This window comes from Planotetraspora kaengkrachanensis, assembly GCF_016862895.1.
GTDB classification, from domain to species: Bacteria; Actinomycetota; Actinomycetes; order Streptosporangiales; family Streptosporangiaceae; genus Planotetraspora; species Planotetraspora kaengkrachanensis.
The window spans coordinates 1-115,343 of the sequence record NZ_BONV01000040.1 but is presented as its reverse complement, the minus strand read 5'-3'; the positions used below and the strand labels follow the sequence as shown (position 1 = coordinate 115,343).

At 67.2% G+C, this 115,343-nt stretch carries 97 protein-coding genes, 2 pseudogenes and 1 riboswitch (1 of these 100 running past the window's edge); of the genes and pseudogenes, 38 read left to right on the top strand and 61 right to left on the bottom strand.

Annotated elements, in window-relative coordinates:
• Positions 1 to 47 carry the 3' portion of a helix-turn-helix transcriptional regulator gene (locus tag Pka01_RS32445; protein WP_203886769.1) on the top strand. It extends 274 nt beyond the left edge of the window, so only the last 47 of its 321 coding nucleotides appear in the window; the start codon falls outside the window, past its left edge; the stop codon is at positions 45 to 47.
• 199 nt (positions 48 to 246) lie between these two features.
• Here the strand turns inward: Pka01_RS32445 and Pka01_RS32440 are convergent, their stop codons facing one another.
• Positions 247 to 690: a hypothetical protein gene (locus Pka01_RS32440; RefSeq protein ID WP_203886768.1), complete on the bottom strand. Its 444-nt coding sequence runs from the start codon at positions 688 to 690 to the stop codon at positions 247 to 249.
• A 285-nt stretch (positions 691 to 975) separates the two neighbouring features.
• On the opposite strand from Pka01_RS32440, the pseudogene Pka01_RS32435 reads away from it, so the two are divergent.
• The 4 genes and pseudogenes from Pka01_RS32435 to Pka01_RS32420 all read left to right on the top strand — a co-directional run.
• Positions 976 to 1,419 (top strand): annotated as a pseudogene (locus Pka01_RS32435) (GNAT family N-acetyltransferase); the annotation flags it as partial.
• A 791-nt stretch (positions 1,420 to 2,210) separates the two neighbouring features.
• On the top strand, positions 2,211 to 3,869 hold the full coding sequence (locus Pka01_RS32430; protein WP_203886766.1) for a glycoside hydrolase family 18 protein: 1,659 nt from the start codon (positions 2,211 to 2,213) through the stop codon (positions 3,867 to 3,869).
• 624 nt (positions 3,870 to 4,493) lie between these two features.
• A complete protein-coding gene (locus Pka01_RS32425; protein ID WP_203886765.1) occupies positions 4,494 to 5,888 on the top strand; it encodes a M14 family zinc carboxypeptidase in 1,395 nt (464 codons plus the stop codon).
• Positions 5,889 to 6,059: 171 nt separating this feature from the next.
• A complete protein-coding gene (locus Pka01_RS32420) occupies positions 6,060 to 6,950 on the top strand; it encodes a MurR/RpiR family transcriptional regulator (RefSeq protein ID WP_203886764.1) in 891 nt (296 codons plus the stop codon).
• A gap of 134 nt (positions 6,951 to 7,084) precedes the next feature.
• On the opposite strand, the gene Pka01_RS32415 is transcribed toward Pka01_RS32420, so the two are convergent.
• Positions 7,085 to 7,972 (bottom strand): oxidoreductase, encoded by an 888-nt coding sequence (locus Pka01_RS32415; protein ID WP_203886763.1) that lies wholly within the window; start codon positions 7,970 to 7,972, stop codon positions 7,085 to 7,087.
• Positions 7,973 to 8,121: 149 nt separating this feature from the next.
• Here Pka01_RS32415 and Pka01_RS32410 point away from each other — a divergent pair, with 149 nt between their 5' ends.
• Entirely contained in the window at positions 8,122 to 8,727 is a 606-nt protein-coding gene (locus tag Pka01_RS32410; protein WP_203886762.1) for a TetR/AcrR family transcriptional regulator, read from the top strand.
• Positions 8,728 to 8,845: 118 nt separating this feature from the next.
• Here Pka01_RS32410 and Pka01_RS32405 read toward each other — a convergent pair whose 3' ends face one another.
• From Pka01_RS32405 to Pka01_RS32390, 4 genes are all read right to left on the bottom strand, one after another.
• A complete protein-coding gene (locus tag Pka01_RS32405) occupies positions 8,846 to 9,277 on the bottom strand; it encodes an RBBP9/YdeN family alpha/beta hydrolase (RefSeq protein WP_203886761.1) in 432 nt (143 codons plus the stop codon).
• Positions 9,278 to 9,356: 79 nt separating this feature from the next.
• Entirely contained in the window at positions 9,357 to 10,373 is a 1,017-nt protein-coding gene (locus tag Pka01_RS32400) for a sensor histidine kinase (RefSeq protein WP_203886760.1), read from the bottom strand.
• Between the two features lie 41 nt (positions 10,374 to 10,414).
• Positions 10,415 to 10,693: a hypothetical protein gene (locus Pka01_RS32395; RefSeq protein WP_203886759.1), complete on the bottom strand. Its 279-nt coding sequence runs from the start codon at positions 10,691 to 10,693 to the stop codon at positions 10,415 to 10,417.
• Between the two features lie 449 nt (positions 10,694 to 11,142).
• The gene (locus Pka01_RS32390) at positions 11,143 to 11,868 is read right to left on the bottom strand and encodes an SDR family oxidoreductase (protein ID WP_203886758.1); all 726 of its coding nucleotides are present in this window, start codon (positions 11,866 to 11,868) and stop codon (positions 11,143 to 11,145) included.
• A 134-nt stretch (positions 11,869 to 12,002) separates the two neighbouring features.
• Between Pka01_RS32390 and Pka01_RS32385 the strand changes: the two genes are divergently transcribed.
• Positions 12,003 to 12,467 (top strand): MerR family transcriptional regulator, encoded by a 465-nt coding sequence (locus tag Pka01_RS32385; protein WP_203886757.1) that lies wholly within the window; start codon positions 12,003 to 12,005, stop codon positions 12,465 to 12,467.
• A gap of 190 nt (positions 12,468 to 12,657) precedes the next feature.
• On the opposite strand, the gene Pka01_RS32380 is transcribed toward Pka01_RS32385, so the two are convergent.
• On the bottom strand, positions 12,658 to 13,122 hold the full coding sequence (locus Pka01_RS32380; RefSeq protein ID WP_203886756.1) for a hypothetical protein: 465 nt from the start codon (positions 13,120 to 13,122) through the stop codon (positions 12,658 to 12,660).
• 270 nt (positions 13,123 to 13,392) lie between these two features.
• Here Pka01_RS32380 and Pka01_RS32375 point away from each other — a divergent pair, with 270 nt between their 5' ends.
• The 3 genes from Pka01_RS32375 to Pka01_RS32365 all read left to right on the top strand — a co-directional run bounded on the left by Pka01_RS32375 (position 13,393) and on the right by Pka01_RS32365 (position 15,320).
• Entirely contained in the window at positions 13,393 to 14,010 is a 618-nt protein-coding gene (locus Pka01_RS32375) for a DUF6461 domain-containing protein (protein WP_239115678.1), read from the top strand.
• 391 nt (positions 14,011 to 14,401) lie between these two features.
• Positions 14,402 to 15,073 carry a sigma-70 family RNA polymerase sigma factor gene (locus tag Pka01_RS32370; RefSeq protein ID WP_203886755.1) on the top strand — a complete coding sequence of 224 codons (672 nt, stop codon included), beginning with the start codon at positions 14,402 to 14,404 and terminating at the stop codon, positions 15,071 to 15,073.
• Positions 15,074 to 15,164: 91 nt separating this feature from the next.
• Positions 15,165 to 15,320 carry a hypothetical protein gene (locus tag Pka01_RS32365; protein WP_203886754.1) on the top strand — a complete coding sequence of 52 codons (156 nt, stop codon included), beginning with the start codon at positions 15,165 to 15,167 and terminating at the stop codon, positions 15,318 to 15,320.
• A gap of 151 nt (positions 15,321 to 15,471) precedes the next feature.
• Here Pka01_RS32365 and Pka01_RS32360 read toward each other — a convergent pair whose 3' ends face one another.
• The 4 genes from Pka01_RS32360 to Pka01_RS32345 all read right to left on the bottom strand — a co-directional run bounded on the left by Pka01_RS32360 (position 15,472) and on the right by Pka01_RS32345 (position 19,072).
• The gene (locus Pka01_RS32360) at positions 15,472 to 16,668 is read right to left on the bottom strand and encodes an MFS transporter (RefSeq protein ID WP_203886753.1); all 1,197 of its coding nucleotides are present in this window, start codon (positions 16,666 to 16,668) and stop codon (positions 15,472 to 15,474) included.
• 212 nt (positions 16,669 to 16,880) lie between these two features.
• Positions 16,881 to 17,261 (bottom strand): nuclear transport factor 2 family protein, encoded by a 381-nt coding sequence (locus Pka01_RS32355; protein ID WP_203886752.1) that lies wholly within the window; start codon positions 17,259 to 17,261, stop codon positions 16,881 to 16,883.
• A gap of 354 nt (positions 17,262 to 17,615) precedes the next feature.
• The gene (locus Pka01_RS32350) at positions 17,616 to 18,089 is read right to left on the bottom strand and encodes a GNAT family N-acetyltransferase (protein WP_203886751.1); all 474 of its coding nucleotides are present in this window, start codon (positions 18,087 to 18,089) and stop codon (positions 17,616 to 17,618) included.
• Between the two features lie 65 nt (positions 18,090 to 18,154).
• Positions 18,155 to 19,072: an NADP-dependent oxidoreductase gene (locus tag Pka01_RS32345; protein ID WP_203886750.1), complete on the bottom strand. Its 918-nt coding sequence runs from the start codon at positions 19,070 to 19,072 to the stop codon at positions 18,155 to 18,157.
• Positions 19,073 to 19,434: 362 nt separating this feature from the next.
• Here Pka01_RS32345 and Pka01_RS32340 point away from each other — a divergent pair, with 362 nt between their 5' ends.
• The gene (locus tag Pka01_RS32340; protein ID WP_239115676.1) at positions 19,435 to 20,013 is read left to right on the top strand and encodes a GNAT family N-acetyltransferase; all 579 of its coding nucleotides are present in this window, start codon (positions 19,435 to 19,437) and stop codon (positions 20,011 to 20,013) included.
• Here Pka01_RS32340 and Pka01_RS41665 read toward each other — a convergent pair.
• Positions 19,957 to 20,256, bottom strand: coding sequence for a hypothetical protein (locus tag Pka01_RS41665; RefSeq protein WP_373318204.1), 300 nt, complete (start codon positions 20,254 to 20,256; stop codon positions 19,957 to 19,959). The genes Pka01_RS32340 and Pka01_RS41665 overlap by 57 nt on opposite strands.
• Before the next feature lie 203 nt (positions 20,257 to 20,459).
• On the opposite strand from Pka01_RS41665, the gene Pka01_RS32330 reads away from it, so the two are divergent.
• Positions 20,460 to 20,933 carry a hypothetical protein gene (locus Pka01_RS32330; protein WP_203886748.1) on the top strand — a complete coding sequence of 158 codons (474 nt, stop codon included), beginning with the start codon at positions 20,460 to 20,462 and terminating at the stop codon, positions 20,931 to 20,933.
• Positions 20,933 to 21,559, top strand: a complete 627-nt coding sequence (locus tag Pka01_RS32325; RefSeq protein ID WP_239115695.1) for a TetR/AcrR family transcriptional regulator — start codon at positions 20,933 to 20,935, stop codon at positions 21,557 to 21,559. Before Pka01_RS32330 ends, Pka01_RS32325 begins: the two co-directional genes overlap by 1 nt.
• Before the next feature lie 337 nt (positions 21,560 to 21,896).
• Here the strand turns inward: Pka01_RS32325 and Pka01_RS32320 are convergent, their stop codons facing one another.
• Entirely contained in the window at positions 21,897 to 22,040 is a 144-nt protein-coding gene (locus Pka01_RS32320; protein ID WP_203886746.1) for a hypothetical protein, read from the bottom strand.
• Between the two features lie 140 nt (positions 22,041 to 22,180).
• A complete protein-coding gene (locus tag Pka01_RS32315; RefSeq protein ID WP_203886745.1) occupies positions 22,181 to 22,531 on the bottom strand; it encodes a GNAT family N-acetyltransferase in 351 nt (116 codons plus the stop codon).
• 196 nt (positions 22,532 to 22,727) lie between these two features.
• Between Pka01_RS32315 and Pka01_RS32310 the strand changes: the two genes are divergently transcribed.
• Entirely contained in the window at positions 22,728 to 23,096 is a 369-nt protein-coding gene (locus tag Pka01_RS32310) for a GNAT family N-acetyltransferase (protein ID WP_203886744.1), read from the top strand.
• 110 nt (positions 23,097 to 23,206) lie between these two features.
• Here Pka01_RS32310 and Pka01_RS32305 read toward each other — a convergent pair whose 3' ends face one another.
• The 13 genes from Pka01_RS32305 to Pka01_RS32250 form a co-directional block, all read right to left on the bottom strand.
• Complete coding sequence (locus tag Pka01_RS32305; RefSeq protein WP_203886743.1) at positions 23,207 to 23,485, bottom strand: hypothetical protein; 279 nt, start codon at positions 23,483 to 23,485, stop codon at positions 23,207 to 23,209.
• Between the two features lie 259 nt (positions 23,486 to 23,744).
• Positions 23,745 to 24,053 (bottom strand): peptide-methionine (R)-S-oxide reductase, encoded by a 309-nt coding sequence (locus Pka01_RS41660; protein WP_373318200.1) that lies wholly within the window; start codon positions 24,051 to 24,053, stop codon positions 23,745 to 23,747.
• Positions 24,050 to 24,772, bottom strand: coding sequence for a RibD family protein (locus Pka01_RS32300; RefSeq protein ID WP_203886742.1), 723 nt, complete (start codon positions 24,770 to 24,772; stop codon positions 24,050 to 24,052). Before Pka01_RS32300 ends, Pka01_RS41660 begins: the two co-directional genes overlap by 4 nt.
• 13 nt (positions 24,773 to 24,785) lie before the next feature.
• Positions 24,786 to 25,583 carry a GTP cyclohydrolase II RibA gene (gene ribA / locus Pka01_RS32295; protein WP_239115674.1) on the bottom strand — a complete coding sequence of 266 codons (798 nt, stop codon included), beginning with the start codon at positions 25,581 to 25,583 and terminating at the stop codon, positions 24,786 to 24,788.
• A gap of 102 nt (positions 25,584 to 25,685) precedes the next feature.
• Positions 25,686 to 26,453 (bottom strand): SDR family NAD(P)-dependent oxidoreductase, encoded by a 768-nt coding sequence (locus tag Pka01_RS32290; protein WP_203886741.1) that lies wholly within the window; start codon positions 26,451 to 26,453, stop codon positions 25,686 to 25,688.
• Positions 26,454 to 27,030: 577 nt separating this feature from the next.
• Positions 27,031 to 27,414, bottom strand: a complete 384-nt coding sequence (locus Pka01_RS32285; protein ID WP_239115672.1) for a hypothetical protein — start codon at positions 27,412 to 27,414, stop codon at positions 27,031 to 27,033.
• Positions 27,391 to 27,475: riboswitch (ZMP/ZTP riboswitch) on the bottom strand. (Overlaps the previous gene by 24 nt.)
• Positions 27,476 to 27,790: 315 nt before the next feature.
• Positions 27,791 to 29,209, bottom strand: coding sequence for a hypothetical protein (locus Pka01_RS32280; RefSeq protein ID WP_203886739.1), 1,419 nt, complete (start codon positions 29,207 to 29,209; stop codon positions 27,791 to 27,793).
• A 338-nt stretch (positions 29,210 to 29,547) separates the two neighbouring features.
• Positions 29,548 to 32,217, bottom strand: a complete 2,670-nt coding sequence (locus tag Pka01_RS32275; RefSeq protein WP_203886738.1) for a DUF5107 domain-containing protein — start codon at positions 32,215 to 32,217, stop codon at positions 29,548 to 29,550.
• A 200-nt stretch (positions 32,218 to 32,417) separates the two neighbouring features.
• Positions 32,418 to 33,407, bottom strand: coding sequence for a sugar kinase (locus tag Pka01_RS32270; RefSeq protein ID WP_203886737.1), 990 nt, complete (start codon positions 33,405 to 33,407; stop codon positions 32,418 to 32,420).
• Between the two features lie 47 nt (positions 33,408 to 33,454).
• Positions 33,455 to 34,435 carry a substrate-binding domain-containing protein gene (locus tag Pka01_RS32265; RefSeq protein WP_203886736.1) on the bottom strand — a complete coding sequence of 327 codons (981 nt, stop codon included), beginning with the start codon at positions 34,433 to 34,435 and terminating at the stop codon, positions 33,455 to 33,457.
• A 92-nt stretch (positions 34,436 to 34,527) separates the two neighbouring features.
• Entirely contained in the window at positions 34,528 to 35,538 is a 1,011-nt protein-coding gene (locus tag Pka01_RS32260) for an ABC transporter permease (protein ID WP_203886735.1), read from the bottom strand.
• The gene (locus Pka01_RS32255; RefSeq protein ID WP_203886734.1) at positions 35,535 to 37,019 is read right to left on the bottom strand and encodes a sugar ABC transporter ATP-binding protein; all 1,485 of its coding nucleotides are present in this window, start codon (positions 37,017 to 37,019) and stop codon (positions 35,535 to 35,537) included. The genes Pka01_RS32260 and Pka01_RS32255 overlap by 4 nt, the downstream gene beginning before the upstream one ends.
• Positions 37,016 to 38,416 (bottom strand): aldehyde dehydrogenase family protein, encoded by a 1,401-nt coding sequence (locus Pka01_RS32250; RefSeq protein WP_203886733.1) that lies wholly within the window; start codon positions 38,414 to 38,416, stop codon positions 37,016 to 37,018. Before Pka01_RS32250 ends, Pka01_RS32255 begins: the two co-directional genes overlap by 4 nt.
• Positions 38,417 to 38,476: 60 nt before the next feature.
• Here Pka01_RS32250 and Pka01_RS32245 point away from each other — a divergent pair, with 60 nt between their 5' ends.
• A complete protein-coding gene (locus tag Pka01_RS32245) occupies positions 38,477 to 39,304 on the top strand; it encodes an IclR family transcriptional regulator (protein WP_203886732.1) in 828 nt (275 codons plus the stop codon).
• A gap of 640 nt (positions 39,305 to 39,944) precedes the next feature.
• Here the strand turns inward: Pka01_RS32245 and Pka01_RS32240 are convergent.
• The 3 genes from Pka01_RS32240 to Pka01_RS32230 form a co-directional block, all read right to left on the bottom strand.
• On the bottom strand, positions 39,945 to 40,826 hold the full coding sequence (locus tag Pka01_RS32240; RefSeq protein ID WP_203886731.1) for a haloalkane dehalogenase: 882 nt from the start codon (positions 40,824 to 40,826) through the stop codon (positions 39,945 to 39,947).
• Positions 40,827 to 40,924: 98 nt separating this feature from the next.
• Positions 40,925 to 42,013, bottom strand: coding sequence for a quinone oxidoreductase family protein (locus Pka01_RS32235; RefSeq protein ID WP_203886730.1), 1,089 nt, complete (start codon positions 42,011 to 42,013; stop codon positions 40,925 to 40,927).
• 15 nt (positions 42,014 to 42,028) lie between these two features.
• Entirely contained in the window at positions 42,029 to 42,580 is a 552-nt protein-coding gene (locus Pka01_RS32230) for a DUF302 domain-containing protein (RefSeq protein ID WP_203886729.1), read from the bottom strand.
• Between the two features lie 253 nt (positions 42,581 to 42,833).
• Between Pka01_RS32230 and Pka01_RS32225 the strand changes: the two genes are divergently transcribed.
• Positions 42,834 to 43,331, top strand: a complete 498-nt coding sequence (locus Pka01_RS32225; RefSeq protein ID WP_203886728.1) for a winged helix-turn-helix transcriptional regulator — start codon at positions 42,834 to 42,836, stop codon at positions 43,329 to 43,331.
• A gap of 1,164 nt (positions 43,332 to 44,495) precedes the next feature.
• A complete protein-coding gene (locus Pka01_RS32220; RefSeq protein ID WP_239115670.1) occupies positions 44,496 to 44,870 on the top strand; it encodes a nuclear transport factor 2 family protein in 375 nt (124 codons plus the stop codon).
• Between the two features lie 228 nt (positions 44,871 to 45,098).
• Here the strand turns inward: Pka01_RS32220 and Pka01_RS32215 are convergent, their stop codons facing one another.
• The 6 genes from Pka01_RS32215 to Pka01_RS32190 form a co-directional block, all read right to left on the bottom strand.
• Entirely contained in the window at positions 45,099 to 45,923 is an 825-nt protein-coding gene (locus Pka01_RS32215; RefSeq protein WP_203886727.1) for a helix-turn-helix domain-containing protein, read from the bottom strand.
• 164 nt (positions 45,924 to 46,087) lie between these two features.
• A complete protein-coding gene (locus Pka01_RS32210; protein ID WP_203886726.1) occupies positions 46,088 to 49,057 on the bottom strand; it encodes a LamG-like jellyroll fold domain-containing protein in 2,970 nt (989 codons plus the stop codon).
• A 322-nt stretch (positions 49,058 to 49,379) separates the two neighbouring features.
• Entirely contained in the window at positions 49,380 to 51,287 is a 1,908-nt protein-coding gene (locus tag Pka01_RS32205; protein ID WP_203886725.1) for a glycoside hydrolase family 127 protein, read from the bottom strand.
• A gap of 41 nt (positions 51,288 to 51,328) precedes the next feature.
• Complete coding sequence (locus Pka01_RS32200; RefSeq protein WP_203886724.1) at positions 51,329 to 52,138, bottom strand: carbohydrate ABC transporter permease; 810 nt, start codon at positions 52,136 to 52,138, stop codon at positions 51,329 to 51,331.
• Positions 52,135 to 53,055 carry a carbohydrate ABC transporter permease gene (locus Pka01_RS32195; RefSeq protein ID WP_203886723.1) on the bottom strand — a complete coding sequence of 307 codons (921 nt, stop codon included), beginning with the start codon at positions 53,053 to 53,055 and terminating at the stop codon, positions 52,135 to 52,137. Before Pka01_RS32195 ends, Pka01_RS32200 begins: the two co-directional genes overlap by 4 nt.
• Before the next feature lie 41 nt (positions 53,056 to 53,096).
• Complete coding sequence (locus Pka01_RS32190; RefSeq protein ID WP_203886722.1) at positions 53,097 to 54,368, bottom strand: sugar ABC transporter substrate-binding protein; 1,272 nt, start codon at positions 54,366 to 54,368, stop codon at positions 53,097 to 53,099.
• 172 nt (positions 54,369 to 54,540) lie between these two features.
• Here Pka01_RS32190 and Pka01_RS32185 point away from each other — a divergent pair, with 172 nt between their 5' ends.
• Positions 54,541 to 55,641: a LacI family DNA-binding transcriptional regulator gene (locus Pka01_RS32185; RefSeq protein WP_239115668.1), complete on the top strand. Its 1,101-nt coding sequence runs from the start codon at positions 54,541 to 54,543 to the stop codon at positions 55,639 to 55,641.
• A gap of 106 nt (positions 55,642 to 55,747) precedes the next feature.
• A complete protein-coding gene (locus Pka01_RS32180; RefSeq protein ID WP_203886721.1) occupies positions 55,748 to 56,782 on the top strand; it encodes a LacI family DNA-binding transcriptional regulator in 1,035 nt (344 codons plus the stop codon).
• A 65-nt stretch (positions 56,783 to 56,847) separates the two neighbouring features.
• Here Pka01_RS32180 and Pka01_RS32175 read toward each other — a convergent pair whose 3' ends face one another.
• The 5 genes from Pka01_RS32175 to Pka01_RS32155 form a co-directional block, all read right to left on the bottom strand.
• Positions 56,848 to 57,918, bottom strand: coding sequence for a LacI family DNA-binding transcriptional regulator (locus tag Pka01_RS32175; RefSeq protein WP_203886720.1), 1,071 nt, complete (start codon positions 57,916 to 57,918; stop codon positions 56,848 to 56,850).
• An 83-nt stretch (positions 57,919 to 58,001) separates the two neighbouring features.
• Positions 58,002 to 59,693 (bottom strand): amylo-alpha-1,6-glucosidase, encoded by a 1,692-nt coding sequence (locus Pka01_RS32170; protein WP_203886719.1) that lies wholly within the window; start codon positions 59,691 to 59,693, stop codon positions 58,002 to 58,004.
• Between the two features lie 26 nt (positions 59,694 to 59,719).
• Positions 59,720 to 60,526, bottom strand: coding sequence for a carbohydrate ABC transporter permease (locus tag Pka01_RS32165; protein ID WP_203886718.1), 807 nt, complete (start codon positions 60,524 to 60,526; stop codon positions 59,720 to 59,722).
• Positions 60,523 to 61,488 (bottom strand): carbohydrate ABC transporter permease, encoded by a 966-nt coding sequence (locus Pka01_RS32160; protein ID WP_203886717.1) that lies wholly within the window; start codon positions 61,486 to 61,488, stop codon positions 60,523 to 60,525. Before Pka01_RS32160 ends, Pka01_RS32165 begins: the two co-directional genes overlap by 4 nt.
• A gap of 5 nt (positions 61,489 to 61,493) precedes the next feature.
• Complete coding sequence (locus Pka01_RS32155; protein WP_203886716.1) at positions 61,494 to 62,738, bottom strand: sugar ABC transporter substrate-binding protein; 1,245 nt, start codon at positions 62,736 to 62,738, stop codon at positions 61,494 to 61,496.
• Positions 62,739 to 63,020: 282 nt separating this feature from the next.
• Between Pka01_RS32155 and Pka01_RS32150 the strand changes: the two genes are divergently transcribed.
• On the top strand, positions 63,021 to 64,037 hold the full coding sequence (locus Pka01_RS32150) for a LacI family DNA-binding transcriptional regulator (RefSeq protein ID WP_203886715.1): 1,017 nt from the start codon (positions 63,021 to 63,023) through the stop codon (positions 64,035 to 64,037).
• A 219-nt stretch (positions 64,038 to 64,256) separates the two neighbouring features.
• Positions 64,257 to 66,623: a CBM35 domain-containing protein gene (locus Pka01_RS32145; protein ID WP_203886714.1), complete on the top strand. Its 2,367-nt coding sequence runs from the start codon at positions 64,257 to 64,259 to the stop codon at positions 66,621 to 66,623.
• A gap of 81 nt (positions 66,624 to 66,704) precedes the next feature.
• Here the strand turns inward: Pka01_RS32145 and Pka01_RS32140 are convergent, their stop codons facing one another.
• On the bottom strand, positions 66,705 to 66,926 hold the full coding sequence (locus Pka01_RS32140; protein WP_203886713.1) for a putative antibiotic biosynthesis monooxygenase: 222 nt from the start codon (positions 66,924 to 66,926) through the stop codon (positions 66,705 to 66,707).
• Between the two features lie 105 nt (positions 66,927 to 67,031).
• Between Pka01_RS32140 and Pka01_RS32135 the strand changes: the two genes are divergently transcribed.
• Positions 67,032 to 67,928, top strand: coding sequence for a LysR family transcriptional regulator (locus tag Pka01_RS32135; protein WP_203886712.1), 897 nt, complete (start codon positions 67,032 to 67,034; stop codon positions 67,926 to 67,928).
• A 109-nt stretch (positions 67,929 to 68,037) separates the two neighbouring features.
• Positions 68,038 to 71,202 carry an AfsR/SARP family transcriptional regulator gene (locus Pka01_RS32130; protein ID WP_203886711.1) on the top strand — a complete coding sequence of 1,055 codons (3,165 nt, stop codon included), beginning with the start codon at positions 68,038 to 68,040 and terminating at the stop codon, positions 71,200 to 71,202.
• Here the strand turns inward: Pka01_RS32130 and Pka01_RS32125 are convergent.
• Positions 71,199 to 71,648 carry an SRPBCC family protein gene (locus Pka01_RS32125; protein WP_203886710.1) on the bottom strand — a complete coding sequence of 150 codons (450 nt, stop codon included), beginning with the start codon at positions 71,646 to 71,648 and terminating at the stop codon, positions 71,199 to 71,201. The two genes, Pka01_RS32130 and Pka01_RS32125, sit on opposite strands and share 4 nt — an antisense overlap.
• Before the next feature lie 375 nt (positions 71,649 to 72,023).
• On the opposite strand from Pka01_RS32125, the gene Pka01_RS32120 reads away from it, so the two are divergent.
• The gene (locus tag Pka01_RS32120; RefSeq protein ID WP_203886709.1) at positions 72,024 to 73,553 is read left to right on the top strand and encodes an alpha-N-arabinofuranosidase; all 1,530 of its coding nucleotides are present in this window, start codon (positions 72,024 to 72,026) and stop codon (positions 73,551 to 73,553) included.
• Between the two features lie 21 nt (positions 73,554 to 73,574).
• Positions 73,575 to 74,663, top strand: a complete 1,089-nt coding sequence (locus Pka01_RS32115) for a LacI family DNA-binding transcriptional regulator (RefSeq protein WP_203886708.1) — start codon at positions 73,575 to 73,577, stop codon at positions 74,661 to 74,663.
• 79 nt (positions 74,664 to 74,742) lie between these two features.
• Here the strand turns inward: Pka01_RS32115 and Pka01_RS32110 are convergent, their stop codons facing one another.
• The 7 genes from Pka01_RS32110 to Pka01_RS32080 all read right to left on the bottom strand — a co-directional run bounded on the left by Pka01_RS32110 (position 74,743) and on the right by Pka01_RS32080 (position 85,903).
• The gene (locus Pka01_RS32110) at positions 74,743 to 75,624 is read right to left on the bottom strand and encodes a carbohydrate ABC transporter permease (RefSeq protein ID WP_203886707.1); all 882 of its coding nucleotides are present in this window, start codon (positions 75,622 to 75,624) and stop codon (positions 74,743 to 74,745) included.
• The gene (locus Pka01_RS32105) at positions 75,624 to 76,565 is read right to left on the bottom strand and encodes a carbohydrate ABC transporter permease (protein ID WP_203886706.1); all 942 of its coding nucleotides are present in this window, start codon (positions 76,563 to 76,565) and stop codon (positions 75,624 to 75,626) included. The genes Pka01_RS32110 and Pka01_RS32105 overlap by 1 nt, the downstream gene beginning before the upstream one ends.
• A 78-nt stretch (positions 76,566 to 76,643) precedes the next feature.
• Positions 76,644 to 78,005, bottom strand: coding sequence for an ABC transporter substrate-binding protein (locus Pka01_RS32100; protein WP_203886705.1), 1,362 nt, complete (start codon positions 78,003 to 78,005; stop codon positions 76,644 to 76,646).
• Between the two features lie 199 nt (positions 78,006 to 78,204).
• The gene (locus Pka01_RS32095; RefSeq protein ID WP_203886704.1) at positions 78,205 to 80,385 is read right to left on the bottom strand and encodes an alpha/beta hydrolase; all 2,181 of its coding nucleotides are present in this window, start codon (positions 80,383 to 80,385) and stop codon (positions 78,205 to 78,207) included.
• Positions 80,386 to 80,555: 170 nt separating this feature from the next.
• Positions 80,556 to 81,578, bottom strand: a complete 1,023-nt coding sequence (locus Pka01_RS32090) for a LacI family DNA-binding transcriptional regulator (protein WP_203886703.1) — start codon at positions 81,576 to 81,578, stop codon at positions 80,556 to 80,558.
• Between the two features lie 377 nt (positions 81,579 to 81,955).
• A complete protein-coding gene (locus Pka01_RS40960; protein ID WP_239115693.1) occupies positions 81,956 to 84,148 on the bottom strand; it encodes an RICIN domain-containing protein in 2,193 nt (730 codons plus the stop codon).
• A 717-nt stretch (positions 84,149 to 84,865) separates the two neighbouring features.
• The gene (locus tag Pka01_RS32080) at positions 84,866 to 85,903 is read right to left on the bottom strand and encodes a sugar kinase (protein ID WP_275414518.1); all 1,038 of its coding nucleotides are present in this window, start codon (positions 85,901 to 85,903) and stop codon (positions 84,866 to 84,868) included.
• Between the two features lie 433 nt (positions 85,904 to 86,336).
• On the opposite strand from Pka01_RS32080, the gene Pka01_RS32075 reads away from it, so the two are divergent.
• Positions 86,337 to 87,113, top strand: a complete 777-nt coding sequence (locus Pka01_RS32075) for a FadR/GntR family transcriptional regulator (protein ID WP_203886701.1) — start codon at positions 86,337 to 86,339, stop codon at positions 87,111 to 87,113.
• 211 nt (positions 87,114 to 87,324) lie between these two features.
• Here Pka01_RS32075 and Pka01_RS32070 read toward each other — a convergent pair whose 3' ends face one another.
• Together Pka01_RS32070 and Pka01_RS32065 are read right to left on the bottom strand one after the other, a co-directional pair.
• Positions 87,325 to 88,080, bottom strand: coding sequence for an SDR family oxidoreductase (locus Pka01_RS32070; RefSeq protein WP_203886700.1), 756 nt, complete (start codon positions 88,078 to 88,080; stop codon positions 87,325 to 87,327).
• Positions 88,077 to 89,057: a zinc-dependent alcohol dehydrogenase gene (locus Pka01_RS32065; RefSeq protein ID WP_203886699.1), complete on the bottom strand. Its 981-nt coding sequence runs from the start codon at positions 89,055 to 89,057 to the stop codon at positions 88,077 to 88,079. The genes Pka01_RS32070 and Pka01_RS32065 overlap by 4 nt, the downstream gene beginning before the upstream one ends.
• 168 nt (positions 89,058 to 89,225) lie before the next feature.
• Between Pka01_RS32065 and Pka01_RS32060 the strand changes: the two genes are divergently transcribed.
• From Pka01_RS32060 to Pka01_RS32035, 6 genes are all read left to right on the top strand, one after another.
• Complete coding sequence (locus tag Pka01_RS32060; protein ID WP_203886698.1) at positions 89,226 to 90,593, top strand: ABC transporter substrate-binding protein; 1,368 nt, start codon at positions 89,226 to 89,228, stop codon at positions 90,591 to 90,593.
• A gap of 1 nt (position 90,594) precedes the next feature.
• Positions 90,595 to 91,527 (top strand): carbohydrate ABC transporter permease, encoded by a 933-nt coding sequence (locus tag Pka01_RS32055; protein ID WP_203886697.1) that lies wholly within the window; start codon positions 90,595 to 90,597, stop codon positions 91,525 to 91,527.
• Between the two features lie 4 nt (positions 91,528 to 91,531).
• Positions 91,532 to 92,443, top strand: coding sequence for a carbohydrate ABC transporter permease (locus Pka01_RS32050; protein ID WP_203886696.1), 912 nt, complete (start codon positions 91,532 to 91,534; stop codon positions 92,441 to 92,443).
• A gap of 133 nt (positions 92,444 to 92,576) precedes the next feature.
• The gene (locus tag Pka01_RS32045) at positions 92,577 to 93,662 is read left to right on the top strand and encodes a mandelate racemase/muconate lactonizing enzyme family protein (RefSeq protein ID WP_203886695.1); all 1,086 of its coding nucleotides are present in this window, start codon (positions 92,577 to 92,579) and stop codon (positions 93,660 to 93,662) included.
• A complete protein-coding gene (locus Pka01_RS32040; protein WP_203886694.1) occupies positions 93,659 to 94,003 on the top strand; it encodes an L-rhamnose mutarotase in 345 nt (114 codons plus the stop codon). The genes Pka01_RS32045 and Pka01_RS32040 overlap by 4 nt, the downstream gene beginning before the upstream one ends.
• Entirely contained in the window at positions 94,000 to 94,830 is an 831-nt protein-coding gene (locus tag Pka01_RS32035; protein ID WP_203886693.1) for an amidohydrolase family protein, read from the top strand. Before Pka01_RS32040 ends, Pka01_RS32035 begins: the two co-directional genes overlap by 4 nt.
• Positions 94,831 to 95,179: 349 nt before the next feature.
• Here the strand turns inward: Pka01_RS32035 and Pka01_RS32030 are convergent, their stop codons facing one another.
• Positions 95,180 to 95,863 (bottom strand): FadR/GntR family transcriptional regulator, encoded by a 684-nt coding sequence (locus Pka01_RS32030; protein ID WP_203886692.1) that lies wholly within the window; start codon positions 95,861 to 95,863, stop codon positions 95,180 to 95,182.
• A 917-nt stretch (positions 95,864 to 96,780) separates the two neighbouring features.
• On the opposite strand from Pka01_RS32030, the gene Pka01_RS32025 reads away from it, so the two are divergent.
• Positions 96,781 to 97,464 carry a sensor histidine kinase gene (locus tag Pka01_RS32025; protein ID WP_203886691.1) on the top strand — a complete coding sequence of 228 codons (684 nt, stop codon included), beginning with the start codon at positions 96,781 to 96,783 and terminating at the stop codon, positions 97,462 to 97,464.
• Positions 97,465 to 97,787: 323 nt separating this feature from the next.
• On the opposite strand, the gene Pka01_RS32020 is transcribed toward Pka01_RS32025, so the two are convergent.
• On the bottom strand, positions 97,788 to 99,722 hold the full coding sequence (locus Pka01_RS32020) for a sensor histidine kinase (protein ID WP_203886690.1): 1,935 nt from the start codon (positions 99,720 to 99,722) through the stop codon (positions 97,788 to 97,790).
• A 258-nt stretch (positions 99,723 to 99,980) separates the two neighbouring features.
• On the bottom strand, positions 99,981 to 102,824 hold the full coding sequence (locus Pka01_RS32015; RefSeq protein ID WP_203886689.1) for a helix-turn-helix transcriptional regulator: 2,844 nt from the start codon (positions 102,822 to 102,824) through the stop codon (positions 99,981 to 99,983).
• Between the two features lie 201 nt (positions 102,825 to 103,025).
• Here Pka01_RS32015 and Pka01_RS32010 point away from each other — a divergent pair, with 201 nt between their 5' ends.
• Positions 103,026 to 105,467, top strand: coding sequence for a helix-turn-helix transcriptional regulator (locus tag Pka01_RS32010; protein ID WP_203886688.1), 2,442 nt, complete (start codon positions 103,026 to 103,028; stop codon positions 105,465 to 105,467).
• 38 nt (positions 105,468 to 105,505) lie between these two features.
• Here Pka01_RS32010 and Pka01_RS32005 read toward each other — a convergent pair whose 3' ends face one another.
• Positions 105,506 to 106,387: an alpha/beta fold hydrolase gene (locus tag Pka01_RS32005; RefSeq protein ID WP_203886687.1), complete on the bottom strand. Its 882-nt coding sequence runs from the start codon at positions 106,385 to 106,387 to the stop codon at positions 105,506 to 105,508.
• Positions 106,388 to 106,428: 41 nt separating this feature from the next.
• Positions 106,429 to 107,259: an alpha/beta fold hydrolase gene (locus tag Pka01_RS32000; protein WP_203886686.1), complete on the bottom strand. Its 831-nt coding sequence runs from the start codon at positions 107,257 to 107,259 to the stop codon at positions 106,429 to 106,431.
• Positions 107,260 to 108,095: 836 nt separating this feature from the next.
• Here Pka01_RS32000 and Pka01_RS31995 point away from each other — a divergent pair.
• The 3 genes and pseudogenes from Pka01_RS31995 to Pka01_RS40955 all read left to right on the top strand — a co-directional run.
• Complete coding sequence (locus Pka01_RS31995; RefSeq protein ID WP_203886685.1) at positions 108,096 to 110,459, top strand: tetratricopeptide repeat protein; 2,364 nt, start codon at positions 108,096 to 108,098, stop codon at positions 110,457 to 110,459.
• A gap of 474 nt (positions 110,460 to 110,933) precedes the next feature.
• Positions 110,934 to 111,428, top strand: a complete 495-nt coding sequence (locus Pka01_RS31990) for a nuclear transport factor 2 family protein (RefSeq protein ID WP_203886684.1) — start codon at positions 110,934 to 110,936, stop codon at positions 111,426 to 111,428.
• Positions 111,368 to 111,577, top strand: a pseudogene (locus Pka01_RS40955) (site-specific integrase); the annotation flags it as partial. The gene Pka01_RS31990 and the pseudogene Pka01_RS40955, both read left to right, overlap by 61 nt.
• On the opposite strand, the gene Pka01_RS31985 reads toward Pka01_RS40955, so the two are convergent.
• Positions 111,527 to 112,075 (bottom strand): serine hydrolase domain-containing protein, encoded by a 549-nt coding sequence (locus Pka01_RS31985; protein WP_505877137.1) that lies wholly within the window; start codon positions 112,073 to 112,075, stop codon positions 111,527 to 111,529. The pseudogene Pka01_RS40955 and the gene Pka01_RS31985 overlap by 51 nt on opposite strands.
• A gap of 595 nt (positions 112,076 to 112,670) precedes the next feature.
• Between Pka01_RS31985 and Pka01_RS31980 the strand changes: the two genes are divergently transcribed.
• Positions 112,671 to 113,429 (top strand): group II truncated hemoglobin, encoded by a 759-nt coding sequence (locus Pka01_RS31980; RefSeq protein WP_203886683.1) that lies wholly within the window; start codon positions 112,671 to 112,673, stop codon positions 113,427 to 113,429.
• Here Pka01_RS31980 and Pka01_RS41655 read toward each other — a convergent pair.
• The 3 genes from Pka01_RS41655 to Pka01_RS31965 all read right to left on the bottom strand — a co-directional run.
• On the bottom strand, positions 113,312 to 113,731 hold the full coding sequence (locus tag Pka01_RS41655) for a tetratricopeptide repeat protein (protein ID WP_373318202.1): 420 nt from the start codon (positions 113,729 to 113,731) through the stop codon (positions 113,312 to 113,314). The genes Pka01_RS31980 and Pka01_RS41655 overlap by 118 nt on opposite strands.
• A gap of 165 nt (positions 113,732 to 113,896) precedes the next feature.
• Complete coding sequence (locus Pka01_RS31970; RefSeq protein WP_203886681.1) at positions 113,897 to 114,664, bottom strand: IclR family transcriptional regulator; 768 nt, start codon at positions 114,662 to 114,664, stop codon at positions 113,897 to 113,899.
• Positions 114,665 to 114,741: 77 nt separating this feature from the next.
• On the bottom strand, positions 114,742 to 115,343 hold a 602-nt coding region (locus Pka01_RS31965), incomplete at its 5' end, for a ferredoxin--NADP reductase domain-containing protein (RefSeq protein ID WP_505877102.1).

The window sequence follows — 115,343 nt, the reverse complement described above, 5'->3', positions numbered from 1 at the left end:
TGACCATGTTCACCAAGCACGATCTTTCATCCACGAACACCCCCTGACAGCCGGCGCTCAGCCAGACGCGTCCATGCCGGTGGCGTACCTCTCCAACGGCCCACTCTGCGGCCGGGGTCTCTGCGATGAGACCGGTCACCGGCTGCCGCATGCGGTGGGGCCGGTCGATGCGCGTCGGCGAGCGCGACCGCGGTGTTGATGACGGAGACATGGGTGTATGCCTTCGGAGCCGTTAGCCCTTCTGGCTCAGGAGCCGTCGCCTCCGGCCGCTTGGACGAGATCGTTGCCGCCGACGATGAAGCGCACCTTGACCTCTTTGGAGTGCGTCGTGCCTTCGATCGCGCCGGCGACTCCGCGTACCTCCAGTGGCCCAGTGCCGCCGTTGATGACGATGTCGGCGCCGAACACCTTGATGAAGACGCCTATGTCCTCCGGCACGTCGAGGACCAGGTCGATGCGGCTCTTTTGGAGGAAGTAGCGCAGGGCGGATGACGAGGTGATGTGCAGGATGTCGCCCTGGACGCCGGCCTGGGCGCCCAGCGTTGCGACATCACCGTGTGCCGTGACGGTCACCATGTCGGTATCGAGGGCATTGATTCTGATGTTGCCGCCCACGATGCGGATCTCGACCCGTTTGATCTGGCCGGGCTGGGGTGAGCGGAATACTTCCACCCTGCTGTCGGACGCCACCGTGGTCTCCTCGTGAAGGGATGACGGGGATGCGTGCTCGTGATGGTTCCATGATGATCCACGTAAGCGCATATGTCCTGATCCGAAAGTATCCAGCTCTTACCGTTGCATCCCATAGCCAAGGGAACCGTCCCGTTGGGCATCCGCCGGAGATCACCCCGTAGATACTCCTGATGGCTCCCGGGGTGGCTCCCACAAATGGGCTTGCCTGTGTCGCTTGAGCTCCCCACGCTTCTATGGTGATCCGCCGGGAGGCCACGCCCACGAAACCCAGCGCGGACACGGGAGCAAAGCGATGCCGCGGTGGCACGCATGCAGGCCGTGTTCGATCAGCGAGGTTTTGGATGGTGGGCGCTGGAAGAACGGGAGACCCGCGAGTTCGTCGGACGCGTCGGCTTGGACGAAGTGGGCGAGGACATGCCGTTCGAAGGGGTGGATATCGGTTGGCGATTGGTGCGTTCGGCGTGGGGTCACGGTTACGCCACTGAGGCTGCCCTGGCCTGCTTGGCTTTCGGCTTCGAGGTACTCGGGCTGCCGGCACCGGTTGCCTCGACGACCGTCGACAACCTTCGTTCCCAGGCAGTGATGCGCCGGATCGGTATGACCCGCGACCCCGCCGACGACTTCGAGGATCCGAGCGTGCCCGAAGGGCCGCTTCGCCAGTGTGTGCTGTACCGGACCCTCGCAGAGATCCCCGTGGTCCACACCACGCGGCGGGACACCGCCTGAGATGCTCCAACCTGCGACCATCTGACCCCCACGGCAACCCGCGGCTGCTGCGGCAAGGACTCGACATCGCCGGCTCCGGCGAACGTGCCGGCTTCCAAGGAGTGGCCGCGTCTGATCTCCCGGTCGACGGCCCCGCCCATCGAGTTCCGACTCACTCCCGAGATGCCGTCGACGTCGCCCGCCCCGGTATAGACCGGCTGCGGCGACAGCCGCCGTCGTTGCGAATCCGATACAAGGCGGTATAGACCAAATCTTTAACTTCTGTTTACCCTGACAGCCTGAGATCCCTACATAAGGGATCTATCCACCGCCCATGGCCGCCAACCGGTATAGACCAGCCACCCCCCGAAAGCAAGGCGGTAATCGAGATGAACAAGAAGATCGCCGGGACGGTCGGTCCCCTGGCCGCGTGAACTCCCCCACCACCACATCAGGAAGCTGCACCGACGCTGCAGCGCCCAACGGGTCGCCGGACATGTCCAACTGATGCCCGGACGCGGCCCGTGCTGGAGGTATGCGGTACCCCGATTTGAGGAGTGACGTGAAGATCTCGTTCCTTGCCGCGAGCCGCGACCGAACAGCTGCCGGGCCGTCTGCCGTACCTGCACACCTTGCCGGGGCACGGCGAATTCCTACGTCCGCGACTCCAAATGCGGCATGGTCCACGCTCCATGTCTCGTCAAAGGCTCAGGCAAGTGCCCCACAGTCCCAGCGGCAAGTCGCGCCCGTTCAGTCCCTTGGCCGGGTGACTGCCAGTGGTATCGAATCACTCGATCCCAGAAGGGAACGCTATGAAGGAATCGACTCTCCGAAAACTGAGGATCCCCAGGTTCGCAACGGCCGCACTCGTCGCGATGCTGACCGCTGGCACGGTTTTCGCAGGGGCGCCGTCGGCCCTCGCCACAGATCATGCGAAGGTCGGTGAAACGGTACCGGCACCGTCGAGTCCCATGGTGGGCGGCTACCTATTGCAGGGTACGCCCAACTTCAGCAACATCCAGATGGACCTGGTCACCCATTTCTACTGGGCGTTTTCCACGATCAGCAACGGAAAATGCACCACCGCGAGTCAGGCCGGAATCAACTCCGTCCTTGCGCAGCGCCAGAAAACGCCGAACCTCAAGGTCATCCGCTCCATCGGTGGTTGGGGAGCCGCGGGCTTCTCCGACGCGGCCTCGACCGACGCCAAGCGGAAGGCCTTTGTCGCCTCGTGCATCTCGGCCTTTGTGGACAACGGGGCGGTCGACGGATTCGACATCGACTGGGAGTTCCCGGTCAGTGGGGGCCTGAACTACATCGGCTACAGCCCGGATGACCGCGAGAATGTCAACCTCCTGGTCAACGAGTTCCGCACCCAACTGAACGCCTACGCCGACGCCCACGGCAAGAGCCACCGTGACTTCCTGATCACCGCGGCTCTGCCGGCCGGCCGGTGGCAGGATTCCGGCGACAATGTGCACGGCGCGCCGTACGACGTACTGAAGAGCTTCGACCTGGCGACGCTCGGCCGGACGCTCGACACCATCAACCTGATGACCTACGACATGGGCACGGGGTACTCGCCGATCTCCATGTTCAACCAGCCGCTCTACAACCACCCGCTGGACACCAGCGGCGACCGGTACAACAGCATCGATGCGGCGGTCAACCTCTACAGGTCGCAGGGCGTACCAGCGAACAAAATCACCCTCGGTGCCGAGTTCACCCTGAAGCGCGGGTTCCTGGTAACCGACGGCCAGAACAACGGCCTCTACCGGCCCTGGACGGCGACCGGCTGTGGCCAGTCGACGATGACCAACGCACTCAAGCCGGACTCCACGGTCCTGATCAACTGGGACCCGTACGTCTACTCGCCCTACCTCTGGGACCCCGCCGCATTGCGCCTGTGCAGCTTCGAAGACGCACAGTCGCTCGGCATCCGAGCGAAGTACGCGAAGGACCACCGTCTCAACGGCATGTTCACGTGGGAGCTGACCGGCGACGCGCAGAACAGTCAGCTGCGCGCCATCGCGCTGCCGTTCGAGCCGAAGAAGGTCATCGCGGCACCGGCACCGACCGTGCGGGGCGCCTTGATCAGGCCCGTGAAGGGTACGGCCTTCACCGGCGAGGTCGCGCGTGTGACCAAGAGTTCGGCGGCCTCGTTGACCGCCGAGATCAACTGGGGAGACAACACGCACAGCGCCGCGGTGGTTCGGGCGTTGGGTCACGGGACCTTCTCGATCACCGGTACCCACACCTATGCCGAACCCGGCGACTACACACTGACGGTCGCCACCGTTGACCCCGACCCCATCAACAGCCGGATGGTCAATGCGATCGCCTGCTCCGGTCCAGCAAACCATCACGCCAAAGGCCACCTGCTGCCCGCTCCGAATGAGAAATCCGCGCAATGGGCCGACCGACATCTGCGTTGTGCACCGCAACGGCGGGGACCAGATCGTGACCGGTAACCTGCGCCCCATCACGTCCATACGAACAGCGGTTGGAGCGTGACGGGAAGGTGACAGATTTCCTGGAACGGGAACAGCATCCCGCCCGCCCGCTGTGCTAATCCAATCCAGGGGCCAGTACCGGCAGTTCACCTGTGGTGGCGGACTCTCGCTCAGTGTGCCGTTCGACACCCCGGTCGGAACGGACACCGCGGTACTGTCCCTGACCTGATGGTCTAGGTTCGAGAGCCCCTCCGCCGGGGACGTGAACGGCCCGCCGGCCGCGCACGCCCCCGGCGTCGGACGCGGCGGGCCTTCCCGCCTGTGAAACTGTGGGGTTCGACTCTCGACCGTGTTTACGTGGCGGAGTTGTTTCCGGAAAAGCACTTGTCCCGTTCCGTGTACGTGCGGAGAGAGGCCGGCGGCGATGGGGTTGACAGGTTCACATTCACCCAATCAGACTAACTGAAACTTTGCAGTCAGCGGCTGTTCGGGGGGCGTCGCGTACTGCCGAAAACGGCCCGGAGAAAAGGACGCGTTTCTGTTTCCTGTTCTTCCGTGGCTGAGAAAGGTTTCAGTATGCCTTCAAGAGGCACGCCCCCCCTCATTGCCTCTCTCGCCAAAAAACGCGCTCTCACGCTGGCGTTGAGCGTCGTTTTTCTGGGAGGTCTCGGCATTCCGGCCGCCGGTGCCAGCGTCTCCGGTACCGCGGACACCCAGGCGGTCGTCCAGCAGCAGGTGGTGAGCCTGCCCAGCGGGCGGACCACATACCGGACGATCACGGACTACAACAACGAGATGCTGGCGCTGAGCACCCAGCACCCCGGCCTCGTGAAGCACATCACGCTGCCGCACAAGACCCGCCAGGGGCGGGAGGTGTACGGCATCGAGGTCACCCACGACGTCGACGCCGCCGACGGCAAGCCGGTCCTGTTCATGATGGGCGTCCACCACGGCAACGAGTGGCCCTCCGGTGAGCACACGCTGGAGTTCGCCTACGACCTGATCAACAACGACGGCAGGGACCCGCAGGTCACGCGCCTGCTCGACCAGGCGCGAGTCATCTTCGTCCCGGTCGTCAACGTCGACGGGTTCGTCATCAACCGGCGTACGAGCTGCGGCCTGTCCCCGACGTGCGCCAGCAGCGCCGGTGTGGACATCAACCGCAACTACCCCTTCGGCTGGGGCAGCAACGCCGGTTCCAACGCGACGAATCGCGGGCCGGGGCCCGGCTCCGAGCCCGAAGTGCAGAACATCATGGACCTGACCAAGAACAACCAGGTCACGGTCCTGATCACGAACCACACCTCCGGTCACACCGTGCTTCGCCCGCCGCTGGAGATCCGCGCGGGCGACACCCCCGACGAGGCCGTGTACGCCGCCCTGACCGACGCGATCACGGCCAAGAACGGCTACACGGGCATGAAGTCGGGCTTCGACTACGAGACGACCGGTGAGACCCCGGACTGGTCGTACTACGCGACCCGCGGTCTCGGGTTCACCTACGAAATCATGAAGACCCAGTCCACCAACAACACCTACTCCGAGGTGATCGAGGACTATACGGGCACCGGTCGCTACGAGGGCAAGTCAAACCGCGAGGCGTTCATGGTGGCACTGGAGTACGCGGCCGACCCGGCCGGGCACTCCGTGATCACAGGCAAGGCTCCGAAGGGCGCGGTCCTGAAGATCGCCAAGGACTTCGACCTGTGGACCGCACCGATCCAGCAGGCGAACAACGTCCTGGACCCGCCCCAGAAGGTCCCCACCCACCTGGAGTCGACGCTGATCGCCCCGACGAACGGCAAGTTCGCCTGGCACGTCAACCCGTCCGTACGGCCTGCCCCGGCGTACACCGCGACCGGCGTCGTCGCCACCGGGCCGGGCAACTTCATCAAGGAGAACTGGACGCTCACCTGCGCCCGTCCGACCGGTGAGGTCCTCGAGACCGTGCACGTCACCGTCGACCGGGGCGAGCAGGTCGACGTGAGACTGCAGGAGTGCAAGAAACGATTCAACGGCAACGGCCCGAAGAAGTGAACTTCTCATCCCACAGGTAGCGAGCCGGGCGGTCCCCACGGGGGCCGCCCGGCGGCGTTATACCGGTCACGCGCTTCGCGATTCATGAAGTAAGGCGGCCGAACCCGGCAGCGCCGGGGCGGTGAGTCATCACCGGCTCTGTCACTCCACGGAGAAGGGAAGTGTTCCAGGATGAGGCACGTCCCAGAAAGCGGCCGGTCGCTCGAGGTGCTGAACGCGTCCAGGATCGTCGCAAACCTGCGTGCGCTCTTCGACGGCCACCGGCTTTCGCCTTCACAACGCCGGATCGCGCGCTACCTCCTGGAGAACGCGCAGGAGGCCGTCTTCTTCACCAGCGCGGACCTCGCCGAGCGCGTCGGCGTCAGCCAGCCGTCGGTCACCCGCTTCGCCGCCGCGCTCGGGTTCGGCGGGTTCCCGGAGTTCCGGGACGCGCTGCGTACGTCGGTGTTCGGCGATCTGCGGCCGGTGGCGCCCGACGACCGTTTCAACGAGATCCAGGACCTGGTCAACTCCGAGATCCGCGACCTGGAGCGGCTGCGGGACAGCTTGGGCGACCCCAGCCGGCTTCGGCGCGTGGCCGGCCGGTTGGCCGCGTCGCGTCCGCTCGTGGTCGTGGGTCTGCGGATCTCCGCGCCGCTGGCGCACCTGTTCGGCTACCTCGCCGAGAAGGTGCTCCCGGACGTACGCGTACTGGACGTCCCGGGCTCGATCCTGGAGGACCGGCTGAGCAGGGCAGCCGAATCAGGAGCCGAATGGGTGCTCGCCATCGGCCTGCCGCGCTACCCGCGCGAACTGGCGCAGGGCCTCCTCTGGGCGCGGCGCTCCGGACTGAGGGTCGCCCTCGTCACGGACCAGCCGGTGAGCCCGCTCACCGACCTCGCGGACGAGGTACTGCTCGCCCCGGTCAGCTCGGCCTTCGCGTTCGACTCCCACGCCGGCCCCACGGTCCTGTGCACCGCGCTGCTGCACACCATGCTGGACACCCTCGCCCCCGACGGTCAGGCTCAGCTGGAGTCCTTCGACGACAGGGCGAGGGAGCGTCAGGTCTTCTTCTCCAGCTGACCGGTGAGGGCGTCGAGCAGGCCGGGGAACACCTCGTCGAATTCGACGCGGCGCGGCGGGTTCATCCGCGAGGTCCCGAGGTAGTGCTGCCGGCTCGAACTTCATTCAGGCGTGCGGGGCAGCCGCGGGCGACGTCAGCTCGTGCGCGCCGGGAGCGCGGGTCCCCCGATCTGCGCGCCGTCTGGGAAGTCCGTTGAGCGCGACAGCTCCTCCCAGGTGTTGAGGTCCTCTTCTACGGCGGCGCGTCCGGCCCGCACCAGACGCAGCGCGTCCGACCCCAGCACGAGATGGGCGGGCGGCCGAGGCAGGTCGAGGACGCGCAGTACCGCCGCGGCGGCCTTGGCAGGGTCGCCGAGCTGACGCCCGTCGGCCGACTGCCGGGCGGCGCGGATCGGTTCGAAGATCTCGTCGTAGTCGGGCAGTGATCGGGGTGCGCGGACCATGGAGCGGCCCGCCCAGTCGGTGCGGAAGGAGCCGGGCTCGATCGCGGTCACATGGATGCCGAAGCCGGCGACCTCCTTACCGACGGCCTCCAGGATCCCCTCCACGGCGTACTTGCTGCCGCAGTAGGCGGAGACACCGGGAAACGAGGCGAGCCCGCCCATCGAGCTGACGGCCAAGATATGACCGCGGCGCCGCGCGCGCATGTACGGCAGCACCGCCTGCACGGTGGCGGCGGTGCCGAAGACGTTGACATCGAACTGGGCTCGCAGGTCGGCGAGCGAGGTCTCCTCGAAGACGCCTTCGAGCCCGTAGCCGGCGTTGGCGATGAGCACATCGATCGCGCCCACGCCTTCTTCTACGTCACGCACTACCCGGACGACCGCGTCGTCGTCCGTGACATCGAGGAGGCGCGCGTGAGCGCGGCCCGGCGCGAGGGCCTCGAAGGCGGCGCGGTCCTCCGGGCGCCGTACGGTCCCGGCCACGGTGTGGCCGACCGCCAGTGCGCCCTGCGCGAAGGCGCGGCCGAGGCCGCTGCTGACACCTGTGATCAGGAATGTCTTGTGAGTCGGGTGGCTCATGATGCGATCGCTCCCGTGACGGATGGAAAGGGGCACCAGAGAGTCTACATGGTGCTGAATTTTTTCAACGTGACGTTGATTTCTGCCCCGGACGGGTAGGCTCGGCCGGGCACAGGTGACACGGCCCGCAGGTGGAGGAGACAGGAGCCATGGGCAGGCGGAGCGACGCACTACGCAAGGGCGACCTGCGCGAGCAAGCGCTCTTGGACGCGGCGGAGGAACTACTGACGCGCACCGGTTTTGAGCGGATGACCGTCGAGGACATCGCGAAGGGGGCCGGAATTTCGCGCGGCTCGCTCTACTTCTACTTCGGCTCGAAACATGACGTCCTCGCCGCCCTCGTGGCCCGCACGATGGTCGACATCGTCCAGGACGCGGCCCGCGCCGCAGAGGACACCGCGACCCCCCCGCCGCAAGCCATCGAGCGTGCCCTGGACCACACGGAACGTATGTGGCGTGAGCATGGCACGGTGATGCGCGCGGCCGTGGAGCAGGCGGCAGCCAACCCGGCTGTCGGGCGGTCCTGGGACGAGACGGTAGAGGCCTTCGCTGCCGCCATGCGAGAGGTGCTCGTGCGTGCCGGACTGCCCGACGGCGACGCCCCGACCGACGCCGGCGCCCTCGCCCGTACGCTGTGCTGGATGACGGAACGTAGTTACTACCGCGCCTGTGCCGAGGACGGCGACGCTCTCGACCGTACGACCCAGACTCTCCGAGAGGTCTGGCTCCGGGTGATTGCGGCCCAAGCGCACTGACGGATCAGACGTGGGGAACGGTACGCATGGCACCGGGACCGAGCGGCGCGCAGCCACGGACGGCGGCTCGCCAAAACCGTGATCATGGCGGCAGAGCCGGCACTCGATCAAGTGTGACTCAGTCGGCGGTCTCGGCGAGGAGGTCTCGGAGTAGCTCCTCACCCCGGGGCCATGGTCCGAAGCCGGACTCGGGGTTGACATGGCCGACATCGCCGAGGTTCACGAACCTTGCGCCCCACTGTTTGGCCAGTTGGCGGGACCAGTCGATCTTTGCCCAGGGGTCGGTGCTGCTGGCCGCCAGGACAGTCGGGAACGGCAACGGGTTCGCTGCGGGCGGCCCGAAGCCTGCGATCGGCGCGCCGTGCGATGCCGAGTAGTCGATATCGGGCGGCGCCACCAACAGCGCCGCACGGACCCGGGCGTCGTGTCGGTGAGCCCAATGGGCGACGGTGTGGCAGCCGAGGCTGTGTGCCACTAGCACGACCGATCCGGTGGCCCGCTGGATCGTGTGCCGGGGTCTACGGAGACGGCGGTGGGAGTGCCGTCTCATCGCGGTAGGTGAACGGAGCCTGCGAATCGGCCGCTGGGTTGGAGCCGGAGCCCACTGGCACTGGTAGATCCTTCACCCGCTATCTGCTGCTCGCCGCCAGCGCGGCCGGCCGGGGGAAGCGTGCGACGAACCGTGCTCCGGAGGGACCGTCTTCGATAGTGAGGGTGCCGCCATGGGCTTCGGCGATCTGCCGGGCGATAGGCAGGCCCAGGCCGCTGCCGCCGGCGTCCTTGGCACGCGCGTCTTGCAGGCGGGTGAAGCGCTGGAAAATGATCTCCCGATGCTCGGTCGGCACCCCGCTCCCGTCGTCGCAGACCTCCAGCACCGCCGCGTCGCCCCGGTTCTCGACAGTGACCGTGACGATAGAGCGGGCGTGGCGTTCGGCGTTGTCCAGGAGGTTGTGCAACAGCCGTTCCAAGCCGATCCGCTCGCCGTTGACCATCACGCCGCTGCTGAACCTCCTGACCACCCTGAGTGTGCTTCCCTGGTGGTCGCGCCGCCGGTGGTCGAGTTCGCCGTCCACCAGGACGGCGAGGTTGAGCAGGTCGTACTGACCGATGATGCCCGCGTCAAGTCGTGAGATGTTCAACAGGTTGGTCACTAAGTCCTGTAGCCGCTCGACGGACTCCAGCAGCCTGTCGCCGGTTTCCACCCAGTCGATCTCCTCCGGTTGCATGAGTGCGTCTTCGAGCTCGGTACGCATGGCTGCGAGAGGGTTGCGCAGGTCATGGGAGGCGTCCGAGGCGAACTTCAACTGCTGCTGAATCGCCGACTGGGCCCATTCCAACGTTTGGTTGGTGACCTGTGCAAGCTCCTTGAACTCGTCGTCATGGCGCGGCAGTGGAACCCGCTCGCTGAGATTGGAAGACCGGATCATGGCGAGTTTTCCGCTGATGGCACACACCGGCTGGAGGGTCTTGCTCATCATCCAGTACGTCCCGAGCGCGGTGGCCGCGATCAGCAGGAGTGAACCGCCGATGAGTCCGGCCAGGACGGCCACGCTTCCGTAGAGCGGAGGCTGGGGGGCGTCCATCAGCAGCAGCAGGGTGGCGGAAACGCAGATTAACGCCACGACGGCGCTCGCCACGGTGGTCACACGGGTTTTGATGGAGCAGTGAAGCCATGCGCTCAAGGTGATCACCCATAGCCCCGGATGTGGCTGTGGACAGACAGCACAGGATCGAGGCCGACGCCGTGCTCGACGGTACGGGACAGGGTCGCGAGCGCCTGTTCTGAAGGGCTTCCGGGGGCGGCTGTCCGGCGGAGACCGGAGTAGACCGGCCCCGCCTGCCTGGGAATGGTGACCTTACGCCGGGCGCGCAGGAATTCCCCGATGACGCCCAGGGCGTGGACCCCGATCCGGGTGGTCCTGCCCTCGTGGGTCACCGTTCGGGCGGCAACGTTATTACAGCCCATTTAGCGACTGTATGTCGGAATCTGCCGAATAGGGTGTGAGTGCTGCTCCCAGTCAACGCGTTCCGGAAGAGAGACGCCGCCCGCCCGGGGCGGACGACCAGGCGGTCGCTTCCGCTCCGTCGCTCCGGACGGCCCACAGACGACCCCAGGCCCCCCGTGCGGAGACCAGAACGTCCGTTCGAGTTGGTAGTTGTGAGGTGTGACACATGACCTCCCTCCACAGGTCCGCGACCTAGCTGTACTGACCATGGACGTTGGTGACAGCGTCCGCTTACCTGCGCTGGCGGTGAGCGCTGTCTTCCGGTTGGGCGGCATGGTCAGCTGGTCATCTCCGCCCACACGAATCCGGCGGCCGCCGGCGTCGTCGTCGAGCTCGCACGTCGGCTGCTGCGGGCACCCGGAGGCGGTCTCATGTTCGATTCCGCGAGAGGAAGCTCCCACCGAGCTGCTCAACTCGCACCGAGCAACTCGGTGATCTGTGCGTAGAACGCGGCGGGGTCGCCGACGAGCGACGCCTTCACCATTGCGGTCCAGTCATCGACGATGACCTCGATCGAGCCGGCGGCCAGGCCGTCGAGCGAGCGGTGCGGCACGTCGCGGGGATCGATCTTGGGTCCGTCGTATCCGGCCATGATGTCCGTGTCGGCGGCGCCGAGGAGGACGCCTTGGACGAGCGTGCCCTGCGCCGCGAGCTCGAGACGGACGCCGTTCGTCATGTTCCACTCCGCAGCCTTGGCAGCGGAGTACGAGCCGGTGCCCGGGCCGGCGAACCACGACAGCGCCGACAGGACGTTCACGATGGCACCTCCGCCGTTGGCCCCGAGGACGGGGCTGAACTCGCGGATCACGTCGAGCGTGCCCCAGAAGTGCGTGTCCATCTCACGCTGGACCTCGTCCAGGTCACCCGTGACGAGGGCGGCACCGGTCGCGATGCCGGCGTTGTTGACCAGGAGGGTCACATCCCGCGCGGTCGCCGCTGCCGCGATCACGGACTCGTGGTCGACGATGTCGAGTCGCAGCGGCACCACCCGGGTGTCGTCGAAGTCGAGGCTCTCGGGGCGGCGAGCCGTCGCGTAGACCTTGCTCGCCCCGCGCTCGAGCAGTTCGAGCACGAACTGACGGCCGATACCGCGGTTGGCTCCGGTGACGAGGGCGATCTGGTCGGTGACGTTCATGGGTTCCTTGCTTCCTGCGTAGGTCTCTCGGGTTCGGCGAGCCGCATCCGGCCCGGCATCGGCTAACCTAAAACCTCACATTGACGTCAAGGGCAAGTCGAGAACCGCGAAGCCGGAATCAGGGGAGGGCGCAGATGCGGATAGGCGAGATCGCACACCAGGCGGGGGTCAGCACCAGAGCTCTCCGGTACTACGAAGAGCAGGGTCTGCTCACCCCGGAACGCACCCCGAGCGGCCAGCGAACCTACCCCGAGTCAGCCGTCGAACGTGTCCGGCTGATCCAGCAGTTCTTCACCGCCGGCCTGCCCAGCCGGACCATCCTGCAGCTGCTGCCCTGCGTCGATACCGGGCACGCCTCCCCCAAGGCCTTCGAGCTGCTGGCATCGGAGCGCAGCCGCATCACCGCCGCCATGGCCGACCTTGCTGCCGCACGCGACGCTCTCGACCGCATGATCGACATCGCGAACCATCCGACTCCCGAACACTGCCCTGCCCTCCGTGAGCCCGCCTGGGCGCCGTACAACCCTGCCGACGCAACGCGGACTGCACCGCACCCAACTGCGGCTCGCGATGCGTCAGCCACGCTCATCACCATGTGATTGCGGCAGCGGAGACTTTCAGCCGCCCATGTCGACGAGAGCCCGGATCAGATCGAACGTATTGAGAACGGATGGCGGAATCTCGATCGGCTCTTCCACGCGAACCCCTTCGGTAGGGATTGCAATCGTGGATGGATGCCGCCGAAATCCGCATGATGGTCGCCGTGTTCGGCATCGAGCCGACGGTGCATTACGCGCACGCGGCCCGGATGTGGCGGAGCGACTGCTGAACATCGCCGCCCGTGTCCGACAGCCCACCGGGCGATGTCGGCAACGTCCGAGCGAACTCGAACAACGCGGCCTGAAGCTCCTTAGACGGGGCACCGTCCACGTCCGTATACGAGCCCTCAGCGAGCCCATCCGCCATCCGCGTCAGGGTGGACCACAGCGGCGTGGTCTCGTCCGGGGAGACGTATCCGACCGTCGTACCCTGGTGCTCGACGATGTCGTCCACCTGGCCGACAAGGACCATCGCCCTGTCGCACGGGGACTGCATGTCCTCCCGGTTCGCGGCAGCGAAGACGCTTGCCGCGACCAGCACCACCAGGCCCACCGTGACGATCACCGCGATCCCCGACCACGGCGGTCGCTTCCTCGACGGCACGGTCGGCTCAGGTGGTTGACCCACCTGGAAGGTGGCTGGCTCGTCGGCCATGAGGTGCTCCACGGACTGGGGGGAGAGCTCGCACCCATTGGACGCCCACCCATCGCACACGGTTGGCCTAGCGACACAGGGAGTCCCGTGTTGGTGCTCTTGGCTGTGAGCCCGCATCGGGTCCTCTTTCTGCGATCGGTTCGTTGATCGCGGAGCATCCGAGCACGATCTGGCGATGCACGATGGGCGCCTCCGTCGTGCCTTCGCGTGAGCACAGTGGGTCGTACTCCCCTGCCCGGCTTGTCGGTCCCGCAGGCAAGAATGCCGGTCATGACGGCTGCCGCTGCTGACTATCTGTGGTTCGAGGAGCGCTTCCCCGACCTTGCTGAGGCCTACTGCATCACCCTCGTGCACGACCTCTCACCCGCCGATCTACTCGACAGGCTGGGCGGCCGGCAGGATCCCGCACTGACGGGTGTGACAGCCATCGTCGATGCCGCCTTCGACGTGACGGACCGCTACGACTTCCATTGGCACCTCGCCGCCATGACCCAAATCGGATCATGGACCTTGATGATCGAGCCGAACGGCTGGCTCGGCGTCACCGAGGAGCAAGCGCTCCCCGCCTCCTCGGGCACAACCTGGGTCTCCCATTTCACGAACATCAACGGTCTGGACTCGTTCCTATGGGCAGAGGACGCGACGAATCTCCTGGCCTTCGAGCCAACGTTCCCCGACGACCGCTACGGCAGCACCCCGGACGACGTCCTGGACGTCATGCACAGCATCGGTTTCCACTTCGGCACCGAGGCGCCTGAGACCGACATCTCAGTCCCCGCAGCCTTCGCCCTGGCCGAAGAGCTGACCGGAGTAAGACTGACACCCGAACTACTGGAAGCGACCACGTACATCTGCGGCATCGTCAGGAATCCAGTGGCTGCGTTGTAAGGCCTTCGAGACCCCTTAGGGCCGGAGCCTGATGGTCTCGCTGGGCGTCTACATCACCTCGATGCGAGGGGTAAGCCATGGCTGCACGACTCCACGGCCAGCCGCTGCTGCACCGAGGAAGTTGGACTATTGCGTCCACTATGCTAGTGTCCAGCTGGTTTCATTACAATAACAAGCTGTAACGATCACCCGGGAAGCCGATTGGCGGCTCGTTCGAGACCAAGCGATCGGACTGGTCCGCCATCTGACGTGCATCCCGCGTAACCACGACTAGCTGCCGCCCGACGGCGACCAATGGACTAAATCGTCCATTTCATGGTCGCCCGGGTGCCGCGTGGGGAGTGACCACCAGCGCGTACGGGCTTGTGATGCTCTGGCGAAAGAAGAGGCAGTGGACGACCCAGAGACTGATCGGGAGAACCGCCGATGGGTGCGTGATCTCGCTGCTGCCGGCCCCGTCAGAGAGGCGGCGTGCAGGGAGCTGTATCCGTTGCTGCTTCGCATCGCGAAGTCTGAGGCACGTCGGCGTGCGCCGGTCCTAGAGCTGGACGGCCCGGAACTCGAGGACATTGCCCACCAGGCCGCCGCTGACGCGTTGATGGCCATCGGCGAGCGTCTGGACAGGTTCCGAGGTGAGGCAAGGTTCACCACGTGGGCGAGCAAATTCGTGATCTTTAACGTGGCCACCAAGATGAACCGTCACTTCTGGCGTCGCCACGAGGTCCCCTACGATCAAGAGGATTGGTCCAGGATCACCTCGAGGTTCGACGTGGGACCCGACGACGAGGCGCAGGCCCGGGAGTTCGCGGCGGCGGTCTCGACCGCGGTCGAAGAGAATCTGTCGGAGCGTCAGCGCATTGTGTTCGTCGCGACGGTCCTCAACGGCATGCCGATGGATGTTCTGGCTGACGAGCTGGGCTCGACCCACAACGCGCTGTACAAGGTGCTCTTCGACGCCCGGAAGAAGCTCCGCGCTGCGCTGGTGGCGAGTGGCTACCTGCCCGCTGCGCCGCAGATGACCGCACGCAACTCGACACCGTTGTCCGATGGGTCGAGCGCGTAGTCATCGCGAGCGATGACGTGCTTGCAGGCCACGGGTAGCGCCGTCGGCCCGGATCGTCGGATCGGCGGCACATGCGTTGGAGCCGGGCCTGATGGGCATCGCGCCGACGTGGCGGATGACCATCGGCAGCCGGAGCCCGTCGAACAGGGTCCGCCCGTTGAGGTGGATCATCCAGGCCCACGACACGGAGTCGGCGCCCAGCGGCCGGCAGCACGGTCTGAGCCGCCGCGCCGCCGGACTCATCTGAGATCGCCGAAGGGACATGCGGGCCGCCGGACCCAGCGTGAAGGCAAGCAACCGGCGCGCGAGGTCGTGAACGGAGGAGCAGGGCGCCGATCCGGTTCTGGCCCATTGCGCCGATCCGCGCGGCGATCCACGGGCGTCGACGAGCGCCCTGCTCAGGGTCGAGTGAGGTCTGGATGACGGTGAGGTTCGTCATGATCGCTCCCGTGCTGACTGTTCCCGCTCGTGTCGGGGTGCGGGTTGCGTGCAGCGATGACGGTGAACACGGTGGCGATGAGGGCAAGTGCGCCGTATCCGAGGGCGATCTGCGGCAGTGAGAAGGTGTTGGAAAGTTGGCCGGAGACCAGGGCGGGGATGGCAGCGCCGCTGTAGCAGAGCAGGTAGATCGCGCTGAAGCTCGGTGCCCGGTCGGCCAGGGTGCTGCCGTGCAGCAGGCCGCGGGTGGCGGCGCTGATGGCGATGCCTTGACTGGCGCCCGCGACGATGGTTGCGGCGATGAACAGCACCAGTGTGCCGGTGGTGATCGCTGTGATGATGCCGATCCATCCGGCCAGGAAGATGATCATGCCGAGGCGTTGGGCGGCCGCGGATGTGAACCGGCCGCCGAGGGGAGCACCGAGAGCACTGGGACCCATGTAGGCGGCGAACACCAGCCCGAGGACGAGCGGGCTGCGCGTGTGGAGCTGATCTTCGACTAGCGCCGGCACGAAGGCCTGGTAGAAGGCCCCGGTCGCCCAGGTGGCCAGGAACACCGCTGCCGCGACGGGGAGCAGATGCCTGACCCGGGCCGGTACGCGGACCCGGGGACGCAGTGACGACCAAGCGCCCCGCGACGGAGTTGCCGTCTCCGGGCTGACGGCGACGAGTGCGGCAGAAAGGAGGAGGAAGCCGACGGCGACGAGGTAGATGAGCTCGCGTGGCCAGGGGCCGAACTGGACCAGGGATCCGGACGCGATGGCGCCGACGGCGAGGCCGAGCATGACTGTCTGGCTGGAGGCGACGGAGGCCAACCAGGCCGGCCTGGCCGGTGCGGCATCGACGATGTAGGAGGTGAGGCTGCTGCTGGCCAGCCCGGCACCGAGGCCCATCAGGAGCCGACCGGCGATCAGGATGCCGATGTCGTGCACGTTCAGCAGCAGCAGACAGCCCAGCACGAGAAGGCCGAGGCTCGCGATCGAGGTGGGCCGGCGGCCCAGATGATTTGACAGCCGTCCCATCATCAACAGTGTGGTGAGAGTGGCAGCGGAGTAGGCGACGACGGTCGTCGAGATACCGGCGTTGGTGAACCCGTCCTCGGCCCGGTAGATGTTGAAAAGCGGGATCGTCGAGCCCACCGCGGCGAACGCGGCCACCAGGGATACCACCGCAGACAGGAATGCCAGCCGGAGCGTTCTGCCCCGACGAGCCTGGTTGAGCGCTGGTGCCACGTTTTGCATCGAGCCGTGCCTTCCTATTGTTCTGAACCACCCCGGAGTTTCTGGAGGCTTCGGATCACGCACGTCGACGTGGCTGCGCACCGTGAAGGTGTCGCCTCGCGACCAGCAGCCTCGCGCGCGTGGTCGGGTCAGGCGCCCGGAGCGATCGCGCAGGCGGAGACGCAGACCCAGGCGCCCTCACGCTTCTGGTACACGTCCGTGTACAGAGCTTCCTGTTCCACTCCATCGGCGATCATGGTGTATGCCGCCCTGCCGTGGATCAGCGCAACATCGCCGAGGATACGGATCTCGACTTCGCGCAAAGCGAGATCCTTGAAGGGGCGCGGCTTAGCGATGTATTCGAGGTACTCCTCACGGTTGCGGGTGACACCCGGTGTCTGCACAATGAAATCTTCAGCGAGGAATTCACTGAAGCGCTTGGCATCGCTGGCCTGGTCCGAATGGTTGTAGTCAAGGTTAAGTTGCTCGAGGATCGCCAGATCCTCGGTGAACTGCTCGGTGTCGTTCATTTTCTTGTTTCCTTCCCTGCGTGTTTCGGCGTCCGCTGCAGGTGGGTTGTCGTTCCGGTGCCGTGTACGCGGTGCCGGCGTGCAAGGTCGTCCCGTCTGATTGGTGTCAGATCCGTCGCGCCGTCTTACCGACAACGTCGCGATCCCGGTCGCGTCTCGACGCCCTCCCGCCGTACCGCGCCGGTCAGCGCGGTACGACGTCGAGAGGCGGTGCGACCAACGATGGTGAGCCGACGAGGCGACACGCCCTCGATCAGATGAGTGACCGTCGACACCGGCTTCCTGGCCGAGCCGTGGTGAACATGTCGCACGCTCGGATGCCGTGACAGGCGACCACGTCTGAACGCCGCACGGTTACGCCAGGTCGCGCTGGAACGCGGTGAGCTCCTCGTCGTGACCGACTTCCGCGGGTTCGTGCTTGGGGTAGGCGCCGGAGCCGGGACGGACCTTGTCGATGAGGTCGGCGTACTCGGGGTTGCGGTCGATGAACTCACCCACGAACGGGCAGATGATGGTGATCTTCTTCCCGCTCTCGCGGATCGCGTCCAGCACACGAGCTACGAGCTCCGTGGCCACCCGCTTTCCGCGGTACGCGGGCTCGACCCAGGTCTTCAGCAGCACAACACGGCCGCCCACGAACCGGTACGTGAGCTCGGCGATCGCGTCGGCGCCGAGGGTGGCGATCCATCGGCCGTGCTCGGTGTCGTTGATGACATCGAGCTCCCAGCTGGATTCCGCCTCGCTGAGACCTGTCTGGTCCAGAGCAGCGATGAGCGCTGCGTTGTTCTCTTCGCGGGTGGCCGCCTCGGCCTCGGGATTGATCTTCATTGTCACGCTTTCTGTCAGGGGAGCCAAGAGGTGGGCTTTGGCCAACGGGTGTGGCCTCCGCGTCCTTATGGACGAACGCGGATGATGGTCTTTCCCTTGATCCGCTCGGTCGGGTTGAAGGCGGCGACGGCCTCGTCGAGGGGCGCCACGTTGCCGATGTTCGTCCGCAGCCGACCGTCCCGCACCCGCCGGACGATCTCGTTCAGCTGCGCGCGATCGGCCTCGACGACGAAGTCGACCGCCAGTCCCTCGGCCGGCTGCGCTTCGGGCGGGCCGGCGATGGTCACCAGCATCCCGCCGGCTCGAACCAGACCCGCGGACCGCTTCTGGATGTCGCCGCCGATCACGTCGAAGACCAGATCGACTCCGCCGACGTCGTCCAGCGAGTCGTTGTCGAGGTCGACGAACTCCTGCGCGCCGAAGTCGAGTGCGGTCTGCCGATCGGCGGCACGTCCGGTGCCGATGACATGGGCACCGGCCTGTTTGGCGAACTGGGTCACCAAAGAGCCGACTCCGCCGGCCGCGCCGTGCACGAGGACGCTCTGTCCCACCTGGAAGCGGCCGTGCACGAATAGTCCCTGCCACGCGGTCAGGCCGGAGATCGGCAGGCTCGCGCCCACCGTGAAGTCGACATCGCCCGGCAGCGGCGCAACGTTGCGCGCCTCGATGGCTACGTACTCGGCCAGGGTGCCGTCGCGAGTCCACTCCGCGAGGCCGAAAACCCGCTGTCCCACCGACAGCCCCCTCGTGCCATAGCCGAGCGCGCTGACCACACCGGCCACCTCGTGGCCGGGGATCGACGGCGTGCGGTCGCGGCCGAGGCGATCGGTCCAGGTTCCGGGCCACGTCAGCTCGCCGGGGGTGAATCCCGACGCATGTACCTCAACGAGGACGTCGTTCCCCGCCGCCTCCGGCTCGGGCCGCTCGACCAGCGTCATCCCGGCCGTCCCCGCGGCCTGATCCGTCACCACGATCGCCTTCATCCGGCACCTCCCTGTATCCGATCCTCACCTGGGGGACATTTCGGTTCATCAGTGTTCGTGGCACCTAGATCTCGGCTTCTTACGCTGATCGACAGGGCTTGTGGCGCGAGCGTCGTTGCCTGGAGCGCCTCCGTAGGCGCTCGTGTGTGAAGAGCCCGTACTACTGCACCCGGCAGAGCTTCGTGCCTAGAGTTAGTGCCCGGGAGGCCACATCTCTTTCGTCTGCTGTCTCCGGCTCGCTGTGACGTCACCCGGCGCGGGCCTAGATGGACGAGTTAGTCCAATACGGCGTAGCGTTATCAACCGCTAAGCGCGCCGTCGGGCGTGCCCCGTCCCCGCATCGAGGAGCAGGGTTGACTCACGTGGTCACTATCGTCGGTTCGACCATCAGCACACCGCGGTTGCGGCTGCGCCCGTGGCATCAAGATGACGCAGCCGGGGCGCTCGACATCTACAGCAGCTCGGAGGTCTCCCGGTGGCTGGCCCCGGCAATGGATCGCGTCAACGATCTCGACCAGATGCGTGCGGTGATCACCGGATGGATCGCGGCACCTCTGGGATCCGAAGGGCGCCCGAGTGGTCGGTGGGTGATCGAAGAGGCCGAGAGCGGGCGCGTCGCAGGCTCGGGTCAGATTCTTCCGCTGCCGCCGGGGGGTGACGACCTGGAGTTGGGCTACCAGCTCGCTCCGTGGGCGTGGGGGCGGGGGTTGGCGGCCGAGGCGGGTCATGCCCTGGCCCACTATGCCTTCAGCAACAGCGAGGAGGAGGTCTTCGCCGTCGTACGGCCCAAGAACGAGCGCGGCACACGCGCCGCCCGCCGCATCGGGATGGAGTGGGTCGGAGAAACGGACAAGTATTACGACCTGCGTCTTCAGGTCTTTCGGCTACGGAAGGGCGACTTGGACACCTCCGCGCTCGAGCCGGGCCCCGTCGAACGCTGATCCCGGTTCATGCCTGGTCGTTCTCGAGCAGGACGGCCACACCCTGCCCCGAGCCCCCAGTGCCTGCACCGCGAACGCGTCGTGGACCTCCCACACGCCGATCTCGTCGGGAGCGATACCTGCAGCCTTGATGACCTTGGGCATCGCCCACGCCGGCGCGATGCCCATCAGTCCAGGCTCCAACGAATGCCCCGCCGAACCGACGATCCTGGCCAACGGCGCAACCCCTAGCCGTGCAACCACGCCATCGCTGGCGATGACTAGATCGCCAAGCCCCTGCCACACGTACACATCAACTAATGGACTTCCTAGTCCATTTTCGTTGCCGGTCCGCGACCTCAACCGCCTTGCGGCTTTATAGCTACACTATATCGGTGTAAAATGGACCAAATAGTCCTATAAGAGGGCAGGAACCGTGAGTGGTGTCGACTGGCCAGGAGGGATTGATGAGGACGCACTTCGCGGAAGTCTTGGCCCGCGAAAGCGCATGTCTGGCTGGAGTCACTGATGGGGCGAAGCTGGCCGGCTGGCGCCGCCGAGTCGTCGAGGAGCTCATGACTCCACTGTCGCCGTACGTGCTGGCGATGCGACAAACAGGTGATGTGCCCGACCGAGCCGACTTCCTCGATCGCTGGCGCGAGCTCATCGCCGAGACGGTTGACCGGTTGGCGCAGTCCGGGACCACGGGCGACACACGCTTCTCCTCAGGTCAGACTCGGAGGGCTGATGTCGACGCCCAGAAGACTGCGGTGCTGATTCTTGCGGCGTTGCATGGAGGCAGCACCCTGAGTCAGATTGCAGAAGACCCTTGGCCACTCAACGCCGCGCTCGACCTCGCCCTCGCGCCTTTTGCGGCAACCGAGGACAACTGCCCTGCAAGGGCGGGAACAAGTAGCCCGATCGGTAACATGAACCCGTGATGACGACCGCTGACTCGCGCGATGGCAGACGCCTGACGGCGCGCGGTGCAAAGACGCGGGCAAAGATCGTCGCCGCGGCAACCGAGCTGATGTACATCCAAGGAGTCGGGGCAACCACGCTTGATGACGTGCTCGCGGCGAGCGGAGTGAGCAAGTCGCAGTTGTACCACCACTTCGACGGCAAGGACGCGCTCGTGCGGGCCGTCGTTGACCACGTGGGAGAACGGATCATGGAGCGCGAGCGTGAAGCCCTCGGCCATGTCTCGACGATCCGGGGCCTGCGCCGCTGGCGGGACGCGTTGGTCCAGAACAATGCCCTTCGACATGGCGCCTACGGCTGTGCGCTCGGCTCGCTGGCCTCCGAGGTCTCCGATCACGACGCCCTCGCACGCCAAGCCCTGTCTCAACTGTTCACCGAATGGCAGGGACTCCTGGCAGGCGTGTTGCGACGGCTTCAAGACGGTGGTGCGCTTCCGCCCGAGGCGTCGATAGACCAACTCGCGACCGGGCTCATGGCCGCCCTCCAGGGCGGGTACATGCTGGCCCAGACTGCGCGCGATGTCACACCGATGGCGACATCAATCGACATGGCACTTGCGTACATCGAGAGCCTGTCTGACCGTTGAGCTCATCGCCAAACGGCCCCGGATCCGAGCCGAAGCCGCGGGCTGAGAGCACGGCCCTCCTCAGAACCTGAGTAAGCCGGCGGCTGAGTCACCCCAACGTAGGTCACCGTTCTGGGAGACCCCAGCCCAATCTCACACCATCTCGTCTTCGACCGCAGCCCGCAGCCCGCGCCCAGCAAGATCGGCAACAGCCTCGAGTGTGAGTTCGATCCCCGCCGAGACACGAGCTGGGGTACGGAACTTGTCGCTGGACCTCACCACCCGCCACGCGCGAGCTCTTGCGACCTCGCTTCCCCGTGGTCAGACGAGGGCGCAGGGAACGTCGCGGCGGGCGAGCTCACCAGCCGTCCAGCTCCTCTGGGCCATAGGAGTAGTCCAACGAGATTCCAGGTCGGATCTTATGGAGGCCGGCCCAGCTCATCCGCAGCACCTCGAGCCGTACGCCGTGATGTGCCCAGTCGAAGTCATCGACTGCTGTCATTCCTATACGCCTGGTGCGCCAGAGCATGCCCGATCTGGCCGGCCATGCCGCGGCCACGGACCTCGAGCGGCAGATGCCACCCCATCACAAGCTGGGGAGCGCGCGGACTGAAGGTAAGCAGGGTCGCACCGTCCATCGCGTCAGCGCCCGCTGTTCGTGTCTCGCGCGGTACGAGTGGCGATGAAAGCCGAGCGGCTGACGTCGACGGCGTCGTTGAACTCGGGGTGGACTTGGACGTAGTCGGCAACAAACCCGCAGTAGATGCCAACCCTGGTCTGACTTTGGCTCAGGTCTTCCAGGGCGTAGCGCGCCAGGGCCGAGGCGACGCCTCGATGCCGTTGGTCTGGGTCCACGTAAGAGTGCGTGAGCGAGACCCGTCCGCCGGTCGTCTCGTAAGCCAGGGTACCGACGACCTGACCATCGATCAGTGCCTCGTAAAGGCGGGTGGTCTCATCCTTGCGCACCTCAACGGCGGCCGGTGATGGCTTCATGCTCTCTTCTCGCCTCGTTCGTCTCCAGTCGGTGGGTCTAGCCAGCACCCGCCAAGGGCACGCGCGGACTATCCAGTCCAACTTACGGCACTCCAGCCGCGATCTGTGCGCAGCCGCATGCCATACTTGGACCCCATCGTCCAAAACGGGAACTGCCCGAACGCACGCCGCAGGTACACGTTGAAGGAGTGGGCCGATGAGCAGTGAAGACCAGGCACCGGCTGCCGAAGACCTGATTGACAACACCAGCCAAGGCCGCTTCGAGCTCTACCGGGACGGCGAACTGGTCGGCAGGCTCTACTACACCCATCTGAAGCCCAACCGGTACGCCCTTCAGCACACCGAAGTCGAGCCCAGTCATCAACACCAAGGTATCGCCGGTGGGATGGTGCGGCGCGTGCTCGACGAGATCCGCGCCCGAGAGGGCACGATCACCGCAATCTGCCCCTTTGTGGTCGACTACCTCTCGCGAACGACCACCTATGCCCATCTGATCGACGCCCGACACCCCGGCTACTCCGATCGTGCGTCCGCCGAGTCGGCGCGCGCGAAGGCCCGTGGCTGAGACCATGCAGCCATCAGGAGATCCCTCGAAAGGAGCCCCTACCACGTCGCCGGCTTGCCGGCGCGGCGTCCGGGTCTGGAACCCGCCTCTCGTGGGTCCTCGCCGGCGTGCTACGGCGGGCCGGGCTGAGAAGAGGCTGGGCCTGTGAGCGCCGATAGCAGGCCCTCCAAGACTTGGGCGCATGGACCGCAGGCCAGAAAGTGCGCATGAACGCCCGGGAACCGCTCGCTCGGGTCGTTGCCCGCAGCAAGCAGCTCCGCGTAGACGTCCAGCATCTCCATGGCTTCGTCGCAGCCGGCGTCGCGCGGATCGGTCTGGAGAAAGGCGTCCAGTCGAGCCCAGTGATCACTCCGCTGATCGCCGGATGCGTTCTGCGCTTTGTTATCCACGCGTCCACCTTGGTTGATTCATGCCTTGGATGCATAGCCAGAGTGTCCAGCCAACGAGAAGCACTCCCCATCTTCTTGGAGTCGCGGGGTCTGCTCCTGGCCTGGCCGTGGACAATTCGTTCTATCAGCCAACGGGTTCTTGGTGGGGCAGCTGCCGCTGAGGTCGGACGTAGGGGCACGTGTAGCCGTTGGGGTGCTTGATCAAGTAGTCCTGGTGCTCAGGCTCTGCCTCCAGAACGTCCCGGTGGGGTCACCTCCGTTAGGTGATCTGTAGCGGGTCGTAGACGATCTCGACTGCTTCGGCATGGCCGGGATGGTTCCGACAGGTGGGGTACTCGTTCTCGCCGTCGGTGTAGCAGATGCAGTGGCGTATGCCACCCGCATCGGGTGGGCCGTCCGGGAAGAGATGGCCGAGGTGGCTGTCGCCGCGTGCCGAGCAACCTCTGTCCGGACCATCCCATGGCTGGTGTCGCTGCGCTCTACGACGTTGCCCGGCCCGAGCGGGATGGTGAACGGGCCAGGCCGTGTGACTGTCGATCGACGCCGCGCGGGAGGCGCTCGGGTTCATCCCGCGGCATCCCTGGCGTGACCACGTGTGACGCCGGCCGAACGCTCCTTGGGGAAGTAGCGCAGCAGCACGACGTCGCCGACGAGGCGGGCCTCCACCAGCCTCATCCGGACGCGCGAGCCGCCCGGATACGCGGCGGGTCCCAGAAAGCGCGGCGCGTCCGCCTGGCCGACCAGGAGGGGCGCCACCGCCAGGTGCATCTCGTCGGCGAGGTTCTCCGACATCAGCTGAGAGTGCACCGAGCCGCCGCCCTCGACCATGAGGCGGCGGACTCCGCGCCTGCCCAGCTCGTCGAGGACCTGCGTCCAGTCGACGGCGGGGCCCGTGCTCACCACGTCGGCGAGCGGGCCGAGCGTGGCGCGCACCCGCGCCAGCGCGGCGTCGACGGTGACGACCAGCTTCGCGCCGCCGCAGTGCCACAGGGCCAGTGACGGGTCCAGGTCGCCGGAGCCGGTGATCACCACCTTCATGGGGTGCTCGGGCAGGCCTCGCGCCAGGCGGGCGGCCCGCCGCTCCGCCGAGCCGACCAGCAGCCGCGGGTTGTCGCGGCGCACGGCCGTGGCCCCGAGGAGGATGGCGTCGACGTCGGCGCGCACCGCGTCGACCCGGTCGAAGTCCTCGCCGCTGGACAACAGGAGCCGCTCGGGGCCGGCGTCGTCGAGGTAGCCGTCGACGCTCACCGCGGCGGACAGCAGCACGTACGGCCGTGTGGTGGCCATCGGGGCTCCCCGGCTAGCTCGCGAGTTCGGTCAGGTCGATGGTGTGGCCCGTACGGTCGACCTTGGCGCGCAGATAGCGCATGTTGCTGTCGGTGGCGAAGACGCCAGTGGGCACCCGGCGGCGCACCGTCACGCCGAGGGCGGACAGCTGCCGCTCCTTGTCGGGATTGTTGGACAGCAGGTCGACGCCGCCGATCCCGAGCGCGCCGAGCATCTGCGCGGCGACGGTGTAGTCCCGCCCGTCCTCCGGCAGCCCGAGCGCGGCGTTCGCGGCGTAGGTGTCCAGGCCGTCGTCCTGCAGGGCGTAGGCGTCCAGCTTGTTGTACAGGCCGATCCCCCGGCCCTCCTGACGCAGGTAGAGCAGCACCCCTTCCGCCGCGGAGAGCCGCTCGACGGCCTCGCGCAGCTGCGGGCCGCAGTCACAGCGTGCCGACCCGAAGACGTCGCCGGTGAGGCATTCGGAGTGCAGGCGCACCAGCGGCGACGCGCCCGCGTCCGGCTCACCGAAGACGAGCGCCACGTGCTCGCCGTCGTCGGCCAGACCGCGGAAGGTCACGGCCTCGGCCACCGTGCTGAACCCGTCGACGAACCGCAGGGGCACAGGCACCCGGGTTCGTACGACGGCGTCCGCGTTGTGGACCGACGCGAAGAGCGGTTCGCCTGAGACCACATCGGCGTAGATGCCCGGCTCCTTTGAGTTCCGGAACTCGTTTTCGAAGGGCGGCTCGGTGACGTCGTCCTGGGTGACCGCCCGCTGTCGTGGCGTCATTCGCTCGACTGCCTCGGGCGTGCGCTCATATGCCTGTGCCATGGTTCTAGCTCCTCGCTGTGAGGTTCGTCTTCTCGTGTTGTCGCCAAGGGGTCCGTGCTGCTCTGTGCCCGGACCTCGCGTGGCCGGGGATCTCTTTGAGGCCTAATTCCGGCCCGCCATGACGCCGCCATCGACGTTGAGGATCGCGCCGGTGACCCAGCTGGCATCGTCGGAGAGCAGGTAAGTCACCGCAGAGGCGATGTCCTTGGGCGTTCCCACACGGCCGAGCGGGTGGAAGCCGTTGAAGGTGTTGAGCGTGGCCTCGAGCTGGTCCTTGGGTACGAACGCCTCGTACAAGGGGGTCGCGACCACGGCAGGCGCCACGGCGTTGACGCGGACGTTGTGCTCCGCGAGCTCCATGGCCAGGTTGTGGGTGAGCGCATGGAGGGCCGCCTTGCCCATCGAGTAACCGGTCGCGGGGGTTGCGGCGATGGCTTGGTGGGCCCACATCGAGCCGATGTTGACGATGGCGCCTCCGCCGGCGCTGATCATGCCTCTGGTGACGGTCTGGGTGAGGAAGAAGGCTGACCTGGCGAGCTCGAGGTAGGCGTCGTAGTCGGCGCCCTCGTAGTCGAGGAAAGCCTTGGGGATGAAGAAGCCGGCCGAGTTCACCAGGAGGGTGGCGTCAGCGTGCTCGGCCGCCAGCGTGTCCTGGACCCGCCTGACGTCGTCGCGGTTGGCAAGATCGGCAGTGATGCCCCATGCCTCCCCGTTCTGGGACAAGGTGTTGACGGTGTCGTCCACGCGGGCCTGGTCGCGGCCGATGATGACGGCCGAGCCGCCGGCCGCGATGACGTCTTCAGCACTCTGCCGTCCCATGCCGCTGCTGCCGCCGACGGCGATCAGTTTGCGGCCTTCGAAGGCACCCATGCTTCTTCACTCCTTTACGATGCGGCTCGTGCCGCAGTTGGCGTCTGAACTAGAGATCCTGCTGGGTATGTCTTGGTGAGTGACCGGCTCGCGGCAGGTCTTACGTGCCAGGTCGTCGGAGGTCAGAGGCCAGCCGGCATCTCGCTACGCGACGACGCTGATGACCGGAGACGACCCGGGGAAGTAGCCGGATGGGCCCCGACGGGACTGCGGGAGGCCGACCACACGGCCGTTGAGAACGACGACGTCCAGGCGATCGCGCCGGTGACTGGGACGGCGCGAAGGAGCCACTCCCGCCTCGTGAGGCCGCCGCAGTTCGCGACCAGAACAGGCACGGCGGCGCCATGCAGCGCCGATGTCGGCAGCCGCGCCCCGGCAGCCCTGCATGGGCCAGCCCCTCACCTGAGCCGGACGCGCGTCCTGGTCGATCACGTGAGCCGGAGAAGTAGATCTCCGGGAAGGGTTGCCGGGCGAGCGGCTCGGGCAGCCCCGCCCCCTCGACCCGGTAGAACCGACCCTCGTAGTCGAACGGACCACGGGCGTGATGTCCAGTCAGCTGCAGCCCTCGGGCGCCACTTCAATGGTGGAACAGTCGTAGACCAGTGTGGGCGAGAACGATCCGATGCTCCTGGCAGGCGTCTTGCACTTCCGCTGACCGGATCGAACCACCAGGTTCGGCGATGTAGCGGACGCCGTGTCGGTGGGCGTGGTCGACGTTATCGCGGAACGGCAGAGCACCATCTGAGACGAACGCTACCTCGTCCAAGGTCGCGAGCCACGTTGCGCGCTGCTCGTCCGTCAGTTCGGGCGCGGGCGACCAGAGCGCCTCTGACAGGCGCAGATGCTCATCCGTGGTCAGGTCGCCCTCGATGAAGCGGATCTGCCAGTTGACTCGATCCTGAAGGCGGATGTTCGGGCGGAAAGCGAGTGCACGCACCGCAGGCGCCCAGGCGGTCGACACGTACGCGAGAAGGCGGCCGCTTCCCGGTGGTTGTCCACCTTCGCCAGTCGCGACCAGACACGATCTTAACCACGTGTTCGGACCCGTTGAAGTCGCCCGAGCGAGCGGGTCGCATGCGAAGCTCGTCTCGTCGTACGTGGCACCCTCGACGAATCCGCCTAACGGCTCCTCGATTTCGGCCACGGACTCGCACTGTGCCTTGGGCAGCACCGCCGCGAAAATCGCCTCGTTGAAGCCGTCCTTCGCGCTTGAGGCCGTCCAGACGCATCCACCGCACATGTAGTCGTGCCGGCCTGCCGTCGCCGGTCGGTTTTGTCCGGTGGTAGGAGAGGAGGATCGGGCGACCCGACCCTCCTGCTCGATTTCCTCGTTGGGTCTATTTGTTCTTGGGGACGTACAGCTTGATCGAGTCGATCGTCGCGGTACCCTCACCAGCGTCGGTGTACGGGTCGCCGATCACGGGGAAGTCGGGGTAACCCGAGCCGGCCGGCCACTGGTCCGGCCACTCCTGCTGGTTGTAGACCCCGTTCTGTACGAGAGTGCCGTTGTAGCGGCCGTCGTACTGATCGGGCGTGTTGTTGTAGTGCCAGATCGGCACGTTGTCGACGACGAAGTCCCGGTGGAAGCGGATCGTCTGGTGCCCGCCGTGCAGGAACGTTCCGGTGACCTCTTCGGTGTAGCCGGTCTTGTCCCGCTCGACGGCGAAGACGTAGTCGCTGTTCGGCATCAGTTCGGGGATCATCTCTGCCGCCGCGGACGGCGACACCGGCTCGGCGACACCGTCGGAACAGGTGGTCATGAACCACTGCGAGTTGCCGGTGATTCCGCCCTTGCCAGGCTTGTAGTTCGGCAGGCCGTTGATCCACATGTCGATGATGTTGTTGGTGCTGTCGCGGATCGGGTAGTACGTGTTGGTCGTCGGGTCACAGATGCGCCCGCCGCTTCCCGTGCCGATCCGGTCCGGGTGCTGGGCGAACGAGTCCATGAGAATCTTCCGCCGGTAGTGCCAGAAGTGCAGGTTCGCCGGCTGCGGGTTCGAGAAGTCGACGATGCCGAGCAGGTGGAAGGCGTTGTATCCGAAGGGACCGTTCGTCACGCTCTGCCAGTCACACGGATTTGTCGTGATCTGGCTGTTCCACCCCTTGGTCCCGATGCCCTCGGCGTACGGGAACTGCGTCTTGCACTCGCCGGCAACGGGCGTGTAGCCGTTCTCTTTGCCGTCGTAGAAGATGCTGCCGTTGCGCTCGCCGCCGAAGTCGAGCGTCTTGAGGTGGTACTCGAGACGGTATTCGGGCGGCAGTTTCTGCGTGGTGGTGATGAGCGCGCCGTCGTAGGAATCCGGTGAATTGATCTTAAGAACGTTGCCGCCCTTCGCCTTCTCGGTCGAGATGGTCGGCGGCCGCTCCGGAGTGCCGTTCTTGTCCCAGTCGCGGGCCGATAATGAGGCGGTCAGCCAGCCGTCCTTGCCGAACGGCACCTGCTTGCGGTACGTCGCGTAGCTGCTCAGCGCCGCTTGCATGCCGGGACCGTAGTCGTTCTTCCACCAGTCCCCGTAGTCGTCCATGATCGTGTCGACGGGCTGGTCACCGGTCCAGCGGATCCACGGACTCGAGTCCGTGTTCAGGTCCTTCTCGCGGCCTTGGAAATCCTCCGAGTACTTCAGTTTCCACTTGGCGGTGGCCGCCGCCGGCTCGCTGTGCGTGGCCGCCGTGGCCGGGACGCTCACGCCCGGGATCGCGGTCGCCGCGATGACGAGTCCGGCGATACCGGTCCTCAGTGTTCGCTTACTACGCACTGGCATCTCCTTGAAATCCTGCTTGTTGTCGTACAAGCCCAGGTTCAGGTGCTTGCCTTGCTCAGTGCCCGTTCCGCCGGATCGCCGCCGGCGCAGTGACTGCCGCCCCGTCCGGCACAGCTGTCGGAACGTGCCCTTGTGGATGTGCTCCTGCGTGCTCCTTGGTGGTCTGTGACGACTCGACCAGCGTGTCCTTGTCCACCTCCTCGCCGTCAGAGCACCTTGATGGCCTGGTCGAGCCCGAGGCGGCCGATCTGGTCGGCGCTGTTCACCCTGGTGACGGCGTAGATCCAGACGATGCGTCGCCCGCCGCGGATCGCGCCGGCGGGCGACTGCGATCAGGTGCCGGACTCGGCCGTGAGCAGGGTGGCGCCCTTGGCGTCGGTGAGTACGAGGCGGGCCTGGGCGCCTGGCGCGACCTTGCCCTTGAGCTTGACCGCGGTGTTCACCGTCCCGGTGAAGCTGCTCTCGTCCAGCGTCTTGCCGGTCGCGGCGTCGACCAGGGTCGCGTGCAGCCGCTGCCCGATCGCGGTCGAGAACAGCCTGCTGGTGACGTTGCCCGACGCGTCCACCTTGACGTCCGCGGCGCCGTTGGTGTTCGCGTTGGTGACGTCGCCGAGGTCCATCGTCGGCAGGAACGTCTCCGTCCACGACAGGGTCTGCCCGGCCTTGAGCGTGGCGGGGGTGAAGAACTTCAGGGACGCGCCGGCCCACAACTCGATGTAGGGGCGGGCCGAGTTGCCCTTGCTGTAGACGTTGGTGTCGAAGGAACCGTTCTGGCCCCACTCCCAGAACTTCATGCCGGGGGTCTTGGTGTTGTCGCCGACCCGGATGACGCCCTCGTCGTTCTCGTGGTTGACGACGCCCCACCAGTTGCCCTGCCGCATGGTGGCCAGGTCCTGGCCGTAGGCGATACCCGAATTGGTCCAGTTGGACATCTGCTTGAGCTTGTCCAGCTTGAGCAGGCCGGAGCCCGCGGGACCGGCGGGCTGCTCGACGCTCTCCATCCACTTGTAGCCCGGGTCGCGGTAGACCGTCTTGACCGGCGAGACGACCGACATCGTCGGGGATCCCGAGGTCGACGGGGCGCCCGGCGCGAGCGTCGTGCACGTCCAGTACTCGAACTGCTTGTCCTCCGCGTTCGGGTTGTTCAGGCTGACCGCCATGTCGACGGTCGGCTTGCGCGCGTCCACGGAGTAGGTGACGGACGTCTTGATGCCGGTGGCGCCGTGCACGTACTTGGAGGGCTTGAACGGGTAGTCGACGTCGTCGGTCTTGGTCATGGTGAGCGAGAACTTGCCGTTACTCTGGTCGATCTTGTAGTCCCACGGCACATTCCAGTACTTGCCGTGCTCGGCTTCGGTGAGCGTCGGGAACACACCGCCGTACACCATCAGCCAGTTCTGGTAGAACGGCGAGTTGCCGGGGGTCCCGGGCGCCGCGCTGGAGAACCCGTACGGGGTGCCGACGGGGTTGGTGTAGAGCAGATCGTGCCCGGTCGGCTTGTAGATGATCGAGAGGAGACGGCCGCCGTAGCTGGGTGCGAACGTCGCCTTGATGTACTTGTTCTCCACCTCGATGGTCTTGATGGTCTGCCCGACCACCTTGTTGGCCACGCCGTCCGATCGGACGGACACACCGTCGTCGCTGACCTTGTAGTCGTAGCGCTCGAAGACGGTGGTGGCGTGTGTGTCGACCTTGAGGTAATCCGGGCCGTTCGAGTTGAAGCCGGTACCCGGCGAGGTGAAGTGCCTCGGGGCCTCAACGGACACGGATGCGGTGCTCGTGCTGGCGGTGCCGGTGACGTCGGTGACAGCCCCCTGGACCAGCGCCACCCTCCCGTGCGCGCCGGCCCTGAGGGTCTGCCCGCTGTCCAGCTTGATCACGAGGGTGGAGGCGTCAGGGAAGTACGCCGCGTCGTCGCGCAGCGCCTGGCTCACGTCCCGGCCCGAGGTGGTGGTGAGGCCGGTGAAGCGCAGCAGCCCGCGGACCTGATCGGCCGTGACGTTGGTGCCGCTCACTCCGGTCTTGGTCTCCTTCACCCCGAGGTCGCCGGCCTTGGCGATCCGGTGGCTGAAGCGGACCTCGATCGTGTCGCCGGACGCCCCGACCTCGGCACCGGCGATCTTCGGAGCCGCGTAGGCGCCACCGCCGCCCGCGACGGTCGCGACGACCTCGGCGGTGGCCGGTCCCGCGCTCGTCGTCAGTCTCAGACCGGCGCCGAGAGACAACTGGTAAGAGGCGTCGCTGTTCAGGTCGGCGCCGAAGTACAGCCGGTAACCGCGCTGGCTGGTTCCGGCGAGGCTTTCCACATACACCGGGTGGACGGACGAGTCGCCACTCGTGAGCGTGATGGTCGTTCCGGTGTAGGCGCCGACCGGCATCCCCGACCAGACCGTCCCGGCGAACGTGACGTCGACCGTGCGCGAGTCCACCTGCTTGGCGGACGAGACGGTTGCGAGCGCGGCGTCCTGGGAGGTCCCGCGGAACTTGGACTGCTTCGTCGACGAGCCGGGCAGCACGCCGCCGTCCGCGGACCGGAAGAACAAGTCACCGAGCTTGTCACTTCCGCCGTCGAACCACAGCTCGTAGGTGTGGCCGTCGAGCGTGGCGTCGGCACCCAGCACCACCCTCAGTGTCCGGTGGTCTGAAGTGTCCACGGGACGGACGGTCGTGCCCGCGATCTGCGAGAGCGGCCGGCCGTCGAGCGCCGCGTCCGCGCCGCCGGCAACGCCGCCGCTGACCTTGATGTACTGGGCCGCGTACGCCGAGTTGGCCGCGGTGAACTGCAAGATGTCCGACCCGAGCGCCTTGTTGAAGGTGATGTCGATCGACTTGTCGTCGACCGAGGACACCTTGCTGACGCGCAGCGAAGGCTGCTCCGAATGCTGGGACTGGGCCAGCACCGGCTGCGACAGCGACACGACCGTTCCGGCCGCCGCGGTCAAGGCCACCGCCAGAGCGAGGGCCGCGCCGCGCGGGCGCGTCCGGTTAAACTGACTGTTCATGTTGTCCTCTCCCATGAGGGGTGGTCCCGGAGCCCGGTGTGCAGACCGGGCTCCGGTGGCTTTTTCGGCCGACTTCTCCGTCCAGACCTGGCGGGCACCGGGGCCGACCACGTCCGCTGAAGAAGTGCGAGCTGGGGGATACGGATCAGAGCCGGCGGTTCGGTAGAAAGGCGGCCGGTGGACGGAGGGTTCGGCGGCGGTCAGGCGGATTCGCTGGAGGACAGCTGTGGCTCGACGTCGGGGGACGCACCTGCCCGAACCCGCGCGACCTCCTCGGCGGTCGGATAGGACCTGGCGCAGCCGGGCCACCGGCACGACAGCGCCCCGGCGACCACGGCCGACTCGAGCGCGTCGGGTGGTGCCGTCCCTGCGAGCCGTCCGGCCAGGTAGGTGCCGGCCAGCGCGTCGCCGGCCCCCGCAGTGTCGACGACCACGACCTGCGGCGCCACGACGCGATGGATCTCACCGTCGGTCAGCACCACCGCCCCGGCCGGGCCGTCGGTCAGCACGATCTCCTGCGGCCCCTCCCCCAGCGCGGACCTGATCCGGTCGGGATGGTCCGTGTCGAGCATCGCGCGAGCGTCCTCGCTGGACAGGATCACGATGTCGGCGGCGCGGGCGAACGCGAGGTTCCGGTCGGTGTCGGGGCGCAGCATCAGGCGGTGGTTGACGCAGAAGGTCACCGTGACGCCACTGTCGCGGGCCAGTTCGGCCGCCCGCTCGGCAGCCAGGGCGGCACTGCTGGAGATCGCCAGCGAGATTCCGCTGACGTGCAGCGCCCCGGCGCCGTCCAGCAGGCGCCCGTCCACGTCCGCCGGGCTGAGCCGCGTCGCCGCCGAGCCGGACCGGTAGTAGCCGAAGGTGTGCCCGCCGTGCCGCACCGCGTTGACGTACATTCCGGTGGGAGCGGACGGATCGACGGCGACCCGGTCGACGTCCAGGTTCGCACGCCGCCAGAAGTCCAGCAGCAGGCGGCCCGGCGTGTCCGCGCCAAGGCGGGTCAGCAGTCTGGCTCGGATGCCCATCCGGGCCGCCATGACGGCCACGTTGGCGACGTCCCCCCCGAAACCCCGGCCGAGGTAGTCGGAGGGAAGGTCGTCACGCACGCCCACCTCCAGCAGCCCCTCCCCCACGGCGACGAGGACGGGCGTCCCTTCGCTGCTCGCGGGGTCGGTGTCGTCTTGGATCACGCCGGCTTCCTCACTCCCGATATCGGTACGGCACAACGGCGGACGGCTCAGAAGATGCTGTCCGGGTTGCTGTACCGGTCCACGTTGTCCTTGGTGACCAGCGGGGCCTCCAAGGGGGTGTCCTTGCTGGGCTCGGCCCCCGCGAGCACCGCCATCATCCGGTCCAGGCCCGCGCGGCCGATCGTGTCGGCGTTGTTGACCGCGGTGGCGGCGTAGTTCGAGCCGCTCGCGATGGCCGCCAACGCCTCCTTCTGACCGTCGGCGGCGACGAGGAACATCTCGCTGGTCCGCCCGGCGTCGCCGATCGCCTTCTGCGCGCCGAGGCACATCGCGTCGTTCTCGCAGAACACCGCGTCGATGTGCTTGTTCTTGGCGAGGAGGTTCTCCATCACCTTCAGGCCGCCGTCGGAGCTCCACCCCCCGAAGTCGGGAGCGGTCACGACCGTGATACCGGGCGACTGCTTGACCACGCCGAGCAGGCCGTTCGTGCGGTCCAGGCCGATGGTGTTGTCAGCCGGGCCGCCCGTGATGACGGCGAGAGTGCCGTTGCCCTTCAGCCGATCGGCGATGTACTGGCCGTCGCCCTGCCCGATCTGGGTGTTGTTGGGACCGATCCAGCTGGTGTACTGACCACCGGCGAACTTGCGGTCCACCAAGATCGACGGGATGTTCTTCTGCTCGATCGCGTTCATCGCGGCGGGCGCGGCGTTCAGCGGCCCGCCGGAGATGATGATCCCGTCCACCTTCTGGGTCAGCAGGTCGTTGACGTTCGTGGTCAGCTTCGCCGCGTCCCCCTGCGCGTCCGTGCTGATCACCTTGACGTTGCTGTAGGTCTTGGCCTCGGTCTCGATGGCCTTGGCCATCGCGATGAAGTACGGCGCCTGGAGGCTGAAGTTCGCGATGCCGATGGTCAGGGTCTTCTTCGCGGCGCCTCCGCCGTTGTCACCTCCGTTGCCATCGGAGCCTCCGCACGCTGCGAGCGACAGTGCGAGCGCGCCCACGAGAGCACATCCGGCAATCTTCTTCATGGTTTTTCCTTCATGGTGGGATGGACGCCTCACGACACGAGGAACGAGGCGACGGGGGGACGAAGACATGGGGGGACGGTGTGGCGGTGCGGCTAGGTGTTCTGCCGTTCACCTCGGCGCACGAGGATCGCGACCGCGATGATGAGCCCCTTCAGTACCTGCTGCCAGTAGCTCTGCACGTCGTAGAGGCTGAGCAGGTTGTCGATGAGCCCGAGCAGGACGACGCCGGCGAGGGTGCCGCCGATGGTGCCGCGCCCGCCCGACAGGCTGGCTCCGCCGATCACGCAGGCGGCGATGGCGTCGAGTTCGAAGCCCTGGCCGACGCTCGGCTGAGCGATGCCGACCCGGGAGGCGAGGATGACGCCCGCGACTCCGGCACACAACCCGGACAGCGCGTACGCGAGCACCAGGTGACGCCGTACCTTGACGCCCGCGAGCCGCACCGCCTCCCGGTTGCCGCCGATGCCGAGCAGCGCCCGGCCCGCCGACGTGCGGTTGATCAGAACCCAGCCCAGCGCGAACATCGCCAGCGTGACGATCGCCGCGATGGGGATGGCGCCCACATTCTGCGAGCCGAGGGTCAGGAAGTCCGGGGTGGTCGGAGTGATCGGGGTCTTGGAGTAGACGTAGGTGAGCCCTCGGAACGTCGTCATGGAGGCGAGGGTCACCACGAACGGAGCCAGTGAGAACCGCGCGACCATGGCGCCGTTGACCGTTCCGCACAGCACACCGACGACGACCGCCGCGAGGATCGCCAGCGGCAGCGGCAGTCCGCTCACCAGGCCGGCCGACATGATGCCGGTGAGCGCCACCACCGATCCGACCGAAAGGTCGATCCCACCGGTGAGGATCACCAGCAGCATGCCGAGGGCCAGCAGCCCGGTGGAGACCATCTGCCGGAGCAGGTTCGTCATGTTCCCCTCGGTGAGGAACGAGTCGTTGGTGACGCCCGCCACCACGACGATCGCGATCGCGGCGCCGATCAGCACCAGGACGGTCGGCGACGGGACGGCCGCGCGCCACCGGTCGGACGCCGGTGCCGTAGCCCTCGCCACCTCACCCGAATCCGTGTCCAGCACCGCCGAAGTCTGCTGCTCCGTCATGCCGCGACCCCCACCGAATGCGCGAGGACCTCGTCCTCGGTCGTGTCCGCCGAGCCGACCTCGGCGACCAGCCGTCCGCCGCGCATCACCAGCACGCGATCGGTGGCACCGAGGACCTCGGTGAGGTCGGAGGAGATCAACAGGATCGCCACCCCCTCCCGGGTCAACTCGTCGATCATGCGGTAGATGTCGACCCGGGTGGCCATGTCGACCCCTCGTGTCGGCTCGTCCAGGATCAGCACCCGCGGCCGTGTCAGGAGCCACTTGGCCAGCACGACCTTCTGCTGGTTGCCGCCGCTGAGATGGCGGACCGGCATCTCCGGACGTGGCGGGTGGATGCCCAGCCGCTCGATCATGTCCTGAACGTTCGCGGCCCGCCGCCTGATGTTCAGCAGTCCAGCGCGTGAGATCCGGGTCATCGTCGCGAACGTCGTGTTGTCGGTGACGTCCATGCCGAGGACGAGCCCGCTGTGCTTGCGGTCCTCGGTGACAAGCGCGATCCCGGCGCCGATGGCGTCGCCGGGCGTGCGGAACCGCGTGACGGCGCCGTCCAGCTCGACGGTTCCGGACGTCGGCCGGTCGGCGCCGAACACGCATCGAGCGACCTCGCTGCGGCCGCTGCCCACCAGCCCGAACATGCCGACGATCTCGCCCGCCGCCAGGTCGAACGACACGTCGTCGAACACCCCGTCCCGGCTCAGGCCCCGCACGCTGAGCAGCGGCTTACCGGGCTCGGGCACCCGGTCCGGGTAGATCTGCTCAAGCCGGCGCCCGGCCATCAACGCGATGATCTCGTCCTCACTGGTGCGGGCCGGGGTGAGCGTGTCCACCACCCGGCCGTCCTTGATGACGGTGATCGAGTCGGAGATCTCCATCACCTCGGCCAGCCGGTGCGAGACGTACAGGATCGCGACCCCACGCTCCCGCAGCCTGCGGATCAGGTCGAAAAGCCGGTCAAGGTCGGTGCCTGCGAGCACGGCGGACGGCTCGTCCAGGACGAGCATCCGGGGCTCGACCGCCAGCGCCTTCGCGATTTCCACCATCTGCTGGCGCGCGACCGACAGCTTGCCGGCACGGACGCGCGGATCGATGTCGGAGAACCCGATCTCCTCCAGCAGTGCCCGCACCCGTGCGTGCGCCGCCGACCAGTCGACCAGTCCGCGTTTGGTGGGCAGCGCCCCCAGCAACACGTTCTCTGTCACCGTCATCTGAGGCACGAGGCTGAGCTCCTGGTAGACGGTCCGGAACCCCAGACTCTGCGCGTCCTCAGGTCCGCGCAGGGTGAGCGGCTCGCCGTCCAGCAGGATCTCCCCGCCGTCCAGCGGCACGGCCCCCGCCAGCACCTTGATCAGAGTCGACTTGCCGGCGCCGTTCGCGCCCGCGATGGCGAGAACCCGCCCGCCCTCGGCGGTCAGGTCGACGCCGTGCAGGACCTCGACGCCGCCGTATCCCTTGCGGACGCCCCGCAACTCCAGCTTCATGCCAGGCCGTCCATGACGATGATGGTCTTCTGCTCGGTCATGTCGAGGAGAGTGTCGTGCAGTCCCTCGCGGGCCCCGCCGGTCAGCTTCACGCCGCCGAACGGAAGGTTCTCCGCGCGCAGTGCCGTGGAGCCGTTGATCACGACGCCCCCGACCTGGAGGCGCCGGGCCACTGAGAAGGCCCGCCCGATGTCCCTGGTGAAGATCGCCGCCTGCAACCCGTAGGCGGACTCGTTGGCCAGCCGCACCGCCTCCATGGCGTCGGCCACCCGCAACAGTGGTGCGACCGGCCCGAAGATCTCCTCGGCCACGGCCTCCGCGCGCGGCGCGACGTCCACCAGCACCGTCGGCGGCACGAACGCCCCGTCCCGGGGACCTCCCACCACGACGCGCGCACCGTCATTTACGGCTGCCCGAATCGCCTGGTCCACGGCGACGGCGGCAGGTTCCGTGATCAGCGGGCCGACGTCGGTGGCCTCGTCCAGTTGGTCCCCCACAACCAGCTTCCTGGCCTGCGCTTCCAGCGCCTCAGTGAACGCGCCATATACACCGTCCTCGACATAGACGCGCTTGACGGCGCAGCAGATCTGTCCGTTGCCGCGCGCCAGCCGCCCGAGCACGACGGCCTCGGCGGCATGTTCCACGTCGGCGTCCGCACACACGATCAGCGCGTCGTTGCCGCCGAGTTCCAGGTGTGTCCGCTTCAGTGTCTCTGCGGCGAGTTCGGCTATGGCCTTACCTGCGGCTGTGCTGCCGGTAAGACTGACCATCTGCACGCCGTCGGCGGACGCGAGGAACCGCGCCAGCTCCGGCCCGCCGGGGATGATCTGGTGCGCCGCCTCAGGGAACCCGGCCGCCTCGATGATCCGGCCGATCTCCATCAACGTGAGCGGACACTTCTCCGGCGGCTTGACGATCACCGCGTTGCCCGCCGCCAATGCCGCCGCGGCTTTGTGCGCCCACAGCTCGACCGGATAGTTGAACGGGACGATGGCCGCGACCACCCCGATCGGCTCCCGGACCGTTACCGCCAGGTGGTTCTCAAGGCCGGGGACGGCGTCCAGCGGGATCTGCCGGCCAAAGATCCTCGTCGCCTCCCCAGCGAACCCGCGGAAGATCCGGACCGCGGCCGCGATCTCCTCGCGGGTCTGCCGGATCGGCTTCCCGTTCTCGGCGGCCAGATCCCGGGCCAGTTCCTCGGCCCGCGCCTCGATCCCGTCTGCGACCTTGGCCAGCAGCCGTGCCCGCTCGTGCGAGGCGGTCGCGGCCATCGCGGTCCTGGCGTCCTGGGCCGTCCGGACCGCCGCGCGCGCCTCGTCCTCGGTCGCGACCGGCATCTCGCCCAGCACGGCGCCGGTCCCAGGGTTGTGAACGGGTAGAGCTCGTCCGTCGGTCAACGGATTTATCAACGTATAGCTCCTTGCCGGTCGTTCCACTATGTAGAATCACACTTCGTATTGTGGAATCGTCAGCACATTAAAACGGAAGGAAAGGGGCTGTCAATGGGTTACGAACCAGCCGAAAACGTGCGTCACGGCGGCCGGGCTTCATCGGCTGGCAACGCGGTGACCAAGACGCTCAACGTGCTGGAGGCCGCCGTCGCAGGACAGGGACCACGCCGGCTCGCCGACATCTCCGTCGAATCAGGCGTTCCGAAAGCGAGCGTGCATCGCATCCTCGCGACACTCGCCGAGCTTGGCTTCATCACCAGCGAGGGTGGCGGCAGCTACCGCGCGGGCCCCCGCATGCTCGCCCTCGCCGAGGAGGTCAAGGCCGCCAGCGCAACCGGCATCGGCGACGTCCTCACCCGGCTGTCCCGGGATGTACGCCAGACCGTCCACTTCGCGCTGCACAGCGGCGACCACGCCGTCTACGTCCACAAAGTCGAGGCCGACCAGCCGTACCGGATGGCCTCCCGCGTCGGCATGCGCCTGCCTCTGCACTGCACGGCCATCGGGAAATGCATCCTGGCGCACCTGCCGGAGCACGAGCTGCTGTCCATCGTCGCCAGCGCGGGAATGCCCGCGAAGACGTCCGAGACGATCACTGACCTCAAACGGCTGTCCGCAGAGCTGGCGCAAATCCGCGAGCAGGGCTATTCCATCGACAACGAGGAGAACGAGAAGACCATACGGTGCATCGGTGCTCCTGTCTTCGACCGGACCGGTACCGTCGTCGGCGGCGTCAGCATCTCGACGGTCGCCTTTCTCCTGCCCCGCGAGGAGTTGCTCACCTTCGCCCCTGTCCTGCAAACGGCTGTCGCCTCACTCACAAGCCTTCTCTAATTGCAGCGCATTTGGGGCAGGCGCCGGCTACCGAAGCGGCCGTGAAGGCCCAACGGTCGCGCCGCGTCATTGGCGAGCATGGAACTTCACGTACCGCAGCACGGGTCAGGAGCCTTCTTGCGCAGCTCACGCCGAACGTCTTTCGTGCGGCTGCCAGCAGCGCAGAAGGTGCAGCCGCCTCCGTTGACAGCCGGCGGACTGTGTCTTTCTCAGCTCGTCATCGCTTACCGGTGTGAGTCCGGTCCGAGCCACTGCCAGGATGCCCGACAGCAGAAGCCGGCAGTCTCGTATGAAAACTCCATGATGCAAGATGCGGTTGGACCAAACGCGGGGTTCAGGGAGCATGCCGCAATTCGACTCGGCACCTCGACCTCTGATGCTCGAAACAGATGAAGCCCTATGGCAATGATCCAGGGCTGAAGCAGCTTGTGGCCCACCATCGAATTCCTCGTGGCCACGAAATGATGTTCACCGGATTTCGTGGAGTTGCTTTGGTTGACCGGCGGGCCTCTCTCAGGAGAAGCCGGCATGCCCAGGAGCCATCCCCCGAGTTCCGGCATAAGGTTCTGGACTGCTGAAGTTCCCGGGGTGGCTCACCAGGCACCGCGCAAGGAAGGCCGGGTGAACACCTTCCGTAGAACTACCCGTGGATGCCGCGGACGAAGTCCGCCACCGCGGCGCCGATCAGATCCGGGCTGTCCTCCTGGACGAAGTGCCTGCCCGGCACCGTCGCCTCGGTCTGGTTAGGCCAGGTGCGGCAGAAATCACGCGGGCCGCGGATGAGGAGGTGGCCGGGGTCGGCGTTGACGAACAGTTTGGGCACCGTGCACGTGGCCAGCCATCGGCCGTACTCCTCGACGATCCGCACCACCTCGACGGGTTCGCCTTCGATCGGGAGCTGGCGCGGCCAGCTCAACGTGGGGCGACGGCTCTCGCCCGGGGTGAGATACGGCGCGCGGTAGGCCGCCATCTCCTCCTCGCTCAGGTCCCGGAGGATCCCCGCAGGCAGCACCTCCTCGACGAACGCGTTGTGGGTGAGCACCATCGCTTCACCGGCGGGGGAACGGAGAGCCTGGAAGGTCCGCCTTGAGCTGTCCCGCCGGTCGTTCCAGGTCGCGGGGGCCACGATGGCTTCCATGTAGGCGATGCCGGCGACCCGGTCCTGGTTGTGGAACGCCCAGTCGAAGCCGAGTGCCGAACCCCAGTCGTGCAGGACGAGCACGACGCCGTCGCCGAGATCGAGGTGATTCCAGAGGGCGAACAGGTGGTCCCGCTGCTCCTGGTAGGAGTAGCGGTCCGGACCGGAGTCCGGCAGTTTGCCGGAATCGCCCATCCCGACGAGGTCGCAGGCGATCAGCCGGCCCAGCCCTTCGAGGTGCGGCATGACGTTGCGCCACAGGTAGGCCGAGGTCGGGTTGCCGTGCTGGAACACGATCGCACGGCCCTCTCCCTCGTCGAGATAGGCCATCCGGACCCCGTTGATCTCGGCGAACTTCTTCTCGGCGTAGGGACGGGTGTTCATCCTCGGCCTCCCTCGGGACGGATGCGGCCAGTCGGCGAACTCAACGGTGATGTCGGAGAAGCCGACCCTGCGCTTCAGGGCTCGTGAGCGCTCGCCCCTCACGTCCCCGCGGCCAGGTCGCGATCCACGATCACCGCGATCTTGCCCAGCGCTCCGCCGCCCTCCTTCAGCGACCGCAGTCCGGCGCTGATCGCCTCGACGGTGCTGTCGACGGTCTGGCTGACGTGCGGGACCACGAGACCCTTCGTCGCCCACTCCATCGCCAGGTCCATCCCGCGCTGGAGGAAGCCACGCGCCTCGCCGTCGAGCATGGCGGGTTCGGAGAAGTAGCGCAGCAGGTTGACGTTGACATGCCTGGCTCCGCGCCCGGCCAGGATGGCGTCCACCGGGCTGTGCGTCTCGGCCAGGCGGGTCGTCCTGCCGGGGCCGACACCGAGCACGATCCAGCTGCCACCCCGCCGGACGGTCTTCGCGGTCGCGGCGAAGCTCTGCTCGTTGTAGGTGGCGTCGAAGACCAGGTCGACTCCCCGGCCGTGCGTCAACTCCGCGATCTCGGCCGCGATGTCGTCACGCCTGTAGTCGAAGACGAAGTGCGCGCCGGACTGCCGGGCCAGCGTGATCGACTGCGGCCTGCCCCCACTGCTGATCACCGTCCCGGCGTCCAGGGCACGTGCCGCCATCTGCACGGCCAGATGACCGACACCGCCCCCGCCGCCCGGTACGTAGACCGTGGCACCGGCCTGGACGGCCCCGTAGAGACCCGCGAAAGCCGAGAGGAAGCACATGGGAAGCGCCGCCGCGTCACGGAAGCTCACGGACGGCGGCTTGCGGACGGTGAGAAACCGCGGTGCGACGGCGTAGGAGCCGCCGTCGCCACCCGTCGCGGCCCAGCCCCCGTCACCGTTCAGGCCGGCCATGGCGGCCACCTCGTCACCGACGGCCATGCCCTCCACGTCACGGCCCAGGCCGGCCACCACGCCGGCGAGGTCGAAACCGAGCACGACGGGAGGCGTCCGTCCCATGAAGTTGAGGTCGGCCAGCTTGTACTCCAGCGGGTTGAGCGACGAAGCGGCGACGCGGATCAGCACCTCGTCGGCCGCCGGCCGCGGGACGGGAACGCGTACCGCCTCAAGTGGCAGCCCGGCGCGGTCCCTCGTGTAACCGACACCGAGAAACGTCTGGTTCATGTCCGCCACCCATCTCTACCTCGTACGGGCGCCCGCCGGGACGAGCCGTTCCGGCACGGGCACGCCGAGGTAGTCGAGGAGAGCGGCGACCTTCCGGTCGAGTTCGACACCGACGGCCGCTATCTCGGGATCGCCGAAGGAGGCGAACTGCGCGCTCGGCTGGTCGAAGGCGAAGCGCGTCACCCCACGGGCGTCCTCGTAGATCGTGGTGCGCAGAGGCGCGTAGAGCAGGACACCGGGATCGTGGTGGAACATCCGCTGGGCGATGGTGTGGTTGCCCATCAGGTACTGTACGCTGTGCCACCGGTCACCGGAGCCTTGCATGATCGCCGTGTTGTCCAGGCTCCAGAAGATCATGAAGCCGTGAGGCGCGTTTTCCCCTGCGGCTCGCAGGACGGCGTCCCAGTCGGAACCGGAATGACGCAGGCGTTCGTACTCCGCCATGTCGAGCGGCGGCACCGCCCGCTCGTACCTCTCCCGGAAGGCCACGAACGGCATGCCCGTGTCCACGGTCAGCCGGTGGACCTCACGCGCGACGTCCTCGACGTGGGTCTTGATAGCCGTCATGGTGATCCCCCTTCACCAGTGCGGCCGGTCCGGCATCCCGCTCCGTGGGCGGGACCGGGACATGGGCGTCGCCGTACTGTAGGGCGCCGTTCTCGGCATCTGCCGCAGGACAGCTCCGCCAGACCAGCCTGACTTTCAAAACGAAAGCTATGCCTACCCGCGACGTTACGTCTTCAGCTTGTCAGATGCAAGCCAGGGTGCGGGAGCGCCCGGCTAGACTTGCTAAATGCAAGCCAGTCGAGAGGAGGCTGATGTGACAACAGCGCCACAGGTGTCCGTTCCCTGCCCGATCGGCCGCGCCGCCGGCCTGCTGGGCGAGCGGTGGACGCTGCTCATCCTGCGTAACGCCAACCTGGGCACCACCCGCTTCGACGCCTTCCGCGCGGAGCTCGGCATCGCCGACAACATCCTGTCCAACAGGCTCGCCCGGCTGGTCGAGGCCGGCGTGCTCGTGCGGGTGCCGTACCACGACGGGGGGCGCGCCCGGCAGGAGTACCGGCTCACGACCGCGGGGGCCGAGGTGCTGCCGGTGCTGCACGCTCTGGCCGTCTGGGGCGAGGAACACACCAAGCCGGCCGAGCCGACCGGCTCGATGCAGGTGATCCACCAGCGGTGCGGCCAGGTCACGACCCCGGGCAAAGTGTGTGACGGCTGCGGCGAGCTCGTCCGGCGCGAGGAGGAGGCGTGGGTACGGCCCTGGCTCTCCCCCGACCCGATCATCCTGGCCAGCCCGGCCACCGCCGGCACCTGACCCCCGGGCGCCCGCCGGACCAGCGGCGGCTCCGTGTCATGGACGTGCCGCCGTGCTGAACGCGCACGTGATCGCCACCATGCTGGGGGTGCGACCGCGTTGTTGATGACGGAGACGTGGGTGTGAGCCTGGGGGAAATTGCCGATTTGCGTCTATGGTCGACGTCGTACTCCTCCGAGAAAAAGCCGATCTAGGCGACGGCGACGTTCCGGCCACTCACGGCGCGGACTGGCCGACTTTCCCTTACTGAAGCAGATGCGCACCGTCACGGCGTCGACCACGTCGAACTGGGGGTCGGCGCTGTGAGCTCAGTTCCCCTCGAGATTACGATCACCCTGCATGATTCAGCCTAATTGCAGCTCGGCATGAGGGGTTCGTCGGATCCGGTATATACAAGTACGTCCGGCACGAAGCCCTGCTCTACCCTGTTCCAAAGCGTGCTCTGCTTTCGGCCATCTGAGACGAGCTCGCCTCGCGCCGTACAAATAATTCTTACGTATGTACCGTTCGGCAACTGGGCCACAATCCGAGTCGTACGCCATGGCGCTTCGTAAATGTTGGCCCCGACGAATCCAGGTGGCGCTTGGATAGTCCCCCCTGGCAACACCGGTGAGTCGACTGTCGGTCGGGTCGGTGGGGGTGTCGGTTCCGGTGGGGGTAGGGACTCCGGTTCCGATGGAGTGGTTTCCGTTTCGGTGTGGTTAGGGGTTTCTGTTTCTGTGTATGTGGCGGTGACCGTTTCGGTGGGGGTATCGGTAGGGGTATCCGTTTCGGTAGGGGTGTAGGTGGGGGTGTCGATTTCGGTCGGGTCGGAAGTCGACATAGCCGAAATGATTACGGTCGGGACAGGAGGTTCAGATGCTCCCGAATTAGTGACCATTGCCCCAATGACGGCGGCTATGACTGTTGCCAGCCCACCCGTCACCCAGTAGAAGGCGACGCTACGCCTGACCGGACCGGAACTCATACTTCATCCCCAAGCACATGTGTCCGGCCCCCCGGGCGCGGTCTTTGATTGAGTCACTAAACGCCTGAAATTTGCCTCAGGATAGCGAATCGAACCGTTCCAAACCAGGCGGAATTCAATCATGACGCCGGTCCTGGTGATCACTTCAGGCTAGATATTCGCTGTGCCTGGGTGACGCGTGTTCGTAGGATCCGTGCATGATGGACGAGGATGAGCGGGCAGTGCAAGCGGCCATCGATGGTGAGTTGCGGCTTCTCGATCCTGAGGTGCGTGCTTCTCCGGCCCTTGTTCGGGAGCTTCTGGATCCGGAGTTCACCGAGATCGGAGCCTCTGGACGCTGGTGGGACGCGGAATCGATTCTCACAGTGATGGCGGGATCGGTGACTTCGGAGTCGCCGGTCAAGGTCAGCAAGATGTCTGGAGTCGTGCTGGCTCGGGGGGTTGTTCACCTGACGTACTTTGCTGACAATCAGGGGCGCCGGGCATGGCGGAGCTCCCTGTGGCGCCTGACGGAGACCGGCTGGCGCGTCTACTTTCATCAGGGCACTTTGGCTGCACGCATTGGGCAGTAATGCCCTCAGACCAGGAGACCTAGAGTTTCGGGCGCTTTCCCGGCCGTCAGATGCCGGTCAGGGTCGGTCCCTCCTGCGTGAACTGGCTGATCACGTCGGCGAGGGGCTGTCAGCTCTGGTCGTCGTCCGTCATCGTTGGTCGCCTTCGGACGGCCCACAGACGGCCCCTGAATAGTCACTCAGTCCGCAGTGAGTTACGGGCTGCGGCAAGCCGCATGTCCGCTCGAATCACCGCCGGCTAGCGGTGAGCACGCGTAGCTTGGCCAAGCAATCGTCAGTGGGACCGCGTGGCACAGCCTCAGCAACGAGGATGCGCAGGCCGGGAGCGCTCTCGATACGCAACGTCTCAAGTGAAAAGGTCATCTCGCCGACTTCGCTGTGGTGCAAGCGGATGAGTCCCTGGTTCCTGCCACGTACATCGTGTCGAGCCCAGAGCCGGCGAAAGTCCTCACTTTCACGTGACAGCTCGTCAACCAGCTCGAGCAAATATGGGTCGTCGGGGTCTGTTCCCGCCGCGGCACGCAGGTGAGCGACATTCTCAGCCGCTTCCTCTTCCCAGTTCAACCACCACTCTCGTGCCGCCGGGTTGAGAAAGGCCAACCTGATCAGGTTGTCGGTGTACTCCACCCCCTCGAAGAGCGCGGCGGCCACCCGATTCTTGGCCAGAATGTCCAGCCGACGGTTCACCACGAAAACTGACGCGTCATCCCATTTCTCGATGAACCGCAACACACACAGACTGACCTGATCCACGCAGGGAACGGCCCTTTCAACGCACGCTCGCGGGCGTGCCAGCTTGTACAGGTACTCGGTGGCATCGGGGCCGAGTTCGAAAGCCCTCGCCAAGGCGGCGAGCACTTGATCCGACGGGTTGTCATCCCGCCCCTGCTCCAGTCGCGCGTAGTAGTCGGCGCTCAGGCCGGCCATCATCGCGATCTCCTCGCGGCGCAACCCCGGAGTCCGGCGACGCCCGCCTGCGTGCATCAGCCCCACCTGATCAACGGTCATGAGCTGGCGCCGAGCGCGCAGGAACTCCCCAAGAAGAGTGCTCATGCCAGGCACGATAAAAAATCACAGGTCAACAACATGCAAAGTGACCAACTGGATCACACCCCTACCGCCGTGCGAGACAGCACCTCCTCGACCTCGTGCCCGGCCTGGTCGGTAGGGCCGGGCGCCTGCGAAGGCGCCCGGCCTGTCACATCAACCGGTCGGTGTCATCCGACTCGCTTCCAGGGGCCGTTGGGGTCGCCGGGCGCCTGGTTACGAGTCCACCATTGGGCCTGGTAGACGACGCCCTGATAGTCCGCCTTGTCACCCGCGACGAAGATCCGTGACGGAGTCCACACCGGGTTGCCGTCCGCCGTGACCACGATCTGTTCCCACGGCCCGTTCGGGTCGCCGGGGGTCTGATTCTGCGTCCACCAAAGGGCGCGCCAGACCGAGCCACGGTAGGACGCCTGGTCGCCGGTGTTGTACACCTTGCCGGCGGTCCAAGCCGGTGGGTTGTCGATCACGATGGAGACGGTCTGCTCGGTGGTCAGCCCGTTCGTGCCGACTGCGTCGATCTTGAGCTGGTAGGTGCCGTTGGGGTAAGCGGTGGTGTCGACGACGAGGTTGGGGTGGAGGCCGTCGTTGTGGCTGCCCGGTGCCTTGGTGTTGTCGGTCAGCCAGACACCGCCGTGGTTGAGTTCGATGTAGGTGTAGGACACGTCGGATGCCGTACCGCCGAGATCGGCGGAGAAGGTCTGCGTACCGGAGACGGCGGCGCCGGCCGCGACCGAGACTCTGTTGATCGTCGGGTAGGCGGTGAGGGTCCAGAAATGGTCCGAGACGGCGGCGTCGCTTGTTGCGGGCGCCGGGCTGGCGACGACAGTGGCGTTGCGTCCGTTGCCTGACGAGTCCGCGACGGCCGTCCCAGCGGTTTCGTCGAACGTGTAATGCAGAACGTCGCCCGCGCCGGCCTGCCCGGTCGCGAGGGCGGACACCTCGGACGCGGTCAGCGCCCGGCCGTACACGTTGAAGTCGTCGACCGCTGCGGCCAGGTACGGGTCGCCCGAGTACTGCGAGCGGCCGATCCAGTTCTGGGTGGTGTTGCCGAGGTTGGACGGGTGCAGAGTGAGGTTGGTGTTGGTACCTGCGACCTGGCCGTTGACGTAGAGGGTGCCGGTGGTGCCGGACACGGTCACCGTCACCAGTGACCAGGTGTTGAGCGGGAGCGACGTGGTGGAGCTGATCTGCTGCTCCCCTCCGGCGCCGCTGGTCGTGATGGCGAATCTGAGCCCTGTGTTCTTGTTGAGCGTCAGGAACATGTAGTTCGACGCGCCGGTGCCGAAGTCGAACACGCGCGACCACGTCGAGTTCTTGGTCGGGTCGACCCATGTCGAGACCGTGAAGTCGCCAGTGACACCGCTCACCGCGCCCCGCGGGACGTTGACGTACTGGTTGGATCCCGACAGCGCGACGGCGTTGCCGAGCTTGCCGGCAACCCGGGTGCCACCGGTACCGGATGAGGTGACGGTGGTGTCGCTCCACTGCACTACCTGGGCGCCCGGGGTCTTACTCATGCCGTCGACAGCGAGCGCGAGACCGCTGTCGTAGCTCACGAGCTTGTTGTGACCCTTCCCGTCAGGGATGACCTGCCAGAGCTGGGTGTTGCCGCCGGTGTCGGTCTCCACCACAGCGGACGCCCCGTTGCCACTCGAGGCATCCTTCACCCCGAGCACCAGGCCGCTTGCCGTGTTGACCACCTTGTACAAGCCGGGGCCGGCGGAGACCAGCTTCCATTTCTGGGTGGGACCGCCCGCGACGCCGGCCTGATTGACGGACGTCCCTGCCGATGTCCCCGCGTCCTTGGTGTCGAGTGCGAGACCGCTGTTGAGGTTGGTGATCCGGTACGTGTTCTCGAGGTCGGTCGCAGTACCGGCGCCGCTGATCACCAGGTGGTAACCGTTGGCGGAGTTCATCGCCACCGGCACGGTGATGGAGCCGTCGGCGACCTGGTAGACGGTGTCGGAGATGGTGATCGGACCGGCGACCGGGTTGGTGCGCCCGTACGACGGGGTGTACTCGAGCTTGGCGTGGACAGTGGCGCCGAGGCTGAGCTTGTCGAGGCCCTTGACCTGGACGGCGGTCGCGCCGCTGCCTCCACCGAACAGAACGCTGACCTGCTTCTTGTCGCCGGTCACCGCGGCGGCGCCGTCGAGGCCCGACGTCGCGTTGGGCGGCGTGGTATCGACCATGTCCCCGCTCATGTCGGCGTACCACTTGTAGAGCCAGTAGGCGCCGTTCGGGCTCCCGCCGGTGCCCGTCAGCAGGTCGCCGAGCGCGCCGTACCCATTCCAGAACGCCAGCTCGGCGTCGTGGATGCCGTACCGCTCGAACTTCGCGATGTATCCCACCAGGGGGCCCGGGATGCCGACCTCGGACGGCGCCGCGTACTCCTCGATCGAGATCGGGCGCGGGCTGATGCCCAGGTCCTCCATGATGGAGGTGACCTTGGCGAGGTCGCCCACGATCTTCCCCGAGTTGATCAGCTCGTGCCAGGAGATGATGTCGGGGACCGTGTCGGTCGCGACCGCGTTCTCCAGGAAGTTCTGCATGTCGCCGATGTTGTCGGAGAAGCTCGGCCCCTGGATCGGCGTGGTCGGGTCCAGTGACCGCACCTGGCGGAAGGTCTTCGTCCAGAAGTCCTCGTAGGTGCCGTTGGAGGCGAGCCAGGTGTTGTCCGACTCGTTCCACAGTTCGTAGGCGGCCATGTTCGTCGCGCCGGACGCCTGGACGGCCTTGACCTGCTGCTCCACGACGGTCGGCCACGTGGCCCAGCTGAACTGGTACGGCCAGCCCGCATAGTAGTCCGAGAGGCGGTTGACGACCTTCGCGCCCGCCCTGGCCGCCTTGTCGGCGACCACCAGCACGTCGCCCTTCGCCTGCTGCCTGCCGCCCACGGCCATCTGGACGAACGTGTTCGGCTTGATTGCCTTGACCAGGTCGTCCGAAGGCGTCGCGTCGTCGGCGAGGCCGTACAGGGACCCGGTCGCGACGTGAGTGACCGGGCGGAAAGGCTTGTCGGCGTTCACCACAAGCGTGGATGCGGGCGCGGCGGCGGCGCTCGCGGCCGGAGCCGAGAGCACGGTTCCCGCGGCCGCGATCGTGAGCGAGGCCACCAGTGCCGCTAATCGAGGCATACCTCGGAACCCGTTCAAGCTGGGCCGAGGGTCCGATGCCCTCCCCGGGGGTGGTGCTGTTCGAGACATGCGTGATACTCCTTTGCGTTCCGTGAACGAGGGGGCGTTCACATTCCCGAGTTGCGCGCCTCCTCAGAGGGACCACCGGCAGGCGAGGGACAGGTCGCCGAACCCGCTGTTAGCGTTAACACCTTGGAGTGCGCCGCAGGCGGCGGCGTCCTCTGTCGATGCGGAATGCTTCTCCCGAGAGGGCGGGACGGCCGCTGGCCGGCCCGTGAAGCCCTGGCGCGTGGTGCGAGAGCGACGGACGGTCCGTCGCCGGTCACCGTTCCTGTGGTGCGAGCGGGATCCAGACCCTCATCGCTCCGGCGGCCCTGTTGGCCCACAGGAAGTAGGGAATCGCCGGCATGCCGGCCGGCGGCGTCGCCGCCGGTGTGGCGGCGTCGAGCGGCAGGTACAGCTCGTCGTCGGCACTGGACTGCGCGCGTACCGGGGTCAGCAACATCACCGGCGCGATCGGGTGAGCGCCGGTGATGACGCCGATCGGCCCGCAGGCGTCCAGTTCCAGATCTTCAAGGACGATGCCGTCCAGTTCACCGGGCAGGTCGGCCTGTTCCAGGCAGTAGACGAGCGGGCCGCGGGTGAGTGCGACGCTGCCGCGTACCGCGTCGACGCGGTGATGGGCGGCGAGCAGTCGCGGCGGCATGGCCAGGGCGAGTTCGACGCGGTCACCGGGCGACCAGGTGCGGGTCAGCCCAAGGTAGCCCTGGTGACGGACGGCGGTGTCGACCGGTTCGCCGTTGACCGTCAGTTGGGCGTCGGCGCACCAGGCGGGCACACGCAAGGTCAGGGTCCACGGCGCCTCCGTGGTCTCGGTGACCGAGATGGTGACGGTCCCCTCCCACGGATAGGCGGTGGCGACGTCGATGGTGTGCCCACCGGCCGTCACCGTGCCCGGCGCGTACAGGTGCACCTGGAGGCCGCCGGGGTCGCCAGTGGCCGTGTAGGTGTGCAGGGATGCCATCAGCCTGGCGAGGTTGGGCGGGCAACATGCGCAGGAGTACCACGACAGCCGCCGGCCGGGGGCGTCCTCGTCATCGCCGTCGTGGCCGGTGCGGAGCTGCAACGGGTTGGAATAGAAGAAGGCGGTGCCGTCGAGAGCCGTGCTGGCGGCGATCCCGTTGTAGAGGAGCCGCTCCATCTCGTCGGCGTAGCGGGACCGCCCGGTCGCCAGGAGCAGCCGCCATGCCCAGTGGAAGCCGCCGATGGCGGCGCAGGTCTCGGCGTAGGCACGGTCGGGCGGCAGCTCGTATGGGGCGCCGAATGCCTCGTCACGGTGGCGTGAGCCCTGCCCGCCGGTCAGGTAGGTCTTGGCGGCGATCGCCGACTCCCACAGCCGTTCGGCGGCGTTCAGCAGCGCGGAGTCACCCGTCTCGACGGCCACGTCCACGGCGCCGGCCGCCAGGTAGACCTGGCGCACGACGTGGCCCGTCACCTCGGTGGCGTCGCGGACAGGCTGGTGGTCCTGGTAGTAGTGGCGCTGGCGGAAGCGGCTGTCGGGGCCGAGCAGGCCGTGCCCGCGCAGGCCTACGAAGCGTGCGGCGAGATCGAGGTAGGGCCGGTGGCCGGTGACCCGGTAGAGCTCGACGAGCGCGGTCTCGACCTCGGGGTGCCCGTCGAGCGCGTCCACGCCGCCTGGGCCGAACCGCCGCACCAGCAGATCGGCGAAGCGGCGCGCCACCGTGAGGATCTGCTGGACCGCCGGGGTGTCCGAGGCGCTGCGTGCGGCGGCTACGGCGGCCTGGATGAGGTGGCCGGCGCTGTACATCTCGTGGCTGGACGGCAGTTCGGCCCACTGCCGGTCGCGATGGTCGACCTGGTAGTACGAATCCAGGTAGCCGTCGAAGTCTTGGGCCTTCTCCAGCAGTTGGGCGGTGTCGGCGACGAACGCCGAGAATCCGCCGGAGCGGGCGAGTTCCCACAGCGCCGCCTCGAGCGTCTTGTAGACGTCTGTGTCGGCGAACCACATGCCGGCGAAGCCACCTGCGAAGTCACCGGTGACACGGCGGAGGTTGTCGAGATTGCCCTGCGTGTGAAGCCGGCTGATGCAGTGCGGCAAGGTGGCATCGGCGTTGCGGATCTGCCAGCCGCCGAGCAGTCCGTCCGCGCTGAGGCGCACGGCGTCGGCGGGCAGCGGCCTGAGCGCGGAGATCGCCTGGGAGGTGGGCATGGTGGGACCGTACGAAACAGAGTGGGACATGCAGGGGTTCCTCAGTCCTTGACGGCACCGGCGGTCACGCCGGCGGCCACATACCGCTGAGCCACGATGAGCAGCAGCGTCGCGGGGATGGACGCGACCACGGCGGTCGCCATGATGGCGTTCCATTCCTGGTTGTTGTTGCCGATGTAGCGGTAGATGCCGAGCGTGATCGGCTGCTGGGCGCCGCCGCCGTCGAGTGTCGTGGCGAAGACGAAATCCGACCACGCCCACAGGAAGGCGAACAGGCTGACGGTCACGACGGCGTTCCGGCTCACCGGGAGGATCACCGACCAGAACGTGCGGAACGCTCCGGCTCCGTCGATCTTCGCCGCCGCGACCAATTCCGCTGGGATGCCGGACATGAATGCCGTGAAGATGAGCACACCGAACGGGACCGCGATGGTGGAGTCGGCCAGTACCAGGCCCGCGGAGCTGTTGAGCACACCGAGCTTGAGGTAGATGGCGTAGAAGCCCATCGCCATGATGACGCCGGGGATCATCTGGGCGACCAGCAGCACGAAGCTCAGCGTGCCTGCCCCGCGCGGGCGTAGCTTTGCCAGGGAGTAGCCGGCCGGCGCCGACACGATGACGGTGAGCGCGACGGTGCCGAGCCCGATGAGCAGGCTGTTGCCCAGGAAGGGCAGTTGCTGATCGAGCACCGCGCGGTAGCCGTCGAAGGTTCCGTGCAGCGGGAAGAGATGTGGCGGGTCTGCGCGCATGTCGGTGTCCTTGGTGAAGGACACGTTGATCATCCAGTAGACCGGGAACAACATGATCGCGGTCAGCCCGACGCCGACAGCCGTCTTCAGGGAGCGCTTCATCGCAGGGTCCTCCGCTGCATGCGGATGTAGAGCAGCCCGAAGACCATGGCGAGGATGATCAGCAGGTTGCCGACCGCGGCACCCGGGCCGAACGACGGCAACAGGTTGCCGAAACCGAGCCGGTAGGACCAGGTGGCGAGGGTCGTGGAGCCATCGGCCGGACCTCCCCTCGTCATGATCCAGATGATGTCGAAGACCTTGAGCGTATAGATCAGACCGAGCAACAGAGTGATCGCCGACACCGGGCGCAGCAGGGGGAAGGTCACCCGCCAGAACCTGCTCCAGTGCGTGGCACCGTCGAGCGCCGCCGCCTCGTAGATCTCCGACGGGATGGACTGCAGGCCGCTGTAGAGCAGGACCAGGTTGAACGGGATGCCGATCCAGATGTTGGCGATGGTGACCGACGCCAGCGACCAGTCCGGCGAGGTCAGCCAGTTGACGGGGCCGATGCCGAACACGCCCAGGGCGGTGTTGACGATCCCGGAGTCGCTGTTGAGCATCCAGGACCACGTCGAAGCCGAGACGATGAGGGGCAGCAGCCACGGGACGAGGAACAGCGCGCGCAGCGTGGCCGACAGACGGAAGTGCTGGTGAAAGAAGATCGCCAGAGCCATGCCGATCGAGAACTGGAAGACCAGCGAGACTCCCGTGAACACCGCGGTGTGGGTCAACGCCGGCCAGAAGGTCGGGCTGTCGAACACGGTGCGGTAGTTGTCCAGTCCGCTGAACGGCGCGCCACCCTGCACGAAGGAGCGGACCGTGTACCGGTGCAGGCTCAGGTCGAGGTTGCGGTACAGCGGATAGGCGTAGAACGCGATCAGGTAGACGACGACCGGGGCGAGGAAGGCCCAGGCGGTCCACTGCCCGCTCGATCGGGCTCGGGATGTTCGCCCGAAACCGGCCTCCGTCTCCGGCATGGCCGGAACGGAGGCACGGGTTGTGACGTGGGGCGCCATGGTCACTTGGTCGCAGCGGCGGCCGTGGCCTGGGCGGCGCCGAACGCGTCCTGCGGGGACTTCGCTCCGCTCAATGCCGCCTGGAAACCGGTCCACATCGGCTCGGAGATCTTCGGGTACTTGGTGCCGAGGTTGTCGCTGGTGCGGCCCTTCGCGGCCTTGACCGCCTCGACCCAGACCTTCAGTTCGGAGTTGTCCGCCACCTGCTTGGCCTGCACGGTGTCGGTCGCCGCGATGTAGGACAGGGTCGTGTCCGTGGTGTAGGCGTTGTCGGCGTTGGTCAGACAGGCGATCAGCTTTTGGCTGGTGGCGTAGCGGCCGGTGTCGGTCTGCACCGGCGCGGTGACGAACTCACCGCCCGTGGGCGCCGGCGCGGTGCCGCCGGAGGAGGACGGAATCGGGATGATGCCGTACTCGAAGCCGGTCTTCTTCGCGTTCGCCAGTTGCCACGTGCCGTTCTCGGCGAACGCGAACTGCCCGGTGGCGAACTCCTGCCAGCTCGTGGTCTGGGTGTTGTTGATGACTGAGTTCGGCGCGTAGCCGTTCTTGAGCCAGTCCGTCCACAGCTGCAACGCGGAGACGCCCTGCGCCGAGTCGAGCTGGGTCAGGTTCGCGCCGGCGCCCCAGAACCAGGGCAGGAACTGGAAGCTCCCCTCCTCGGTGCCGATCGCCGAGAAGGTGATGCCCTTCTTGCCGGCGGCCTTGACCTTCGCCAGCGCGGCGGTGAGCGACGTCCAGTCCTTGATTTCCGCCGGGTCGACCCCTGCCGTGGTCAGCACAGCCTTGTTGTAATAGAGGGCGAGGGTGTTCGCGCCGATCGGGATGCCGTACGTCTTGCCGTCGAGCTGGCCGGCGGCGAGCAGGTTCGGTTCCACCGCAGAGGTGTCGATCTTCATCTCGTCGGTGGTCGTGAGCACCCCCGCGTCGGCGAGGGTGGACACCACGGGGTTGTCGACGATGAGCACGTCCGGCGAGTTGCCCTGCTGGGCGGCGAGGAGAGCCTTGTTGGTCAGATCCGTGGTGTCGTAGCCGGTGCGCTTGATCGTGACGCCGACGTCGGTGCCGCACTTCTGCAGCAACTTCACCCAATCGGCGCTGTCGTCGAACTGCGGGTACGGGTCCCAGATCGCGTAGGTGCCGCTCGAACCCGAGGAGCCGGAGCCCGACCCTGTGGGCGACCCCGTGCCCGTAGAGCACGCGGCGGCGAGGCAGGCCGACAGTGCGATGGCCGCACCCGTGTGGGTGCGGCGACGCGTGGCATTCCAGGAAGTCATGGCGATCCCTTTGAACGGGGGGTTAGCTATTGGGATTGCGGATCGAGGGTCGTGGTGCCCGGCCCTTCGCGGCGGACGACTTCGGCCTGAACGGAGGTCTGGGGGAACCATCGGTCGTAGATCGGAAAATCAGGAAAACGGTTGCCCTGACGCTAGGCAGCACCTTGCGTGCATGTCAATACCTAGTTACAGTCCCATTAACCGGAAGCTTGAGTGCCATCAGGAAACTATGGAGGAAACACTGGGCAACATCGTTCGCCCCTCCACGATCAGCGAGGTGGCCGCACTGGCCGGGGTCTCCACAGGAACCGCGTCCAAGGCGCTCAACGGTCGCGGCAGCCTGCGGCCCGAGACCCGTCTGCGCGTGCAGCAGGCCGCCGAGCAGCTCGGGTTCGTCGCCAACGCGGCCGCGCGCAGCCTGCACAGCGGGCGCACCTACACGGTGGGCATGATCACGACCGACAGCATCGGGCGGTTCAGCATCCCGCTGATGATCGGCGCCGAGGATGCACTCGGCGCCGGACAGATGTCGGTTTTTCTGTGCGACGCCAGAGATGACCCGATCCGCGAGCAGTACTACGTCCGGACCCTCCTCAGCCGGAAAGTCGACGGGATCATCGTGACCGGCCGGCGTACCCAGGCCCGCACGCCGATCAGCGCGGACCTCCCGGTACCTGTGGTGTACGCATTCATCAGTTCCTCGGACCCGCAGGACTGCTCGGTCGTCCCGGACGAAGCCGATGGCGCACGCCGCGCCATACAGCACCTCCTCGCAATCGGTCGCCGCCGAATCGTCCACGTCACCGGCCCCGAACACCACCATTCGGTAACGGTCCGCGCCACCGCGGCCGCGGAGACTCTGGCCGCAGAGGGGCTCGAGCCTGCGTCCACGACCCTGTACGGCGAGTGGAGCGAGGCTTGGGGTCGCCAGGCTGCAGGAATCCTGCTTTCCACTGGAGCCGACATCGACGCCGTTTTCTGCGGTAGTGACCAGATCGCCCGCGGCGTGGCAGAGGGCCTGCGCGAGGCCGGCCGGGACATCCCCCGCGACGTCGCCCTGGTCGGCTTCGACAACTGGGACGTCATGGTTCAGGGCAGCAGGCCCGCGCTGACCAGCATCGACATGGACCTTGAAGGAATCGGCCGTACAGCCGCCGAGCTACTCCTGGCGGCCGTGAACGGTGACCCGGTGCACGGCCAACGGGCCCTTCCCTGCCGTCTCGTCCCGCGCGCCTCCACCGCCGTGCCGGCCGATCCAGGTCCCCGCAAGTGAACCTTCACGACGCTGTTGGTACAGGCGCTGCCGTCCGGCTGCCCGTCGACCGCCGACATGCCGAAGCCCCGCTGGGCGGCACCGACCGTTGAAATGGAGAACTGCCATGGCAGTTGCGGGAAACGGCCGGGCGGCGGTGATGACCGACGTCGCCCGGTTGGCCGGCGTGTCATCCCAGACGGTGTCGCGGGTGCTCAACGAACATCCTCGCGTGAGCCCCGTCACCCGGGACCGTGTGTTGGCGGCGGTTCGCCAGCTCAACTACCACCCCAACGCGCTGGCGCGGGGCCTGGCCGGGGGCCGCTCGCGGGTCGTCGGCGTGATCAGCTTCAACGCGGACCTGTACGGCCCGGCCGCGACCCTGCTGGGCATCGAGCGCGCTGCCCATGCCGCCGGCTACGGGTTGAGCGTCGCCACGGTGGAACGCGTCGATCACCACGGCGTACTGTCGGCATGCGGAAGGCTGGCCGACCAGTCAGTCGACGGGGTGATCGTCATCACTCCACAGACGACAGCCACCGCAGCACTGCACCGATTACCTCGCGGCATGGCCGCCGTCGCAGTCTCTCCAGACCCCAGCACACCGATACCGGCGATCTCGGTGGACCAGGTCGCCGGCGCCAGGCTGGCGGTCACACACCTGCTGGAACTGGGGCATCGCACCGTGTGGCACGTCACCGGAACCGACGACTCGCTGGACGCGCAAGGACGAGTCGAAGGTTGGCGCGCCACCCTCGACCAGGCCGGCATCACCTCACCGCCTCTGATTCGCGGAGGCTGGAGCGCGCGTTCCGGTTATCGGGCCGGCCTGCAGCTTGCCGAACGCAAGGACGTGACAGCGGTCTTCGCGGGCAACGACCAGTTGGCGCTGGGCATGCTGCGCGCCTTCGCCGAGCGCGGAGTTCGCGTGCCCGAGGATGTCAGCGTCGTCGGCTTCGACGACATCCCCGAGGCTGAATACCTCGTACCTCCACTGACTACCATCCGGCAGGACTTCGGCGAGGTCGGCCGCCGCTGCATGGCCGCCCTGTTGCCACGCATGCGGGCCGATCTTCCGGCAGGCACAACGCACCCAGCACAGGAACCGACCATTCAGCCCACCCTCATCGTGCGCCGCACTTCCACGACGCCGCCCAGGTAGGACCACGAGACGAAACGTCCGCGAGAGGGCGGCGGCGTGATGTGGCGCCCGCAGCTCCCGGCGCTTCAGCTGGTCAAGCACTCAGCATGGCTGCCCTGGGAAGCCAAGGCCGGATCACACTCGGCTCGTTGGACCGGAGGAGCCGTGCTGGAGCGTAAGGAGATCGGTGGCGCCAGGAGGACGTGACGCTCCGGCCCGGCAGGCGAGGAGATTCGCTCGGCAAGAAGTTCCACAGCGCGGTCGGCCAGGTCGGAGATGGGGACGTCGGCCGCGGTCAGGGGTGGGTGGAACTCCTCGGCCCAGTGCCGTCCGACCACCCCGGTGATGGAGATCTGGCCGGGTACCGCCCGGCCGAGGCGGCGTAGCGCGCGTTCCATGCCGGGCAATGCGGCCTCGTTGGCGGTGACGATACCTGTGATCGCGGGGTGGGCGGCGAGAAGATTCTCGACGCAGGCTTCACCGGCCATCGCGTCATCGGGGCAGCAGATCGCGGTCGCGGTGAGGGAGCGCGCGGCTGCGGCGGCGGTGAATCCGTCCAGGGCGCGGCGGGCCGGGCCGTAGCCGGAGTCCAGGAACTCCTGCGGTCGGTTGATGAGGGCGATTGCGCGGTGCCCGAGGTCTGCCAGGTGGTGCACGCAGTTCCCGATGAGCCCCTCATAGTCCAGGTCCACCCAGCAGCCGGTCCCGGCGTCGGCGGTGTGGCCGATCGCCACGAACGGTAGGCCGGACTCGCGCAGCCTGGCTGCCCGCGCGTCTTGCAATCGGACCTCCATGAGGATCACTCCGTCGACCCGGCGGCCGCTGATGATCCGCTCGAACGAGCGGTCGTGCTCACCGCCGCTGGGAGACAGCAGCACATCCAATTCGTGAAGACTGGCTGCCGCGACGACGCCGGCGACGAATCCCAGCTGGATGGGGGTGAGGGAACGTCCCGCAGGGGGGATCACCAGGGCGATGGTGCGGGTACGCCCCTCGGCCAGGGCTCGTGCGTTGGCGTTGGGGCGATAACCGGCCTCGTCGATGACCCGCAGAATGCGCCGACGCGTTGCTTCGGAGACCCTGCGCTTGCCACTGAGGGCGTACGACACGGTGCTGCGCGATACACCCGCCCGCTTGGCGATCTCCCCGATGTTCACTCATTCCCCCGTGCAACCGGCCCATCGTCGCAGGCGCGCTCGAACCGATTCGACACAAGGCTAGGCGGGCCTGACCTCTCGTGTCAAAGCCCCTGTCGTCGCCCCTCGTGGGCGGCGGAGAGCATGAGATAGGCGCCGGCCGTCCAGGTGTAGGCACGGTCGCGTAATCCTGCTCCGGTACGGGCGTCGAAGTTCTCCGCGAACCCCGACCTCTCGCACAACGCGCGGAAGCGCACGCTGATTTCGTCGGCCAGGTCGGTGTACCCGGCACGCCGAAGGCCGTCCTCGATCAGAACGGTCGAGGGTGCCCAGATCGGCCCGCGCCAGTAGCCGTCGTCCTGGTAATGCTCAGAGGTAGGCAACTCGGTGGCGGGCCCGAACGCGGTCAGATGCTTCTCGATCTTTGCGGCCAACGTCGCACGAATCGGTTCGGGGAGTTCCTCCCCCAGCACGATCGGCATGAGGTCGAGCAGGCTGGAACTGGACCAGGTTCGTCCCGAACGTGCGCCCCGGGCGACGAATCGGTCCCCCGCCCACAGCTCGGCGAGCAGCGCGTCTCGCATCCGGTCGGCCGCGGCCGACCAGCCGGCCGCCGCATCGGGATTGGAGAGTTCGGTGGCCAGACGGGCGAGCGCTCGCATCTGGAGCACGAGAAAGGCGGCCAGGTCAGCGGTCTCGACGACGCGCTCAGGGTCGAAGGTGGTGGCGTTGTCCCAACCACTGTCGTTGCCGTGCTGGTAGTGCGCCAGTTCCCTGCCGGGAGCGCGCCGGGCGGTCAGCCAGAACATGGTCCAGCGCTCCAGCAGCCGGTACGTCTCGGCCAGCTCGCCTTTCGGCACCGGGGGCATGTGCCGCAGGGCCCAGCCATGGATCGGTGGCTTGACGAAGTTGTAGAGGATCTCGGAATGGGTGACGGAGTCAGGCAGCGCCCCGGCGACGTCTTGATGGTCGAAGGGCAGCCGAAATTGGTCCCAGGCCAGATCGGGCAGGCCGCCGGACAGGGCGATGGCGTTGAAGCAGTGGTCCCAGCTCCAGACCTTGTCCATCCAGTGCTTGGACATGAGCACGGCGGGTCGGGTGACGAACCCGGCTGGGCGGACCGTGGCGGACCACAGCACGTAGGCGGCCAACTCGGCAGCAGGCGTACGATCGCTGCGCCAGGGCGCCACCGCCGCGGCGAACGCGTCGAATTCGGCCCGCGCCGCCTTGGCCACCTGCTCGAAGGTATCTGCACTGGTGTAGGGGTCGCGGGCGGCCTCGTATTCCTCGATGGCGATCTCCCAGTCGCCGCTCAGGACGACGCCGCGCTCGGCGGCGCCAAGCGTCTGCGCGTTGAGCTGCTCGGTGATCTGCCCGTAGATCAGGGTGATGCGGTAGCGGCGCCCGGTCTGGTAAACGGTGAAGACGAATGATCCGTCGGCGGGATCCTGGTAAAAGTAGGGGCCGCTGAACGGGGTCAGGATGGGATCAGCGGCCAGCAGGCGGAGGCCGAGGCGGTGGCCGCGCAGCCGTACGGTGTCGGGGGTTTCGTAGGCCAGATCGATCCGGCCGCCCTCGCAGCTCCAGGTGAGCTGGTGCGGTGTGGCGGTGATGTCGGTCTCCGCGGTGGGGATCAGCCGCAGGATCGGGTGCATGCCGGTTTGGTGTGAGACCAGGTGCACGTCCTGGGCGTAGGTCTTCTCGGCCACCACGGGTGAGAAGTCGAACCAGGATCCGTGGAAGCTGAACGGGATTTCCCGCAGAGAGAACACCGGGCCTGACGCGGCGACGGTCATGAAAGTGAGGGTCCCTTCTCGGAAGGTCAGTCCTTGACGGCGCCCGCGGTGACACCGGCGGCCACGTAGCGCTGGGCGATGATGAGCAGAATGGTGGCCGGGACGGAGGCGATCACGGCGGTGGCCATGATGGCGTTCCACTGCTGGTTGTTGTTGCCGATGTAGTGGTAGATGCCGAGGGTGATCGGCTGGTGGTCGCCGCCCTGGTCGAGAGTGCTGGCGAAGACGAAGTCCGACCAGGCCCACAGGAACGCGAACAGCGAAACTGTGATGATCGAGTTGCGGCTGACGGGCACCACGATGGACCAGAAGGTGCGGAAAGTGCCGGCGCCGTCGGTGCGGGCGGCCTGGAGCAGCTCCTCGGGAATGCCGGACATGAACGCGGTGAAGATCAGCACCGCGAACGGCACGGCGAGCGTGGAGTCGGCCACTATCAGCCCGGGGATCGTGTTGAGCACCCCGGTGCTGAGGAAGATGGCGTAGAACCCCATCGCCATGATGATCCCGGGAATCATCTGTGCGATCAGCAGCACGAAGCTCAGCACCCCGCCGCCGCGCGGGCGCAGCTTGGCCAGGGAGTACGCGGCCGGTGCCGATACCAGCAGGGTCAGCGCCACCGTGCCCAGCCCGACGACCAAACTCGCGCCCAGGTAGGGCAGTTGCTGGTCCAGGACCGCCCGGTATCCCTCCAGCGTGCCGTTGACAGGAAACCAGCTCGGCGGGCTCTTGCGCATGTCGGTTTCCCGGGTGAACGACACGTTGATCATCCAGTAGACCGGGAACAGCATCACGCCGGTCAGCACCAACCCGATCGCGGTCTTCCAGTACCTCATGTATGGGCCTGCCTTCGCTGCACGCGGATGTAGATCAGCCCGAAGATCAGGGCCATCACGATCAGCAGGTTGCCCACCGCCGCGCCGGGCCCGAAGGAGGGCACCAGGTTCCCGAAGCCCAATCGGTAAGACCAGGTGGCGAACGTGGTGGAGGAGCCGCTCGGGCCGCCCTTCGTCATGATCCAGATGAGGTCGAAGACCTTCAGCGTGTAGACCAGCCCGAGCAGCAGCGTGATCGCCGACACCGGCCGCAGGAGCGGGAAGGTCACCTTCCAGAACCGCTGCCAGCCACCTGCCCCGTCCAGCGCGGCGGCCTCGTAGATGGCCGGCGAGATCCCCTGCAGGCCGGAGTACAGCACCACCAGGTTGAACGGGATGCCGATCCAGATGTTGGCGATGGTCACCGACCACAGCGACCAGTCCGGCGAGGTCAGCCAGTTCACCGGGTCGATCCCGAACGCGCCCAGCACCACGTTGATCACACCGGAGTCGCTGTTGAGCATCCACGACCAGGTCGAGGCCGACACGATCAACGGCAGCAGCCAGGGCACCAGGAACAGCGCCCGCAACGTGGCCGACAGCCGGAAGTTCCGGCTGAAGAACACCGCCAGAGCAAGCCCGATCCCGAACTGGAAGGCCAGTGACACCACCGTGAACACCACCGTGTGCCACAGGGCGGGCCCGAACGTCGCATCGCCGAAGATCTTGACGTAGTTGGCGAACCCGGTGAACGGCGCATCGCCCTGCACGAACGAACGCACCGTGTAGTTGCGCAGGCTCAGTTCGACGTTGCGATACAGCGGATAGGCGTAGAACACCAGCAAGTAGACGGCAACCGGGGCCAGAAACGCCCACGCCGCCCACTGCCCGGACCGGGTTCGCGCCGCCGCTCGGTGGCCTCGGCCCTCCAAGGGGGCGAGACCACCGGCGGCACGGACCTTCGTCTGTGTGACTCGGCTCATGCTTCCTACTGGATGGCGCTCGCCGCCGCGGACTGCGCGGCCGCCATCGCCTCCTGCGGCGACTTCGATCCGCTCAGCGCCGCCTGCACCCCACCCCACATCGGTTCAGAGATCTTCGGGTACTTGGTGCCGAGGTCGTCGCTGGTGCGGCCCTTGGCCGCCTTCACCGCGTCCACCCACACCTTCAGGTCGGGAGTGGCCGCCACCTGCTTGGCCTGCACCGCCTCAGTGGGCGCGATGTAGGAGAGGGTGGTCGTGGTGGTGAGAGAGTTGTCGGGGCTGGTCAGACACGTCACGAGCTTCTGGGAGGTCGCGTAGCGGGCGGTGTCCTGCTGGACGGGGATGCTGACGAACTCACCACCGGTGGGAGCCGGCGCGGTCCCGCCACCCTTGCCGGGCACCGGAATGATCCCGTACTCGAAGCCGGCCTTCTTGGCGTTGGCCAGCTGCCACGTGCCGTTCTCAGCGAAGGCGAAGTCGCCGCTGGCGAACTCCTGCCAGCTGGTCGTCTGCGTATTGTTGATCACAGAGTTGGGGGCGTACCCCTTTTCCAGCCAGTCGCTCCACAGCGCCACGGCCGACACGCCCTCGGCCGAGTCGAGCTTGGTGAGCTGTGCGCCGGAACCCCAGAACCACGGCAGGAACTGGAAGCTGCCCTCCTCGGTGCCGATCGCCGAGAACGTGATTCCCTTCTTGCCCGCGCCCTTGACCTTCTCCAGTGCCGCGGTCAGCGACGTCCAGTCCTTGACCGATGCGATGTCCACTCCGGCCTTCTCCAGGACCCCCTTGTTGTAGTACAGGGCCAGGGTGTTGGCGCCGATCGGGACGCCGTACGTCTTACCGCCGCTCTGTCCCGCCGCCAGCAGGTTCGGTGCGATCGCCGAGATGTCGAGCTTGGTCTCCTCGGTCGTTGTCAACACGCCGGCCTCCGCCAGCGTCGAGACCACCGGATTGTCCACAATGAGCACATCCGGCGAGTTGCCCTGCTGGGCCGCAAGCAGGGCCTTGTTCGTCAGATCGCTCGTGTCATAGCTGGTGCGCTCGACCTTCACCCCGGCCTGAGTGCCGCATGCCTCCAGCAGCTTCACCCATTCAGAGCTCTTGTCATACTGCGGGTACGGGTCCCAGATGGCATAGGTCCCGCCCCCCGCGGCCTGGCTCGCGCTCGACGAGCTCCCACTGCCGGACGTTGACGAGCAGGCGACCAGACCGCCCGCGGTCGCCAGAACCGCCAGACTCACACCGGCCACGCGCCGGCTCCTTGCCGCTGATCTCACTGGGTCTGACCTCCGCTGACAGGCGTTACGCGGCTGTTTTCGATCTAGGTCGAACCGATTCGGCGAACCGGTTCGACCGAACATAGGCCTGGTTCGTCGCACGAGTCAATGGGAAGGGACTTCAGGTTGCCGAAATGTCGCCGCAGGCGTGCGGCCCGCGACACATCCTCGTTACGGAATCCAGTGCCGCGGCGTGCCATGAACCGATTCGACCTACGATGGTCGCGGACCAGCGGATTTGGATGGGGAGTGCGGGTGAACATCGGGGAGATCGCCAGGCGGGCGGGTGTGGCGCGTAGCACCGTCTCCTACGCCCTGACCGGCAAGCGCCCGGTGTCGGAGGAGACCCGACAGCGCATCCAGGCGGTCATCGAGGAGCTGAACTACCGGCCCAATGCGGCCGCTCGGGCACTGAAGGAGGGCAGGACCCGCACGATCGGCCTGGTCATCCCTCCGGCCAGCCAGCGCCTGACCGACATGCAGCTGGGCTTCGTGGCCACGGTCGTCGACGCCGCCGCCCGCGCCGACCTGGACGTTCTGCTGTCACCGTCGGGTGGTGAGCACGAGCGCTCATTCGAGCGCGTCGTCACGGGCCGACGCGTGGACGGCGTCATTCTCATGGAGATCAGGCTGGAGGACGATCGCGTCACCCGCCTACGGCAGAGCGGGCTGCCGTTCGTCGGAATCGGCCGCACCAGCCATCCCGAGGACATGACGTGGGTGGACGTCGACTACGAGACGCTCATCTCCCAGTGCGTGCACCACCTGGCCGACCTCGGCCACCGCGACATCGCGCTCGTCAACCGCTCCGCCGAGCTGGTCGCCGCGGGCTACGGTCCCGGGCATCGTGCCCAGGCCGGCTTCACACGAGCCGTCGCCCAACGCGACCTGCACGGCGTGCACGCCTGCTGTGCCGACGACGCTCAGGCCGGACTGTCCTGCGTCGAACGGCTCCTCGCCGAACATCCCGAACTGACGGCCATCGCCACCATCAACGAGACCGCCATCACCGGCATGTACCGCGCACTGGCCCAGGCGGGCCTAGCCGTCCCCAAGGACTTCTCCATCGCCGGCGTCGCCGCGCGACACTTGGCCGAGAACCTGGACCCACCGCTCACCTCCGCCGACGTTCCCACCATCGAGCTCGGCGCTCGCGCCGTCGAGCTGCTCATCCAGCGCATCGCCGATCCCGGCAGTCCGCACCGCCACCTCCTGGCCGCCCCGCCCATCTCCCTTCGCGGCACCACAGGGCCGGCGAGGCCCCGCGCCTGACCTCGGCTCCTCCCCCGTCGAGCCCTCCTCGAACGACAGCACTGGATCCCTAGGCCCCGCAGGCTTCTGGGTCCACGGCGTCGCATGACGGCTGCATGGCGAGGACGTATCGCGGACATTTCCGGCTCTTGACCATCCCGCCGACACGCGCTTATGGTCCAGTCGAACCGATTCGCCGAATCGATTCGACCTGACCGCATCCCCGAACGGGAAAGGCGCATGGTCACACCCTTGTCTCGGCGGGCACGCGGGATCGTGCCGCACGCCGTCCTCGCCTCCGCACTCGCGCTGACCGTGACCCCGCCGGCCGCGATGTGGGTCGGCCCCTCCACGAAAGAAGGAAGAATGTCAGCTCATCCAAAACGCTCAGTCACAATCAGGCGTCCCGACGGTACAACTGCGGCACACGGCCAGGGCCGAGGCCTGAACGGCAGAAAGCTGCTCGCAACCCTCGGGGCACTGTTCGCTACCGCTGCCTTGCTGGTCAGCGGCCAGCAGTCCGCCACGGCAGACTCGAACGTCAGCTCTGCCGGCGTGAAAGAGCTGACCGTCGATCTGTCCGCAAAGACGAAGCGGTCCGAAGGGGTGGGTCTTGGCATTCTCTATGGCATCACGCAGGACGGGTTACAACCGTCCGACGAATATCTCGACCCGCTGACGATCAACGCCTACCGCAGCGGCGGCTGGTATGCGGGCGGCTGGATCAAGGACAAGTACACCTTCGGACCAGGCACCCAAGCCAACATCGATGCGGTCATCGCCGAGGCGAAGCGATTGCAGCGCCCGCCCCGTCACAAGGTCGAGTACCAGGTCTTGCTCAGTGATGTGTTCGGTTCGACCGGCGGGGCTCCGGCGAACACCCTGTGGCCGTGCACCGACGGCGACTGCAGCAACTGGATCACGTTCATCGACGCGACTGTGGCCCGGCTCCAGGCTTCCCGCCAGGACTTCACCTACGAGATCTGGAACGAGCCCGACCTCAGCATCTTCTGGAAACCGGGCGTCAACACGGCACAGTACTTCCAAATGTGGGACAGCGCCTACCGCGAGATCCGGCGCATCGCCCCGGCTGCGAAAATCGCCGGTCCTTCGTTCGCCTACACCCCTGAGCGACGGCCCGCGCAATGGCAGGCCTTCCTGGCCCACGTCAAGGCCGCGAACACCGTCCCGGACGAGATCACCAACCACGATGAGGGGACCGTGGACGACCCGGTCACCGTCGGCCAGTCCCTGGCGGACGCACTCGACGCCAACGGGATCCCCCAACGGCCCCTCTCGGCTAACGAGTACCAGCCCGCGGATCGGCAGACCGCCGGAGATACTGCCTGGTACAACGCCCGACTGGCTCAGTCGAACTATGCCAACGCCATGCGCGGAAACTGGAGTTGCTGCACCATTCCGAACCTGACCGGGCTGCTCACCAAGACCCCGAGCGGATGGGCGCCCAACGGAAACTGGTGGGCGATGCGAACCTATGCCGACATGACCGGCACGCTGGTCTCCACCTCCGAACAAGTCGGGTCGACCGCGATTTCCGCGTCCGCGGACCCCGCTAAGAAGCGCGCTGTGGCGCTGCTCGGTGACATTCAGGGCGCATACGTCGGGCCGATGGCCGTAACGTTCAAGGGACTGTCCTCGACGCCGTGGCTGGTCCGCGATGGCCTCGTGCACGCCACTGTCTACAGGATCCCTGACAAGGCGCCCCTGTACACGCGCCAGGTTGCCTTCAGCCAAGACGTCAAGGTCCAGAACGATGCCATCACAGTGCCGTTCGACCTCGAGTCGCAGCACGACGCCTACGGCGTCTATCTGTCCTGGACCGAACCACAGGCGATCTCTCTCGACGCCCCGACCACCGTGCGGCCTGGGAGCACCTACACAGTCCCGGTGACGTTCACCAACGGCGGTGTCCAGACGGATCGCGACGTCCGAACGAGTCTTGCCGCCTACACCCCGACCGGCGAGCCGGCCCCCGGATTCACCATCACCTGCGCGGACAATGGCGCGCCGGCGTGCCCAAGCGTGCCCAAGTTGGACTCCGGCCAGAGCACTGTTGTGCAGTACACGATGACGACCTCTGCCGATCTGCCCAAAGGCAACTACCGGTTCACGGCGGCTGCGACGACGAAGTCCGAAGGGCAGGACATCTCCGTGAAGAACTCTGTCGACGCGTTGCTGCAATGTGGGGTCGGGGACGTCTGCGAGGCTGAGGACGGAGCTCTGTCCGGCGGAGCATGCCTGGCCACGGACCATCCCGGGTATACGGGATCGGGCTTCGTCGCATGCTTCACCTCACGGGGGCCGAGCGTGACTCAGCGGATCGTCGCCCAGGATGCAGGAACGTACTCACTGGACCTCCGCTACGCGGCCGGCCCTGACGGTCCGGCCGGCACCCGGAGCGCATCGGTGTCGGTAAACAGCGGAGATCCTCACCAAATTGCACTCCCGCTCACTGGGAGCTGGAATACCTGGAGCGACGCGACCATTCCGGTGCAGTTGGCGGCGGGCATCAACACAATTAGCGTCAGCTATGGTCCAAGTGACGCCGGGTGGTTCAATCTCGACCACATGGTCGCCGACAAGTAGCGCAGTGACAGCATTCTCGGTCACATCTTGAGGCAGCCCCATCCGGCGACCAGTTACATCGGTGGCGGATGGGGCTGTCCTTCACCGAGGCGATCCGGCGATGACGGCGGCCAGCCGCGCGCGCAGCCGCTGTAGCGGTGGCAGCAGCCCGTAGACGACGATCGGCACCACCAGCGTGGCAATGATCGGCGGCCGCAGGTACGGCGGAACGCCCTCCAAGAAGCCGCCGAGCACGAGCTGCAGGACGGTGAGGGTGGGCAGAACGGCGATCCAGACCATCAGCGCCTGGTGGTGACGGGACATGAGCTGTCTCCTTCGGAGGCGAATCTTGCGTGCGTCTCAAAGCCTGCCGCCGGACGAATTAGAAGTCCAAGATATGATCCATAGGTATCTTGATAAGGAGAGCTTATGGAGCTTCGCCAGCTGCGGTACGTCGTGGCCGTGGCTGAGGAAGGCGGCTTCACCCGCGCCGCTGCTCGCGTCCACGTCGCCCAGCCCGCCATCAGCCAGCAGATCGCCCAGCTCGAACGCGAGCTCGGTGAGCGGCTCTTCGACCGGACCGAGCGCCAGGTCAGTCTCACTCCGGCCGGGGAGGCCTTCCTCCCCCACGCCCGGGCCGCGCTCCAGTCGACCGCCGCCGGCCGCGACGCGGTCACCTTGCTGCGGGGCGTCCTGGCCGGACGCCTGGCCGTGGGCACCGTCCCCGCTCCCCCCGCGACGCTGCTCGACCAGCTCGCGCGGTTCCAGCGCCACTACCCTCAGGTGCGCCTCACCCTGCGCACCGGCGACCCCGAGAAACTCGTCGAACAGGTGATCGCCGGCAACCTTGACACCGCTCTCATCGGCACCTCAGGCCCCCGCCTGCCGGCCGGGCCGGCCGGGCAGCGGCTACCCACCACACTGGGCGCCCGCGAATTCGGCGAGGAGCCCCTTGTGGTCGCGACCGCCCCCGGCCACCCGCTGGCGGCCAACGCCGAAGTCACCCTCGCCGACCTGCGCGAGGAGGCGCTCGTCACGCTCACCCCCGGCACCGGACTGCGCGCCGCGTTGGAGAACGCATGCGCCGAGGCGGGCCTCGCTCCCGACATACGGGCCGAGACCGACGACCTCTCGCTGCTGGCCCTGTTGGTCGAGCACGGCTTCGGCATCGCCCTCATGCCCCGGTCGGCCGCCGAGCGCCTCGGCCCGGAGCTGGTCACACTCCCCCTACGCCACGCCGCACTGAGCCGCGCTCTGACGCTGGTCTGGCGGCGTGACGGCGTCACCGCGCAGGCCCGGGCGTTCCTCGAAATGGACCTTGAATAGGTTGATAGGCGCACCGTCGCAGCGCGGCGGGCGATCCGGCACTGCGGCTCCGTCTGGTGCATGAGCATGTTCTTTTCGTGCGCTTACGACCGCGCATAAGGTGACGAGCATGCGTTTTGGGGTGCTGGGACCGCTGGCCGTGTGGACCAGCGCCGGGGATGCCGTCACCATCCCCGGCCTCAAGGTCAGGGCCCTCCTCGTGGACCTTCTCGTCCACGAGGGCCATCCGGTGTCCATGGACCGGCTGGTCGACGACCTATGGGGGAACAAGCCGCCGGGCAATCCCGCGGGCGCGCTCCAGGTGCGCGTGTCACAACTGCGCAAGGCGCTGGAGGACGCCGAACCCGGCGGGAAGAACCTGGTCGTCTCCCGCGCCCCGGGCTACCTGTTGCGCCCCGACGACGGGGCCGTGGACGTCACACGCTTCACCGCGCTGCTGGCGCGGGCCGAGGCCGCCGGCAGCCCCAGCACCAGGGCGGGGCTTCTGGGCGACGCGCTGGCGTTGTGGCGCGGGCCGGCGTTCGCGGACTTCGCGGACGAGGAGTACACCAGGTCGGCGATCCTCCGGCTGGAGGAACAGCGGTTGTCGGCGCTGGAGCAGCACGCCGAGGCGCGGCTGCAGCTGGGCGAGCACGGGCTGCTCGTGGGCGAGCTGGGCGATCTGGTGGCCAGGCATCCGCTCAGGGAGCGACTGCGGGCCGTGCACATGCGGGCCCTCTACCGGGCCGGTCGCCAGAGCGAGGCCCTGGCCGGATACAGCGAGATGCGCGACCGGCTGGCCGACGAGCTCGGCCTCGACCCAGGACCGGAGCTGGTCGCGCTCCATCAGGCGATACTCGGGCAAGACCCGGCGCTGAGCGTGCCCGCCGAACGTCCCGTGACGAACCTGCCCGCCTCCGTCAGCAAGCTGATCGGCAGACAGGAGGCCTTGGCCGATGTGTGCGCGCTGATCGGGGACGAGCGGCTGGTGACGCTCACCGGCAGCGGCGGCGTCGGCAAGACCCGGCTGGCGCTAGAAGCCGCGAACCGGCTGGTGAGCGGGTTCGCGGACGGGGCCTGGTTCGTCGCCCTGGACCAGGGGTCCCGTTCCCCGGCCGAGGCCGTCATGGCAGCCTTGGACATCCGTGAGGACGCCGCTCCCAAGACCACGGGCATAGGGGACGAGACCGACAGCGCGCCGGCGCGTCAGCTGGCCGCCGCGCTCAAGCCCCGTCGGATGTTGCTGGTGCTGGACAACTGCGAGCACGTGCTCGACCAGGTCGCCGAGCTGGCCGAGTTGCTTCTGCGGTCCTGCCCTGACCTGCGGATCCTGGCGACGAGCAGGGAGCCGGTGGCCGTGGCCGGCGAGGTGTTGTGGAGCGTGCCGCCGCTCGACGTGCCCACCACCGCCGACCTGGCGACCATGGCCAGATCCGACGCCGTCATGTTGTTCGTGATCCGGGCCGCCGCCTCCGCCCGCGGCTTCGCTCTGGACGCATCCAACGCCCTGGCCATCGCGCAGTTGTGCAGGCGGCTCGACGGCATCCCGCTGGCGCTGGAGCTGGCCGCGACGCGGGTGAGGGCGCTCGGCGTGCAGGGCGTGGTGGCCAGGCTGGACGACAGGTTCCGGCTGCTGGCCGCCGGGCAGCGCGGCTCCCCGGCCCGACAGCAGACGCTGACCGCGGTGATCGACTGGAGCTGGGACCTGCTGTCCGACGACGAACGCCGCGTCCTGCGCCGCCTGGCCGTCCACGTCGACGGGTGCACGCTGGAGGCCGCGGAATCCGTCTGCGCGGAGGCCGGTCTCGACGTGCTCGACCTGCTCGTACGCCTGGTCGACCGCTCGCTCGTGGTCGTCGCGGACGCCCCGGCCGGAGTCAGGTACCGGCTACTTGAATCGGTGTCGGAGTACTGCGTGGCCAGGTTGTCCGACGCCGGCGAGCTCCGTCGGGTACGCCTCGCGCACCTGCGCCACTATCTGGCCCTGGCCGTACAGGCTGAACCGGGACTGTACGGACACGAGCAGCGCGACTGGCTGCTGCGCCTGGACGCGGAGGTCGCGAACATGCGGGCGGCACTCGACACGGCGGTCTCTCACCGGGACGGCGAGAGCGCGGCGCGGCTGGCGAATTCGCTGGCCTGGTGGTGGGTCCTGCGCGGCAGGCTGGCCGAGGGCAGGCGGTTCCTGGCGACTGCGCTGGCCATCGAGGGGGAGACCACTTCCGCCCGGGCCAGGGCGGCGGCCTGGGAGGCCGGGTTCGCGCTCATGCTGGGCGAGGACGTCGAGTGGGAGGCGGCGGTCGAAGCGATCGAGGACCCGGGCGAGAGGGCCAGGGCCCAGTTGTTCGTTGGCCTGAACATCAAGGACATGGGGACCGGGCAGGAGCTGGCCGACAAGGCGCTGGCGACGTTCCGGGCCGTCGGGGACCGGTGGGGCGTCGCCGTCGTACTCAGCCGGCAGGCCAGGGACGCGTTCACGCAGCGTGACGTCGTGGCGCTGGAGCGGGACGGTGAGGAGAGCGCGCGGCTGTTCACCGAGTTGGGCGACCGCTGGGGACTGCTGCAGGCCACGGAGTGGCTCGCAGGGCTGGCCGAGATGACCGGCGACTCCGAGCGGGCCGACCGGCTGTTCGGCGAGGGACTGCGAATGGCCGAGGACCTGGGGTTGTGGCCGGAGGTCGCCAAACGAATCGCCTGGCTGGGCTGGATGGCGATGCAGACCACCGACTACGACCGTGCCATTGAGTTCTGCGAACGCGCCATGAAGCTGGCCATCGGGCAGGGCTACAAAGAAGGCGAAACCATGGCCGAGATGGGCCTCGCCTTCTCCGCGCGCCGGGCCGGGCGGCTGGACCTGGCCGAGAAGCACCTGAGCCACCTGCTCGAAGGGGTGCCGCGCGGCCCGGACATCGAGCCGGCCCTGCACCTGCCGTCCATACTCATCGAGCTGGGACACCTCACCAAGGTGCGCGGCGACCCCGCCGCGGCCATGGACCTGCACAGGGAGGCGCTGGCCGCCGCCAGGAAGATCGGCGATCCCAGGACGGAGGCGTGGGCCGTAGAGGCCGCGGCCGCCGCCTCGGGTCCGACCGAGCAGGCCGCCAGGCTGCTGGGCCTGGCGGCAACGGCCAGGGAACACAACCAGACTCCCGGGAGCCCGTCGGAGCTGAGCGAGATGGAGCGCGTCACAGCCCTGGTGCGCGACGCGCTCGGGGAGGAGGCGTTCAAGGCGGCGTACGGGGAGGGCGCCACCCACAAGCTCGACGAGGCGCGCGAGCTGATGACGTGCCTTTAGTTGACCTGCTCGGCCAGGCGGTCGAAGAACTCGATCCAACCCGCCCTGGCCTGCTCGGCGTGCTCCTCGTCGGTGTTGACGCCGTACTGATGGAAGCGCATCTCCGTCCGGGCGCCGCCGTCCACCGGGGTGAAGTCGATCGTCACCACGGACGCCGGCCCCTCGCCGGGATTGTCGGGGTCGCCGGTGGTGAAGACGAGCCGCCCAGGCCCCTCCACCTCCCGGTACGTCCCGCCGAGCGTCACTTCGAACCCCTCCTCTCCCACCAGAACGACCTGCCAGATCCCGCCAGGCCGGGTGTCCAGAGTGATCCGGCCCACCGGAGTGGCCAGTATCCGGGGTCCGAACCACTGCGAGAAGCGCTCGGGCTCGGTCCAAGCGGCCCAGACCAGCTCGCGGCGGGCGTTGAAGACGCGGGTGATGTCGTATTCGGCGGTCTGAGTCATCGTTCTGCCTTTCGTGCTCGGGTTCGATGACTCCAAGGTGCCGGGCCGCGCTTAAGACTTCCTTCTTGTGGCCTTACGGCCCGCGGCAGGGGTGTTCATAGGGGCCAGACCAAGTAAGCGCGAAACGGCACCGGGCCGGCGGTCCTTGCGGCGCATCTCCTGCGCGACCTCACGTGATGCGAAGCCGAGGACACCTCCATTGACCGGCGCGTGAGGTTCAGGCGGCTGCTGATGGGGTGTTGACACTGGGCTGTTGATCGATAAGGTTGGCTCACTTTATCGATAAATGGATCGATAAAGTGAGGTACATCACATCTTCGTCGAAGCGTGGACAGCAGCCATGAGAGCTCTCCACTGAACGCAAGGTATGCATAGATGACCGATCAGGCTGTGCCCGCCATCATCAACCTCGACGTCCCGGGCCCGGTGATCAGCCGGCATCTGTACGGGCATTTCGCCGAGCACCTGGGCCGCTGCATCTACGACGGCTTCTACGTCGGCGAGGACAGCGACATCCCCAACGCGGGCGGCATCCGACTGGATGTCGTGGAGGCGCTGCGAGCTCTGAACATCCCGAACCTGCGCTGGCCCGGCGGCTGCTTCGCCGACGAGTACCACTGGATGGACGGCATCGGTCCCAGAGACCGGCGCCCGGCCATGGTCAACACCCACTGGGGCAACGTCGAGGAGAACAACCACTTCGGCACGCATGAGTTCATGGCACTGTGCGAGCTTCTCGGCGCGGAGCCGTACATCAGCGGAAACGTCGGCTCCGGCACGGTCAGGGAGATGAGCGACTGGGTGGAGTACCTCACCCGCGAAGGCGACTCGCCGATGGTACGCCTGCGCAAGGCCAACGGCCGGGAGGAGCCGTGGCGGGTGCGTTTCTGGGGGTTGGGCAACGAGGCGTGGGGCTGCGGCGGTCACATGTCGGCGGAGCAGTACGCGGCCGAGGCACGCAGATTCGGCACCTACTGCCGCGACCACGGCGAAAACAAGCTCTACCGCATCGCCGCCGGCGCCAACTCCGACGACTACGCCTGGACGGAGACGCTGATGAAGCAGCTCGGCGGCCTGGGCTGCGCGTACCGGCCCGCCGCGTTCATGCAGGCGCTGTCGATGCACTACTACACGATCCCCGGCACCTGGCAGGACAAGGGCGACGCCACGGTGTTCGACACCGGCGACTACTACCGCACCATGGTCCAGGCCGCGCGTGTCGACGAGCTGATCACCGGCCACTCCGCCGTCATGGACTGCTACGACCCCGGCAGGAACGTGGGCCTGGTGCTGGACGAGTGGGGTACCTGGTGGAACGTCGAGCCGGGCACCAACCCCGGCTTCCTCCACCAGCAGAACACCCTCCGCGACGCGCTGGTCGCGAGCCTGCACTTCGACGTCTTCCACCGGCACGCCGAACGCCTCGTGATGGCCAACATCGCCCAGACCGTGAACGTGCTCCAGGCCATGATCCTCACCGACCCAGGCTCCGGCGCGCTCGTCCTGACCCCCACCTACCACGTGTTCGAGATGAACAAGGGACACCAGGACGCCGCCTTGCTGCGGATCGACCTCCCGGCTGGGGTCCCCGACCGAGCAGTCGACTCGGCACGGCTGCCAACCGTCTCGATGTCGGCCAGCCGCAAGGACGGCCGAGTGCTCATCTCGCTGTCCAACCTGGACGCGGCCGAGACCGCCGACATCGAGCTGGACCTGCGCGGCGGCGCCCTGACCGAGGTCAGTTCCCGGATCCTCACTTCCGGCGGGCTGCAGGACCACAACACCCCCGAGGTGCCGGGCATCGTCGCTCCACGCGTCCACGAGCACGTCAAGGAGACTGCCTCCGGGCTGCGGGTGCACCTGCCCGTCCACTCCTTCGTGACAGTGGAGGGACGGCTGGCGTGATCACGGTGCCGGGCGCGCAGGTTGGGCCGCGATAAACTCGGCGCGGCGACGGCCCCCGGACAGCTTCGGCCGGCCGGAGTCAAGTCCTACCAGCAGAACGCGGGGCACGGCATGGTGACCATGGAAGACGTCGCCCGGCTGGCCGGGGTGTCGAAGATGACCGTCTCCAATGTGGTCAACAACCGTGACGGCGTCGGCGACCTCGTCCGTCAGCGGGTGCTGGAGGCCATCCGCCGATCGGGCTACCGCGTCAACGTCTCCGCCCGCACCCTGAGGTCCGGACGGACCGGTGTCATCGGCTTGGCCGTTCCTGACATCGAACTCCCCTACTTCGGCCACCTCGCCGCCCATGTGATCGAGGCGGCGGGGCGGCAGGGGTTCCACGTCGCGATCGAACAGACCGGCGCGGCGGCAGCCGGGGAAGCCGACGCGATAGCCCACTCCCGCACGCTGCACTTCGACGGCCTGATCCTCAGCGCCGTCGAACTGGACCGGCTGGACGAACATCCCGCCGAAGCCGGCTACCCCCTGGTCATGCTCGGCGAGCAGGACTTCGGCGGCCGCTTCGACCACGTCGCCATGCCCAACGAGGAAGGCACCAAAGCCGCGACCACCCACCTGGCCGACCGAGGGTGCCGCCGGATCGCGATCGTCACCGGCAGAGCGTCCGATGACGTCAACATGGTGACCCGCCGCCACCGCGGCTATCTCGCCGCGCTCGCCGAGCGAGGCATAGGCATCGATCCGGCTCTGCTCTTCTCCCTGGACGACGCGAGCATGGAAGCAGGCCGCGAGGCGGCCTGCCGTCTGGTCGACTCCGGCCACGAGATCGACGGTGTGGTCGCGGTGACCGACACCGTCGCCCTCGGCGTCCTCCGCGGTTTGGCCGACCGCGGGCTACGCGTTCCCGAGGACGTCCGTCTCATCGGGTTCGACGACATCCCCGAATCCGGATTCACCGTGCCCTCACTGTCCACGGTGGCGCCCGATCATCGATGGATGGCGGAACGGGCGGTCGAACTGGTGGCTCAGCGCATCCGCGCCCCCCTCCGCCCGACCGTCCAGTACATCGCCCCCTTCGAGCTCATGATTCGTGAATCGACGCGCTGAACAGCGCCGTGTGCGTCCGTCAGCGTCGGGTCAGCGTCGGTCTGCAGGACGTGCTCGCTGTACAGCCGTACCCCGCGTCCTATCTCAGGCCTCCGACGGACAGTCCGCCTCGCCAGTGTCGCTGGAGGGTGAAGAACGCGATGACGAGTGGTATCACCGACACGAGCGCGCCCAGGATGATGAGGCTCCAGAGGGAGGTGCTGCCCGCGTTGTTCGCCGAGGCCACTCCCTGCCAGACGCCGAGTCCGACGGTGACGGGGAAAAGGCGGTTGTCGGAGAGCATGGCGAGGGGCAGGAAGTAGTTGTTCCAGGATGCCACGGCGGACAGAAGCAGCACGGTCACCACCGCGGGTCGCATCAGCGGAAACGCGACCCGGAAGAACGTCCGTATCTCACCCGCGCCGTCGGCGCGCGCCGCGTCGAGAATCTCGTCGGGGACGGCGTCGCGCGCGTACACGTGCATCAGGTAGACGCCGAACGGGTTGAGAAGTGACGGGAGGATCACCGCCCAGATCGTGTTCGTCAGGCCGAGCCCGGAGAACATCATGAAGGTGGGGATCACCAGTGCCGTCGCGGGTACCATCAGCGCGCCGAGCATGACGGAGAAGCTGAAGCGCCTGCCGGCGAAACGGTATTTGGCGAACCCGTAGCCGGCCATCACGGACAAAATCGTGGCGCCGACCCCGCCCGCCAGTGCGTACAGCGTGGAGTTGAGGATCCACCTGCCGTAGATGCCGCCGTCGTAGGTGAACAGTCGCGTGAGGTTTTCGACGTAGTCGATCCGGTCGGCGAACCACATGGTGTTGCCGCCGCCGAACAGGCCGGGGGCGTCTTTGGAGCTGTTGACGATGACCCACCAGAACGGCACGAGGAAGTACACGACCAGGAAGCCGAGGAGCACCTGCAGGGGGAAGTGGCGTTGCGGCCTTTGGCGTCCGGCGGTGCGGGAGCGGGCGGTCATCAGAGGAAACTCCTCCGCTTGCGGGTGAAGAACAGGAAGGCGTAGACGCAGACGAAGACGATCCCGCCGAGAGCGAAAGAGATCGCCGATCCGTAGTTGAAGTTGGCGAGTGCGAACGCCTGCTGATAGGCGTACATGTTGGGAGTGAATCCCGGTGCGATCGTTCCCGCCGCCAGGTATCGCAGAATCTGTGGTTCGTTGAAGAACTGCAGGGTGCCGATGAGCGAGAAGACCAGGATCAGGAGCAGTGCGGGGGCGATCAGCGGGATTTTGATCCGGAGCGCGATCTGCCATTTCCCGGCGCCGTCCATGCGGGCGGCCTCGTAGAGCGACGGGTCGATGCCCTGGAGCGCCGCGTACAGAATGATCATGTAGTAACCGGCCCATTGCCAGGTGACCACGTTGATCAGGCCGTAGAAGATCAGATTCTTGCTGAAGAAGTCGGGTGCGGTGGCGCCGAACAATCCGAAGATGTCGGTGAGCGGCCCGAAGCTCTTGCTGTACAGGAATCCCCACATGACCGCCCCGATGACCGTGGGAATGGCATAGGGGAGAAAGATCATGAGGCGGGAGAACCGGGTGAACAGCGAGGTCACGGCGTCCACGATGAGGGCCATCGCGAGCGCGATGACGATCTGCAGCGGGATGGCGACCAGGGAGAAGCGGACGACGAACCACACCCCGGACAGGAAGGTCGGGTCGGTGAACGCCTTCACGTAGTTGCCGAGGAAGACGAAGTTGGTGCCGCCGATCAGCTTCTTCTGCCAGAGGCTGAGATACAGCGCGTACGCGAGCGGCGCGATGAGCAACGCCAGGAAGACGATCCCGAATGGCCCGACGAAGAGCCACCCCATCAGGTGCTCACGGAGGCGCACCTTGCCGCGGACCTTGTGCGCTTTTTTTTGAGTGCTCGCTGCACTCTCCTCGATCAGGAGGGTCATTGTGGGCTCCGGGGGGTCGATGCTGGGGGGTGGCGGGTGGGCCGGCCGGTCGAGGCCGGCGTGGCCCACCCGTGTTGTCTACTGGACGGTGAAGCCTTGCTCCTTGGCGTAGTTCGCCACGTCCTCCTGGATGCGGTCGGCCGCCTGCGCACCGGTGATGGAGCCGTCGATGACCGCACCGATCTGCTTCGTCATGGAATCGAAGTAGTACTGGCCGAACGGGCTGTAGGTCATGCCCGTGTAGGCGTTCGCCGCGGGGACGTAGACCTCCTTGTTCGCCTGCTGGCCGTCGAAGAACGACACCTTCAGGTCCACGAACTTGGGATCGTTGAGCGCCTTCAGGTTCAGCGGGAAGATGATCTGGTTGGTCCAGCCGTCGGTGAGTGACGCGTCGTCGGCGTAGAGGCCGTACGCCACCTTCGCCGCGAGTTCGGGGTTCTTCGCCTGACTCGTCACCGAGAAGGCCGACCCGCCCCAGTTCACCTGCATCGGGTTGGCGGCATCCCACTGCGGGAGCGGCGCCACCGCGAACTTGCCGGTGTCCTCGCCCTTGCCGACGCCGGCGCCGGTGAGGTATCCGGGCGCCCAGGCCGCCGAGATGTACGTCGCGTACTTACCGTTGATCACACCGGAGATGTATTCCGGCGTGAACTGGTCCTGCGTCCCGACCAGACCCTTCCGCGCGAGGTTCCCCCAGTAGTCCAGCACGTCCTTGGACGCCTGGTCGTTCAGCGCGATACCGATCGACTCGGGCTGCGCCGGGTCGTAGGTGTACGGAGTGGCGCCCTTCTGGATCTGCAGCGCCATCATGACGGCCGGCACGTTCGCGCCCAGGTCGCCGAACAGCGGGCCCCCGGCGTCCTTCACCTTCTGTGCCGCCTGCTCGTATTCGGCCCACGTCTTCGGCGGCGTGATCTTGTACTTGTCGAAGATGTCCTTCCGGTAGATCATCGCCATCGGGCCGCCGTCGACCGGCACGCCGTAGACCGCGCCGCCGATGGAGACGTCCTTCCATGCGCCGTCGCTGTAGTTCGCCTTGACGGCGTCGAAGCCGTAGTTCTTGATGTCGACGAGCGCCTTCTGGATCTGGAAGGTCGGGATCCGGTCCGCCTCGATCATGATCACGTCGGGCGCGCCGGTGCCCGCCGATATGGCCGTCTGGAACTTGTCGTACTCGTCGCCGCCCTGGCCGACATTGGTCCAGCAGACCTGCACCTCGTTGCTCTGCTTGTTGAAGTTGTCGACGACGAGCTGCGTGTTGGGGTACCAGCCCCACATCGTCACGACCGGCAGATCCTTCTTGGCGATCGTGTTGGTGCAGCTGCTCGCGTCGTTCCCACCCGCGTTCGCCGTACTCTTCCCCTGGTCTGGGGAGCAGGCGGCGATCGCCCCCGCGGCGGCGAGCAGGGCCGCCGCGGTTATCAGGCTCTTTCTCTTCATAGACATGATCTCCCTTGGGGGGTCGCAGCGCACAAAGGCCGTGCGCTACCGCTGAGGCCGAGCGATCGGCCGGTACGGGGCACGGATGCACGATCCGCGCCCTGTCCCTCGTGCCGATCTCTGTTGTGAGCGTTCACACGCCCACGTGCATGGCGAGCATCACCGGGGCCTCCGATGGTGCCGCCTCGGACGGACTTACCTAGCGTTTGAACAGACGTGGTGCCAGGTCGATGAGGTTCTTCTGCCACACGTCCCAGCCGTGCGGCCCTTGTGTGACCCCTGCGAACTCGTAGTGGATGCCCAGGTTGTCCAATGTGGGCAGGGACGCCATGACCGACGGATACACGAAGTCGGTCTGGTCGCCGACGTACAGGCGCAGCAGCTTGGTCCCGTTGTTGATGGCCGCCACGTCGACGCCGGCGCCGCTGCCGAACCCGGCCGAGAACGCCGCGACGTAGGCGAACTGGCCCGGGTACGCCTTGAGGACCCCGAGCGCCTGTCCGCCGCCCATCGAGAGGCCGGCGAGGGCCTGCTGCGACGGGTCGCTGGAGATGTTGTAGCGGGCACGCGCCGCCGGAACGATGTTCTCCAGCAGTTCCTTGTTGAAGTTGGACACGTTGCCGTTGCCCATCACGACCACCATCGGAACCAGGTCCCCGTCGAGGAACTCATGGTCGAGGATCTGCTTGGCGCGTCCCATTTCGGCCCAGTCCGTGTAGCTCTGGCCGCTACCGTGCTGGAGGTAGAAGACGGGGTAGCGCTCAGCGCGGTTCGGGTCGTAACCGGGCGGGGTCCACACCAACGCGGTCCGGTCCTGATTCGCCACGGTGCTTCGGTACGTCAGGCTCTCGACCTTTCCGCCCTGGCCGGCGGGAACGTCCGAGAGCAGGCGCGCCCTCTCTCCGGGGATGAAGAAGCTGCTCCAGGTCGGCTCGGAGGTCACCTTCGTCGGGTTCGACGGGTCCTTGATCGAAACCCTGTCCACGATGAACTTGTAGTAGTAGAACCACGGGTCGAGCGGACCAACGGTCACCCGCCACCGGTCGCCGTCACGGGTCATCGGAACGCGCAGCCAGCTTCCGCCGGGAGCGTCGTTCGCCCACACCGTGACGTGCTGAGCGTCTTTGAAGTCGGTCGTGGTCTCGAAGGTGACAAAGCCGCCCTCGGACACGAACGGCGTCGGCGTGGTGCCGGCCGCCGGCGGGGTGAACTCGCCCTTCAGCTGCCCGTGACCGGCGCTCGGACCGTGATCCGGCACCGTGCGGAACAGCCGCGGCACGAAATCGATCAGGTTCTCCTGCCAGGCGTTCCAGTTCGCCCCGGCGTCGGGGTTGACCCCGTCGAACTCGTACCTGACACGGGCTCGGTCCAGCGCCTTTGTCAGACGGTTGGTCGCGTTGTACGCGGGATCCGTCACGTTCCCCGTGTACAGGCGCACCAGCTTGACGTGGCGGTTGATCGCTTCCGCGTTCGCCCGGCCGACGCTCTCACTCAGCAGTCCCGAGAACGAGCCGGCGTAGGCGAACTGACCCGGGTTGGCGAGAGCGGCACGCAGCGCCTGCGTGCCTCCCTCGGTCACACCGGCGATCGCCTGGTGCGCCGGGGCAGGGAGGACGCGGAACTTGTCGGCGACCGCCTTACGGAGATCCTTCAACTCCTTGTCTTCCGACCCGCTACCGCCGCTGATCACAACCACCATCGGCTCCATCGCGCCCTGGGCCGACAAGTTGTCGAAGATCTGCTTGGCACGACCGAGGTCGAGCCAGTCGGTGGCGCTTCCTCCGTCGCCGGACTGCAGGAACAGCACCGGGTAGGCCTTGGCGCCCTTGGCCGAGTACGCCGGCGGCGTCCATACCAGAGCCGACCGCTCATCGCCCTTCGCCCGGTAGGTCAGGGTCTCGACCTTGCCGCCCTGCCCCTGAGGCGCATCCGCCAGCAGGCGCGCCGAGCCGCCCGGAACGAAGAAGGTGCTCCAGAGCGGCTTGGACGCCACACCGGCGCTGTTCGTCGGATCCTTGAGACTCTTGGTGTCATCGCCGGTGACCTGGTAGGAGTACAGCCCCGGCTTGAGCGGGCCGAGGACCCCCGACCAGGCGTCGCCCCGGCGGGTCAGACCGAACTCCGCCCAACTGAAGGATGGGCCGAAGTTCCCCTCGATGACGACCTGCGACACCTGGCCCGCGTTGGCCTGGACGTAGGCCGCCGGGACAGTGAACGACACGTAGCCGTCCTCGGAAACATTCAGCCACGGCGTATCCGCCGCGGCCGGCCGCGGCGCGAACAATACGGCCGAGATCGCCATGACTCCGGCGGCGACCGCCACCAAGAGCCGGCGCACGCCCTTAGGGCGTAAAGCCCCGTGGTACGGTGACAACGTCATACCGAACTCCTCAATGGCCGGCATCGGATTGGGCCCGATTGGCCGGCCTGACTTATCGGTCGATGTACCGTCGGTTTCTGTTCTCCGCACCTCCGTCCATTACGGGTCCGTTTTGTTCACCTGCTGTCAGGTGGGTCTGGGTGGTGCACGCACTTGCGAGTGCGTGTGTGTCACAAGCTCGTATTCGTCCTTGGTGGTGCGGTGGAGCCACGGACCATCAAGCGGGTTGGGAGCACTATTCGGCCGGGCCCCTCCCACTCACCGGTCACCAGCCCCTTCAGCATGCGCGCGGCCTCGTACCCGAGTCGGTACATCGACTGGTCCACCGTGGTCAGCCCCGGCTCGGCCAAAACGGCCTCCGGAATGTTGTCGAAGCCGACCACCGACAGGTCGCCAGGAACGCTGAGTCCCAGTTCCTTCGCGACCTCCAGAGCCTTCAGGGCCATCCCGTCGCTCGCCGCGAAGATCGCCGTCGGGCGGTCCGCCCTATCGAGCAGCGCCCGCGCCAGCGGGACCGCGGAGTCGGGATTGAAGTCGCCTCTGCCGATCAACGTCGGATCGACCGGAACACCGGCCGCGGCCAGCGCCTTCCGGTACCCCTCCTCGCGTGACCATGCGGCCGCGAGGCTGGAACGGCCCGCGATGAATCCGATGCGCCGATGCCCCAGGCCCAGTAGGTGCTCGACCATTGTGGTGGCACCCGCGAGGTTGTCCGCCGTCACCGACGGCACCGTCGAGTCCCGCACCGGATCGATGACCACGACCGGAGTGTTGCTCCGCACCTCGCCCCAGGGCGTCACCACAATGCACCCGTCCGTGAGGGTGCCGGACAAGCGGGCCAGATGACGTTGCTCCCAGCCCTCCGCGTACGTCCCGTAGAGATCGCTGTTGGCGTAGACGATCAGGTCCAAGCCCGATTGACTCAACGCCTCCATCACGCCTTTGAGCACCTCGGCGGTATAGGAATGGAAGCTGTGGGTCACCAGACCCAGGACATTGGTGCGGCTGCGTCGCAGGCTCGCCGCCCCCAGACTCGACTCGTAGCCGAGCCGGTCGATGGCCGAACGCACCTGCGCGATGGTGCGGGCGCTGACCCCGTAACGCCTGTTGACCACCCGCGACACAGTCGCGGTGGAGACGCCCGCCAAGCGCGCCACATCACTCATCGTCACCGGCGCACCGCCGTCGACCATGCCGCTCTCTCCATATTGCAATCGTTATCGATCACGTTTTCAGCGCTTAACGTAAGCGACATCGTTTGCGAACACAAGACCCTTATAGGCCTCTCCGTCCGCCGACCGCACGTCCTAAAAGCACATGCACAGAATGCGCGCCGGTTTTCGGCGGGAAGACGCGATGTCGATGACGGTGACCGGATATGGCAGCCCTCATCGGTGGGGCTGCAGGTGATATCGCCGGACCGCTTCGGTCTTGATTCGCAATCACGAAGGATTGGTCGGTACACCTAGATTACCGACCGTCACCACCGAATTCGTGCCAGAGGCGTTCAATGGACAGACCGACCTTCGCCGGGGCGGCGGGTCACCCCGGCGAAGGTGCGAGGACTGGGTCAGCCCAGGGTCCAGCGTTGGTTGGCGCCGCCGTTGCAGGACCAGAGGTTCAGCCTGGTCCCGTTGGCGGTGGCGTTGTTGGGCGCGTCCAGGCACAGCCCGGATTGGACCCCCGTGATGGTGCCGTTGGCATTGATGTTCCACTGCTGGTTCGTCTGCCCGTTGCAGTCCCAGATCACCACCTGAGTGCCGTTGCCGGTCCCCTGGTTGTAGGCGTCCAGGCACTTGTTCCCGTACACCGTCAGCTGCTTGCCCGACGTGTAGGTGAACCGCTGGTTGGTGCCGCCGCCACAGTCCCAGATCTGCGCCTGGGTTCCGTTGACGGTGCTGAAATCGCTGATGTCGACGCACCGGCCTGACTGAGCCCCGACGATCTGTCCAGTCTGCTGACCACTGCCACTCTGGGGCCCGGCGGACGCCATCACGGCCTGAGCACCCGACGGCCAGCTGCCGTTGGTGACAGTGACGTTGTTGTTGACGACGTTGCTGCGGTCACCGTTGGTCACATTGGTGCTGCTGTTGCTCGTCCAGTTGCCGGTGACGGTGAAATTGCCCATGTTCTCGCCACCCCAGTAGTTGGCCGTGGCCCACGTGCCGATGGCGGACATGACGTTGTTCCTGACGGTGTAGTACTTGGAGCCCTCGTCGAAGTAGATTCCGAACCAGCCATTGGTCCGCAGGCAGTAGTTGTCACTGATCACCGCGTTCGGGTTCCAGGACAGCGTGTAGATGCATCCACCATCGGTCATCTGCTGCATGACGTCGTGCACATAGTTGCCGATGACCTGGTTGTTGGACGCGGTGGTGGGCGTCGTGTACCGCGGCTGGTAGTTGTACAGGCCGCGGTTGGCGTACTGATTGTTGCCGCCCGGCTCGTTAGCACCCCAGCCGTATCCGATCGACATGCCGGTATAGGGCATGTTGTAGACCTCGTTGCGGGAGACGACGGCGGTCGTGACGTAGGTGGTCACGACCGAGACGACGCCCCGGTACTCCAGGCCGAGGTCGTGGATGCGGTTGTTGCTGATGGTGATGTTCCGGTTGACCATCCGCTGGTCGGCTGGGTGGTGCGCGTCGGCGCGCACGCCGCCGACCACGATGCCACCAGCCGAGTTGCGGGCGATCTCGGACCTGGTGACCGTGATGTTGCTGGCGCCCAGGCCGACACCACTGGCGTGGCCGTTGGCGTCGTTGCCGATGCCCACGGCCGTCTGGCCCAGGTTGACGAACTGCGAGTCGCTGAAGGTGATGTTGTTGGCTGCGGAGACCTGTACGGCGGCGGGCATCTGATACCAGTTCGGCCGGGTCGCTTCGAACTGCTGGCAGCCCTCGTGGCAGGAGGTGAAGCCGGGCCAGCTCCAGTTACCGGCCATGTAGGCGCCGGTCTGCTGGTCCACGTAACCCTGGTTGCTGCTGGGCCCACGCCAGCTCGTGCCGGAGAACGTGATCCCGCTGAACGTGATGTGGTGCGCGGGCGCGTCGTAGGTTCCCCCGACGTTCACCAGAGACTGCAACACCGGCAACTCCACACTGACGTTGCTCAGGTTCTGCCCGGCGAGCGGTATATAGGACAGCACGCCGGTCCCTGGATTGAGGTACCACTCGCCCGGCGAGTCGAGGAACTCGTACGCGTTGGTCAGGTAGAGCGGACCCGCCCGGTGCGGGCTGGTGAAGGTGTCGTACCCGAAGTTGTTGTTGTTCCAGGCGGGCTGCTGCATCGTGATGAAGTTCCCACTGATGCTCTGCACCGGCGCGTACCGGTCCGTGAACGAACCGACGCTCTCCATCTCGACCCGGCTCTGGTTGGCGAGGTTGTTCAGATGGCTCAGGGCGCTGTTGCTGAACGCCATCCCTGTATTGGTGGCGGTGAAGTCGGACCGGTTCACGACGGTACGTGCGCGTGTCGCGATGGCACCGTTGACGTAGAGCTGCCGGGTATCGATCCCGACGCCGACGTTGGCCCGCCAGATGTTCTTCGCGGAGTCCGCGAGCGACCAGCCGGTGACCGCCCTGGCGCCGCTGATCACGGGACGCGCCGACGGGGCCGCTCGCCACACCACCTGGTACCCGTTGTTGCCCGAGTCGGCGGCGGTCAGCCGTAGCGGCGCCGAGAGCCGGTACACCCCGTCGGCCAACTCCACGATGATGTCGCCCGACATCGCACCGGTACGCGACCGCACCTGTGCCTGCACGTCCGGCAAAGAGCACGGCTGGGCGGCGGAGCAGCCGCTGCCGGTACCGGAGGGGGAAGCGTAAAGGGTCGTGGTAGCCGCCAAGGCGGGAGAGGCGGGCGTGACCAGAGTGACCGCTGCGGTCAATCCCATCGCAGCGACTCCGGCTAACAAGAACCTCCGCATCGCGGAGTACGACGATCCGAACACGGGACCTCCTGATGTGGTGGGGGGTGTGGTGGCGAAAGGCCCTGCCGAACCTGACGGTGCGGCTGTCCTCGTGCCGGGCGTCGTGCCGAGCCCGCATCCGGTGTCGGCCTGGGCGAGCCGGCGGCATCGAACCTCGCTGGCGAGGTCAGGCGACAGGTACCGTCCCGGAGCGCGACGATGACGTCGTTGTCCCCTTCGGCATCGGTGGCTTCCGCCTGGCCGAAGGGCCGTCAGACGAGTAGTCCGGTCGCGGCGAACGCTGCATTGCTGCTCACTTTCCAAAGATCGGATGGTGATCCAGGCTTCGGCCCGCGAAACGTAACTCGTATGATGTCTTACGTCAACGCTGCCCGCCGCGCGACGCCACCGGACTCCCCGAACCGGTGAACGACTACGTCGCAACGCCGAACGCGTCAGGAGGCGCTCCAGGAGGAGGGCGGGTCGCGGCTGTGCCGTTGCGGTGAAGCCGAAGGTGGTGATGCCGTTGTGCCTCGGCTCCAGTTCGTCTCGTTCAAACCGCGCCTGCGGTCACCGCCGGACCTCCCGTCCCGCGCCATGGGCGACCTCCAGCACCTCCTCGGCGCTGAAGCGGCACTGGTCCCCCTGCACACTCATCGCCAGGGAGGCCATCGCCGTCCCCCGGTTGAGCGCATCCTGCGGGGAGCCGTCGAGTACGCCCCACAGCACGCCTGCGGCGAAGGCGTCGCCGGCGCCGATCCGATCTAGGCCGACGGTGGGCAGTGCGGGGGCCGTGACGGACTCACCGTCCCACCATGCGACTGCGCCGCCTGCGCCCGACGTCACCACGACGCGACCGATCGCCAGCTTCCTCGCCAGATCATTCGCCAGCATCACGGGATCGCCGACCAACCCGAAGAGATCGCGCGCGTCCTCGGCCCTGCAGATCAACAGGTCGATGTCGGAGGCCAGTTCGGCGGTGAATGATGCGGCCGTCTCCGGCGAGCACAGCGACGCGCGATAGTTGACGTCGTAGACGACGAGGGCACCACGGTTACGCCCCTCCCGCGCCGCTCGTAGCACGAGCGCATCGGATCCTGGGGCCACAGCAGCGGTGATGCCGGTCAGATGAATGATCTGCGCATCGCACACGGCGGCCCAGTCGAGGTCGTCAACGGAGAGCGAACAGAACGCGCTACCGGCGCGGTCGTAGACCACACTCGTCGGGCGAGGCGGGGAACCGATCTCCGCGAAGTAGAGCCCGAGGCGCTCATCGGCCATCCAGTGCACGGTGTCGAGGGCGACGCCTGCGCTCGACAGCGAGTCGGCGACGCGGCGCCCAAGGACCGTGTCCGGCAGCGCCGATGTCCAGCGAGTGGACACGCCGACTGATGCCAGGGCCACGGCAACGTTCGCCTCGGCGCCGCCAACGTGGACCCGCAACTGTCCGGTGTCGCGCAGCCGCTCACCCGACGGCGGCGACAGGCGCAGCATGGCCTCACCGAGCGAGGAGACGGCAACTCGCCGGCTGCTCGCCGGACCTTCGCTCTGCGGTCCGTTCGCGGCCGGGAGGTTATGCCCCGCATCAGCCTCATGACCGGAAGGCATTGGCAACGATCACTCCTCTTCACCGTGCCGGACTCGGATGTCGAAGGCGATGCGTGGAGGCAACGCCTCTTGACGACCCATCCCGGTTGGGGTGATGCATAATACGTCATATGAGTGACGTCAAATTCACCTAAGAAGCGTGGGACAGGTGAGGCAACACCGTCTGGCATCCGCCGCGAGGGGCATCAAACATCCAGGTGTCGGGCACCTCGTGGCCGGCCGGCGCCCAGCAGGTGATTGCGAACGCCGGCATCGAGCCGGGCCTGCGGACTTCCCCGGAGTCACGCAGTAGTCGTTGACCGACGGCGAGGCGAGGGAGCCGGACGGCTCCCTCGCCGACGCGGCCCGGACGTGCCGGGGCCGCGTTTGATCATATGAATTACGTATACGCAAGAGGCTATACTTGAGTTGTGACAATTGCTCTGGACACCTGGTGACTTCCGCGACCCCTCAACCCGACATGCCCGCAGGTGTCTTCCGCGACTCGCTGGAGCCGATCAGACAGCGGCGCCGTCGCCTGGGCGATACCGTCGTCACCTACCTGGTCGACCGCATCGTGTCAGGCGTCTATCCGGTGGAGACCGTACTCCCGACGGAGCCCGAGCTGTGTCAGGAGTTCGGCGTCTCCCGTACTGTGGTTCGCGAATCGATCAAGCTTCTGGAAGAAAAACGCCTGGTCAAAGCTACTCCGGGCCGCGGCACCCGGGTGCTTGAGCCGATCGGCTGGAACTTGCTGGACCCCGTCGTCCTGGAGGCGCAGATCCGGCACGACCGTGATTTGTCCATCCTGGACAATCTTGTCAACGTTCGGGCGGCGCTCGAGTGCGACATGGCGGCACAATGTGCGCGCGTGATCACGCCGTCTCAGGCGGAGGAGCTCACCAGGCAGGCGAACGTGCTCGTGGAGAGCATGTACGACCCGGAGCGGTATGCGAGGGAGGACGTGACCTTCCATGAGATGATCATGATCGCCTCAGGCAATCGCCTCGGTCACGCGATCATCCACAGCATTCACGCCAAGGCGCGGCTGTCCAGCCAATACAACGGAACGCCGAACAGGGAGCACCTCGTCCAGTCACTCGCGGAGCACCGGCAGATCGAGTCGATGATTCTCCAAGGCGACGCTCAAGGGGCCGCCGCCGCGATGCGCGTCCACATACTCGGCTCGTGGGCCAAGCGCCGCCCCGGCGTACTGGGCGTTCGCCCGTGAGGTAGGTTCCTGCGACGCGCTCCCACGTGGCGCTCGGAGAGCCTGAGATCTCCAGTGCGGTGCGGTGTCCGACGTAGTCGATCTCGCGTACGCGACCCGCTCCGCCATGAGGATCGCCGAAGCGACCACGCCGGCCAAGGTGGGACCTCGACCGGCGTGCCACTACGGAAGAACGCGAGCCCTGGGCACTACGGCGCTGGAACGTCCGCGGTCATCGCGCCAGCCACCCGCCGTCCACCGGGATGATCGTGCCCGAAACATAGTCGGAGGCCGCCGAGCTGAGGAAGACCGTCGCCCCCGCGATATCGTCGCTCCGACCCCATCGACCAGCCGGGATCCGTTCCAGGATCGACCGCGACCTTTCGGGGTCGTCGCGAAGCGCCGCCGTGTTGTCGGTCGCGATGTAGCCAGGCGCGATGGCGTTGACGTTCACCCCCTGCGAGGCCCACTCGTTGGCGAGGGCACGGGTGAGGCCGGCAAGCCCAGACTTCGCGGCGGTGTAGCCGGGCACGTTGATCCCGCCCTGGAAGCTCAGCATGCTCGCCGTAAAAACGATCTTTCCCCGGCCTCGCTCCAACATCGGGCGGGCCAGGACCTGGGTGAGTGCGAACTGGCTCGACAGGTCGACTCCGATCACCCGATCCCACCACTCCAGCGGATGCTCCGCCGCGGGAGCCCTTTCAATCGTGCCCGCGTTGTTGATGAGGATGTCGGGAGCCCGTTCAGCGAGCTCGTCACCCAGCGCCAGGACGGCGTCGCGATCGGCGAAGTCCACCGCGCGACCTTCGAAGGTGCGGCCGAGCGCGCGGATCGACTCGGCGACCTCGTCGTCGGTCCGCAGCCGAGCACTCACGCCGATGATGTCCGCGCCGGCGGCGGCGAGGGCCTCCGCCATGGCGCGACCGATGCCTCGACGGGCGCCGGTTACGACCGCGAGGCGGCCGTGGAGTTCGAACAGGCCGCTCACGCCTGGGCCTCCCCGGCGACGTCCACGAGGATCTTCATGGCCCGGCCAGCCGAGAGGTCGTTGATCGCGGAGGCGGTCTCCTCGAGCGGGACGACGCCGGAGATGACGGCCTCTGCGGGGATGCGGCCCCGCCGGAGCAGCTCGACCGCGCGGTCGAAGTCGGACCGCTGGTACACCCGGGCGCCCAGTAGGCGGAGCTCGCGCCAGAACAGGCGCTGCAAGTCCAACTCGCGCGCGGCGGAGTGGATGGCAACGACGACGATCGTCCCGCGAACTTTCGCCAGCGCGGTGGTGGAGCGGGCCGCGGCGGCTGCGCCCGACACCTCGAACACCACATCTGCGCCGACGCCGTCCGTCCAGCGCTCGACCTCGGCGACCATGTCAGCGGAGGAAGGATCGATCACCTTGATTCCAAGCCCGGCGATGCGGCTTCGGCGAGAGACGTCGACCTCGGCGACCATGACGTGGGCACCGGCGTCGCGCGCGACGCCGGCGATGAGCACCCCGATGGGACCGCCGCCGAGCACGACGGCGTGGTCGCCGACCTGGAGATCGGAGCGCCGCACGTCGTGGACCGCGACGGCGACGGGCTCGACGAGCGCTGCCGTACGCAGGTCGAGGTCGCTAGGGATCGGCACCGCGATCGCCGCCGGCACATTCCACCGCAGCTGCAGCCCACCGGGGGAGTCGATGCCGAGGAAGACGAGGTTCTGGCAGATGTGCTGATGACCGGCAAGGCAGGCGGGGCAGGTGCCGTCCCAGACCAGCGGCATGACGGTCAGAGGGTCGCCGGCCTTCCAGCCCTGCACGCCTGCGCCGACCGCCGCGACTGTGCCCGACACTTCGTGGCCGAACACGAGGGGCGTCCGCACCCTCGCCTCCATGTCCCCGTGCACGATATGGAGGTCGGTTCCACATAATCCGCAGTATGCGACGGCGATCTGGAGTTCGCCGGGACCGGGCGGCGCGACGTCCACTGACACAGTCTGCAGGCGACCCCCGCCCATGTATGCGGCACCCTTCATGGGGCGTCCTCACTCTCTTTGAAGCCTGCTTCAGGCTATTGCAAACATAATACGTATGGTCTTATATTTCGTCGCGGTGAACAGATCGTCAACATGACCTCCCAGACAAGGACACCCCCCATGGTCGATTTCACACGGGTCACACGAAGTGGCCGATGGGTGCGCGCGATCAGCGGCGCGGGGGCATTGGCCATCGCCCTCGCGCTGGCCGGCTGCAGCAGCAATGGCGGCACCTCAGTCGGCTCCTACGGCTTTCCGCAAGTTACGCAGGATGACAAGGCCACGATCACGGTCTGGGTGGACTCCGACCGGTCGAGCGCGGTCGACGCCTTCAAGAAGGCCAACCCCGACGTGAAGCTCGACGTCGTCACCTACGACGGCTCGGCGAACGGTTCGAACTCCTTCCGGACGAAGGTGCAGCTCTTCGACCGGGCAGGCAACGGCTGGCCCGATGTCGTGTTCTCGACGCAGAACAACGACGCGGCGTGGGCGAGCCAGAAGAGCAACGGCAAGCAGGCGTTCGCGGCCGTGCTCAACAGCGGTCTCGTCCCGAAGACGACGCTCGACGACTTCACCCAGGGCTCGCTGAACCCGTGCACCGTCGAGGGCAAGGTCTACTGCCTCCGCAACGACCTCTCCCAGGTGGTGCTCTGGTACAACAAGACCCTGCTCGACAAGTTCGGCTACTCCGTCCCCGCCACGTGGGAGGAGTATCAGGCGATCGGCGAGAAGGTGGCCAAGGAGCACCCCGGCTACATCGTCGGCGCCGTCGGAGACTCCTTCGCTTCGGAAATCTACTTCTGGAGCGGTAAGTGCCAGGCGAACGACATCACCGGCCCCAAGACGGTGACGGTCAACACCGACAGCACGGAGTGCAAGCGCGTCGCGTCGATGCTCGACATCCTGGTCAAGAACGGCACCGTCCCCAACGTGAGCGTCTTCACGCCCGAGTTCGTGAAGAAGTACTCCGACAAGGTGCTCCTGATGCCTGGCCCGGCGTGGTACGCGGGGGCGATCTTCAACAACCCGCAGTCGCTCAACGTCCCCAAAGGCCAGCTCGGCGTCGCGGCACCGCTGCCCTGGCAGGGCGACACCCCGGTGACGGGCAACGTCGGCGGCGGCACCTGGTTCATCAGCAGCCACTCCAAGAACCTCAAGGCGGCCGAGAAGTTCGCCGAGTTCGTCACGACGGCCGACGACTACCAGGTGAACGTCGCTCCCGGTTACCCGGCCTACGCGCCCGCCGCGGACAAGTGGATCAAGAAGCAGGAGTCGAGCGGCTACTACGCCACCGACCTGCAGGCGCTGGTCAAGGCCGGTCCGGCGATCTGGAGCGGGTGGGGCTCGGGGGTCTTCAGCCAGGAGGCGATCTGGGCCAAGACGATCACCCCTGGGATTGCCGACGGCAAGAGCCTGGTCGATCTGCTTCCCGAATGGGAGACCGCGATCAAGAACCAGGCCCAGGTCAACGGCTACACGGTCAAGTGACATGACAGTGACGCAGGAGACCGCCCGGCCGACGGCGAACCCACGCCGCCGGCCGGACGGCCGAAGTGACGGCGGCGAACGCAGCACGATGAGCTACGCCTTCGTCTCCGTCTACACGGTGCTGGCGGTCGCGTTCGGGGTCCTTCCCGCCATCTACGCCCTCTACCTCGCGTTCACCGACGGCGACGGCGGCTTCGCCGGGATCGCCAACTTCACCAAGGTCGTCGGCGACTTCCGCTTCCTGCCCGCCGTCGAGCACGTCGCGCTCTACCTCGTGATCTGGTTGGTCGCCCTGGTAGTGCTGGTCTCGTTCCTGGCCATCGCCGTGCACGCGGTCCGCGTGCGCTGGATGAGCCGGACGCTCCGGCTCGTCTTCTATCTACCGGGCGCCCTGGCGGGCGCGTCGAGCGTGCTGCTCTGGCTGTTCGTGCTCGACCCCACTGCCAGCCCGGTCAGCGGACTGCTCCATCTGATGGGCTTCTCCAGCTTCGTGCAGGTCATCGTGCCGGCGAACCTTCCTCCGGTCTTCGCCATCATCGCGTTCTGGACCGGCGCGGGCGGCTGGATCGTCATCATGTACGGCGCGCTCAACAACATCAGCTCCGACGTGATCGAGGCCGCGCGTATCGACGGTGCCGGCACCGTGCAGATCGCCTGGCGCATCCAGCTGCCGCTGCTGCGCAAGTGGATCTCGTACATGGGGATCATGTCGCTGGCCGCCGGAACGCAGCTTTTCGTCGAGCCACAACTGCTCTCGCAAGCCAGCAACGCGGTCGTGCCCAACGACTACTCGCTGAACCAGCTCGCGTACCAGTATGCGTTCCAACAGAACGACTTCAACGGAGCGGCGGCCATCTCCCTGCTGTTGCTCGTCATCGCCCTCGCGTTGTCGGCCGTCTTCGTGATGCGCGGCGGCCTGTTCGAGAGGGACTGAGCTCATGACGACAATGAACATCGGTCGCCCCGTCGGTCGCCGGAGCGGTGTCAGCGGATGGAGCGGCCGGACGATCGTCGCGGTCGTGGTTTTGCTCTTCGTGTTCTTCTTCGTCATCCCGATCGTCTGGCTGCTGCTGGCGACGACGAAGTCGGCCCACATGCTCATCGTCGAGAACCCCTTCCGGCCCGGAAGCCTCGGCGACCTGGCCGCCAACTGGAACCAGTTGTTCGGCTTCCAAGACGGCGCGGTGACCGCATGGGTGGGCAACTCGGCGCTGTATGCCCTGGGCGCGCTCGTCATCACGCTCATTGCGAGCATCCCGGCGGGCTACGCGATGGCCCTGACGGAGTTCAGGTTCCGGCGGCTGCTCCTGGTGCTGACGCTGATCGTCATGCTGATCCCGAACACCGCGCTGGTGCTGCCCATCTTCCTCGAGATGAACGTGGTAGGGCTGATCGGCAGCCCGCTCTCTGTCATCCTCCCGATGTCGTTCTTCCCGTTCGGCGTGTACCTCACGTACATCTATTTCTCGACGAGCGTCCCGCGCGATCTGCTCGCCGCGGCGCGCCTCGACGGATGCACCGAGTTCCAAGTGTTCACGAGGGTCGCGCTCCCGCTGGCCGCGCCGATCGTCGCCCTGGTCGCGTTCTTCAGCTTCGTGCAGAGCTGGAACAACTTCTTCCTGCCGTTCGTGATGCTGCCCTCGAGCGACGGTTATCCGGTCCAGGTCGGCCTCACCTCCCTCCTTGCCTCGACCCCGGCGTTCAACCCCAGCTCGGCCGGGGCCCAGTCTGTGCAGTTGCCGACGCTCGCGCTCGCGACCGTCATCTCCGTGCTGCCGGTGCTGATCGTCTTCCTCTTCGCGCAGCGCTTCCTGGTCGCGGGAATGACGGCGGGAGGCACCAAAGAGTGAGTCGACGAAATCTTGCAAACAAGGAGCAATTGTGAAGGTCACCGGATATCGCAGCCTGACGACGGTCCATGACTGGGGGCGGCTGACCGGCGATGTCAATGGTGTGATGCCCCATCCGCATACTGTCGTGCACGTGCTGATCCTCGAAACCGACAGCGGTCTCGAGGGGGTCGGTGTCGGCCCGCACGGCGACATCGACCGCGTCTTCGGCGCCGTCGAGGGTGAGGATCCGCGGGCCGTCTCGGCGCTCTACGACCGGATGCTGGCCCGGGTCTTCAAGACCGGCCACTCGGGCGCGACGTTCGGCGCGATCGGTGCGATCGACATGGCGCTCTGGGACCTGAAGGCGAAGGCGGCCGGCGAGCCGCTCTGGCGCACCCTCGGCGGCCTGGACCGTTTCGTCCCTGGCTACGCCTCCGGGCTGGACATCGCACTCGACGACGACGCCCTCGTGCGCCTGTACGAGCGCTTCGCGGATCGGGGCTTCAGCGCCGGCAAGCTCAAGGGCGGCCGGAATCTCGAGCACGACCTACGCCGGCTGGAGGCGTTGCGGGACGTCCTCGGGCGCAACTCGGCACACCCTGCCCTCATGTTCGACGCCAACGAGTCGTGGAACCGCTCGCAGGCCGTGCGATTCGTCACGGCGCTGGAGCGCACGGTCGACCTCACCTGGATCGAGGAGCCTGTGCGGAGATGGGATGCGGCTGGGCTCGCCGCGGTCCGGCGGGGCGTCCGCGCCGCCGTCGCGACCGGCGAGAACCTCACCGGCCTCGAGCAGTACCGCCCGCTCCTGGACGCCGACGCGATCGACATCGTCCAGGTGGGCAACGTGTGGGGCATCACGCACTTCCTGCGGGTGGCCGCGGTTGCTCATGCTCGTGACCTGCCCGTGAGCCCGGTGGCCTACCACGCCAACCCGCTGGCGCACGCCGCCGTGGCAGTGCCTAACCACCTGGCCTTCGAGGTCCAGGACCTCTCGTCTCCGGTCGGACTCGAGGTCGACCAGGAGTTTGAGGACGGCGGGATCGTCCTCGGCAACGAACCGGGCATCGGCATCCGGGTCGACGAGGATCACATCAACGCCGTGCGAGCCGCCAACCCGCCGGCCATGATTACCGGGCCCCATGTCCGTCCCGACCGAGCAGGACTGCGCCTCGTCCCTGACTCCCGTCACGAGGAGCCGATCGGCGCGCCCGTGGCGGAGCGGGTGGTGTCGTGAGCACGCAACACCGCATCGAGCGTCACGCCCTCGTCGTCGGCGTCCGGCCGGAGCGTCGGGAGGAGTACCTCGAGCTGCATCGCAATGTCTGGCCGCAGGTCGAGCAGACCCTGCGCGATGCGAACGTCACGAACTACTCGATTTTCATCGTCGGAGACACCCTGTTCGCCTACTACGAGTATGTCGGCGACGATCACGCCGCCGACATGGCCCGCATCGCCGATGATCCCGTGACGCGCGAGTGGTGGACGCACACGGATCCGTGCCAGGTGCGCATCGTCGAGGAGCGGGATCCCGGAGCCTTGTGGCAGCCGGTCGACGAGATCTGGCATCTGTCGTGAGCCGCTTCCTCGATGCGCACGTCCATCTCTGGAACCGGGCCACCGACCCGCAGCCGTGGATCGACCCCGCGACGATGGGGGCGATCGATCGGGACTTCGCGGCCGACGACCTCGAGCGGATGCTCGACTCGACCGGCGTGGACGCCGCCGTCGTCGTGCAATCGAGCAACAGCACCGCCGAGACGCGGCGGCTGCTGATGCACCCGTGCCTGCGCATCGCCGGTGTGGTCGGCTGGGCCGACCTCACGGCCGATGTCACGGCGCAGCTCGACGAACTCGATCCCGCAGCCCGCCGGAGACTGGTCGGGATCCGTCACCTGGTCCATGTCGACCCCGACCCCACTTGGCTCGGACGACCCGACGTGGGAACCGGGCTCGAGCAACTGGCCGCACGCGACCTCGGTTTCGATCTGGTCGTGCGATCGTGGCAACTGCCACTGGCCGCGACAGTTGTGGCTGCACACCCCGGCGTCCGTTTCGTCGTCGACCACCTCGGCGGGATCGCCGAGACGGACGACGACGCCGGCTGGGAGGCCGGTCTCCGTGAAGTCGCCACCCGGCCGAACACATGCGCGAAGATCTCTGGACTGGCCGGCGTCGTGAGCGGCGGCGACCGAGCCCGCCTCCGCCGTGTGGTCGACGTGGCGCTCGAGGCGTTCGGTGCGGAGCGGCTCATGTACGGGTCAGACTGGCCACTCGCCGAGCTGGGGGCTGGTCCGGTCGTATGGCGCGGCGTCGTGGACGAGCTGATAGGCGGGCTGAGCCCGACGGAGCGCCAGGCGATCATGTCCGGCACGGCGTCGGCCTTCTACGGGCTTGGCGCATGACGGCCCAGGTCATGGAAACTGTTGAACCGAGGCCGGTCAGGGCACGCCATCATCGGCCTCGGCGGAGCACCGCTCGGCAATCTCGGTCGTCCCGTGAGTGACGACGACGCCGCGCGGACGGTGCGGCGGGCGTGGGGCCACGGGATCCGTTCGTGGCGCTCGGCGTCAATATCGGATCGATCGACGTGACGGCGAGCCCCTGGGCGAACTCTGTTCACCATCGAAGGGTGGCCGTTGCTGACCCCTGGCGATGGAGCCGATCATGTGCGTGAGGGGATCCGCTTCAATTGCGTCACGTCTACACCGTCGACGTCGGCATGCCGGCCTGCGGATCCGCCGCGGCGCAGCCCTAGAGTTCGGCCTCCTGGTGCGGCGCCTCGAGTCGGCGCCGCTGCCAGGAGGTGACGATGTGGTCGCGCATCGCCCTTTCCGCGGCCTCGACGTCCCGGCGGGAGATTGCGTCGACCACCAGAGCGTGTTCGTCCAGGGTGGAGCGGAAGGCGCCCTCGTACCCCATCCCGTGATATCTGCTGCTCTCGAGCGCCCGCCGGTACAGGCGCTTAGTGATGTTCTCGGCCAGGCGGTTGCGGGAGAGCTCCATGATCGTGAGGTGGAAGACCACATCCGCCTGCCGGAAGGAGTCGCTCTCGTGCTGCGTCTCGCGCATCGCCTCCAGCGCATGCTCGATGCGGGTCAACTCCTCGGCCGTGCGCCGCGTGGCCACCGCGCCCGCCATAGCAGACTCCAGGTTGCCCCGGACAATCGTCAGCTCGTCCAGGACGCCCAGGGACTCGTCGTTGTCAATAAGCGCGGAGAGGACCACCGGGTCGAGCATGTTCCAGGAGCCGGAGCGGGCCACCTGGGTTCCGCGGCCCTGCGCCACGACCACCAGGCCTTTCTCCTCAAGCCGCTTGACCGACTCGCGGAGGACCGTGCGGCTGACGCCGAAGTGCTCGCTGAGTGGACCTTCGGGTGGCAGCAGCTCGCCCTCAGGGATCTCACCCGTGATGATGAGCTCGACCAGCTCGCTCACTACCGCAACGCCCAGTCGCTCAGCGGGTCGACGAGAAGGAAAGTCAAACACGCCCGCTTTGGCCCTCATGCTCGTACTCTAGTGCAGCCCCTCAGCCCCGTCAGTCTCGTCAGTCTGGGCTTCAGCAGGTCGCCAACTCAGTGCGGGAGTCGGTTGCAGTCCCGGCAGGGAGGCTCACTTGTGCTGGAAGTCATTTCGCGGCGCTTGTGACCTGGGCCGTATCGCCAACCACCCCGATGATCTGGCATTGGTCATCTCGGCGCTTCGCGGCTGATCATGATGCCATCTGCCCTCGTTGTGCCCTGCGAGCGTGCAGCGCTTCTCCTGCCTGGAAGGTCGCTAACCCTGCTAAAACGCTCTCGATACGCAATGTCTCAAGGGAAAGGCCATCTCACCGACTTCGCTGTGGTGTAAGCGGATGAGCCCCCGGTTGTCCAACCGGCGGTTCACCACGAAGACTGACGCGTCATCCCATTTCTCGATGAACCGCAACACACACGCTGCCCTGATCCACGCAGGGAACGACCCCTTCGGCGCACGGTCGCGGGCAACCGAGGCTGAATCCTTCGGTGGTCGCGGATCGCCGCGTGGTTGACCAAACGCGTGTTCGGCGACCGGATGAGCGACTTCGGCACCGTGTCCGCGATCAAAGTGGCGCGGTCAAGTCCGGGTGGCTCGCCGGTGGGAAGGCGGCCTGCTCCGCGATCCGCACGACCTGCGAGTCACCTGTCCCCCAGTTCGGTCCAGGCGGCGTCACCATTGCCTGATCTTGAAGCATGCATGGCATTCAGCGTGGTGCGCTTCGACGGAGCTTTGCCGCGGCAGACGGTGGATGGCCGCTAGCGGTACCGACAACGATCACCCAGGGTGGGAGACTGGTATACGAAATACAGTACTCGGTATACCAGGAGCGCATCATGAGTACTCTGTCTCTAGCGGCCATCTTGGACCGGCAACAGCAGTTCGTCGCCGACGCCTCCCACGAGCTGCGCACCCCGCTCGCCGGCCTCCGCGCGCAACTGGAGGACGGCAGGCTGCACCCCGAAGACACCGACATGGGCTCCCTCCTGGAAGGTGCCCTGCTGGACGTCGACCGGCTGGAGTCGATCATCACGGACCTGCTCCTGTTGGCCCGGGTAGGAGCGTCTGGAGTCACGGAGAAGACGCCTCTATCGCTGTCCGAGTTGGCCCGCTGTGAGGTCTTCCAGCGGACCGACCGGGTGCCGACCCGGATGCGGATCGAAACGGGCGTGCTGGTCACTGTCGTGCGATCCCAGATCGTCCGCCTGCTCAGGAACCTCCTCGACAACGCTCAGCGACACAGCAGGAAAGTCGTGGAGGTCAGCGTGCGGCCCGTTGGGCGCGTCGCCGAACTGGCCGTCGGGGACGATGGAGCCGGCATCCCCGAGTGTGACAGGGAGCGCGTCTTCGAGCGGTTCTCCAGACTGGACACTGCGCGGGACCGCGACCACGGCGGCACCGGGCTAGGCCTGGCGATCGCCCGCGCGATCGCCCACGCCCATGAGGGCACCCTGAAAGCCACGGAGTCCCACTTGGGCGGCGCGCTGTTCCTCCTTCGAATACCCCTCGCGGAATCCTGAGGCACCAGTACTGGCGGGCGCGCGGCTATAGGCGGCAAAAAGCGCCCGCCGACCAGGCAGCTTGCTCTAGGGCAGCTCTGCCTCGTCGCCCACGGCGAGGAGCGCCGGGGGGTGGCCCGCTGGGTGACCGGGGCGGCAGGCCCTGGGGACGGGGTCATGGCACAGCCCGGGTCGCTACGCCGGTACCGATCTCCGAGCAGGTATCAGGACGGTCGTGCGTGCTCTCCCTCCGCGCACGCCGATGACGGCCCAGCTCGGGACGCTGCCCGAGCCTTCAGCGAAATATGCCGCTGAATGTTGACCGATGCGGGCGGGACCCATGGTCAGCAGGGAATTGTGATGAGCAGTGACGTCCCGTTTCCCGCCGGGCTGGTGATCTCCATGTCGCCGCCGATCACCGCTACACGGTCCTTCAGGCCGATGAGCCCCGAGCCGTTGCGGGGGTCGGCTCCTCCGATTCCGTCGTCCCGGATGCAGAGCCGCAGGGCCGTGTCGTCAACGGTGAGGTCAATGTCAACTACTGAGGCCTGTGCATGCTTGGCCGCGTTCGTCAGTGCTTCCGAAACGATGTAATAGACGGCGGCTTCGACCCGTTCGGGCTGTGACTCGACGTTGCTCACCTTCAGCCTGACCGGCACGGAGGAGCGGTGCGCGAGTGTCTTGAGGGCGGGGCAGAGGCCTCCTTTCGACAGCATCGCAGGGTGCAGGCCACGGGAGAGTTCCTGGAGGTCCTCGACGGCGCAGGCCAGACCCTCGACCACGTGGGACAGGTGGGCCTTGAGATCGGGCGGCGCCATGGCTTCGGCCGCCCGCAGTTCCAGCCCGAGCGTGACAAGACGTTGCTGTGCCCCATCGTGCAGGTCGCGCTCTATACGGCGACGAGATTCATCTGCGGCCGCGATGATGCGGGCGCGGGAGGCGGTGAGCTCTGCTCGGCTCTGCGCATTGGCGATCGCGGTCCCGAGGAGTTCGGTGAACTTCATCATGCGCTCCTCGATCGCCTGGGGTTGCCGGTCATCCGCGCGCGAAAAGGCGACCATCACACCCCACAGTTGGTTCTCGACCATGATCGGGCTGCCGACCACCGAGCCGAGCGCCCACTCGCGGGCACGCCTGAGGAACTCGCCGGCGGCGTCGTCGTCATCGGTAGTGCGCCGAGCCGGTTTCCCGGTCTGCCACACCAGTTTCGCCACAGGCATGTCCTGGATCGGCCGGCGCGAGCCCAGCGGCACGAACTGGTCCCAGCCGCCATGATCATCCCAGTGGCTCAGCACGGTCAACGTGCCGTCGGACTCGAACCGATTCATGTCGGTGTATCGCGTGCCCATGATGCGGCCCATCTCACGGGTGACCGCGTTGAACACCTCGGATGGGTCGGCGCCTCCGGCGACCAGCGTCGCGACTCGCCGGAGCGCGGCCTGTTCCTCTGCGACGGCCTCACGGTCCCATGCCGCGCCCAGCAAGGCCTGCAGCGGTGGCACCACCTGCTGTTGCAGCCGCAGCAACGTCGGCTCCGGCAGGTCGGCGGGTATCAGGAGGGTGGCGAGCTGGGTGGCGCCGTCGCGCAGCGGGAGCGCCGCGTACGGCCCGTCCGCGGCGACGACCTCGGGCTCGATCGCCGCGTGGCGCAGTTCCAGGGCCTGGGCCAGGCGCTGTGCGGCTGCCGGCAGCGTGGTTCGCAGGTCCTCCGAGCGCAGCAGCAGGTGGGCGAGGTCGGCGGCGAGGTCGGCCGTGCGGCGCTGCTCTTCGGCCTCCATCGCCCGTGACCGGGCCAGGTCCGCGACGAAGCCGGCCAGCAGCGCGGTGACGAGGAAGACCAGGGCCGTCACCAACTCCCCGTCGCCGGTCAGCGTCCACCCGTAGAAGGGCGGCAGATGAAAGTACTCATAGGCGACTGCGCTGGCCACCGCGGTCGCCAGACCGGGCCACAGGCCGAACGCTGTCGAGATCAGCAGCACGCCGAGCAGGTAAACGACACCGAGCGAATGTGGAGGGACAAACTGCCGGAACGGGAAGAGTAACAGCGTCACCACGGCAGCGCATGCGGCGCCGGCCAAGACACCGACCATCAGGGATGGAGTCTGGCGCAGCAGCAGCGACGGTAGCCTCGCATGCACTGACTCATTGTACTTCTGCGTGCACTCAGCGACATTTCCTGGTCGCCGGTGAGCGGATGGGCATTGGCCAAGGGCCAACTCACCTGTAAGCACCCAGAGCAGCCCACTATCAACGCGGCTGCGATAACCGCCGACGATCACCGGCGTCGGGCGGATACTCCGGAGATCATTTTGTTAGGAACTTTAAGCGGTCGGGTGCCATCAGCGCGCTTGGGACAGCGTCGGCTCTGCCATGACGGTCAACTCTCCCGTCGAGATCAAGGGGCTGAGCCCGAGCCTGAACGACACACAGGCCGTCGCCATACGTCAGGTGATCCGCGAGAAAGCGTGAGAGGTCGCCGGCCTGGTCCTGGCCGTCGCCGGTCTCGTCCTCGACGTGATCCAGCTCCTCTGAGGCGGTTATCCGGCGCCGGAGCCGAGGACGTCGCGGATCTGGTGGCGGGCGGTGACTCCGAGGAGGGGGAAGGACCGGTAGAGGTGGGAGCCGACGGTTCGGGGCGAGAGGCTGAGCCGTTCGGCGATCTCGCGGTTGGTCAGTCCCTGGGCGGCGAGGCGGACGATCTCGCGTTGTTGCGGGGTGAGCTGCGCCAGGCCGTCTGACGCGGCGGCTCCGGGGAGGGTGACTCCGGAGGCGCGGAGCTCGGTTTCGGCCCGTTGTGCGTACGGCTTCGCTCCGATGCGCTGGAACACCTCCACGGCTGAGATCAGCAGAGGTTTGGCCTCGTTGATCCGCCGCCGTCGCCGCAGCCATTCGGCGTAGTCCAGCCGCAGAGAAGCTCGTTCGAAGGGCCACTGCTCACCCGCTGGGTCGGCGAGCGCGCGGGTGTAGTGCTCCTCGGCCTGATCGCGTCCGGACAACAACGCGCGCGCGTGCGCGACCAACTGCTCGAGACGCGGCGACAGGTCCCCGTCCACCTGGCTCACCGCGTGTTCCACGATCCCTCTGCACTCGTCGACTTGGTCCGTACGGACCGCGGCGGAGGCGAAGTCCACCAGCGCGAAATATGAGGCGTGGTAGTGGAGTGGGACGCCGTCGTCGCCGAGCACCTGGCGGAGGATGGTGAAGGCCGCCTCGAAGCGTCCCTCGACCAGCGCGATCAACCCCGTCACCCGGCGTTCTCGCGCCGCGATGAACGGGACGTCGGCCGGATCCACGGCGGCGACCGCCGTGGCGACGAGGTCGCGCGCGCGGAGCGTCTCGCCGCGAAGGGCCGCCAGTGTGGCGGCGGTGAGGCTGACCCCCGCGGTGACGATCTCCATCTCGTAGGCCGCGGCCAGTTCGGACGCCTCCGCGCACGCGTCCAGCGCCTCGTCCCATCGGGCGGTGTCGAGACAGGCCCAGGCGAGCCCCATCATCATGGCTCCGCTGACACCCTGGATGCCGGGTTTGCGGAGCCTCTCGCGCGCCTCCGAGAGCCCTATCACCATGGCGCCCCGGGCACTCCGGATGCCGGGTTTGCGGAGCCTCTCGCGCGCCTCCCGGAGAATGCGTACCGCCAGATCTGACTCGTCGAGCACCCAGGCGGCCGGGCCCGCCGTCGACAGGCCGGGAATGTCGAGCCCGCGTTCGGTGATCCGGCGAATGTCGGCCAGGGCCGCCGCCCGCCCCTGGTAGGGGTTGGTCGCCGTGTGCGTGAACAGCCGGACGGCGTTCGCCCAGTCCGGGGCGCCGGGGTGGATCGCGGCCTCCCGTGGGGAAAGCCGGTCCACCACCTGACGCACCGCGGTCCGTCCGGCAGGCGCTCCCAGGTGGTAGGCGACGGTCGCCGCCGGCCCCAGGGTGCCCCAGGCGATGAGCGGGGCCCACACCGCCGTCTCCTCGCCAAGCGTGACGAGCGCTCTGAGCGCCTCGGCCTGATGTTTGGTCCAGGCGAGCGCCCACCCGATCGCCCGGTTCGCCTGCGCTCGCAACGTCGGGTCGGACGTGGCGGCCGATGCCTGGGTCGCGAGGTCCCGAACCCATGTGGCCTGCCCCGTGGTGGTGGCGTAGTCGGCGGCGATGACGAGCCGTCGTGCCCGGTCCTCCGGGTCCGGGCTGAGCTCCGCCGCCCGTTCCATGGCGAGGGCGGCGGCCACACAGCCGCCGCGTCGCAGAGCCTCCGCCGCGGTCTCCTCCAGGAGCAACGCCACACTCTCGTCGGGATGGAGTGTCGCCCTCGACAGATGCCAGGCCCGGCGATCCGGCTGCCGAGTGAGGACGCCGGCCAGCCGGCGATGGGCGTCCGCGCGCTCGGCGAACGACGCCGCGTGGTAGACGGCCGAGCGCACCAGAGGGTGTGAGAAGGCCACTCCGGCGCCGCTCACCGTGATCAGGCCGGCGTTCTCGGCGGGTTGCCAGATCTGCGCCTCCAGGCCGGGAAGGCCGGCGCTGCCCGCCTCCGACAGCTCGGACGGGCCCGCCGCCGCGGCGAACAACAAGGCGGTACGGCAGGCCTGCGGCAGGGCGCTCACCCGCTCCGAGAACAGACGTTCCAGGCGCTCACTCAGCGGAAGCGGGTCTTCGAGCCGGTAACCGCCCCAGGTCCTGTCCGTCGCGATCGCCCTGGTCAGCTCTACCAAGGCCATCGGGTTGCCCTGCGCCTGGGCCAGGACGGTCGACCGAGCCTGGCCGCGAGGGGGGTGCGGCTGCGCGTCAAGCAACCGGTTGGCGTCTGTCTCGGTGAGCGGCTCCAGCCGCAAGTGGGCGACGTCGTGGCCGAACGGCGATGGCGGCGTCTGTTCCCGGGTGCTCACCACCATCACGAGCCGCTCGTTCCTCAGGCGTCTCCCGACGAAGGCGAGAACGTCACGCGAGTTGTAGTCGAGCCACTGGGTGTCGTCGACGACGAGGAGCAGCGGGGACCGCTCCGCGACCTTGATGAGCAACGTCACGGTCGCTATGCCGATCAGCAGACGGTCGGGAGCCGTGAACTCCTGTGCCAGGCCGAAGGCGGCCAGCAGCGCGTTCCGATGAGGTGGCGTCAGGTCGGCCACGGGAGAGCCGGCCGAACTGAGGATCGGGCCCAGCAGTTGGTGGAGTCCGGCGAACGCGAGATGGGTCTCGGACTGGTCGCCCACGACCGACAGGACGTTCACCTTCTTCTCCCGGGCCTGTTCGACGAACCGCGACAGGAGGCTGGTCTTGCCGATGCCTGCTTCGCCGAGGAGCGCCAGTGCCTGGCTCGATGGCGAGTCGAGCAGGCCGATGAGCCGTTCCAGCTCGGCATCCCGGCCGATGAGCAGCGACGACGTGCGTTCGACCATGCTGCCTGGGGTTCCGTTCGGGTCTGAGGACAGGACAAATTGGACTGTAGTGCGGCAGGGGAAGGGTGCGTGGCCGGGGGTGCAGTCATCCTTCGGATACCGCTGGCGGACCCCGCTCGGGAGACTGGTCGGGCCACGCAGCCTGGTCCTTCGAAAGGAGCGGACGTCCGTCCATGAGCACCCGACCTGATCGAGGCAGCCTTGCTCCTGGGTCGTGAGGAGGAACTCGCGCAGTTGGAGGGTCTGCTCACGGCCGCCCGTGAAGGTGCCGGCGGCGTTCTCGTACTCAGGGGGCAGGCGGGGATCGGGAAGACGGCGCTCCTTGACCACGCCGTGCGGGAGGCGCGCGGCGCCCGGGTGGTGCGGGTCGCGGGCATCGAATCGGAGACGGAGATCGGCTTCGCGGCCCTGCACCAGCTCCTGCTGCCCTTCCTCGGCCGCCTGCCGAACCTGCCGCCCCCGCAACGATCGGCCCTGGCCGCTGTCTTCGGCCTGCGTCAGAGCAAGGAGCCCGAGCGCTTCCTCGTCGGGCTGGCCGCACTGAGCTTGCTGGCCGACGCCGCCGGTGAGCCCCTGCTGTGCGTCGTCGACGACGCGCAGTGGCTCGATCAGGAGTCGGCCCAGGTGCTGGCGTTCGTGGCACGCCGTCTCCAGGCCGAGCGTCTCGTCATGATGTTCGCGGTCCGCGAGCCCATCACCCGGCTCCTGCCGCTGGCGGGGCTTCCTGACCGCGAGATCCGGGGGCTCGCACCGCGCGCGGCGGCCGAACTGCTGGCCTCAGCGACGCCTGGCAGGCCGGACGACCGGATCAGCGAGCGAATCGTCGCCGAGACAGGCGGCAACCCGCTGGCCCTCATCGAGCTCGCCCATGAGCTGGATCTCGGGCACCTGACCGGTGCGGCCCGGTTGCCGGACCCGCTGCCGATCAGCCAGAGGCTCGGGGCGCGGTTCGTCCGCGAGATCCGCGACCTGCCGGCGAGCTCACAGATGATGTTGCTGACGGCCGCCGCCGAGCAGACGGGCGACCCCGCGGTGTTGTGGCGTGCCGGGGCCGAGCTCGGCTTCGGGTGGGACGCGGGCGCGGTCGCGGAGGCGCGACAGCTCCTGGAGCCGGGCTCACGGGTCAGGTTCCGTCACCCGCTGATCCGCTCGGCGGTCTATTACGGGGCGACCAGCGGTGAGCGTCAGAGGGTCCACCAGGTGCTCGCGGCCGTCACCGATCCCGATCAGGACCCCGACCGGCGCGCCTGGCATCTCGCCGAGGCGGCCCCAGGGCCGGATGAGGTGCTGGCCGCGGCGCTTGAGGACGCCGCCGGCACGGCCAGGTCACGCGGTGGGTCCGACGCCGAGGTCATCATTCGGATGCGCGCGGCCGAGATGACCCCCGAGCCCGCTCGCCGGGCAGGGCGACTGGTCGCCACCGCGCAGGCGGCTCTGACCGCCGGCGCCTTCTCCCAGGCGGGGTCACTGGTCGAATCGGCCGGGCCGGCCCTGGTGGATCCGCTCACACGTGCGCTGGCGGCGGAGATACGCGGCAAGATCCAGATACGGGCCGGTGGCTCGGCCGCCCGGCTTCCCGCGCTGCTGCTGACGACCGCGCGCGCCTACGAGCACGTCGACGTACGGCGTCGCCGGGAAAAGCTCCTCGAGGCCATGAACATGGTCTTCACGATCGGGCAAGCCGCTCTGGAGGTCACTCCGCTCGAGATCGCGAAGGAGGCGCTCACGCTCGCGCCACCGCCGGAGGGCGAGGCGACGCCCGGCGACCTGTTGCTGGAAGGCTGTGCCACGCTCATCGCGATCGGATACGCCGAGGCCGTGCCCGTGCTCCATGCCGCCCTGGCCGCCTTGGCCGATCTCGCGGACCAGCGGGCGCCCGGCACGCTCGGGGTCGCGGCCGCGCACGCCGTGTGGGATGACCGTTTCGCCGACGAGCCCGCCGACGAGCGGGCCCCGGCTGTCGCGGGCCCTTCCGAGGCGCTCGGGCGTGGCCGCTACCGCGACGCGTTCGAGGCGGCCCGGCACCTGTGCGAGCTGGACATGGTGAACCTGGACCATCAGCGCCTGCCCGACCTCATCGAAGCCGGTGTCCGGTGTGGTGAGCGCGACCAGGCTCAGTCGGCGTTGTCGCGGCTCAGGGCGAAGGCCCAGGTGGCCGGCACTCCGTGGGCGCTCGGGCTGCTCGCGAGGTCGGAGGCGCTCCTGGCGGAGCCGGCCGACGCGGAACGTCTCTACCTGCTGGCGATAGAGCACCTGGAGCGCACGCGCATAACGGCCGATCTGGCCCGCGCGTACCTGCTATACGGCGAGTGGCTGCGCCGACACAGGCGCAGGAACGACGCCCGCGCACGGCTGAGCGTGGCCCACGACATGTTCGTGGAGATGGGCGCGGCGGCGTTCGCGGATCGATGCCGGATCGAGCTCGTCGCGGCCGGCACGCGCCACGGCGCGTCCGCGAACGCGTCCGATGACCTCACGCCGCAGGAGAGGCAGATCGCCACACTGGCGGCCGGCCGCGCGACGAACCAGGAGATCGCCGCGCAGCTGTTCATCAGCCCGAGCACCGTCGACTACCACCTCAAGAAGGTGTTCAGGAAGCTCGGAGTCACCTCGCGCCGCCAGCTCAAGCTGAGGAAGCCGTGAGGCGGCCGGTGCGGTCGAGTGACCGCACCGCCCGACGCTCAGCCCTTGGCGCAGGCCGCCTTCTCGATGAAGCTCGTGACGGTGCCAGGCTGGGAGATGATGCCCAAGTGGGAGGCGTTGAACTTCTGGGTGCGCGCGCCGGCGTGCTCGGCCATGGCGACCTGCTGCGCCTCCGGGATGATCTTGTCCTTGGTGCCGATCAGGTCCCATGAGGGGATCGTCTTCCAGGCCGGAGTCCCGGAGTGCTCGCCGAGGGCGATCAGGGACGTGGGGGGCTGGGAGGCCGCGAGCTGGGCGCCGGTCGCGGAGGACAGGTCGCCGGCGAAGCCCCGGACGAACACGTCCGGCAGCACGTACGTGTCGTACACGCCCGCCGGTGCGCCCGGGTAGTTCACGAGCTTGAAGACCGATGTCGGGTTGGTGGGCGCCGGTGCGAGCGCGGAGTCCTCGCCGCTGAGGTCGGCAACGGTCTGGTCCGCGTCCGGGAGGTAGGCGTCGATGTAGACCAGGGCCTTGACGTTGGCGTTACCCGTCGCGGCGTTGGTGATGACGGCGCCGCCGTACGAGTGGCCGACGAGCACGATCGGCCCGGAGATGCCCGCCAGGTAGTCGCGCAGGTAAGCGGCGTCGCTGGACAGGCCCCGCAGCGGGTTGGGCGCGACGGCGACGGTGTAGCCGTCGCGCTGGAGGCGGCTGACCTCGCCGGACCAGCTCGATCCGTCGGCCCAGGCGCCGTGGACGAGGACGATCGTGGGCTTCGCCGCGTGGCGGGTGGCCGTGGCGCTGGTCGTGGCGCTGGTCGTGGCGCTGGTCGTGGCGGTCGCAGCGGTCGCCGAAGCCAGTCCGAGGGGAAGCAGGACTGCTGTGGCCGCCGCCGCGGCCGTGACGGCCGTGGCGTAGCGGATCCGGTGCACGAGCATGGACTTGCCTTTCTTCAATGCGGTGTGGGGATGATTCGTGATCAGGCGAGGAAGCCGAGCAGGGCCGTGTTCACCTGGTCGGGGTGGGTCCACGCGATCGCGTGGGGCCCGCCTTCGATGACGATGTATTCGAGGTCGTCGACGAGCCCGCGCAGCCGCTCGCCGGCGACTTCCTTGGGCAGGATCCGGTCCTGGTCGCCTGTGATCACCAGGATCGGCACGTCGAGCTTGGCCACGTCGGGCCGGAAGTCGGTCAGCCAGGTCGGGATGCACGCCACCGCGGCGACCGGCGAGCCCGCGACCGCGATGTTCCAGCTCGACTGGAACGCCTGCTCGCTGACGAGGGTGCCACCGTAGACGTCGTAGTTGTAGAAGTTCTCGAGGAACTGCTTGAGCCACAGCGGCCGGTCGGCCTTGGCCGTCTCGACGAAGCCGTCGAACAGGCCCTGCGGAGCACCCTCGGGGTTGTCGTCGGTCCGCAGCAGGAAGGGCGGGATCGGCGAGACCAGTACGGCCTTGCGCACGCGGGCACTGCCGTAGACGCCCAAATAGTGGGTCACGTCGCCCGTGCCCATCGAGTGGCCGACGAGCACGGCGTCGTGCAGGTCCAGCTTCTCCATCAGGGCGTTCAGGTCGGCGGCGAACGTGTCGTAGTCGTAACCGGTGGCCGGCTGGCTCGAGTTCCCCCAGCCCCGGCGGTCATAGGTGATCACACGGTGCCCGGCGGCGATCAGCACGGAAACCTGCTTCTCCCACGCCTTCCCGCTCAACGGGTAACCGTGGCTCAACACCACGGGTGCCCCCGCACCGTGGTCCTCGTAATAGATGTCGATCGGTACCGAGTTCTCCGTGCCTACGTTCACGTAGGGCATGGTGGTTCTCCATCTCACGCGGTTCGGATTCGTCCGCGGCAGACGCTAAACCCGAGCACTGATGTCGGGAATCATGTGAACCTCATAGTCCGGCTGCGACCCCCACGCACCGGACGGCGCCTACGCTCGCGAAAAGACACCCGATCTGGGCAATTTGCACATGTAAACGCCTGTGAATAGCCGCATGGGGATGACTACGTGTTTCACGGGATATCGAGGTGCTTCGCCCGCCGCGGCCGACCTCAGGCTGGGCACGGAGACGGTCGCTGCACGCTCGAGGACCAGGCCCAGGTCGTGCGCTGGCACGTCTACGACCAGTCAGAACATGATGGTCCATCTTTCACGCCGGGCCTGCTGCTTGGTTCCGCTGCGCAAGTGGGCGCGGGCTCGGCCGTGATCGCCCAAGCGGAGGTAGCAGTAGCCGGCCCGCGCGAGAGCCTGGGCTTCGGTCATCCAGTAGCACCAGGCCGGTGCTCCCGAGGAACCGGATGAGTCGCTGAGGACGTCGAACGCTGTGCCCGACGCGGCGCGCGGAGTCGACCTGACCGTCCAATGTGTCCACGGCACGGCCTCCGTACTCCAGCGCTTTGTCGATGTCCGGTTGGGGCTGCTGCACGTACGTCGCGGTTCGTCGCTTCGTCCTCATCACTGGTGTCTGATCTCTCGATCCCACACCTGCCGCCTCTTGACCGTGGTCAAGCAGCACCATCAGGCCGGACGCAAGATGATCGTGGTCCGCAGACGCCGAAAGGGCCGACCCGAACCGTTCACATCTGGGCCGTAGCTGCCGGCCTTGATGGGTAGGCCGAGCCAAGCTGCGGTTCTATCGTCAGGCTATGGATCTGCTGAGTGCCGCGGCATCGGTTGCCGGGGTCGTCGCGCTGGGAGTCGGCGCGTGGCAGCTTCGGGTGGCGGTGCTGGATCGTCGCGATAGTCGGCGGGTTGATAGCGGACCACTGCATTCGTCATCTGCCGATTTCACTGGTGCGCTTCCGATCGCGGCACCGTACGGCCGTTTGCCAGCCGAGGTATTGGGCCGCGACGATCTCAAGGCTGAGTTGAGGAGCCTCCTGAGGCGCAGGGGTTGGCGCGCTCCCCAGGCATTGGTACTGGCCGGGATGGGGGGTGTCGGTAAATCGACGCTCGCTCTATGGCTGGCGGCAGAGTTCCGTCGGCGTGGACGGCCCGTGTGGTGGGTGAACGTCGCGGATTCGGTGTCGTTGCGCGGCGGGATCATCGAGATCCTGCGACGGCTGGACGCGCCCGAGTCGCTCCTTCGGGAGGTTAGTGATGCCGCGCCGACCGCAGCCGACCGGTTTTGGACGTTCCTGGCCGAGCGCCCGGCCAGGAGTCACAACGCTCTGCTGGTATTCGATAACGCAGACGTGCCATCCGTGCTGGCTGCCAACGGTAGGTCGACACCATCGGACGGCGCGGGTTGGGTGCGGGGAGGCGGCGGGATCCTCACGGTGGTGACCACACGAATAGGCGACCCGCAGGCCTGGGGCGGCGGGGTTCGAGTGGTGCCGCTGAGGCTTCTCGATGACGTCACAGCGGCAGCTGTACTTCGGAGAACGGCTCCGCACATCCCCGACCCCGACGGCCGGGAAGCGATGGAACTCGCGCGACGCCTCGGCGGACTGCCCCTCGCGCTACATCTGGCCGGGATGTACCTGACCTCTCCGTTCGCGCGGTGGCACAGCTTCGCGGAATACCGGCGGGCATTGGACAGCGGCCAGGCGGCGGTCGTCGAATTGGACTCCGTGCACTCCGATTCGCGGGCGACGGTCTCGCGAACCTGGGAGCTTTCGTTGGACGCGCTCGCCGAACAGGGCGTGGAGCGGGCGCGGGAAATGCTGTACCTGCTGGCCTGTTTCGCGCCCACCACGCCCATCCCAATGGCCATGCTCGGCTCGGTGCTGAGCGAGACCTCCCTGCGTGCCCTGGCCGAGCTGGCGTTGATCGACGCCGTTGCAGTACCGGGTGGCCTGCCGGACCTCACGCTCCATCCGGTGGTGGCCGACACCTGCCGAACGTCGATGACGGAGGACACCTCGATTCCGGAGCTGGCCGTACGGTTGGTCAGCTCCTATGCCGGGGGGCTAGAGGTCGAGCGCCCTGCGGACTGGGCGCGCTGGGAGAAACTGATCCCCCATATCGAGGCGCTTCTCACCTGGGCGGCTCCTCACCTCGATACGCCAACGCTCCTGAGCTTGCTGCATGTCGCGGGAAGAGCGCACTACTCGCTGACGCTGATCGGCAGCAAGGAGGGTGCAGGCGGGGAGGGGATAGCACGCCTCCTGCTCGCCGCAGCGTCCAGGCTCGGGGACCTACATCCTGAAGCGATCGCGGCCCGCCATGGTCTCGGTGTCACCCTGAGCGCCCGAGGCCGGGTCCGCGAAGCCGAAGACCTGTTCCGCGCCGTCCTTGAGGATCGGCGGACTGTACTGGGCGATGCTCATCCGGGCACACTCCGCACCAGAGACCAGCTCATCGGAACCATCATGGCTCAGGGCCGCTACGGCGAAGCCGAACAGATGTACCGCGATCTGATCGCCGACCAGGAGGCCTCCTTGGGCCCTGAACACAACGACACGTTGACAACCCTCGTCGATCTCGCCTGGTCGGTCGGGATGCAGGGAGACGCGGAAGAGGCCGCCAACCTCTGCCGCCAAGCGCTGGAAATCGACCGCCGCGTCCTGGGCCAGGAACATCCCAGAACGCTCGACGCCTGGGCGGATCTTGCGCACTGGACCAACGAAAGCGGAGCACACCAGGAGGCCGAAGACCTGGGCACCCGGGTCGTGGACACCGTGTCTCGCACGATGGGTGCCAAGCATCCTCTGACGCTGTCAACTAGGGCAACCCTGGCCCGTACACTCGCGGCACTGGGCCGCATACCGCAGGCCGAGAGCATGCTCCGTGACGTCCTCACCGCCATGGAGCAAGTCCTCAGCGACACCGACGCCCGGCTGCTCACCACCCGCCGCGATCTCGCCAACGTACTTGCCACCCAGGGCCGCACCCACCAGGCCGAACGAATCTATCGCCAGGTTCTACAGCTCCAGCAGCAATATCTCGGCCTAGCCCATCCTGAGACGCTCAAGACTGATCGCCTGATAGCCCTCATAGGCGATGAGCGGTTCGGGGATCAGGCTGCCCCAATGAGCAGACGGCTACGTCGCACAGGTAAGGGGTGAGTCGCTCCAGTTTCGATGAAGGCTCGGTCTCTTGTAGGAGGTGGTATATCGCGAAACGCTGTCATCTGACCGAGCGGAATACCCTTGACGCAAGGTCAAGCAGCGCTTTAGCAGGCCGCATGTAAACGATCGTGGTCCCCAAGACGCCGAAAGGGCCGACCCGATCAATCGGATCAGCCCTCTGAGCTGCGTCGGGACGACAGGATTTGAACCTGCGACCCCTTGTGACCCCCAGGAAGTGGGGGTAGCCGTTTTTACAGCTCAACAGCGTTCAGGTAGCCATGCAAGACGTGTGGTGACGTGCCAAACGTTCGGCTGCGTGCATGACGTGTGGTCCCCGAATGGTTTCCAGCCCCGGGCGTCACCGATTCGCAGGGGATCATCGGAGCCTCTCAGAGGCGGTCAAGTTGTCGTTGAAGATATCAAGCGCCGACGCGGGTAGCTGTCGAGGTGGAAATCGATAAGGTGAGGTCCATGGATTCCCGAGCCGATCCGGACGGCGGCGGCGGCGGCGATGGTCACAGTAGCCCGCGTGACGTGTTTCTCCGCCTGGTGAATGGGGTCTGCGAAGGGCCGTACGAAAATTTGGCCGACCTCTACGCCGAACAGACCCATGTCACCCACCCGTTTCACCCGCTCAACCCGTCGCCGCTGCTGAGCCGTAGCGAACTGCACGAGCACTTCACCGCGCCGCCGCCGTTTGCCCGGACGCTGAACCGTAAGCCGGTCAACATCGTCATCCACGACACCGTTGATCCGGAGGTGATCGTCGCAGAGTTCGCTTACCAGGGGCACGTGGACGAGACAGGAGAGGCGTTCACCGTGCCCTGTGTCTTCGTTCTCCGTATTCGCGACGGGCTCGTCGTCGAGTCTCGCGATTACATCGATCACATTGCCAGCGCACGGGCATGGGGCCAGCTCGAAAGCCTCCTGGCCGCGCTGCGCCCAGCGAGCGACGTCGACCGCTGAAAAGGCAGTTGCTGGTCGTCTTCGCCTCGCTCGTCGGCACTCCCCTCGACTCCCACAACGTACGGCGAAGCTTCCGGAAGATCGTCAAGGACGCCGGCCTACCCACCGACGCCTGGACACCACGCGAGATGCGACACAGCTTCGTCTCGCCGCTCTCCGACTCCGGCGTACCCCTGGAAGACATCGCCCATCTCGTCGGCCACAGCGGCGCTGAAGTTGAACAGCCCACTGGTGTGCTGCAACAGCATCCGCACCGTGATCCGCTCGTCCAGCCCGAACTCGGGCAGGTAGTCCGCCGCCGGGATGTCCAGCCCGACCTTGCCCTCGGCCACCAACTGCAGCACCAGGGTCGCGGTGAAGGTCTTGGTGACGCTGCCGATCCGGACATGCCCGTTCGCCGGCGGCTTCGCGGCCCCGCCCAGCTCCGCCGCCCCCGCGCTGCCCACCCACTCCCCCCGCTCATCGTGCACGCGCAGCGACACCCCGACGAAACCGGAATCGACGATCTCCTCGATCACCTTCCGCAGCTCCGGGCGATCCTGCCCGGCGGCGTCGAGGGCGGCGGTGATCTTGCGGGCCATCTCGGCCGTGGTGCTGGGCTTGTCCGGGTGGACCTGGGCGTCTTCGATGGCGAGGAGGATGGTCATGCGGAAGTTGTCGGCTTCTGCCGGAGCTTGCTTGCCGAGCAGCTTCATGGCTGTGGTCAGGGCCGGCAGTACCCGGTCGGCGAGTTCGGCGACGGTCTTGCCCTTCAGTTCGATGTCCTTGGCGTTCGCGGCGAGCAGTCTGTTATCTCCGGTCGGCGTCGTGCCGCTGCGAGGAGCTTTCACCCTGACCCAAGGTCAACCTCAACCGTGATCTAACTCACAGCTACTTTTGGGGTTTGGGACAGCTTCGGGAGCAGGACGCCGTCTCCGTCGGGTGACAGTCGCATCTCGCACGGGTCCGGTGGTGTTCCGTAAGGCGATCCGCATCTGGGACGCCGAGGCACGCTGATGGTGGGGACATCTCTTCGAGCTGTGCCCAGACGACCTGCTGACCGAACTGAACGGTGACGCGGAAGAGACCCCTTCCAGCGGAGACAATACGGTTCGAGCACGTAAGTCGTAGGCCTGCGCCGCCCTGAGATCGGACCCCTCTGAGGACCGCGCCCCCGCCGCATCTACTGGGGGCCCTAAGTCGCGTTCTCACCTGGGTTGCCAGGAGTCCCGGGTCGCTGATTACATGATTACGGAGGTAAACGTGATCATTGAGTACATTCGGTACCGGGTGCCTGACGCGCAGGAGTTCGAGGCGGCCTATCGCCGGGCCGTGGTGCCGCTCGGCGCCGCGCCCGAGTGCCTGGACTTCGAGCTGTCGAAGTGCGTCGACGAGCCTGGAAGCTACATCCTGCGCATCCTGTGGACGTCGACACGGGATCACATGGAGGGGTTCAGGAACAGCGAGCGGTTCCAGGAGTTCTTCGCCGAGATCGAGCCGTATGTCGGGAACATCGAAGAGATGCGCCACTACGAGCAGGTGATCACCAAGACCGAGCCCACGTCGACCGAGCCCACGTTGTACGAGTGGGCGGGCGGAAGCGAGGCGTTCGAGCGGCTCACCGAGGTCTTCTACGGCCACGTGCTCAAGGACGACTTGCTCGCCCCGATCTTCGCCCATATGGATGAACGACATCCGAGATTCGTGGCCATGTGGCTGAGCGAGGTTTTCGGCGGCCCCGACCGTTACACCCGCGAGCGCGGAGGCTACCCGCACATGCTTGCCCAGCACCTCGGCAAACACATCAGGGAAGAGCAGCGTCGCCGGTGGGTGAGCCTGCTGATGGACGCCGCCGATGAGGTGGAACTGCCCGGTGACCCCGAGTTCCGGGCCGCCTTCGCGAGCTACATCGAGTGGGGCACCCGTCTGGCCGTGCAGAACTCCGCGCCCGGCGCCACCCCGCCCACCAAGGCACCGGTGCCGCGCTGGGGCTGGGGTGTCGCCCCGCCGTACACGCCTTGACCGGCAAGGGTTCGGTGGTCTCGGTTTTCCCACCACTGATTTCGGTGGTCGCCTCCGTGGCAAGGGAGCAACTCTCTAAAGGGTCTCGCACCTCTGGTGCGAGACCCTCTTGCGGAGTGGGGGCATCGTTCAGCGGCATCCCGATACCAACGCTCCGCCTCCTCCAGTCGTCCGTCTTCCTCAAGGAAGACACCCAGGTTGTAATGGGGCTCGACAGTGTCACCAACCTCGGCGGCACGATGCAGCAGGCGGATCGCCTCCTCGCGATCGCCGTCCTCGATGAGCAACGCAAGGTTGACCATGGCAACGGCCCAGTCCTGTTCGGCCGCCAAGCGATACCAGTGGATGGCCTGCTCCCTGCGCCCGGCATCGCGACACAACTCGCCTAGCAGGCTCGCGGCATTGGCGTCTCCCATCTCACCCGCGGTTCGACAGGCGACGGGCCGGCGGCGCGGAGTTGGCCGCCGTCATGTGTGGCGCCACTCCAGTGCCCGGGACTTGAGCGCCGCGGACAACTTACGGGCGAGGCCGACGACCACGGGCACCCGTTTTCGCCAGTCCTCCGTCGCGGGGATGATCACCGACAGGGCGGCCGTTGCCCCGCCCACTCCGATCGACACCGGGGCAGCCACTGACGTCGACCTGTCGGTGAACTGCCGGCAGCTGACTACGTACCCGCGCCGGCGAATGTCGGAAAGGGCACGCCGCAGGTCGTCCGGCTCCACCAACGTCTCGGTCGTGAACCGGTGCAGTGAACCTTCCAGGACCTTCTGCCGCAGATCCAGCGGGGCGTGCGCCAACAGCACGAGACCTGCGCCGGTCGCGTGGAGCGGGATCCGGGTGCCGGTGCGGCCCAGCAGGTGCGCCGACCGCTCCGCGACGATCCAGTCGATGGCCAGCGCGCTCTCGCCGTCCAGGGTGGTCAGCGCCACGTTATTCCCGGTGTGGGCGTACAGGTCGGCGATGTAGCGGAGCGCGGTTTCCCTGACCTCGGATCCGCGAGGTGATAGCGCGCCGATCTCCCAGAGTCGGAGCCCGATGCGGTAGCTGCCGTCCGAGCTGCGCTCCAGGGCTCCCCAGGCGACGAGCTCATTCACCAGCCGGTGCACCGTCGACAACGGCAGGTGGGCGGCCCTACTGATGTCCGTCAGGGTGCGTTCGGGCCGCAGATAGGTGAAGGCGCCAAGGATGGCCAGCACCTTCGACGTGACGGACGGACCGCTTACCGCCGGCACGGCGGGCACCCCAGGAGCGGCAACCCGGGAGTTGGGTTCTCATCCATGTTCGCTCCTCGCGGTAGCGGCTTGGGTGGCTAGCGTGCGGCCTCCACGATCTCGGCGAGACTGGTCAGTTTACGGCGTGGTCGGCCTGCGGACCGGCCGTTGCGACGCTCGAGCGCATCGACGCGGAGCCATCCGGCCGCGTCCAGCCGGTCTGGTTGCCGCTCGCTCAGGAGCGCCTCCAGCTCCGTCGACGGCCGCAGGTCGCGGGTGAGTGTTCCGGCCTGGTAATCCTCCAGCAGGCTGCCCACCGTCTCGATGGCACACGCCTTGTTGGAGCCGACCACTCCTCGCGGGCCTCGCTTCAACCAACCGGTGACGTAGACCGCTGGGAGGACCTCGCCATCGACGCCGGTGAGCACCCGGCCCGCCCGGTGAAGGACCGAGCGACCGGACGGGGCGACGGGCAGATCAGCCGCATCCGCCCGGAAGCCGATGGCGGACAGCACGAGGCCCGCGCGCAGCTGCTGGTGGGTCCCGGTGGCCACGGCGCGGAGCCCGCCGGAGTCCGAACCGACCATCGCGTTCTCCGCGAAATCCATCTGGACCTCGGAACCGAGTCGCGAGATCCGGGTCGGCGACAGCAGGTAGCGAAGTACCACCCGCCTGCGCGCCCGCTCGTTCGCCGGCGGGG

Excerpts from the sequence above, each read along its gene's own strand:
- Pka01_RS32055 (WP_203886697.1), top strand. The coding sequence starts at position 90,595 with ATGACAGTGACGCAGGAGACCGCCCGGCCGACGGCGAACCCACGCCGC.
- Pka01_RS32140 (WP_203886713.1), bottom strand. The coding sequence starts at position 66,926 with ATGTCCCGTCACCACCAGGCGCTGATGGTCTGGATCGCCGTTCTGCCC.
- Pka01_RS32000 (WP_203886686.1), bottom strand. The coding sequence starts at position 107,259 with ATGCCCTACGTGAACGTAGGCACGGAGAACTCGGTACCGATCGACATC.
- Pka01_RS32170 (WP_203886719.1), bottom strand. The coding sequence starts at position 59,693 with ATGACCGTCGCCGCGTCAGGCCCGGTGTTCTCTCTGCGGGAAATCCCG.
- Pka01_RS32100 (WP_203886705.1), bottom strand. The coding sequence starts at position 78,005 with ATGAAGAGAAAGAGCCTGATAACCGCGGCGGCCCTGCTCGCCGCCGCG.
- Pka01_RS32275 (WP_203886738.1), bottom strand. The coding sequence starts at position 32,217 with ATGAACAGTCAGTTTAACCGGACGCGCCCGCGCGGCGCGGCCCTCGCT.
- Pka01_RS32325 (WP_239115695.1), top strand. The coding sequence starts at position 20,933 with ATGACGACCGCTGACTCGCGCGATGGCAGACGCCTGACGGCGCGCGGT.
- Pka01_RS32345 (WP_203886750.1), bottom strand. The coding sequence starts at position 19,072 with ATGAAGGCGATCGTGGTGACGGATCAGGCCGCGGGGACGGCCGGGATG.
- Pka01_RS32405 (WP_203886761.1), bottom strand. The coding sequence starts at position 9,277 with ATGAGACGGCACTCCCACCGCCGTCTCCGTAGACCCCGGCACACGATC.
- Pka01_RS32185 (WP_239115668.1), top strand. The coding sequence starts at position 54,541 with ATGTCAATACCTAGTTACAGTCCCATTAACCGGAAGCTTGAGTGCCAT.
- Pka01_RS32180 (WP_203886721.1), top strand. The coding sequence starts at position 55,748 with ATGGCAGTTGCGGGAAACGGCCGGGCGGCGGTGATGACCGACGTCGCC.
- Pka01_RS32430 (WP_203886766.1), top strand. The coding sequence starts at position 2,211 with ATGAAGGAATCGACTCTCCGAAAACTGAGGATCCCCAGGTTCGCAACG.
- Pka01_RS41655 (WP_373318202.1), bottom strand. The coding sequence starts at position 113,731 with ATGGTCAACCTTGCGTTGCTCATCGAGGACGGCGATCGCGAGGAGGCG.
- Pka01_RS32290 (WP_203886741.1), bottom strand. The coding sequence starts at position 26,453 with ATGGGTGCCTTCGAAGGCCGCAAACTGATCGCCGTCGGCGGCAGCAGC.
- Pka01_RS32415 (WP_203886763.1), bottom strand. The coding sequence starts at position 7,972 with ATGAGCCACCCGACTCACAAGACATTCCTGATCACAGGTGTCAGCAGC.
- Pka01_RS31985 (WP_505877137.1), bottom strand. The coding sequence starts at position 112,075 with ATGACCATCCTCCTCGCCATCGAAGACGCCCAGGTCCACCCGGACAAG.
- Pka01_RS32095 (WP_203886704.1), bottom strand. The coding sequence starts at position 80,385 with ATGACGTTGTCACCGTACCACGGGGCTTTACGCCCTAAGGGCGTGCGC.
- Pka01_RS32080 (WP_275414518.1), bottom strand. The coding sequence starts at position 85,903 with ATGCCTTCCGGTCATGAGGCTGATGCGGGGCATAACCTCCCGGCCGCG.
- Pka01_RS32365 (WP_203886754.1), top strand. The coding sequence starts at position 15,165 with ATGGGCATCGCGCCGACGTGGCGGATGACCATCGGCAGCCGGAGCCCG.
- Pka01_RS32420 (WP_203886764.1), top strand. The coding sequence starts at position 6,060 with ATGAGGCACGTCCCAGAAAGCGGCCGGTCGCTCGAGGTGCTGAACGCG.
- Pka01_RS41660 (WP_373318200.1), bottom strand. The coding sequence starts at position 24,053 with ATGAACCCGAGCGCCTCCCGCGCGGCGTCGATCGACAGTCACACGGCC.
- Pka01_RS32135 (WP_203886712.1), top strand. The coding sequence starts at position 67,032 with ATGGAGCTTCGCCAGCTGCGGTACGTCGTGGCCGTGGCTGAGGAAGGC.
- Pka01_RS32330 (WP_203886748.1), top strand. The coding sequence starts at position 20,460 with ATGAGGACGCACTTCGCGGAAGTCTTGGCCCGCGAAAGCGCATGTCTG.
- Pka01_RS32025 (WP_203886691.1), top strand. The coding sequence starts at position 96,781 with ATGAGTACTCTGTCTCTAGCGGCCATCTTGGACCGGCAACAGCAGTTC.
- Pka01_RS32310 (WP_203886744.1), top strand. The coding sequence starts at position 22,728 with ATGAGCAGTGAAGACCAGGCACCGGCTGCCGAAGACCTGATTGACAAC.
- Pka01_RS31995 (WP_203886685.1), top strand. The coding sequence starts at position 108,096 with ATGGATCTGCTGAGTGCCGCGGCATCGGTTGCCGGGGTCGTCGCGCTG.
- Pka01_RS32190 (WP_203886722.1), bottom strand. The coding sequence starts at position 54,368 with ATGACTTCCTGGAATGCCACGCGTCGCCGCACCCACACGGGTGCGGCC.
- Pka01_RS32380 (WP_203886756.1), bottom strand. The coding sequence starts at position 13,122 with ATGGCCGACGAGCCAGCCACCTTCCAGGTGGGTCAACCACCTGAGCCG.
- Pka01_RS31990 (WP_203886684.1), top strand. The coding sequence starts at position 110,934 with ATGGATTCCCGAGCCGATCCGGACGGCGGCGGCGGCGGCGATGGTCAC.
- Pka01_RS32300 (WP_203886742.1), bottom strand. The coding sequence starts at position 24,772 with ATGGCCACCACACGGCCGTACGTGCTGCTGTCCGCCGCGGTGAGCGTC.
- Pka01_RS32200 (WP_203886724.1), bottom strand. The coding sequence starts at position 52,138 with ATGAAGCGCTCCCTGAAGACGGCTGTCGGCGTCGGGCTGACCGCGATC.
- Pka01_RS32355 (WP_203886752.1), bottom strand. The coding sequence starts at position 17,261 with ATGAACGACACCGAGCAGTTCACCGAGGATCTGGCGATCCTCGAGCAA.
- Pka01_RS32320 (WP_203886746.1), bottom strand. The coding sequence starts at position 22,040 with ATGACAGCAGTCGATGACTTCGACTGGGCACATCACGGCGTACGGCTC.
- Pka01_RS32390 (WP_203886758.1), bottom strand. The coding sequence starts at position 11,868 with ATGAACGTCACCGACCAGATCGCCCTCGTCACCGGAGCCAACCGCGGT.
- Pka01_RS32050 (WP_203886696.1), top strand. The coding sequence starts at position 91,532 with ATGACGACAATGAACATCGGTCGCCCCGTCGGTCGCCGGAGCGGTGTC.
- Pka01_RS32110 (WP_203886707.1), bottom strand. The coding sequence starts at position 75,624 with ATGACCGCCCGCTCCCGCACCGCCGGACGCCAAAGGCCGCAACGCCAC.
- Pka01_RS32060 (WP_203886698.1), top strand. The coding sequence starts at position 89,226 with ATGGTCGATTTCACACGGGTCACACGAAGTGGCCGATGGGTGCGCGCG.
- Pka01_RS32230 (WP_203886729.1), bottom strand. The coding sequence starts at position 42,580 with ATGACGGCTATCAAGACCCACGTCGAGGACGTCGCGCGTGAGGTCCAC.
- Pka01_RS32215 (WP_203886727.1), bottom strand. The coding sequence starts at position 45,923 with ATGAGCACTCTTCTTGGGGAGTTCCTGCGCGCTCGGCGCCAGCTCATG.
- Pka01_RS32255 (WP_203886734.1), bottom strand. The coding sequence starts at position 37,019 with ATGAAGCTGGAGTTGCGGGGCGTCCGCAAGGGATACGGCGGCGTCGAG.
- Pka01_RS32240 (WP_203886731.1), bottom strand. The coding sequence starts at position 40,826 with ATGAACACCCGTCCCTACGCCGAGAAGAAGTTCGCCGAGATCAACGGG.
- Pka01_RS32105 (WP_203886706.1), bottom strand. The coding sequence starts at position 76,565 with ATGACCCTCCTGATCGAGGAGAGTGCAGCGAGCACTCAAAAAAAAGCG.
- Pka01_RS32005 (WP_203886687.1), bottom strand. The coding sequence starts at position 106,387 with ATGCTCGTGCACCGGATCCGCTACGCCACGGCCGTCACGGCCGCGGCG.
- Pka01_RS32410 (WP_203886762.1), top strand. The coding sequence starts at position 8,122 with ATGGGCAGGCGGAGCGACGCACTACGCAAGGGCGACCTGCGCGAGCAA.
- Pka01_RS32090 (WP_203886703.1), bottom strand. The coding sequence starts at position 81,578 with ATGGTCGACGGCGGTGCGCCGGTGACGATGAGTGATGTGGCGCGCTTG.
- Pka01_RS32145 (WP_203886714.1), top strand. The coding sequence starts at position 64,257 with ATGGTCACACCCTTGTCTCGGCGGGCACGCGGGATCGTGCCGCACGCC.
- Pka01_RS32125 (WP_203886710.1), bottom strand. The coding sequence starts at position 71,648 with ATGACTCAGACCGCCGAATACGACATCACCCGCGTCTTCAACGCCCGC.
- Pka01_RS32220 (WP_239115670.1), top strand. The coding sequence starts at position 44,496 with ATGATGGACGAGGATGAGCGGGCAGTGCAAGCGGCCATCGATGGTGAG.
- Pka01_RS32195 (WP_203886723.1), bottom strand. The coding sequence starts at position 53,055 with ATGCCGGAGACGGAGGCCGGTTTCGGGCGAACATCCCGAGCCCGATCG.
- Pka01_RS32130 (WP_203886711.1), top strand. The coding sequence starts at position 68,038 with ATGCGTTTTGGGGTGCTGGGACCGCTGGCCGTGTGGACCAGCGCCGGG.
- Pka01_RS32350 (WP_203886751.1), bottom strand. The coding sequence starts at position 18,089 with ATGAAGATCAATCCCGAGGCCGAGGCGGCCACCCGCGAAGAGAACAAC.
- Pka01_RS32120 (WP_203886709.1), top strand. The coding sequence starts at position 72,024 with ATGACCGATCAGGCTGTGCCCGCCATCATCAACCTCGACGTCCCGGGC.
- Pka01_RS32375 (WP_239115678.1), top strand. The coding sequence starts at position 13,393 with ATGACGGCTGCCGCTGCTGACTATCTGTGGTTCGAGGAGCGCTTCCCC.
- Pka01_RS32015 (WP_203886689.1), bottom strand. The coding sequence starts at position 102,824 with ATGGTCGAACGCACGTCGTCGCTGCTCATCGGCCGGGATGCCGAGCTG.
- Pka01_RS32160 (WP_203886717.1), bottom strand. The coding sequence starts at position 61,488 with ATGAGCCGAGTCACACAGACGAAGGTCCGTGCCGCCGGTGGTCTCGCC.
- Pka01_RS32265 (WP_203886736.1), bottom strand. The coding sequence starts at position 34,435 with ATGAAGAAGATTGCCGGATGTGCTCTCGTGGGCGCGCTCGCACTGTCG.
- Pka01_RS32205 (WP_203886725.1), bottom strand. The coding sequence starts at position 51,287 with ATGCCCACCTCCCAGGCGATCTCCGCGCTCAGGCCGCTGCCCGCCGAC.
- ribA (WP_239115674.1), bottom strand. The coding sequence starts at position 25,583 with ATGGCACAGGCATATGAGCGCACGCCCGAGGCAGTCGAGCGAATGACG.
- Pka01_RS32315 (WP_203886745.1), bottom strand. The coding sequence starts at position 22,531 with ATGAAGCCATCACCGGCCGCCGTTGAGGTGCGCAAGGATGAGACCACC.
- Pka01_RS32260 (WP_203886735.1), bottom strand. The coding sequence starts at position 35,538 with ATGACGGAGCAGCAGACTTCGGCGGTGCTGGACACGGATTCGGGTGAG.
- Pka01_RS32395 (WP_203886759.1), bottom strand. The coding sequence starts at position 10,693 with ATGGGCTGTAATAACGTTGCCGCCCGAACGGTGACCCACGAGGGCAGG.
- Pka01_RS32385 (WP_203886757.1), top strand. The coding sequence starts at position 12,003 with ATGCGGATAGGCGAGATCGCACACCAGGCGGGGGTCAGCACCAGAGCT.
- Pka01_RS32165 (WP_203886718.1), bottom strand. The coding sequence starts at position 60,526 with ATGAGGTACTGGAAGACCGCGATCGGGTTGGTGCTGACCGGCGTGATG.
- Pka01_RS32210 (WP_203886726.1), bottom strand. The coding sequence starts at position 49,057 with ATGCCTCGATTAGCGGCACTGGTGGCCTCGCTCACGATCGCGGCCGCG.
- Pka01_RS32235 (WP_203886730.1), bottom strand. The coding sequence starts at position 42,013 with ATGAACCAGACGTTTCTCGGTGTCGGTTACACGAGGGACCGCGCCGGG.